The sequence below is a fragment of the Halobacterium litoreum genome (assembly GCF_021233415.1).
Taxonomy (GTDB): Archaea; Halobacteriota; Halobacteria; order Halobacteriales; family Halobacteriaceae; genus Halobacterium; species Halobacterium litoreum.
In genome coordinates this window covers 381933-490891 of record NZ_CP089466.1, presented here as the reverse complement: position 1 = coordinate 490891, position 108959 = coordinate 381933, and the positions used below count along the sequence as shown (strand labels likewise).

General features: G+C 69.7%; 116 protein-coding genes and 1 pseudogene (1 of these 117 only partly in view). 47 read left to right on the top strand and 70 right to left on the bottom strand.

The genetic code is table 11. The features are described 5' to 3' along the window. The 16 genes from LT972_RS02690 to LT972_RS02615 all read right to left on the bottom strand — a co-directional run. Positions 1 to 420 carry the beginning of an alkaline phosphatase D family protein gene (locus tag LT972_RS02690; protein WP_232571656.1) on the bottom strand. The gene continues 1335 nt to the left of window position 1, outside the view, so the window shows 420 of its 1755 coding nt (coding positions 1–420); the start codon lies at positions 418 to 420; its stop codon lies beyond the left edge, outside the window. 45 nt (positions 421 to 465) lie between these two features. After that, positions 466 to 1161: a bacteriorhodopsin gene (locus LT972_RS02685; RefSeq protein ID WP_232571655.1), complete on the bottom strand. Its 696-nt coding sequence runs from the start codon at positions 1159 to 1161 to the stop codon at positions 466 to 468. A gap of 1 nt (position 1162) precedes the next feature. Next, positions 1163 to 3433, bottom strand: coding sequence for a methyl-accepting chemotaxis protein (locus LT972_RS02680; RefSeq protein ID WP_232571654.1), 2271 nt, complete (start codon positions 3431 to 3433; stop codon positions 1163 to 1165). A 115-nt stretch (positions 3434 to 3548) separates the two neighbouring features. Next, positions 3549 to 4310 carry a Nif3-like dinuclear metal center hexameric protein gene (locus tag LT972_RS02675; protein WP_232571653.1) on the bottom strand — a complete coding sequence of 254 codons (762 nt, stop codon included), beginning with the start codon at positions 4308 to 4310 and terminating at the stop codon, positions 3549 to 3551. A gap of 51 nt (positions 4311 to 4361) precedes the next feature. Then, positions 4362 to 5174 (bottom strand): agmatinase, encoded by an 813-nt coding sequence (gene speB / locus LT972_RS02670; RefSeq protein ID WP_232571652.1) that lies wholly within the window; start codon positions 5172 to 5174, stop codon positions 4362 to 4364. 3 nt (positions 5175 to 5177) lie between these two features. Then, entirely contained in the window at positions 5178 to 5561 is a 384-nt protein-coding gene (locus LT972_RS02665) for a translation initiation factor IF-5A (RefSeq protein WP_232571651.1), read from the bottom strand. 71 nt (positions 5562 to 5632) lie between these two features. After that, the gene (locus LT972_RS02660; protein ID WP_232571650.1) at positions 5633 to 6694 is read right to left on the bottom strand and encodes an aminotransferase class I/II-fold pyridoxal phosphate-dependent enzyme; all 1062 of its coding nucleotides are present in this window, start codon (positions 6692 to 6694) and stop codon (positions 5633 to 5635) included. Between the two features lie 54 nt (positions 6695 to 6748). Further along, positions 6749 to 8410 carry an ABC1 kinase family protein gene (locus tag LT972_RS02655; RefSeq protein WP_232571649.1) on the bottom strand — a complete coding sequence of 554 codons (1662 nt, stop codon included), beginning with the start codon at positions 8408 to 8410 and terminating at the stop codon, positions 6749 to 6751. Positions 8411 to 8413: 3 nt separating this feature from the next. Then, the gene (locus tag LT972_RS02650; protein WP_232571648.1) at positions 8414 to 8764 is read right to left on the bottom strand and encodes an Hsp20/alpha crystallin family protein; all 351 of its coding nucleotides are present in this window, start codon (positions 8762 to 8764) and stop codon (positions 8414 to 8416) included. Positions 8765 to 9184: 420 nt separating this feature from the next. Further along, positions 9185 to 9832 carry an HAD family hydrolase gene (locus LT972_RS02645; protein ID WP_232571647.1) on the bottom strand — a complete coding sequence of 216 codons (648 nt, stop codon included), beginning with the start codon at positions 9830 to 9832 and terminating at the stop codon, positions 9185 to 9187. Between the two features lie 26 nt (positions 9833 to 9858). Next, complete coding sequence (gene lwrS, locus LT972_RS02640; RefSeq protein ID WP_232571646.1) at positions 9859 to 10239, bottom strand: LWR-salt protein; 381 nt, start codon at positions 10237 to 10239, stop codon at positions 9859 to 9861. After that, positions 10240 to 10515 (bottom strand): 4a-hydroxytetrahydrobiopterin dehydratase, encoded by a 276-nt coding sequence (locus LT972_RS02635; RefSeq protein ID WP_232571645.1) that lies wholly within the window; start codon positions 10513 to 10515, stop codon positions 10240 to 10242. 62 nt (positions 10516 to 10577) lie between these two features. Further along, positions 10578 to 11885, bottom strand: coding sequence for a glutamyl-tRNA reductase (hemA, locus tag LT972_RS02630; protein WP_232571644.1), 1308 nt, complete (start codon positions 11883 to 11885; stop codon positions 10578 to 10580). Next, entirely contained in the window at positions 11882 to 12538 is a 657-nt protein-coding gene (locus tag LT972_RS02625) for a precorrin-2 dehydrogenase/sirohydrochlorin ferrochelatase family protein (RefSeq protein WP_232571643.1), read from the bottom strand. The genes hemA and LT972_RS02625 overlap by 4 nt, the downstream gene beginning before the upstream one ends. Further along, positions 12538 to 13593, bottom strand: coding sequence for a siroheme decarboxylase subunit beta (gene ahbB, locus LT972_RS02620; protein WP_232571642.1), 1056 nt, complete (start codon positions 13591 to 13593; stop codon positions 12538 to 12540). Before ahbB ends, LT972_RS02625 begins: the two co-directional genes overlap by 1 nt. Before the next feature lie 52 nt (positions 13594 to 13645). Continuing rightward, the gene (locus LT972_RS02615; protein WP_232571641.1) at positions 13646 to 14062 is read right to left on the bottom strand and encodes a DUF5778 family protein; all 417 of its coding nucleotides are present in this window, start codon (positions 14060 to 14062) and stop codon (positions 13646 to 13648) included. Positions 14063 to 14221: 159 nt separating this feature from the next. On the opposite strand from LT972_RS02615, the gene uppS reads away from it, so the two are divergent. Both uppS and LT972_RS02605 read left to right on the top strand, forming a co-directional pair. Continuing rightward, positions 14222 to 15130 carry a polyprenyl diphosphate synthase gene (uppS, locus tag LT972_RS02610; protein WP_232571640.1) on the top strand — a complete coding sequence of 303 codons (909 nt, stop codon included), beginning with the start codon at positions 14222 to 14224 and terminating at the stop codon, positions 15128 to 15130. A gap of 43 nt (positions 15131 to 15173) precedes the next feature. Next, complete coding sequence (locus tag LT972_RS02605; protein ID WP_232571639.1) at positions 15174 to 16019, top strand: M14 family metallopeptidase; 846 nt, start codon at positions 15174 to 15176, stop codon at positions 16017 to 16019. A 28-nt stretch (positions 16020 to 16047) separates the two neighbouring features. Here the strand turns inward: LT972_RS02605 and LT972_RS02600 are convergent, their stop codons facing one another. Next, the gene (locus LT972_RS02600; RefSeq protein ID WP_232571638.1) at positions 16048 to 16656 is read right to left on the bottom strand and encodes an undecaprenyl diphosphate synthase family protein; all 609 of its coding nucleotides are present in this window, start codon (positions 16654 to 16656) and stop codon (positions 16048 to 16050) included. An 86-nt stretch (positions 16657 to 16742) separates the two neighbouring features. Between LT972_RS02600 and LT972_RS02595 the strand changes: the two genes are divergently transcribed. Beyond that, complete coding sequence (locus tag LT972_RS02595; protein ID WP_232571637.1) at positions 16743 to 18065, top strand: DUF92 domain-containing protein; 1323 nt, start codon at positions 16743 to 16745, stop codon at positions 18063 to 18065. A gap of 357 nt (positions 18066 to 18422) precedes the next feature. Here the strand turns inward: LT972_RS02595 and dnaG are convergent, their stop codons facing one another. Next, entirely contained in the window at positions 18423 to 19694 is a 1272-nt protein-coding gene (gene dnaG, locus LT972_RS02590) for a DNA primase DnaG (RefSeq protein ID WP_232571636.1), read from the bottom strand. Between the two features lie 146 nt (positions 19695 to 19840). Between dnaG and LT972_RS02585 the strand changes: the two genes are divergently transcribed. Together LT972_RS02585 and LT972_RS02580 are read left to right on the top strand one after the other, a co-directional pair. Beyond that, positions 19841 to 20050, top strand: coding sequence for a DUF3311 domain-containing protein (locus tag LT972_RS02585; protein WP_232571635.1), 210 nt, complete (start codon positions 19841 to 19843; stop codon positions 20048 to 20050). Between the two features lie 35 nt (positions 20051 to 20085). Further along, complete coding sequence (locus LT972_RS02580) at positions 20086 to 21534, top strand: sodium:solute symporter family protein (RefSeq protein ID WP_232572640.1); 1449 nt, start codon at positions 20086 to 20088, stop codon at positions 21532 to 21534. Here LT972_RS02580 and LT972_RS02575 read toward each other — a convergent pair. Then, positions 21531 to 21806 (bottom strand): PadR family transcriptional regulator, encoded by a 276-nt coding sequence (locus tag LT972_RS02575; RefSeq protein WP_232571634.1) that lies wholly within the window; start codon positions 21804 to 21806, stop codon positions 21531 to 21533. The genes LT972_RS02580 and LT972_RS02575 overlap by 4 nt on opposite strands. A 92-nt stretch (positions 21807 to 21898) precedes the next feature. On the opposite strand from LT972_RS02575, the gene LT972_RS02570 reads away from it, so the two are divergent. Together LT972_RS02570 and LT972_RS02565 are read left to right on the top strand one after the other, a co-directional pair. Next, positions 21899 to 22777, top strand: a complete 879-nt coding sequence (locus LT972_RS02570) for a hypothetical protein (protein WP_232571633.1) — start codon at positions 21899 to 21901, stop codon at positions 22775 to 22777. Between the two features lie 53 nt (positions 22778 to 22830). Beyond that, a complete protein-coding gene (locus LT972_RS02565; protein ID WP_232571632.1) occupies positions 22831 to 23739 on the top strand; it encodes an HFX_2341 family transcriptional regulator in 909 nt (302 codons plus the stop codon). Here the strand turns inward: LT972_RS02565 and LT972_RS02560 are convergent. The 3 genes from LT972_RS02560 to LT972_RS02550 form a co-directional block, all read right to left on the bottom strand. After that, positions 23736 to 24773: an enolase-like domain-containing protein gene (locus LT972_RS02560; protein WP_232571631.1), complete on the bottom strand. Its 1038-nt coding sequence runs from the start codon at positions 24771 to 24773 to the stop codon at positions 23736 to 23738. The genes LT972_RS02565 and LT972_RS02560 overlap by 4 nt on opposite strands. 30 nt (positions 24774 to 24803) lie before the next feature. Beyond that, positions 24804 to 25484 (bottom strand): DUF1405 domain-containing protein, encoded by a 681-nt coding sequence (locus LT972_RS02555; protein WP_232571630.1) that lies wholly within the window; start codon positions 25482 to 25484, stop codon positions 24804 to 24806. 62 nt (positions 25485 to 25546) lie between these two features. Continuing rightward, a complete protein-coding gene (locus LT972_RS02550; RefSeq protein WP_232571629.1) occupies positions 25547 to 27442 on the bottom strand; it encodes a formate/nitrite transporter family protein in 1896 nt (631 codons plus the stop codon). Between the two features lie 102 nt (positions 27443 to 27544). Here LT972_RS02550 and pdxS point away from each other — a divergent pair, with 102 nt between their 5' ends. After that, positions 27545 to 28453: a pyridoxal 5'-phosphate synthase lyase subunit PdxS gene (gene pdxS, locus LT972_RS02545; protein WP_232571628.1), complete on the top strand. Its 909-nt coding sequence runs from the start codon at positions 27545 to 27547 to the stop codon at positions 28451 to 28453. A 259-nt stretch (positions 28454 to 28712) separates the two neighbouring features. On the opposite strand, the gene LT972_RS02540 is transcribed toward pdxS, so the two are convergent. Further along, positions 28713 to 29468: a hypothetical protein gene (locus LT972_RS02540; protein ID WP_232571627.1), complete on the bottom strand. Its 756-nt coding sequence runs from the start codon at positions 29466 to 29468 to the stop codon at positions 28713 to 28715. 316 nt (positions 29469 to 29784) lie between these two features. Here LT972_RS02540 and LT972_RS02535 point away from each other — a divergent pair, with 316 nt between their 5' ends. The 8 genes from LT972_RS02535 (at position 29785) to LT972_RS02500 (ending at position 37927) form a co-directional block, all read left to right on the top strand. Next, the gene (locus LT972_RS02535) at positions 29785 to 30984 is read left to right on the top strand and encodes a LeuA family protein (protein WP_232571626.1); all 1200 of its coding nucleotides are present in this window, start codon (positions 29785 to 29787) and stop codon (positions 30982 to 30984) included. 253 nt (positions 30985 to 31237) lie between these two features. Beyond that, a complete protein-coding gene (ilvB, locus tag LT972_RS02530) occupies positions 31238 to 33025 on the top strand; it encodes a biosynthetic-type acetolactate synthase large subunit (protein WP_232571625.1) in 1788 nt (595 codons plus the stop codon). Further along, positions 33022 to 33636, top strand: a complete 615-nt coding sequence (ilvN, locus tag LT972_RS02525) for an acetolactate synthase small subunit (RefSeq protein ID WP_232571624.1) — start codon at positions 33022 to 33024, stop codon at positions 33634 to 33636. Before ilvB ends, ilvN begins: the two co-directional genes overlap by 4 nt. After that, positions 33633 to 34688, top strand: coding sequence for a ketol-acid reductoisomerase (ilvC, locus tag LT972_RS02520; protein WP_232571623.1), 1056 nt, complete (start codon positions 33633 to 33635; stop codon positions 34686 to 34688). Before ilvN ends, ilvC begins: the two co-directional genes overlap by 4 nt. Further along, positions 34681 to 34935, top strand: a complete 255-nt coding sequence (locus LT972_RS02515; protein WP_232571622.1) for a hypothetical protein — start codon at positions 34681 to 34683, stop codon at positions 34933 to 34935. The genes ilvC and LT972_RS02515 overlap by 8 nt, the downstream gene beginning before the upstream one ends. 1 nt (position 34936) lies before the next feature. Next, positions 34937 to 36361, top strand: a complete 1425-nt coding sequence (leuC, locus tag LT972_RS02510) for a 3-isopropylmalate dehydratase large subunit (protein WP_232571621.1) — start codon at positions 34937 to 34939, stop codon at positions 36359 to 36361. Further along, positions 36358 to 36966, top strand: a complete 609-nt coding sequence (gene leuD / locus LT972_RS02505; protein WP_232571620.1) for a 3-isopropylmalate dehydratase small subunit — start codon at positions 36358 to 36360, stop codon at positions 36964 to 36966. The genes leuC and leuD overlap by 4 nt, the downstream gene beginning before the upstream one ends. Continuing rightward, entirely contained in the window at positions 36959 to 37927 is a 969-nt protein-coding gene (locus LT972_RS02500) for an isocitrate/isopropylmalate dehydrogenase family protein (RefSeq protein WP_232571619.1), read from the top strand. The genes leuD and LT972_RS02500 overlap by 8 nt, the downstream gene beginning before the upstream one ends. Before the next feature lie 110 nt (positions 37928 to 38037). Here the strand turns inward: LT972_RS02500 and LT972_RS02495 are convergent, their stop codons facing one another. Together LT972_RS02495 and LT972_RS02490 are read right to left on the bottom strand one after the other, a co-directional pair. Continuing rightward, positions 38038 to 38913 carry a homoserine kinase gene (locus LT972_RS02495; protein WP_232571618.1) on the bottom strand — a complete coding sequence of 292 codons (876 nt, stop codon included), beginning with the start codon at positions 38911 to 38913 and terminating at the stop codon, positions 38038 to 38040. A gap of 46 nt (positions 38914 to 38959) precedes the next feature. Then, positions 38960 to 40603, bottom strand: coding sequence for a sensor histidine kinase (locus LT972_RS02490; RefSeq protein ID WP_232571617.1), 1644 nt, complete (start codon positions 40601 to 40603; stop codon positions 38960 to 38962). A gap of 101 nt (positions 40604 to 40704) precedes the next feature. Between LT972_RS02490 and LT972_RS02485 the strand changes: the two genes are divergently transcribed. From LT972_RS02485 to LT972_RS02470, 4 genes are all read left to right on the top strand, one after another. After that, positions 40705 to 42018, top strand: a complete 1314-nt coding sequence (locus LT972_RS02485; RefSeq protein WP_232571616.1) for an NAD(P)/FAD-dependent oxidoreductase — start codon at positions 40705 to 40707, stop codon at positions 42016 to 42018. A 94-nt stretch (positions 42019 to 42112) separates the two neighbouring features. Next, positions 42113 to 42724 carry a TetR/AcrR family transcriptional regulator gene (locus tag LT972_RS02480; RefSeq protein WP_232571615.1) on the top strand — a complete coding sequence of 204 codons (612 nt, stop codon included), beginning with the start codon at positions 42113 to 42115 and terminating at the stop codon, positions 42722 to 42724. Further along, positions 42721 to 44214 (top strand): MATE family efflux transporter, encoded by a 1494-nt coding sequence (locus LT972_RS02475; protein ID WP_232571614.1) that lies wholly within the window; start codon positions 42721 to 42723, stop codon positions 44212 to 44214. Before LT972_RS02480 ends, LT972_RS02475 begins: the two co-directional genes overlap by 4 nt. Before the next feature lie 36 nt (positions 44215 to 44250). Further along, positions 44251 to 44925: an MBL fold metallo-hydrolase gene (locus LT972_RS02470; protein WP_232571613.1), complete on the top strand. Its 675-nt coding sequence runs from the start codon at positions 44251 to 44253 to the stop codon at positions 44923 to 44925. On the opposite strand, the gene LT972_RS02465 is transcribed toward LT972_RS02470, so the two are convergent. The 4 genes from LT972_RS02465 to LT972_RS02450 all read right to left on the bottom strand — a co-directional run bounded on the left by LT972_RS02465 (position 44915) and on the right by LT972_RS02450 (position 47213). Further along, a complete protein-coding gene (locus LT972_RS02465; RefSeq protein ID WP_232571612.1) occupies positions 44915 to 45490 on the bottom strand; it encodes a DUF6149 family protein in 576 nt (191 codons plus the stop codon). The two genes, LT972_RS02470 and LT972_RS02465, sit on opposite strands and share 11 nt — an antisense overlap. A gap of 45 nt (positions 45491 to 45535) precedes the next feature. Further along, positions 45536 to 45721 carry a hypothetical protein gene (locus LT972_RS02460; protein WP_232571611.1) on the bottom strand — a complete coding sequence of 62 codons (186 nt, stop codon included), beginning with the start codon at positions 45719 to 45721 and terminating at the stop codon, positions 45536 to 45538. Between the two features lie 155 nt (positions 45722 to 45876). Further along, positions 45877 to 46383 (bottom strand): Hsp20/alpha crystallin family protein, encoded by a 507-nt coding sequence (locus LT972_RS02455; RefSeq protein WP_232571610.1) that lies wholly within the window; start codon positions 46381 to 46383, stop codon positions 45877 to 45879. Then, positions 46380 to 47213, bottom strand: a complete 834-nt coding sequence (locus LT972_RS02450) for a hypothetical protein (RefSeq protein ID WP_232571609.1) — start codon at positions 47211 to 47213, stop codon at positions 46380 to 46382. Before LT972_RS02450 ends, LT972_RS02455 begins: the two co-directional genes overlap by 4 nt. 353 nt (positions 47214 to 47566) lie before the next feature. On the opposite strand from LT972_RS02450, the gene LT972_RS02445 reads away from it, so the two are divergent. From LT972_RS02445 to LT972_RS02435, 3 genes are all read left to right on the top strand, one after another. Continuing rightward, positions 47567 to 48820 (top strand): NAD(P)/FAD-dependent oxidoreductase, encoded by a 1254-nt coding sequence (locus tag LT972_RS02445; RefSeq protein WP_232571608.1) that lies wholly within the window; start codon positions 47567 to 47569, stop codon positions 48818 to 48820. 140 nt (positions 48821 to 48960) lie between these two features. Beyond that, positions 48961 to 49173: a hypothetical protein gene (locus LT972_RS02440; RefSeq protein ID WP_232571607.1), complete on the top strand. Its 213-nt coding sequence runs from the start codon at positions 48961 to 48963 to the stop codon at positions 49171 to 49173. 303 nt (positions 49174 to 49476) lie between these two features. Then, complete coding sequence (locus LT972_RS02435) at positions 49477 to 49896, top strand: DUF7124 domain-containing protein (protein ID WP_232571606.1); 420 nt, start codon at positions 49477 to 49479, stop codon at positions 49894 to 49896. Here LT972_RS02435 and LT972_RS02430 read toward each other — a convergent pair. From LT972_RS02430 to LT972_RS02420, 3 genes are read right to left on the bottom strand one after another with little or no spacing between them, the layout of a single operon-like run. Continuing rightward, positions 49893 to 50492 carry a TetR/AcrR family transcriptional regulator gene (locus tag LT972_RS02430; protein ID WP_232571605.1) on the bottom strand — a complete coding sequence of 200 codons (600 nt, stop codon included), beginning with the start codon at positions 50490 to 50492 and terminating at the stop codon, positions 49893 to 49895. The genes LT972_RS02435 and LT972_RS02430 overlap by 4 nt on opposite strands. After that, positions 50492 to 51280, bottom strand: coding sequence for an ABC transporter permease subunit (locus LT972_RS02425; protein WP_232571604.1), 789 nt, complete (start codon positions 51278 to 51280; stop codon positions 50492 to 50494). The genes LT972_RS02430 and LT972_RS02425 overlap by 1 nt, the downstream gene beginning before the upstream one ends. After that, positions 51273 to 52172 carry an ABC transporter ATP-binding protein gene (locus tag LT972_RS02420; RefSeq protein WP_232571603.1) on the bottom strand — a complete coding sequence of 300 codons (900 nt, stop codon included), beginning with the start codon at positions 52170 to 52172 and terminating at the stop codon, positions 51273 to 51275. Before LT972_RS02420 ends, LT972_RS02425 begins: the two co-directional genes overlap by 8 nt. Positions 52173 to 52269: 97 nt before the next feature. On the opposite strand from LT972_RS02420, the gene LT972_RS02415 reads away from it, so the two are divergent. Continuing rightward, entirely contained in the window at positions 52270 to 52818 is a 549-nt protein-coding gene (locus LT972_RS02415) for a DUF5815 family protein (RefSeq protein ID WP_232571602.1), read from the top strand. Positions 52819 to 52981: 163 nt separating this feature from the next. Then, the gene (locus LT972_RS02410) at positions 52982 to 53134 is read left to right on the top strand and encodes a DUF1059 domain-containing protein (protein ID WP_232571601.1); all 153 of its coding nucleotides are present in this window, start codon (positions 52982 to 52984) and stop codon (positions 53132 to 53134) included. A gap of 18 nt (positions 53135 to 53152) precedes the next feature. On the opposite strand, the gene LT972_RS02405 is transcribed toward LT972_RS02410, so the two are convergent. Then, a complete protein-coding gene (locus tag LT972_RS02405) occupies positions 53153 to 54568 on the bottom strand; it encodes a dihydrolipoyl dehydrogenase (protein ID WP_232571600.1) in 1416 nt (471 codons plus the stop codon). Positions 54569 to 54612: 44 nt separating this feature from the next. Next, on the bottom strand, positions 54613 to 55053 hold the full coding sequence (locus LT972_RS02400; protein WP_232571599.1) for a hypothetical protein: 441 nt from the start codon (positions 55051 to 55053) through the stop codon (positions 54613 to 54615). Between the two features lie 127 nt (positions 55054 to 55180). Here LT972_RS02400 and carB point away from each other — a divergent pair, with 127 nt between their 5' ends. Further along, positions 55181 to 58321 (top strand): carbamoyl-phosphate synthase large subunit, encoded by a 3141-nt coding sequence (carB, locus tag LT972_RS02395; RefSeq protein WP_232571598.1) that lies wholly within the window; start codon positions 55181 to 55183, stop codon positions 58319 to 58321. On the opposite strand, the gene LT972_RS02390 is transcribed toward carB, so the two are convergent. Continuing rightward, on the bottom strand, positions 58310 to 58576 hold the full coding sequence (locus LT972_RS02390; protein ID WP_232571597.1) for a hypothetical protein: 267 nt from the start codon (positions 58574 to 58576) through the stop codon (positions 58310 to 58312). The genes carB and LT972_RS02390 overlap by 12 nt on opposite strands. A gap of 75 nt (positions 58577 to 58651) precedes the next feature. Here LT972_RS02390 and LT972_RS02385 point away from each other — a divergent pair, with 75 nt between their 5' ends. Genes LT972_RS02385 through LT972_RS02370 form a run of 4 tightly spaced genes read left to right on the top strand, consistent with a single transcriptional unit; the run spans position 58652 to position 60585 of the window. Continuing rightward, on the top strand, positions 58652 to 59347 hold the full coding sequence (locus LT972_RS02385) for an SDR family oxidoreductase (protein ID WP_232571596.1): 696 nt from the start codon (positions 58652 to 58654) through the stop codon (positions 59345 to 59347). A 44-nt stretch (positions 59348 to 59391) separates the two neighbouring features. Next, positions 59392 to 59709, top strand: coding sequence for a hypothetical protein (locus tag LT972_RS02380; protein ID WP_232571595.1), 318 nt, complete (start codon positions 59392 to 59394; stop codon positions 59707 to 59709). Then, positions 59706 to 60065: a hypothetical protein gene (locus LT972_RS02375; RefSeq protein ID WP_232571594.1), complete on the top strand. Its 360-nt coding sequence runs from the start codon at positions 59706 to 59708 to the stop codon at positions 60063 to 60065. Before LT972_RS02380 ends, LT972_RS02375 begins: the two co-directional genes overlap by 4 nt. Further along, entirely contained in the window at positions 60055 to 60585 is a 531-nt protein-coding gene (locus LT972_RS02370; protein WP_232571593.1) for a DUF7504 family protein, read from the top strand. The genes LT972_RS02375 and LT972_RS02370 overlap by 11 nt, the downstream gene beginning before the upstream one ends. Here LT972_RS02370 and carA read toward each other — a convergent pair. Beyond that, complete coding sequence (gene carA, locus LT972_RS02365; protein WP_232571592.1) at positions 60582 to 61643, bottom strand: glutamine-hydrolyzing carbamoyl-phosphate synthase small subunit; 1062 nt, start codon at positions 61641 to 61643, stop codon at positions 60582 to 60584. The two genes, LT972_RS02370 and carA, sit on opposite strands and share 4 nt — an antisense overlap. Positions 61644 to 61740: 97 nt before the next feature. Between carA and LT972_RS02360 the strand changes: the two genes are divergently transcribed. The 4 genes from LT972_RS02360 to LT972_RS02345 all read left to right on the top strand — a co-directional run bounded on the left by LT972_RS02360 (position 61741) and on the right by LT972_RS02345 (position 64159). Beyond that, a complete protein-coding gene (locus tag LT972_RS02360) occupies positions 61741 to 62154 on the top strand; it encodes an Lrp/AsnC family transcriptional regulator (RefSeq protein WP_232571591.1) in 414 nt (137 codons plus the stop codon). 41 nt (positions 62155 to 62195) lie between these two features. Continuing rightward, positions 62196 to 62819, top strand: a complete 624-nt coding sequence (locus tag LT972_RS02355; RefSeq protein WP_232571590.1) for an isopentenyl-diphosphate Delta-isomerase — start codon at positions 62196 to 62198, stop codon at positions 62817 to 62819. A gap of 123 nt (positions 62820 to 62942) precedes the next feature. Further along, positions 62943 to 63353 carry a desampylase gene (locus LT972_RS02350; RefSeq protein ID WP_232571589.1) on the top strand — a complete coding sequence of 137 codons (411 nt, stop codon included), beginning with the start codon at positions 62943 to 62945 and terminating at the stop codon, positions 63351 to 63353. Between the two features lie 128 nt (positions 63354 to 63481). Next, a complete protein-coding gene (locus LT972_RS02345) occupies positions 63482 to 64159 on the top strand; it encodes a sensor domain-containing protein (protein ID WP_232571588.1) in 678 nt (225 codons plus the stop codon). Here LT972_RS02345 and LT972_RS02340 read toward each other — a convergent pair whose 3' ends face one another. Next, entirely contained in the window at positions 64160 to 64387 is a 228-nt protein-coding gene (locus tag LT972_RS02340; RefSeq protein WP_232571587.1) for a hypothetical protein, read from the bottom strand. After that, on the bottom strand, positions 64387 to 65427 hold the full coding sequence (locus LT972_RS02335) for a zinc-binding dehydrogenase (protein ID WP_232571586.1): 1041 nt from the start codon (positions 65425 to 65427) through the stop codon (positions 64387 to 64389). The genes LT972_RS02340 and LT972_RS02335 overlap by 1 nt, the downstream gene beginning before the upstream one ends. A 72-nt stretch (positions 65428 to 65499) precedes the next feature. Here LT972_RS02335 and LT972_RS02330 point away from each other — a divergent pair, with 72 nt between their 5' ends. Genes LT972_RS02330 through LT972_RS02320 form a run of 3 tightly spaced genes read left to right on the top strand, consistent with a single transcriptional unit; the run spans position 65500 to position 67073 of the window. Next, positions 65500 to 66084: a MogA/MoaB family molybdenum cofactor biosynthesis protein gene (locus LT972_RS02330; RefSeq protein WP_232571585.1), complete on the top strand. Its 585-nt coding sequence runs from the start codon at positions 65500 to 65502 to the stop codon at positions 66082 to 66084. 1 nt (position 66085) lies between these two features. After that, the gene (locus LT972_RS02325; RefSeq protein WP_232571584.1) at positions 66086 to 66802 is read left to right on the top strand and encodes a 5-formyltetrahydrofolate cyclo-ligase; all 717 of its coding nucleotides are present in this window, start codon (positions 66086 to 66088) and stop codon (positions 66800 to 66802) included. Positions 66803 to 66827: 25 nt separating this feature from the next. After that, positions 66828 to 67073, top strand: coding sequence for a hypothetical protein (locus LT972_RS02320; RefSeq protein WP_232571583.1), 246 nt, complete (start codon positions 66828 to 66830; stop codon positions 67071 to 67073). Between the two features lie 9 nt (positions 67074 to 67082). Here the strand turns inward: LT972_RS02320 and LT972_RS02315 are convergent, their stop codons facing one another. The 8 genes from LT972_RS02315 to LT972_RS02280 form a co-directional block, all read right to left on the bottom strand. Continuing rightward, entirely contained in the window at positions 67083 to 68204 is a 1122-nt protein-coding gene (locus LT972_RS02315) for a sugar phosphate isomerase/epimerase family protein (RefSeq protein WP_232571582.1), read from the bottom strand. A gap of 231 nt (positions 68205 to 68435) precedes the next feature. Beyond that, entirely contained in the window at positions 68436 to 68783 is a 348-nt protein-coding gene (locus LT972_RS02310; protein WP_232571581.1) for a nuclear transport factor 2 family protein, read from the bottom strand. A 65-nt stretch (positions 68784 to 68848) separates the two neighbouring features. Continuing rightward, a complete protein-coding gene (locus LT972_RS02305) occupies positions 68849 to 69163 on the bottom strand; it encodes a cupin domain-containing protein (protein WP_232571580.1) in 315 nt (104 codons plus the stop codon). A 40-nt stretch (positions 69164 to 69203) separates the two neighbouring features. Next, a complete protein-coding gene (locus LT972_RS02300; RefSeq protein WP_232571579.1) occupies positions 69204 to 69524 on the bottom strand; it encodes a DUF7126 family protein in 321 nt (106 codons plus the stop codon). Then, the gene (guaA, locus tag LT972_RS02295; RefSeq protein WP_232571578.1) at positions 69521 to 70438 is read right to left on the bottom strand and encodes a glutamine-hydrolyzing GMP synthase; all 918 of its coding nucleotides are present in this window, start codon (positions 70436 to 70438) and stop codon (positions 69521 to 69523) included. Before guaA ends, LT972_RS02300 begins: the two co-directional genes overlap by 4 nt. Further along, positions 70438 to 72075: a CTP synthase gene (locus LT972_RS02290; protein WP_232571577.1), complete on the bottom strand. Its 1638-nt coding sequence runs from the start codon at positions 72073 to 72075 to the stop codon at positions 70438 to 70440. The genes guaA and LT972_RS02290 overlap by 1 nt, the downstream gene beginning before the upstream one ends. Positions 72076 to 72153: 78 nt before the next feature. Next, complete coding sequence (locus LT972_RS02285) at positions 72154 to 73122, bottom strand: hypothetical protein (RefSeq protein WP_232571576.1); 969 nt, start codon at positions 73120 to 73122, stop codon at positions 72154 to 72156. Positions 73123 to 73162: 40 nt separating this feature from the next. Then, positions 73163 to 73765 carry an alpha/beta hydrolase gene (locus LT972_RS02280; RefSeq protein ID WP_232571575.1) on the bottom strand — a complete coding sequence of 201 codons (603 nt, stop codon included), beginning with the start codon at positions 73763 to 73765 and terminating at the stop codon, positions 73163 to 73165. 90 nt (positions 73766 to 73855) lie between these two features. Here LT972_RS02280 and LT972_RS02275 point away from each other — a divergent pair, with 90 nt between their 5' ends. Continuing rightward, positions 73856 to 74902 (top strand): hypothetical protein, encoded by a 1047-nt coding sequence (locus LT972_RS02275; protein ID WP_232571574.1) that lies wholly within the window; start codon positions 73856 to 73858, stop codon positions 74900 to 74902. 73 nt (positions 74903 to 74975) lie between these two features. Here LT972_RS02275 and LT972_RS02270 read toward each other — a convergent pair. Continuing rightward, positions 74976 to 75817, bottom strand: a pseudogene (locus LT972_RS02270) (formate/nitrite transporter family protein). Positions 75818 to 75986: 169 nt separating this feature from the next. Here LT972_RS02270 and LT972_RS02265 point away from each other — a divergent pair. After that, entirely contained in the window at positions 75987 to 76583 is a 597-nt protein-coding gene (locus LT972_RS02265) for an HPP family protein (RefSeq protein WP_232571572.1), read from the top strand. Between the two features lie 36 nt (positions 76584 to 76619). Here the strand turns inward: LT972_RS02265 and thrS are convergent, their stop codons facing one another. After that, on the bottom strand, positions 76620 to 78548 hold the full coding sequence (thrS, locus tag LT972_RS02260; RefSeq protein WP_232571571.1) for a threonine--tRNA ligase: 1929 nt from the start codon (positions 78546 to 78548) through the stop codon (positions 76620 to 76622). A 115-nt stretch (positions 78549 to 78663) separates the two neighbouring features. Between thrS and LT972_RS02255 the strand changes: the two genes are divergently transcribed. Further along, positions 78664 to 79629 carry an alpha/beta fold hydrolase gene (locus LT972_RS02255; protein ID WP_232571570.1) on the top strand — a complete coding sequence of 322 codons (966 nt, stop codon included), beginning with the start codon at positions 78664 to 78666 and terminating at the stop codon, positions 79627 to 79629. Here LT972_RS02255 and LT972_RS02250 read toward each other — a convergent pair whose 3' ends face one another. The 6 genes from LT972_RS02250 to LT972_RS02225 form a co-directional block, all read right to left on the bottom strand. Beyond that, positions 79630 to 80103, bottom strand: coding sequence for a DUF6789 family protein (locus LT972_RS02250; protein ID WP_232571569.1), 474 nt, complete (start codon positions 80101 to 80103; stop codon positions 79630 to 79632). Positions 80104 to 80165: 62 nt separating this feature from the next. Continuing rightward, positions 80166 to 81200, bottom strand: a complete 1035-nt coding sequence (locus tag LT972_RS02245) for a dipeptide epimerase (protein WP_232571568.1) — start codon at positions 81198 to 81200, stop codon at positions 80166 to 80168. Further along, positions 81197 to 82210 (bottom strand): DUF1611 domain-containing protein, encoded by a 1014-nt coding sequence (locus tag LT972_RS02240; RefSeq protein ID WP_232571567.1) that lies wholly within the window; start codon positions 82208 to 82210, stop codon positions 81197 to 81199. Before LT972_RS02240 ends, LT972_RS02245 begins: the two co-directional genes overlap by 4 nt. 75 nt (positions 82211 to 82285) lie before the next feature. Beyond that, positions 82286 to 83179 carry a Vms1/Ankzf1 family peptidyl-tRNA hydrolase gene (locus tag LT972_RS02235; protein WP_232571566.1) on the bottom strand — a complete coding sequence of 298 codons (894 nt, stop codon included), beginning with the start codon at positions 83177 to 83179 and terminating at the stop codon, positions 82286 to 82288. A gap of 38 nt (positions 83180 to 83217) precedes the next feature. Further along, complete coding sequence (locus LT972_RS02230) at positions 83218 to 84564, bottom strand: NAD(P)/FAD-dependent oxidoreductase (protein ID WP_232571565.1); 1347 nt, start codon at positions 84562 to 84564, stop codon at positions 83218 to 83220. A gap of 61 nt (positions 84565 to 84625) precedes the next feature. Further along, positions 84626 to 84964: a DUF5802 family protein gene (locus LT972_RS02225; RefSeq protein ID WP_232571564.1), complete on the bottom strand. Its 339-nt coding sequence runs from the start codon at positions 84962 to 84964 to the stop codon at positions 84626 to 84628. 116 nt (positions 84965 to 85080) lie between these two features. Between LT972_RS02225 and LT972_RS02220 the strand changes: the two genes are divergently transcribed. The 3 genes from LT972_RS02220 to LT972_RS02210 are packed head-to-tail and all read left to right on the top strand — an operon-like array spanning position 85081 to position 87968. After that, positions 85081 to 85731 (top strand): ArsR/SmtB family transcription factor, encoded by a 651-nt coding sequence (locus LT972_RS02220; protein WP_232571563.1) that lies wholly within the window; start codon positions 85081 to 85083, stop codon positions 85729 to 85731. Between the two features lie 36 nt (positions 85732 to 85767). Then, positions 85768 to 87045 carry a Glu-tRNA(Gln) amidotransferase subunit GatD gene (gene gatD / locus LT972_RS02215; protein ID WP_232571562.1) on the top strand — a complete coding sequence of 426 codons (1278 nt, stop codon included), beginning with the start codon at positions 85768 to 85770 and terminating at the stop codon, positions 87043 to 87045. Then, positions 87042 to 87968: a GNAT family N-acetyltransferase gene (locus tag LT972_RS02210; RefSeq protein WP_232571561.1), complete on the top strand. Its 927-nt coding sequence runs from the start codon at positions 87042 to 87044 to the stop codon at positions 87966 to 87968. Before gatD ends, LT972_RS02210 begins: the two co-directional genes overlap by 4 nt. 188 nt (positions 87969 to 88156) lie before the next feature. Here LT972_RS02210 and LT972_RS02205 read toward each other — a convergent pair whose 3' ends face one another. Together LT972_RS02205 and LT972_RS02200 are read right to left on the bottom strand one after the other, a co-directional pair. Beyond that, positions 88157 to 88363, bottom strand: coding sequence for a cold-shock protein (locus LT972_RS02205; RefSeq protein ID WP_058982123.1), 207 nt, complete (start codon positions 88361 to 88363; stop codon positions 88157 to 88159). A 65-nt stretch (positions 88364 to 88428) separates the two neighbouring features. Continuing rightward, the gene (locus LT972_RS02200) at positions 88429 to 89682 is read right to left on the bottom strand and encodes an adenosylhomocysteinase (RefSeq protein WP_232571560.1); all 1254 of its coding nucleotides are present in this window, start codon (positions 89680 to 89682) and stop codon (positions 88429 to 88431) included. Between the two features lie 105 nt (positions 89683 to 89787). On the opposite strand from LT972_RS02200, the gene LT972_RS02195 reads away from it, so the two are divergent. Continuing rightward, positions 89788 to 91422 (top strand): potassium channel family protein, encoded by a 1635-nt coding sequence (locus LT972_RS02195; RefSeq protein ID WP_232571559.1) that lies wholly within the window; start codon positions 89788 to 89790, stop codon positions 91420 to 91422. Here the strand turns inward: LT972_RS02195 and LT972_RS02190 are convergent, their stop codons facing one another. From LT972_RS02190 to LT972_RS02175, 4 genes are read right to left on the bottom strand one after another with little or no spacing between them, the layout of a single operon-like run. Further along, entirely contained in the window at positions 91423 to 92175 is a 753-nt protein-coding gene (locus LT972_RS02190) for a glycerophosphodiester phosphodiesterase (protein ID WP_232571558.1), read from the bottom strand. Then, positions 92175 to 92453, bottom strand: coding sequence for a ubiquitin-like small modifier protein 1 (locus LT972_RS02185; RefSeq protein WP_232572638.1), 279 nt, complete (start codon positions 92451 to 92453; stop codon positions 92175 to 92177). The genes LT972_RS02190 and LT972_RS02185 overlap by 1 nt, the downstream gene beginning before the upstream one ends. 32 nt (positions 92454 to 92485) lie before the next feature. Beyond that, positions 92486 to 93643: a potassium transporter TrkA gene (locus LT972_RS02180; protein WP_232571557.1), complete on the bottom strand. Its 1158-nt coding sequence runs from the start codon at positions 93641 to 93643 to the stop codon at positions 92486 to 92488. After that, positions 93640 to 94863, bottom strand: coding sequence for a potassium transporter TrkA (locus LT972_RS02175; protein WP_232571556.1), 1224 nt, complete (start codon positions 94861 to 94863; stop codon positions 93640 to 93642). Before LT972_RS02175 ends, LT972_RS02180 begins: the two co-directional genes overlap by 4 nt. A 129-nt stretch (positions 94864 to 94992) precedes the next feature. On the opposite strand from LT972_RS02175, the gene LT972_RS02170 reads away from it, so the two are divergent. Next, positions 94993 to 96168 carry an NAD-binding protein gene (locus LT972_RS02170; protein WP_232571555.1) on the top strand — a complete coding sequence of 392 codons (1176 nt, stop codon included), beginning with the start codon at positions 94993 to 94995 and terminating at the stop codon, positions 96166 to 96168. Here the strand turns inward: LT972_RS02170 and LT972_RS02165 are convergent. Then, on the bottom strand, positions 96165 to 97607 hold the full coding sequence (locus LT972_RS02165; RefSeq protein ID WP_232571554.1) for a universal stress protein: 1443 nt from the start codon (positions 97605 to 97607) through the stop codon (positions 96165 to 96167). The two genes, LT972_RS02170 and LT972_RS02165, sit on opposite strands and share 4 nt — an antisense overlap. A 136-nt stretch (positions 97608 to 97743) precedes the next feature. Here LT972_RS02165 and LT972_RS02160 point away from each other — a divergent pair, with 136 nt between their 5' ends. Beyond that, entirely contained in the window at positions 97744 to 98919 is a 1176-nt protein-coding gene (locus LT972_RS02160) for a M24 family metallopeptidase (RefSeq protein ID WP_232571553.1), read from the top strand. 13 nt (positions 98920 to 98932) lie between these two features. Here the strand turns inward: LT972_RS02160 and LT972_RS02155 are convergent, their stop codons facing one another. From LT972_RS02155 to LT972_RS02120, 9 genes are all read right to left on the bottom strand, one after another. Continuing rightward, positions 98933 to 99661 carry a nucleoside phosphorylase gene (locus tag LT972_RS02155; RefSeq protein WP_232571552.1) on the bottom strand — a complete coding sequence of 243 codons (729 nt, stop codon included), beginning with the start codon at positions 99659 to 99661 and terminating at the stop codon, positions 98933 to 98935. 285 nt (positions 99662 to 99946) lie between these two features. Then, positions 99947 to 100867 (bottom strand): WD40/YVTN/BNR-like repeat-containing protein, encoded by a 921-nt coding sequence (locus LT972_RS02150; protein ID WP_232571551.1) that lies wholly within the window; start codon positions 100865 to 100867, stop codon positions 99947 to 99949. A 42-nt stretch (positions 100868 to 100909) separates the two neighbouring features. Further along, the gene (locus tag LT972_RS14845) at positions 100910 to 101032 is read right to left on the bottom strand and encodes a hypothetical protein (protein WP_269780542.1); all 123 of its coding nucleotides are present in this window, start codon (positions 101030 to 101032) and stop codon (positions 100910 to 100912) included. An 11-nt stretch (positions 101033 to 101043) separates the two neighbouring features. After that, positions 101044 to 101565 (bottom strand): hypothetical protein, encoded by a 522-nt coding sequence (locus LT972_RS02145; protein WP_232571550.1) that lies wholly within the window; start codon positions 101563 to 101565, stop codon positions 101044 to 101046. Positions 101566 to 101627: 62 nt separating this feature from the next. After that, positions 101628 to 102518, bottom strand: a complete 891-nt coding sequence (locus LT972_RS02140) for a carbohydrate kinase family protein (protein ID WP_232571549.1) — start codon at positions 102516 to 102518, stop codon at positions 101628 to 101630. 34 nt (positions 102519 to 102552) lie between these two features. Next, the gene (locus tag LT972_RS02135) at positions 102553 to 103362 is read right to left on the bottom strand and encodes a DUF63 family protein (protein WP_232571548.1); all 810 of its coding nucleotides are present in this window, start codon (positions 103360 to 103362) and stop codon (positions 102553 to 102555) included. Positions 103363 to 103413: 51 nt separating this feature from the next. Then, positions 103414 to 104355: a ribose 1,5-bisphosphate isomerase gene (locus LT972_RS02130; protein ID WP_232571547.1), complete on the bottom strand. Its 942-nt coding sequence runs from the start codon at positions 104353 to 104355 to the stop codon at positions 103414 to 103416. A 54-nt stretch (positions 104356 to 104409) separates the two neighbouring features. Continuing rightward, complete coding sequence (locus LT972_RS02125) at positions 104410 to 106923, bottom strand: methyl-accepting chemotaxis protein (protein ID WP_269780541.1); 2514 nt, start codon at positions 106921 to 106923, stop codon at positions 104410 to 104412. Next, positions 106920 to 108152 carry an ABC transporter substrate-binding protein gene (locus tag LT972_RS02120; protein WP_232571546.1) on the bottom strand — a complete coding sequence of 411 codons (1233 nt, stop codon included), beginning with the start codon at positions 108150 to 108152 and terminating at the stop codon, positions 106920 to 106922. Before LT972_RS02120 ends, LT972_RS02125 begins: the two co-directional genes overlap by 4 nt. A gap of 118 nt (positions 108153 to 108270) precedes the next feature. On the opposite strand from LT972_RS02120, the gene deoC reads away from it, so the two are divergent. Further along, positions 108271 to 108909 (top strand): deoxyribose-phosphate aldolase, encoded by a 639-nt coding sequence (deoC, locus tag LT972_RS02115; protein WP_232571545.1) that lies wholly within the window; start codon positions 108271 to 108273, stop codon positions 108907 to 108909. Positions 108910 to 108959: the final 50 nt, after the last annotated feature.

The window sequence follows — 108959 nt, the reverse complement described above, 5'->3', positions numbered from 1 at the left end:
GAACCGGTAGTGGTACGTCGAGTCCGGGTCGAGGTGCCCGTCTAAGTCGACCTTGACCGTGTGGTCGTGGGCGCGGATTCGGTCGCCGTCGGTCACGACGCCGTCGTAGACGACCGTCTCGAAGTCCTCGTCGCGAGCGACCTGCACGCCGAGTGGCGTCTCCGGGTCGAAGGCGTCGGCCGCGACGCGCGTCCAGAGGATGACGCCCGACGGCGTCGGGCCGCCGCTGGCGACCGACTGCGGGAACACCTCGTCGGGGTCGGCGTCCGGGTCGAAGTCGAGGGCGTCGGCGTCGCTGGCGTCCACCACGTCGAGCGCGAGCGCGAGGTCGTGCCCGTCTAACTCGGAGAGCAGTTCCGCGTGGTCGTCGTCGCGTCGCGCCGGTTCGTCCCGCCCGTCGAGTCCGTGGGGGCCACCCATGCCGCCCGGTTTGGGGACGGAGGGAAATCCGGGTTTCGGCCGCGGTCAGTCCGCGGTCGCCGCCGCGACGCCGGACTCGATGCGGTCGACGGCGCTCGTCCCGAGCGCGGCGAACGCGACGAATCCGACCTTGCTGATGAAGTCGAGGTAGACCACGACGATGGCCTCCATCTCCGGCTGGAGGACGCCGATGCCAGTCGGCGACAGCACCCAGACCACGGGGTACAGCGTCCACAGCACGACCGTGAGGTTGCGCAGCGTCGTGAACGTCGCCGAGACGCGCGGGTCGGCGTCCTCGCCGAGCGCGCGCGGCAGCGTCACCAGCAGGCCGTAGACGAGCGCCACGTACGCGACGCCGCCGACCGCGTAGAACAGCCACTTCTCGGCCGTCGGCGTGAGCGCGGCGGCGATGCCGGCGCCGATGACGAGCACGTCCAACCCCACGAGCGCGAGGTACGTCCGGGTGCTGGGGCGTGCGAGCATCGCGAGGTACAACACCAGCAGCGGCGTCGTCAACAGCCAGTCGACGTACCTCGCGATGTAGACGGTGTGGTCGCCGACGGTGACGGCGCTCACGCCGAGCGCCATCAGCACGTACGCGACGGTGGCGATGCCGGTGACGCCGGCGAGCACGAGGTTGTAGCGGCGATGCGACGGGCGTCGGAAGAAGTCCCGGACCGGCAGCAGCGTGCCGAGAGCCATCCCGGCGGCGCCGACCCAGAACCACGTCGTCGGGTCCATTTCAGTTCACCTCCTCGTCGCCGCGAGCGTCGAAGTCCGCGAGCAAGTCGTCCAGTTTCACGGCGCGGTCCGCGAGGTCGGCGGCGGCGTCCCCGACCACGGACAGCGTCTCGGTCTGTTCGTCCGCAGCGTCGGCCACGTCGGTGGCCTGCGCGGCGGTCTCCTCGCTGATGGACGCCACCTCGTCGACGGCGCCCGCGACCCGGGAGGCGGCCTCTGCCTGCCGGTCGGTCGCGTCCCGAATCTCGCCCGCCGCGGAGTCCGTCTCCGCGACGAACTCCACCACGTCGTCGAGCGCGGTCGCGGTCTCGTCGACCGTCGCGCGCCCGTTCGAGACGTGCTGGCTGGTCTCCCGCATCTCGTCGGCGACCTCGCTGACCTCGTCCTGGAGGTCCATCAGGCGGTCCTCGACGTCCTCGGCGGCCGCCCGGGACTCCTCCGCGAGGCTCTTGACCTCGTCGGCGACGACGGCGAAGCCGTCACCCTCGGCGCCCGTCCGGGCCGCCTCGATGGAGGCGTTCAGCGCGAGCAGGTTCGTCTGCTCGGCGATGTCCGCGATGACGTCCACGACCTCGCCGAGGTCGTCCATCTCCGCGTCGAGGTCGTCCATCGCGTCCGCCGCGGCCTCGGCCTCCTCGGAGACCTCGTCCATCGTGTCGACCGCGTCCTCGGCAGCCGCGCGGCCGTCCTCGACCGCGTCGGCGGCCTGCCCGGCGGTGTCGGCGAGAGACTTCACGGTCTCGGCGACCTCCTCGGCGCTCGCGGAGAGGTCGTCGACCTCGCCCGCCACGTCGTGGAGGCGTTCTGTCTGCTCGGTCGCGCCGTCGGAAATCTCGTCGACGGACGCGGAGACGCCGGTGCCGGCGTCCATCGCGTCGGTCGCGCCGGCGTCCACGCGCTCGGCCGCACCGGAGACGTGGTCGGCGAACGCGGACGCCGCGGCGACGCTCGTCTCGATGTCGTCGAGCATCTCGTTCAGCGACCGGCCGACGCGAGACATCGCGTCATGCGAGCGGTCGGCGTCCACGCGCTGCGTGAGGTCGCCGGCCGCAACCGCCGACATCGCGGCGTCGTAGTCGTCGGCCGCGGCTTCGAGTTCGCGGGCGGTGCGCTGGGCGGCTTCCCGCGCCTGCTCGGCTTCCCGGCGCTGGGACTCCGCCTCTGCCTCCGCGGCCTCGGCCTCGGATTTCGCTTCCTCGGCCTCCGCGAGCGACTCGGACAGCGAGTCCCGCATCTGCCGGAAGGAGTCCGCGAGCGACCCGAACTCGTCCGTTCGCCCGGTTTCGATTCGTCTGTCGAGGTCGCCGGCGGCCATCTCGTCGGCGCGATTCGAGAGTTGGCGCAGCGAGACGACAGTAGTACTTCCGAGCGTCACGCCGACGAGCGCGAGGCCGACGACGGTCACGAGGATGAGACCGACGACGCTCGACGCCACGTAGTCGCCGAGCGCGAACGCCTGTCCGCGGGGCGCGTGGACCATCACGGTCCACGGCGCGCTCTCGACCGGCGCGGCCGCCATCACGGTGCCGTCGTCGGTCGTGAACGTCTGCTCGGACAGCGAGCGCTCGAGCATCGCGTCGGTGCCCGAGTGCTCGGTCAGCAGTTGCGAGTCGTCCGGGTGGGCGACGTACGTCCCCGCCTCGTTGACGACCACCGTCTCGCTCTCGGAGACGGTCTGCGTGAAGCCGTCGGTCAGCGAGTTCACGTTCACCATGTAGACGAGGCGCTTGTCCGTCGCTCCCTCCACCGGCGACACGACGGAGATGACCGGGAAGTCGGCGACCGGCACTTCGAAGGGCGCCGTCACGGCCACGTCGCCCGTCCCCTCGAAGTCGGGCGGGTCGGTGGCGAACGGCGCGCCCTGCTCGCCGGGGTTCACGCCGACGAACTGGTCGTTGGAACTCTGTTCGATGGTCGTCGACGCGGCGTCGTAGTAGTGGACCGCGACCACGCCCTCGGGCAGCGAGTCGCTGGCCGCGAGCGAGTCGAGTCTCGCGGTTATCTCGCCGTCGCTGCCCGACGAGAACGCTTCCTGCGTGGACGCGAGTCGCGTCTGGCCGCGCGCGTTCGCGAGCCACGAGTCGAGTTGCGCGGCGCGAGCGTCGGCCGTCGACGTCAGGTCCGCACGCACGTCGTCTTCGAGTTGTTGGTTCGTCTGCTGGTAGACAAGCACGCCGACGCCCACCGTCAGCGCCACCACGACCAGTAGCGCCACGGTGAGTTTCGCGGCGTAACTCCCCCGAACCCGCTTGAGTTGTCGGGTAATCCCCATTCCTGTACATCACTCGACGGTATCTGACAAAAGGGTTGGCCTCCAGTTTTCGCGCGTGATAGCGTGTCTCGGCAACTGTTTCCGGTTCTACGGATTCCGACCTATCGGATACCAGTCAAAGGCCGGTCGGGCGGTCGAGGAAGGTCGTCTCCACGCCCCACGCCTCGGCGACAGACTGGAGCGCGCGCACGCCGAACGTCTCCGTCGCGTAGTGCCCCGCGAGGAACACCGAGATACCCGCCTCACGGGCCTCGTGGTAGAGTTTCTGCTTGCCCTCGCCGGTCACGAACGCGTCCACGCCGGCGGCCTCGGCCTCCCGAATCCAGTCCGCGCCGCCGCCCGTCAACACCGCCACGTCCTCGAGTTCGTCGGGCCCGAAGTCCAACACCTGCACGTCCCGGCCGCCCGTGTCGAGGTCGGCGTCGAGGCGCGCCGCGAGTTCGTCGCTCGCGAACGGCGACGCGAACGTCCCCCGGACGCCGACGTGTTCGCCGCCGGCGTCGCCGAACGGTTCGCGTTCCTCGACGCCGAGTAAATCCGCCAGCCCCGCCGCGTTCCCGAGTTCCGGGTGGCCGTCCAGCGGCAGGTGGACCGCGTACAGCGCGCAGTCGCCGTCGACGAGCGGCCGGATGCGGTCGAACTCGCGGCCCGTCACCGAACCGAGGCCGCCCCAGACGACGCCGTGGTGTGCGACGAGCAGGTCGGCGTCCCACTCGACCGCCGCCTCGACGGTCTCCACGGCGGTGTCGACGGCGAACGCGATTCGGTCCACGTCGGCGTCCCGCGGCCCCACTTGCAGGCCGTTCGTCGCGGCGTCCTCGTAGTCGTCGACGCGCAATCGGTCGTTCCACTGGCTGACGATGTCGGCGAGGTCCATAGGAGAGGTGGCGAGCGCGAGGGACTTCTAAGCGTCGGGGCGGACCGCGAGTTACGCGTCGGCGTGAGAGTGCACGAACTCCCGGAGGAGTTTCGCGGCGAGCGTCGCGGCCTGCCCGTCGTCGCGGTCGTTGACCTCCACCACGTCGAAGGCGACCGACTCGGGCGCCACCTCGCGGACGAGGTCGCGCATCGTCGCGGAGTCGAGGCCGAACGGCTCCGGGGTGCCGGTGCCGGGCGCGAACGCCGGGTCGGCGGCGTCGATGTCGACGCTCAGGTAGACATCGCCGTCGACGTCGGGCGTCCAGTCGGCGGCGTCCTCGGGCGGGACGACGGTCACGTCGCTCTCGGTGGCGCGCTCCCACTCGTGCTCGTTGCCCGAGCGAGCGCCGACGACGACGGCCTCGTCGGCCACGTCGAGGGCGTGTCGGGTCACCGTCGAGTGACTCAGGGGGTCGCCGTCGAGGTCCTCGCGCAGGTCGAGGTGGGCGTCCAGCGCGACGAACACGTCGGGGTCGGCGGCGCGCACGCCCGCCACCGAGACGGTGTGCTCGCCGCCGACGAGGAGGGGAATGGCGTCGTTCCAGTGGACGTCAGTCAGCACGCCTTCGAGGTAGTCGAGGTACTCGGCGGCGTCGTTCCACGCGTGGACGTCACCGTAGTCGGTGACACCGAGTTCGGAGAAGTGCGTGCCGGAAGAAGGGTGGTAGTCCTCGAACGTCCGCGCGAACTTGCGGACCTCGTCCGGGCCGAAGCGCGCGCCCGGACGGAACGAGGTAGAGACGTCGAGTGGCGCGCCCACGACCACGTAGTCGGCGCGTTCGCCGGCCGACGCCGGGTCCGCGTCGCGGGCGCCCGGGAACATCCGTTAGTCCTGGAGAATCTTCCGCTGGCCCTCGAACTCGAGGTACTCGATGTTGTCGTCCGCGGAGAGGTCGAGGTCGGCGGGAATCTGCATCGTCACGGTCTCGTACGTATCGAGGTCCATGACCTGCGCGACGGTGTCGGACTCGAGGGAGACGATCTGGCCCTGCTTCCGGTCGACGATGGGAATCCAGATCTTCGCGTCGACGGGCTGGCTCAGGGAGCGCTTCTTGCCGTCGAAGACGCCCTCGGCCTCGATGCGTGCCTTCGCACTGCCGTGCTTGCCGGGCTTGGCGGTGCTGTAGGCGTTGATTTTGCAGGGCGTGTCCTCGATCATCACGTAGTTGCCTTCCTGCAGGTCGCGCACTTCCGTCTGCTCTTTCGCCATGCAACCGGATTCTCGCCTGCCCTGTATAAACCGTTTGGAACGCGCTGGGCCGGGAGAGGCCGCCACGCGCCCTACAACACGTCAGCGACCCGAGCGAGTCCGTCCCGGAGTTCGTCGGTCGGCAGCCCGAACCCGAGCCGGAAGTAGTCGTCGTAAGCGTCCCCGAAGCAGTCCCCGGGCGCGAGCACCACTGACGCGTCCTCGACGACCGTCCGGCAGAACTCCCGGGAGCCGTCGAACCCCTCGGGCACGTCGAGGAAGACGTTACAGCCGACGGGGTCGCTCCACCCGAGACCGTGGTCGTCGGCCCACTCGGACGTGATTTCGGCGTTCGCGCGGACGTGTGCCAGCGCCTCTCGCCGGAGGCCCTCGGGGTCGTCGAGCACCTGCCGGGCGACGTGCTGGCCGAACTTCGTCGGCGAAATCGTGGTGTAGTCCTTCCACACTTCGGCGCCCTCGACCACCTCGCGGGGGCCGGCGAGCCACCCGAACCGGAGGCCCGCCAGCCCGTACGCCTTCGTGAGGCTGGCGGTGCTGATGCCGTACTCGCCCATGCTCGCCACCGGCGGGACGGGGTCGGGCGAGAGTTCGCGGTACACCTCGTCACAGAGCAGGTAGGCGTCGGCCTCGGCCGCGATGTCGTAGAGTTCTCGAACGGTTGCCTCGTCGTGCTGGCGGCCCGTCGGATTGTTCGGGTTGTTCACGACGACGAGTTCCGTCTCCGGCCGAATCGCGTCGGCCACCGCGTCGGTGTCGAGTGTCCACTCCGGCGGCTCCAGCGGGACGCGAGTCACGTCGCAGATGCTCTCGGGAATCGCGTGGAGGCTCTGGTAGGTCGGCGTGACGACGACGGCGTGGTCGCCCGGCGCCAGAAGCGACTGGAACGCGAGGAAGTTCGCCTCCTGTGTTCCGACTGTACAGACCACCTCGTCGGCGGTCCGGTCGTACTCCTCGGCAATCGTCTCGCGCACGTCGGGCGCGCCCGCCGTCGGAATCACGTAATCGAGGTCACCGGGGTCCGTGTCGAAGCGACTCGCGGGCAGACTCCGCACGCCGCTCTCCGCGAGCATCACGTCGGCGTCGTGTTCGTACTCCGCGAACCACCGCTCCAGTTCGAAGGCGTCGATGTCCATGCCCGCAGTTCGCTCCGTGGGGGTGAAAAGGTGACTGCGCCCGCGGCCGTCGCCTCAGTCGCCGCCCCGGTCGCGGAGGCTCTGTCGCGTGAACTGCGGCGTGGTCCGGATTCCCCGGCGCTTCTTGAACGACCGGTAGAGCGCGAGCGCCACCGCACCCGTGAACGCCGCGGAGACGCCAGTCGCGGTGAGGTCCGCGGTGACGTAGAGCAGCGCCGTCGTCGGGACGCTCGTCGCCAACACGAGCCCGAGGACGATGCGGCGCGCGAGCCGGTCGACGACGCCGTTTCCGTCCTCGAGGTCGGCGCGCACGTGGAGGTCCTCGCGCTCCACGCGGTCCAGCGCGCGGTCGAGTTTCTGCGGGAGGCGCACCGCCGACTGCGCGGACTGCTGGAACTGCTCGGCGGTCTGCGTGGCGAACTGCTTGATGGACTCCTCGCGGTAGCCCTGCTCGGTGAGGAAGTCGGTCGCCACCGAGATGAAGTCGAAGTCCGGGTCGAGCGTGACACAGACGCCTTCCACGACGGTCGCCACGCGCAACACGAGCGCGAGATTCGACGGCAGGCGCAGCGGGAACTCGTAGATGGTGTCCTCGACCTTGCCGACGATCTGCTGGACGCGGTACGTCTCGATGGACTCGCCGCGCGCGTCCTGAATCGCGAGTTCCATCACTTCGGCCATCGTCGCGCGGTCGGCCTCCGGCGACAGCGTCCCCATCTCCACGAGCGCGTCCAGAATCGCGTCGATGTCCTGGTTCGCGACGGCGACGTAGAAGTCCACGATCTTCTCCTGGACGAACTCGTCGACGCGCCCGCTCATCCCGAAGTCGTAGAAGACGACGGCGCCGTCCTCGCGCACCGCGAGATTCCCGGGGTGGGGGTCGGCGTGGAACACGCCGTCCTCGATTATCATCTGGAGGTAGGTGCGTTCGAGGGTCTCCGCGACCGCAGACCGGTCGATTCCCTGCCGGTCGAGTTCCTCGACGTCCGAAATCTTCGTGCCGGAGACGTACTGCATCGTCAACACCCGACTGTCCGAGTAATCCTCGTAGACGGACGGGACGACCACGTTCGGGTCGTCAGCGAAGTTCTCCCGGATTTCCGCGAGCATCTCGGCCTCCCGCGCGTAGTCCATCTCCTCGCGAATCGTCTTCGCGAACTCGTCGGCGAGACTCTGTAGGCTGAACGCCTGCCCCTCGCCGACGAACCGCACCACGAGCGGGAGCGTCCACTTGATGACGCGGAGGTCGGCCTCCACTAAGTCCTCGATGCCGGGCCGACGGACCTTCACCGCGACCGGTTCGCCGTCCACCTCGGCGGTGTACACCTGCCCGAGGCTCGCGCCGCTGATGGCGTCCGTGTCGAAGTCGTCGAACGCCTCGTCGACGGGACCGAGTTCGTCCTCCAACACCACACGGGCGTCCGCCCAGTCGGCGGGCGGCACGCGGTCTTGGAGGTCAGAGAGCACGTCCACGTACTCGGGGGGCAGCACGTCCGGGCGCGTCGACAGCAACTGCCCGAGTTTGATGAACGTCGGCCCGAGGGTCAACAGCGAGTCGAGCAGTCGCTGCGCGCGCTCGACGCGCATCTCCGACGTGACCCGGCGTTTCCCGCCGAACAACACGAACCGGCGGCGGTCGCGGAGGTAGCCCCAGACGAGCGGGAGGAACTGCCACACGACGACGACGAACCGACGATACGACCGGAGTACCGCCACGTGCTAGCCCTCGATGGGGACGCTGCGCGTCGTCTCCCCGCGCTTCGGCAGGCGGACTTCGAGGACGCCGCTCTCGACAGACGCCGACGCGCCGTCGTCGGTGGCGTCCGGCGGGAACGGGAGTTCCAAATCGAGGAACAGCGACCGCTCCTCGGTCCGGTAGTCGAACCCCTCGGGGACCGACTTCGCCCGGTGGGCGTCCACGACGAGCGTGCGGCCGTCGACGCGCACGTCGACGTCGTCGGCGGTGACGCCCGGCACGTCCACGACGAAGAGGTAGGCGTCGTCGCCGTCGAACACGTCGACGAACACGGACTCGGGCAGGTTCCCCAGCGCTTCGCGCAAGCGGGACATACCCCTGCCTTGGGACGGCGCATCGAAAAAGCCGGTGGTCGCGGCACCGCCACCCGACGGTGCCGCGGCACGAATCGGTCGCGCGGACCGGTGGAGCGCCGCGCGACCGACAGAAGACTGACACCCCGGAACGGGTGGACCGCGCACGAGGGGGAGAGGGGGACGAGCGCGGTCCGACTGGGATGGCCGGCGGCGGGAGGGGGAGTGGCCGCCGGCGTCCAGCACCCGGACCCTGTGCCCTGACAGGTGGCGGCCGAGTGCCGCCAATCAACTCGAAGGCCGCGAGGGTATTCAACGCTGGACTCGCTGGCCCCGGATTGCCGACGGTTAAGCCGAATTAATCGGGCTTAATCGCGTGACTGCACCCGACTCTCCGAATCTCGGAGCGAACCGGAGAATCGACCGGGGGAGACCGACGGGTCACTCGGCGCGCGCGTCGAACAGGTCGTCGAAAGACTCGACGCGGTGGTCGCCGAGCACGCAGTGCCCGCGCTTCTCGGGCGCGTGGCGCTCCACGTGGACCGCGTCGAGGCCGGCGTTCATCGCGGCGCCCACGTCGCTCGCGGCGTCGCCCGCGTACACGGCGTCGTGGTCGGGGTCGGCGCCCACGTCGCCGAGCGCGAGTTCGAGCGGGCGCGGGTCGGGCTTCCAACCCGTGTCGTCGTCACAGCACAGCACCACGTCGAACCAGTCCCGGACGTCGAGCGCGTCGAGGACGGGGTCCGCGAGGAACTCCTGGCAGTGCGTGACGACCCCGACGGGCGCGTCGAGGTCAGCGACGTACGCGGCGTCGTCGTAGAGGTAGGTCGCCTCGGCGCGCGCCTGCGGGTCCTCTATCTCGTGGAAGGCGTCCCAGAACGCGGGCGGGTCGAACCCCCACTCGCGGAGTTGGACGTTCCGCGACCCGCCGAGGCCGTGCCAGAGCACCTCGGCTTCGCGGTCCGAGAACTGCGTTCCCATTCGGTCGCCGACGCGGTCGAACACCTCGCGCGTGTACGACCACTCGGTGTCGACGAGCGTCCCGTCGAGGTCGAACAGCCACACGTCGTAGTCTGACGGGGAGGGCATCAGACACGAACGTACGGAAGCCGAAACTAAGTGTCTTCCGGGCCGACGACTTCCACCGAACTCCCGAGGTACTTCGAGACGACCTCGGAGACGCTGTCGGCCTTGAACGGCGCGAGGTCCGCCGCAATCTCCTCGCGGAGCGCGTCGTCGTACTCGCGGTCGGTCTCGAACGCTCGGAACTCGACGGACTCCACGGGCACGCCGAGCGCCTCGCTCGTCAGGTCGCGAAACGACTCCGGGTCCGCGAGGTCGCCCCGCCAGAGGTTGTCCCGGAAGAACAGCCACCCCGGCTCGCCGGGCGGGTCGGCGGGCCGCCGGAGCGTCGTCTCGAACACCCGTGGCTCCACGCGCACGTCACGCGACGGGTCGAGCCGGAACCGCACCGCGAACACGTACGCGGCGTCCATCTACCGGAGTTCGTCACAGCGCGCCGCCATGTCGAGGTCCTGTTCGGTGACGCCGCCCGCCTCGTGGCTCGTAAAGCGCACTTCGACCTCCTCGTACCGAATCCGAATCTCGGGGTGGTGGAACTGCTCCTCCGAGATTTCGCCGACCTCCGAGGCGAACGCCACGCCCGCGAGGTAGTCGTCGAACTCGTAGATGCGCGCGATTTCGTCGCCGTCCAGTTCCCACCCGTCGGGGAGTCGGTCCGCTATCTCGCCGTCGTCGAGCACGTCTGCCATACCCGAGGTGTCGCCCGCCAGCCACATAACGATACTCGCCGGCGCGCTCGCGTGACGCAGAATCAGTCCTCGCTCTCGGCGGGCGTCGCGTCGCTCGGCGCGGCGTCGAACGGCATCCCGTCCTCGAACTCGGGGTTGAACAACTGGAGCGCGGTCGCGATGGTCGACCAGTCGTCTTCGGCGGCGGCGTCACGCAGACTCTTCGTCGGCGCGGCGAGCAGTTGGCTGACCAGCGCGTCCGCCATCGACTCCACGACCTCGCGTTCGGCCTCGCAGACCTCGCCGGTCTCGGCTTCGAGGCGCCGCAGCGCGGTCGCGACCTCGCGGTTCTTCAGGCCCTCCGCGCTCTCGTACATCCGCGCGATGACCTCGTCGGCGCGCTTGCGCTTGTACTGCGCGAGCAGGTGCTCGAACTCCTCGGCGATCATCGACTCGACCTCGCGAGCGGCGTCCTCGCGGCGCTCGCGGGTCGCCTCGGTCACCGCTTCCAGCGCGTCGAGGTCGTGGACGGACACCTCGGCGACCTCGCCCGCCTCGGGTTCGACGTCCCGCGGTTTCGCGAGGTCGACGACGACCGTCTCGCCGGCGCCCGCGAACGACGCGCTGTCGAGGACGTAGCCGGGACTGCTCGTCGCCGCGACCACCACGTCCGCGTCACCGGTGCGGTCGCGGGCGTCGTCCAGGGTCGCCGTCTCCGCCGGCGCGTCCACCGACTCCGCCACGCGGTCGGCGCGCTCCCGCGTGCGGTTCGCGACGACAACCTCGGCGACGCCCGCGCTCGCGAACGCCTTCGCCGCGAGCGCGCCCATCTCGCCGGCGCCCACGACGAGCGCGGTGGCGTCGTCCAGTTCCGTCCGGCGCTCGGCGAGTCGCACCGCCGCCGTGCCGAGAGAGGTCGCCCCCTCGTTGATGGCGGTCTCGGTGCGCGCGCGCTCGCCGACGTGAATCGCCTTCGTCACCGCCTGCCGGAGCACGCGGTCGATGCCGCCCGCGTCCTGGGCGGCGTCGTACGCGTCCCGAATCTGTCCGAGAATCTGGTCCTCGCCGACGACGAGCGATTCGAGGCCGGCGGCGACCCGGAGGAGGTGTCGCAGGCTCTCCTCGTGGCCCATCGAGACGGCGCCCGCGGCCGCCGGGTCGAAGCCCGCGGCGGCGAGCGCGCGACGGCCCGACGCCGGGTCTTGGGTCACCGCGTACGCCTCGACTCGGTGGCACGTCTGGAGGACGAACGCCTCCTCGACGGCGGGCCGGTCGAGCAGCGCGTCGAGCGCGTCCTCGGCAGAGTCGGCGCTCGCGGCCTCGAGTTCCGCGAGCGAGGCCGTCTCGTGGGAGACGCGCAGGCCGGAGACGACGCCAGTGTTTCCGTTCACGTAGACCACTCCACATCGCCGAGCGCGTCCGAAACCACGCCCTCGGCCGTTTTCCGAGGGTTGGAACTTCCAGTACGTAAAGCCTTCCAAACCGCGTTCGACCGCACGACGGCGCGCACCGCGTCACGGCGGCGGTCCGCGGCGACGCCCGCCGCTTTCAGGTCGGCGCGCAGGTCGCCCGTCAGGCCCGCCATCTCGCCGGCGCCCGCGAACTCCTCGTCGAGGCGCTCGCGGAGGTACTTCGAGAGCGCGGGGCTCTCGCCGCTCGTGGAGACGGCGACGGTCACGGGGTCGTCCTCGAACGTCGCCGGCACGACGACGCTCTCGGCGTCGCGAGCGCCCGCCTCGTCGGCGCGGTTGACGAGCGCGCCGGCGTCCCGCGCCGCCGCCGCGAACGCCGCGTTCACCTCTTCGTCGCCGGTCGCCGCGACGACCAGCGCGGGGTCGGTTCGCTCTATCCAGTCGCCCGCCTCCCCAGGCGTGGGTTCGGCGCGCACGCGTTCCGCGCCCCCGAAGTCGGCGTCCGCGAACGCGGGGCTGACGACGACAACGTCGGCTTCGCTCGCGAACCGGCGGGCCTTCCGCGCGCCCACCGGTCCGCCGCCGACGACCAAGACGGTCGCCCCGCGGAAGTCGTGGACCAGCGGAATCATCAGGCGGTGTTCGCGTCCGCGCGCTCGTCCAACCGGATGCCCGTCTTCTTCAGAATCTGCGTCGAGAACAGCGTGTCCCAGTCGTCGTCGCCGACGTCCCAGTGGTCGGCCATCACCTCCCGGACCTGCTCGATTCGCTGCTCGCTCTCTTCCTCGCTGCGCCCGTGTGTCATCGCGAAGAAGTTGTACGGCCACACGCCGTCGTGGCGCGGGCGCTCGTAGCAGTGGGTCACGAAGTCCAGACTGGCGACGGCGGGTCCGACCTCGTTGACTTTCTCGTCGGGCACGTCCCAGACGGTCATCCCGTTCTCCGTGTACCCGAGCGCGTAGTGGTTCGGGATGACGCCGACCCGGCGCACCTTCCCCTCCTCGTTGAACCGTCGGAGCGTCTGCACGACCCACTCGGAGTCTTTGCCGATGTCGTCCGCGACGGCGCGGTACGGCGTCTCCACGATGGGGAGGCCGTCCTGCACCGCCAACACGAGGTCGCGCTCCGCGGGCGTGATGGTTCCCCTGTCTGTCGGTTCCGGCGTCGTCCCCAGGTGAGAGAGGTCGACGTCGCCGTCCGAGACGGGGCCGTCCACGAGGAACTTCGCCTCCACGCGGAACTCGCGTTGCTTCGGGAGATTGTACGTCTCTTGCCCGGTCTCGTCTTCGATTTCCGCGAGCACGCTCTCGACGCGGTCCTCGTCGGCGACCGACACGACGAACCACATGTTCAGGTGTGGGTGTTCGCGCTCGTAGTTGTGCGCGACCTCCCGGTGGTCGTTGACGGTGTCGGCGATTTCGTCGAACTCCTCCTCTGGCGCGTGCATCGCCACCAGCGAAGCGCTCCCGCCGATTTCCTCGGCGTTGATGAGCGCGCCGAACCGCGTCAGCACGCCCTCGTCGTCGAGGGTCCGCACGCGATCGAGGAGGTCGTCGGGCGTCATCTCCACCCCCCGCGACCGGAGCGCGTGGGCCGCCGGCTCGAAGGGGTGTTCGACGACCGGGAATCCGCCCTGGAAGGCGTTCAATACTGCGCGGTCCCGGTCGTCGAGGTCCGCGATGTCCATACGCGTAGTCGGGCGTCACGCCCAATAAACGACCCGACTCCAGCGAGCCTCCTCAGGCGTCGAACCCGTCCTCGGTGACGCCGACCACCTCGCCGGCGCCCTCGACCGCCCGGATGTCCTCGAGGACGGCGTCGTGGTCGCCGGTCGCCTCCCAGTACAGTACGAGGTCGAAGCGCCCGTCACGGAGCAACTGCTGGCACTCCCAGACGAACTCGTCGCCGTCGAGGGTCAGCCCCTGGTGCTGGTTCACGCCGAACTCGTCGCTGTCGTTGCCCGAGTAGACGTACGTGTCGCCCTTCTCGGCGTGGCCCGCGATTGCGTCGCCCGCGTCGAGGGTCAGTTGGTGGAGCAGGCTCTCCTCGTCGCTGTCGTAGTCGGTGTGGACGACCGCGCCAGCGAGTTCGATGTCGCCGGGCTGGAGGAGGTCGACCGTCCGCCGATAGAGGTCCGCGTTCGCCGTCTCGCTCATGCCTGAAGGGTAGACGTTGCCCGCAATACGTGTGGCGATTCGACCGGCTCTCGGCGCCGTCTCCCGGCTCGCCCCCGCGGAGCCGGCCCGCGAGTCGTTTTTGCGACTATCTCCACCGGAGCAGAAAACTCATACGTGAGTCTGCCGTCCGTTCAACCGATGCGAGAGTGGGCTCGCGGGGCAGTCGACGCGGTGTACGAGCGCGTGCTCCGGCGCGAAATCGACGGCGCGCCCGCGCACGTCGCCGTCATCCAGGACGGTAACCGACGGTACGCTCGCGAGCGCGGGCAGGACGCGAGCCGCGGCCACCAGCACGGCGCCCAGACCACCGAGCGGGTTCTCGACTGGTGTGCCGAGATGGGCGTCGAGGAACTCACGCTGTACACGTTCTCCACGGAGAACTTCGACCGCCCGGACGACCAGAACGAACACCTCTTCGACCTGCTCGTGGAGAAACTCCGCGAGTTCGCGGACGCCGACCGCGTCCACGAGCAGGGCGTCCGGATTCGCGCCATCGGCGACACCGACCTGCTCCCCGACCGCGTGCAGGACGCCGTCGACTACGCCCAGCGCCGCACCGCGGGCTACGACGGCTTCACGCTGAACATCGCGCTCGCGTACGGCGGGCGAGCCGAACTGCTCGGCGCCGCACGAGACGTCGCCGAGGCCGTCGACGCCGGCGACCTCGACCCCGAGGACGTGGGCGTGAGCGAAATCGAGTCCCGGCTCCACGCCAGTCCCGCGCGGGACGTCGACCTCATCATCCGCACCGGCGGCGCCGAGCGCACGTCGAATTTCCTACCGTGGCACGCCAACGGGAGCGAGGCCGCGGTCTTCTTCTGTACGCCGTACTGGCCGGAGTTCTCGAAGGTCGACTTCCTGCGCGCCGTCCGTACCTACGAGTCCCGCGAGGCGTCGTGGCGGCGCACGCGAGCGAAGCGCGCGCTCGCGCTCGTCCGGTCGCTCGGCACCGAAGTCAAGGAGGCGCGGCGCGTCCTCGACCGACTGAAGGGGACGCTCCCCGACCCCCCGGAGGACGTGGACGGCGACGGTCGGTCGGCTGACTGAGTCGGCCACCGGCCTTACGTGCGCGCTGGCAGTAGTACGTGGCGTGTTCGGCGACGACGTCCACATCGACACGACAGTACTGGGGGACGGCGACCCGGACCTCGCCGTGGTCGGCGGCGTTCACGGCGACGAACCGAGCGGGCCGCGCGCGATACAGCACGTCCTCGACAGGGACCCGGAACTCCAGCGTCCGGTGAAGTTCGTGCTCGCGAACCCCGCCGCGGCGGTCGCACACCGCCGGTATCTCGACGCGGACATGAACCGCGTGTTCCCCGGCGACCCGGGCTCCGAGGACCGGGAGCGTCGGCTCGCCGCGGAACTGAAGGCCGAGCTCGCGGACTGCCTGACGCTCTCGATTCACTCGACGCACTCCTCCGTGGAGCCGCTGGCGTTCGTCTCCGGGTCGAACCCGGACGCGCAGGCCGTGGCGAGCCAACTGCCGGTGTCGAACGTCGTGAACCACGACCCGGCGGTGGACGGCGCGTTCACGTCCTGCGAGGGCGTCGTCACCGTGGAGGCGGGCCGTCAACTCACGGAGAACGCGACGACGAACGCGACGAAGATGGTGCGCGCGTTCCTCCGCCTGACCGACGCGCTCCCCGAGGAGCCCCCCGAGAGCGACCCGGACTTCTACACCGCCGAGAGCGTCGCCGAGAAGCCCGAAGAGGAGGACGCCCAGTTGCTCGCACAGAACTTCGAGCGCGTCGAGGCCGGCGAGACGTACGCCGAGACGACCGACGAGGAGTTCGTGGCCGACGAGTCGTTCTACCCGATTCTGATGTCCGAGACGGGCTACGACGACATCTTCGGCTACCGAGGCGCGTTCGTCGGCGAGGCCGTCGAGGAAGCGCGGGCGGCGTGGGGGACGCCGCCGCAGGACGGCGAGTAAGCCGGGCTTACCGTCCGGGCCCCAGGGATTACCGGCCGAACCGGCGCTGTCGGTTCTCGTAGTCCAAGACCGCGCGCAGGTAGTCCCGCTTGCGGAAGTCCCGCCAGTTCACGTCCGTGAAGTAGAGTTCCGAGTAGACCGACTGCCAAATCATGAAATCCGAGAGGCGCTCCGCGCCGGTCTTGATGACGAGGTCGGGTTCCTCGGGGAACACGAGTTCGGACTCGACGGTCGACTCGTCCACGTCCTCGGGGTCGAGGTCGCCGGCGTCGACGGCCTCGGCGACGTTCCGGACGGCCGTCGCGAACTCGCGTTTGCCGCCGTGCCCGACGCTCACCTGAATCGGGGCGTCGGCGCGCCGGTCGTCCTCGGGGCCGCGCACCGCGACCTCGCGGGGCGCCGGAACGTTCGCGAGTTCCCGTTCGAGCGTCGGCACCGCGGCCTCGTCGAGCACGCTCACGTAGACGGTGACGCGCTCGGCGCCGTAGTCGAACGCCCAGTCGTAGAACGCCGCGAGCGTGTCGTACGCGCCGGCTTCCAGCAGGTCGCGCTCCGTGATGACGAGCGCGACGTGGTCGGGCGCCGCGGCGTCGTGTCTGCGCACCCGGAGCGCGAGGTAGCGGTCGTACAGTCCCACGCACTCGAATCGGCCGCCGTCGTTCAAAACGTTGCGGGTCCGGGTTCGGGGAAGTTAAGTGCGGCCCCGGTCAACCGACGGAGGACGTGAACTGGAGTCTGCGGCGCGCCGCGGCGTTCGCGCTCGTGGCGACGCTGTCGCTGTCGGCACCGCTGTTGGGCCGCGCAGCCGCGGTGCCGTTCGCCGTGGTCGCCGTCCTCGGCGCGACGATAACCGACGGCTGGCTGTTCGAGGTGTTCTCGACGGCCCGCGACCGACGCGACGAGCGCCTGCGGACGCTCGTGTCGTTCGCGCTCGCCGCGACCGGCGTCGGCCTGCTCGTCCCGATATTCGACGTGCCGGTCGGCGTGTTCGTCGCGAGCGTGCTCGTCGTCGGGTACGGCGACCTCGGGCGCCGTCTCGTGCTCCAGTACCGGGAACACCGGGCGCTCTCGATGGTCGGCTTCGTCGTGCTCGGCGCGCTCGCCGCGCTCGCCGGCCAGGCAGTCGTCGCCGCGCTCACCGACGCGACCGCGAACTACCCCCACTGGGTGTTCATCGCGTCGAGCGCGGCGCTGCTCGCGGGCATCCTGCGGACGTTCTTCTCCGTTCGCGACGACCCCGTCGTCTTGGTGACGGTCGCGCTCCTGCTGTGGCTGTTCGCCGTGCTCGCGCCCCTCGACGCCGTTCCGCCGGCGACCGCGTGGGAGCGCGTGCTGGTGGCGCTCGGCGTCACCGCCGCGTTCGGCTACGCCTCCCACGCGCTCGGCGCGACCTCGGTCGCGGGGATGCTCACGGGCGTCTTCCTCGGTCTGCTCGCCGTCGTACTCGGCGGCTACGGCTGGTTCGTGTTGCTCATCGCGTTCTTCGCGGTGGGGAGTCTGACGACGAAGTTCCGGTACGACCAGAAACTCGAACGCGGCGTCGCGGAGCCCAACGAGGGCGCTCGCGGCACCGGAAACGTCCTCGGGAACTCCGCCGCGGCGCTGTTCGCGCTCCTGTTGTACGCCGCCCACGCCCACGTACCGCTGTCGGACACGGCCTACCAGTTCGCCTACGCCGGCAGCATCGCCACCGCGCTCGCGGACACGCTGTCCTCGGAGGTCGGCGGCCTCTTCGACGACCCGCGGCTGGTCACGACCTTCGAGCGCGTCGAACCCGGCACCGACGGCGCGGTGACGTGGCAGGGCGAACTCGCGGGCGTCGCGGGCGCCGCCGTCATCGCGGGACTCTGCGTCGCCGTCTTCGACTTCGGCGCGGCGGCGACGGGCGTCGTCGTCCTCGCCGGTATCGCGGGCATGACCGCCGACAGCCTCGCCGGCGCCACCGTCGAGGGCGGCATCGTCGGGAATCAGGGCGTGAACTTCCTCGCGACGCTCACCGGCGGCGTCGCCGGCGGCCTGCTGGCGCTCGCGGTCGGTCTCGTTTGAAGTGGCCGGTTCGGAGGACGTCGTCGGTGTTAGTTCCACCTCGAAAGCCCCGGTCGGCTCGGCTCCCGCGGCTCGCTTCGGTCCTCGGCCTCCAGCCTGCGGTCCTTGCGTCGCCGAGGTTCACCGAGCCGACCGCCCCTTTCAGTCCCGTCCAATACCGGCTGACCAACCGGTCGAGGGTGGGATTGAAAGGGGCTGCTCGCTCGCGTTCGTCGTGGTCGTCTCGGTGGCCGCTATCGAGAACGGAGTGAGCGATATGCCAGCGAGCGACCGCGAGCGAGCAGGGGATTTCGAGATGGTATCCAAAACGCTGTTTTAGAACTCCAACAGTACCTGTCCGAGAAAACCACACCCTAATCAGTAGGCGGTCGCGTCGTGAACGCGCACGCTCGCCGGCTGTTTCACGAACTCGCCGGTGTCGGCGCCGACGACCGTGCCGACGCCGCGCTGAGCCGCCAAGTCGAGTAGTTTCTGGGTGACGGTGCCGTCCACGACCACCACGTTCGGCGCCGTGTCCGCGCTTTCGAGCGCGTCGAAGGCGTCGCCGGCCGGCGACTCGCAGACGGCGTCGAGGTCGTCCCCGAGCAGACGCACCGTCCCGGCGCCGACGACCTCGTCGACGTGGTCGGCGAGCGTCTTCGGCACCGCCTCGTCGGCGGGTTCGGCCGCCGCGTCGTCCGCCTCGGTCGCCGAATCCTCGACGCTCGGTTCGCTCGGCGACTCGGCGTCGGTCGCGGCGGGCGCCGGGGTCGCGCTCCCGTCCGTCGCCGCGGTCGCCTCGTCTTCCTCGGCGCCGAGTGCGGCGTCGACGTTCGCGCCCGCGGCGTCCTCGGCGTCCCCGACCGGCTGCTTCTCGCGGAGCGCGGTGTCGACGGCCTGCCGGGAGAGGTCTTCGACTGACTCGCCGGCGGGCGCGCGAGCGACGTAGTCCACGTCCCCGACCTGTTCGAGTTCCCGGCGGATGAGGTCGCCGCCGCGGTCGCCGTCGAGGAACGCCGTCGTCGTGCGTTCGTTCGTGAGCGCCGCGATTTCCTCCGGGACGTTCGTCCCCTCGACGGCGACGGCGTTCTTGATGCCGTAGCCGAGAAGCGTCACCACGTCGGCCCGCCCCTCGACGACCACGACGGCGTCGCTGGACGCGACGTTCGGCCCGGCGGGGTAGCCCTCGTAGTCGGTGATGTCCTCGACGCGCACGCTCTCCCGGACCTCCCGGAGGATGTCGTCGGAGTCGATGGCGCCCTCGTCGAAGGCGTTCGCGAGCAGTTCCTTCGCGCGGTCGACGACCTCGCGGCGCTTGGCCGCGCGCACGTCCTCGATGCGGTTGACTTCGACCTGCGCGCGACACGGCCCGATGCGCTCGACGGCCTCCAGTGCGGCCGCGAGCGTCGCCGTCTCCACGCGGTCGAGACTGGACGCGATGGTGATGTGACCGAAGGACTGGCCGCCCTCGCTATCGACGGAGACGTCGATGCGGCCGAGTTTCGCGGAGTCCTGCAGGTCGCGGATGTCGAGGTCGTCCCCGAGCAACCCCTCGGTCTGCCCGAACGCCGCCCCGACGACGTCGCTTCGCTCCACGATACCGTCGGCGACGAGGTCGGCGTGAATCAGGTACTTCGCGGTGTCCTCCATCGGTCTCGGTTCTGTCAGTGTGGTAGGCGGGCGCGCGGGAAATAGCTGTCGCGACGACCGACTGCCCGAGAGAAAAGTTCTCCGAAACGCCGATTCGGCGACCGTAAGCAACGTTTAACCGTGCGTGTAGGGAACGTCTCGTCGATATGCCGTCTCGCGAAGCCGTCGGGTGGGGCGTCGTCTTCGCCGCGCTCGTGGCGTTTAGCATCCCGTGGTTCCTCTGGCGGAACGACACGCTCGTCGCCGGTCTCCCGCTGTGGCTGTGGTGGCACGTCGGCTGGATGGTCGCCGCCAGCCTCGCGTTCGCCGCGTTCGCGCGCCGCGACTGGGGGACGTTCGTGGAGGGGTCCGCGTGAGCGTCCTCGTCGAAATCGGCGTCGTCGCCGCCTACATGGTGGTCGCGCTCGCTGTCGGCGTCGTCGCGTACCGCGCCACCGACCGCACGGCCGAAGACTACTACCTCGCCGGGCGCGGCCTCGGCACCGGCGTCCTCCTGTTCACGACGTTCGCCACGCTGCTGTCCGCGTTCACGTTCTTCGCCGGCCCGAACATCGCGTACGCCACCGGCCCCGAGTGGATTCTCGTGATGGGGCTGATGGACGGCGTCCTCTTCGGCCTGCTCTGGTATCTGCTCGGCTACCGCCAGTGGCTCCTCGGCAACGAACACGGCTACGTCACGCTCGGCGAGATGCTCGGCGACCGCTTTGGCTCCCGCACCCTCCGCGGCCTCGTCGCCGCTGTCTCCATCTTCTGGCTGTTCCCGTACGTGATGCTCCAGCAAATCGGCGCGGGCGAAGCGCTAGCCGGCCTCACGAACGGGGCCGTGCCGTACTGGGCCGGCGCGGGCTTCATCACGCTGTTCATGATACTGTACGTCGCGCTCTCCGGGATGCGCGGCGTCGCGTGGACCGACACCCTGCAGGGCGTGTTCATGCTCGGCGTCACGTGGGTCGCGTTCCTCTGGATTGCCGCGGAGATATCGGGAACGACCGGCGGCCTCTCGGGCGCGCTCACCGCGGAGTTCCGCGCGCTCGGCGGCGGCCCGAACACCCCGCAGTGGATGCTCTCGCAGGCCATCGGCATCGCGTTCGGCGTGACGATGTTCCCGCAGGTGAACCAGCGCTTTTTCGTCGCGAAGTCCGAACGCGTCCTCAAACGCACGTTCGCGGTGTGGCCGCTGCTGGTCGTGCTCCTGTTCGTTCCGGCGTTCCTGATGGGCGCGTGGGCGCAGGGCGTCGGCATCGCGCTCCCGCAGGGCGAGAACATCGTCCCCGTCCTCCTGAACGAGTACACGCCCGGCTGGTTCGCCGCGCTCGTCGTCGCCGGCGCGCTCGCCGCGATGATGAGTTCCTCGGACTCGATGCTGCTCTCCGGGTCGTCGTACTTCACGCGGGACCTCTACCGGCCGTTCGTCAACGCCGACGCGAGCGACCGCCGCGAGGACTTCCTCGGGCGCGTCGGCGTCGCCGCGTTCGCCATCGCGGCGTTCGTCGGGAGCCTGTTCCGCCCCGGCAGCCTACTGGAAGTCGGCGAGACCGCGTTCGGCGGGTTCGCCCAACTCGCGCCGCCGGTCGCCGTCGCGCTCTACTGGCGCCACACCACCAAGTCCGGGATGCTCGCGGGCGTCGCCGGCAGCCAGGCGTTCTACCTCGCGACGACGTTCGGCCCGACCCTCTCAGTCGCCGGCGTTCCGATTCTCGCGTCGACGTACTTCGGGTGGTTCAACCAAATCGTCGGCCTCGTCCTCGGCCTCGCGCTCACCGTCGGCGTCTCCGCCGTCACCGCGCCCGCCACCTCCGAGAACCGCGAGGCGTACTTCGACCCGTCGCGCGCCGACTAACCGAGGTACTCGGCCTCCCACTCGCGGTGCTCTCGCAGTCGCGTCTCCCCCGCCTCCGTCAGCGACAGGCGGTCGTGGAGGCCGTCCGGCGTGCGTTCGAGGATGCCCGCGGACTCCAGTTTCTTCACCGCGCCGTTGAACCGCTTCGGGCGGATGCGGTCGTCGTTCTTCCGCTCTATCGCCCGCTTGACCGCCTGCTGTGTCGGGTCTCCCTCCCCGCAGACGACGACGCAGACGTCCCGCCGCAGCCCCGATTCGAGCCACTTGCTCATGGCCCGGGGTAGGCCACACGCCGAGAAACCGCTGGCGGTCGGCACGCCCGCTCCACAAAATATACGCCGGTCGGCGGGCCGAATGGAACACGATGGGAAGCGACGACGCCGACGGGCGTGACGCCGGCCCGACGCGGCGGCAGGTCCTCGCGGGCGGCGCGACTGCCACCGTCGGCGGACTCGGCGCGCTCGCGTACGGCACGAACAACCCCGTCCACCGGTCGTCCGTGCACGAGACGGCGACGCGAGACACCGACGCGAAACCCACCGAAGGCGACGTCTGGACTGCCACTCACTCGCCGGGCGTGGCCGACGCGGACGTCGAGCAGTCGCTCGCCGTGCGACACGTCGGCGCCGACGGCGGTAGCGAGGAGGTCGACTTCGACGTGCTCGCCGTCGCGGTGGGTCGGCGGTCGACGCTGCTCGGGAACGGTGGCCTGCTCGGCACGCACAGACTGGGCGTCCGCGGCGTCGACGACACGGGGACGCGGGGCGTCGACAGCGGCGAGGGAGACATGCTCGCGAGCGGCGTCGTGCGGCCCCCCGAGGCGGTGGCCGAGGCGACCGGCCTCGACCCGTCAGCGCTCGACGACCCCGCCGCGGTCCGGAAGCACGTCGTCCCGGACGACCGGTTCGAGGCGGGGCGGGACCTGAAGACGGCGCGCCCGCTGCTCGCACGCACGGACACCGACACCGGACTCGCCGACCGCCTCACACTCGCCGGCGTCGTCGACGCCCTCGTGTCGGACGCGACGACCGCGCGGGCGGCGACGCCCGAGTACGAAGGGCGCGGCGAGACCTACCGGTGGCCACTCGACGGCGTGGTCGCGCACGCCGTCCGCTACCGGGCGCTGGGAGTTCGACCCGGCGACGACCGACTAGGACTGAAGGTCGCGTCGTCGGTCCCGCGCCCGAGCCTGCTCGGGTCGCCGCGATTCGAGGGCGCGCTCGTCGTGTCGGCCCCGGCGTAGGTCGGCGACCCGTCACGGGTAGCCTTTTGCAGTCCAGTTCCCAAGCCGAGGGTATGCAGACGCACGTCGTGCCGGTCGGCTTCGACTACGACCGGCTCATCGCGCCGCTCGTGCGCGAACAGTTGGCCGTGGACCGCGTCATCCTCCTCGAGGGCGCGGTCGGCAGCGAGGCGAACGTGGAGTACAGCCAGCGCATCGCCGAGAAACTCGAACAGGACTTCCGGAATCTGCTCGGCGCGGCGACCGAGCGCGTCTCCGTCGCGGACGTCTACGACTACGACGCGGCGTTCGAGCAGGCCTTCGACCTCATCGAGGACGAACTCGACGCCGACCCCGAGGGCGAGGTGTGGGTGAACATCGCGTCGATGCCCCGCACCGTCTCGTTCGCGTTCGCGACCGCCGCCCACTCCATCATGGTGGAGCGACAGGACGACCGCGACCGCATCCACACGTACTACACGGCGCCCGAGAAGTACCTCGAAACCGAACTCGCGGAGGAACTTCGCGCGAGCGCCGACCTGCTCGCCGACGTCGCGGCGGGCGACCTCGGGGACGACGTGGACGCCGACGCGGTCGCCGAGCGCCTGTCGGCGGCCCGCGACCTGCTCGCGGAGTTCGACGAACGGGGCACCACCATCGGCGCCACCGAAATCGACGGCAGCCACGTCGCCGAACTGCCGGTGGCGTCGTTCTCGAACGTCAAGCCCTTCGAGGAACTCATTCTCTTCACGCTCGGCGAACACGGCGAGTTCGACTCCGTCAGCGAACTCGCGGAGACGCTCGCGGACGACCTGAACGAGGAGTACACGGACAGTTTCCGGTCGAAGGTCACGTACACCGTGGACAAACTCGGCCCCGGCGGGAAGGGGTACGTCGAACGCGAGGAACACGGGAAGTCGTACCGGACGCGACTGTCGCGCATCGGCGAACTGTGGGTTCGCGCCCACGAGAACGGCGACTAGAACCCGAACCCGTCGTGGTCCTCGGGCGCCTGAATCGGGCTCTCCGGCGGATTCTCGGGGAGTTCGGCGTCGTTGTACGCGCGTGGCGCCACGTCGTTCGGGCCGTCGGCGTAGAACAGCGAGGCGACTTCGTGGAGTTGGCCGCGACCCACGTCGAGTTCGAACTGGCCGCCGCCGTACAGCGCCACGTCGTTGTCGAGCGCCCACGCGACCGTTTCGAGGAGGGATTCGAGCGTGCCGAACCGCGAGGGCTTGATATTCAGCCAGTCCGGTTCGAACGGGAGCGAGCGCACGTCGTCGAGGCCGTGGATGATGGCGTCCCACGAAATCTGGTCGGCGTACCGGTCGACGACGGGGCGCGTCTCGTCGGTCAGGCCGGGGTCCTCGACGACGGCGTCGGGGAACGTCTCGAACACGCGCTCGTAGAGCGCGGCGTCGGGTACGGTGTCCACTTCGGTTCCCTCGTACTGGCCCTTCAGGTCGAGGACGCGCACCGCGCCCGTCGATTCGAGGTAGTCGAAGGTGTCGTCGGTCCACTCGTCGCTCACGTCGAGTTTCAGTTCGGCGGCCGGGTAGCGGTCGAGGAGGGTCTCGATGCGGCCCGTGTCGCCCTCCGGGACGCGACTGGAGACGACGAAGCGCACGGGGTCGAACGCGCGGTCGAGGCGGTCCGCGAGCGTCTCGCCAGCCTGTCGCAGTCCGAGGTCGAGTGCGGCGGCCTCGAACGCCCAGCGCCGGTAGTCCACGAAGTCGCGGCGCTCGGGGAGGCCGGTCGGCCAGAAGTCGGCGTCGTCGAGGCGCGCCGAGAACTCGGCGAACGTGTACTCGCCCGCGAGGTCGAAATCGGGGTCGGCGTCGAGCAGGTCGTCGTGGTGTTCCGCCTCGTAGGTCACGTCCTCGCCGCGGCCCGTCTCGCCGTCACCCGAGAGCGAGACGACGGTGGTCACGCGCTCGAACTCGGGCGTGTCGCGGGCGCGACGCTCCAGTTCGACGGACTCGACGGTCACGAGAAGGTCGGCGACGGCGTCGTACATGACCGGGCGTTCGCGGGCCGGCGGGAAAAGTCAGGGGTCCGCAGCGAGTTCGACTTCGAGTTGCTTCACGCGCGTGGCGAGCGCGAGGAACGTCGCGAGCAGGGTGAGCGCGACGGCGCACGCCGCGGCGAGGTCGTGGGCGGCAAGCGAGTGGTCGTAGCCCGCGAGCGTCTGCTCGGCGCGCAGGAGCGTGTGGTGGGGGCCGCCCAGAACGGAGACGAAGTAGTCCACGAGGTCGTTGAAGCCGTACCACGCGAGCGCGACGGCGACGGCGGGCACCGAGAACGTCGCGTACCGGTGAATCAGGAACGCTTCGAGGGCCATCCCGAGGTGGCTGAGAATCAGGAACCAGTACATCACCCACCAGAGGCCGCCCTGTCCGTTCACCACCAACTGGACGAACGGCGTCCACAGCCCGAGTTTGAGACAGCCGAAGAACGCGAGCGCGTGCAGCCAGTCCGCGTCCCAGTCCATCTTGTACGCTATCAGCGACAGCGCGATGAACAGCGTCGCCACCGGGCTGTCGGGGACGAGCGGCCACGCCGCAATCGGGGTGTCGGCGAACTGGACGCGGTAGTACCAAAAGCCGAACGCCGTCCCCGCGAGGTTGACGGCGGCGATGACCCACGCGAGGCGGAGCGCGAGGTCCGCCAGCCAGTCGGGGAGCGGCGCGACGTACCACGGGAGGTCCCGACGGGACGGCGTCGACATACGGGTGTGCGTGTCGTGGCCGCCGCATAGCGCTTGCGGTCTCGGAGACCGGACGCCCGCGGCTACCGACCGAAGAGGCGCTGGAGGACGCCGCGGTCGGTCGGTCGCTCCGCGAGAATCATCGACGTGTCGGTGTCCCGGAGCACGTCGTAGTGCAGCGAGTCGCGGACGAGCCGCGAGAGCAGGCCCTGCGAGGTGGCGCCGACCAACAGCAGGGTGTGGTCGCCGCACTCGTCGGCGATGGCGGCCTCGACGTCGCCGGAGTCGTCGACGACCCGCGTCGCGTCTTCGAGGTCGTGTTCGGCGGCCCAGTCGGCGAGGAACTGCTCGCCCGCCTCGCGCTCGTCGGGACCGTCGACGACCCGGAGGAGAGTGACCGCCGACCCGGCGGTCGCGCGGAGCGTTCGCGCGACCTCCGCGTTCAGGTCCGCGTGGGGGTTGTCCGCGACCGGGAGGAGGATGCGGGACGCGTCCAGCCCGCGGTCCCTGAACACGAGCACGTCACAGGGCAGTCGGTTCGTGAGTTCGTCGAGCGGGCGTTCGGCGCGGCCGTTCGACCACATGCGGTCGTCGCCCCACCCCATCACGAGGCGGTCGGCGCGCTTGCGCTTGGCCACGTCGAAAATCTCCTCGAAGGACCGGTGGGACACCACCGTCGACGTCTCGCAGGGAACGTCGAACTCCGCGGCGACCGCTCGGATGTCGGCCATCAGTTCGTCGGAGTTGGCGACGATGCGCTCGTGCTGGTCGACGCGGTAGCCTCGCGGCGTCCGGTCGGGCTTCTGGACGATGTGGACGACGTGGACGGACGCGCCGGGTCGCTGGCTGGCGAGCGTGCACGCCAGTTCGACGAGGTTGGTCTCGGTTCGCGGGTTCGAGATGGGGACCACGATGCGGTGGTCGTCGGCGTTCGCGAGCGCGTCGTCGGTGTGGTCGATGAGGGGGACGTACGACCGGCCGACGAGGCCGCCGAACAGCCACTCCCGAACCGAGAGTTGGCGGTCGGCGCCCTCGAAGCGCGCCGACGCGAGTCGGTGGTCGGTCGTCTGGAAGTAGTTCACGACCGTGACGAGGACGACGCCGCCGGCGGTGTTCCCGAGCAACACGGGCACCACGAACTCCCAGAGGCCCGTCGGGATTCCCAGCGACCCCTGCAGGACGAGATACGTCATCTCCGTGAACGAGACGACGGAGTGGTAGAGACCGCCGAGCGGAATCGCGAGGAACGCGACGTAGACGACGACCATCCGGGAGATGGTGTCGCGGGCGGCGTACTCCACCCAGACGACGCCGGCGACGATGAGGCCGGCGAACGCGGCCTTCGAGAACAGGCTCCACCACGCCGTTTCGACGCCCTTCCTGCCGAGGTCGGCCGCCACCGCGGCGGCCTCCGGCGAGATGACGCCGCCGAACGCGAGCGCCGCGGCGCCGAGCGCGCCGCCGAGGAAGTTCCCCGCGAGCACGACCGTCCAGTTCCGCAACAGCGCCGGGACGCTGGCGAGGCGTTCGAGCGTGAGCGCGACCGGCGGCAGCGTGTTCTCCGTGTACAACTGGTAGCCGCCGATGATGATGTAGATGAACCCCAGCGGGTAGAGCATCGCGCTCACGACGGGGTCGCCGCCAGTCGTGGCGGTCAGGGAGACGTACAGCATGAACGTAATCGTAATCGCGAACCCGGCGGCGAGCGCGCTGAAGAACAGTTCGCGGCTGCCGGAGGTGATTTCCTCGTCGGCGGCCGCGATGATTCGCTGGAAGATTTCGTCGCTCGTGAACCGGTCGCGGACGACCGACCCGACGGCCGGCGCGCCGCTCCGCGAGCGCTCGACCGCCTCGCGGACCGACTCCTCGGGGTCGGGCGCCGTCTCGGACGCGAGGTCGGGGTCCGGGTCCGACTGCGCGTTCGGTGGTCGGTCCCTGTCCGGCGTGGACGCCGCGTCCGCGTCGTCTCCGTCAGTCATCGTTGGGGCGTCCGGCGGCGCGCGTCAAATGCGTTGGCATGTCCGCGACGCCCGCGTTCCGCGACCGACCCAATTAAGCGGCGGCGCCCGCTACCCTCTGGTATGGCTACGGAGACCGACCTCGAGGAACTGCGACGCGGGAGCGAACTCGTGAAACGCGGGTTCGCGAAGATGCAGAAGGGCGGCGTCATCATGGACGTCGTGAACGCCGAGCAGGCGAAGATAGCGGAGGAAGCCGGCGCGGTCGCGGTGATGTCACTGGAGGCGGTGCCCGCCGACATCCGGAAGCGCGGCGGCGTCGCGCGGATGGCCGACCCGGCTGACGTCCAGGAAATCATCGACGCGGTCTCCATCCCGGTGATGGGGAAGTCCCGCATCGGCCACACGAAGGAGGCCGAGATTCTGGAGGCGACGGGCGTGGACATGATCGACGAGTCCGAGGTGCTGACGCCCGCCGACGACAAGTACCACATCGACAAGCGCGATTTCACCGCGCCGTTCGTGTGTGGCGCGCGCAACCTCGGCGAGGCGCTCCGGCGCATCGACGAGGGCGCGGCGATGATTCGCACGAAGGGCGAGGCCGGCACGGGCGACGTGAATCAGGCCGTCCACCACCAGCGCACCATCAAGGGCGCGATTCGCGAACTCGAGGGGATGACCCACGAGGAGCGCGAGCACTACGCCCGCGACATCGAGGCGCCCGCCGAACTCGTCCACGAGACCGCCGAGATGGGGCGGCTCCCGGTCGTGAACTTCGCGGCGGGCGGCATCGCGACGCCCGCGGACGCCGCCTTGATGATGCACCACGAGTGCGACGGCATCTTCGTCGGCTCCGGCATCTTCGGCGCGGAGGACCCCGAGTCGATGGGTCGCGCCGTCGTGGACGCCGTGAACAACTGGGACGACCCGGAGCGACTCGCGGAAATCTCCTCGAACATCGGGTCCGGCATGAAGGGCGAGGCGAACGTCGACCTGCCCGAAGAGGAGAAGATGCAGGGCCGCGGGAACTGACCGGCTAGCCGACACTCGATTCTCTCGTTTCTATCCTCGACAGCCGACAGCGACAGCACTCCGACCAGCCGACGGCTACAGCACCCGGCCAACCGACGGGGTGGGACTGAAAGGGGCGAGGCTGTGGGCGACGGCGGACGACGCAAGCACTGAACCGAGCGAAGCGAGGGAAGCGCGCAGCAAGTCCCCCAAGCCCACAGCCTCGGGGCTTTCGAGGAGACGTTCTCGTCAGCGTCAAAGACGAGCGAGGCGACCCGAACTAGAAGCCGCCGTAGCGAATGTAGACCATGGTGGCGACGACGACCAACTGGAGGGCGCCTTGGACGCCGCCGAGTTTGGCGTTGCGCATGCCGATGTCGGCGATGAGTTGTTTGTCGGGGTTCGCGGAGGTCATCTCGCGGTACATCCGGATTTCGCCGGGCATGAGGACGCCGAAGCCGAGGACGGAGAGCGCGGCGACGACGAGGATGGCGGCGACGAAGACGGGTTCGGTCCACGCGAAGTTGGGGAGGGTGGCGGCGAGGTAGGCGCCGCTGACGGCGACGGCGAGGCCGAACCAGGCTTGCCAGCGCCAGTCGTCTAAGACGTCGAGTTGCCAGCCGACGAGCGCGAGCGACGGGACGAGGGAGAGCGCGGTGAGGATGGCGAGCCAGACGTGGGGGTGCTCGAAGAGGTAGGGGAGGCGGAGCGCGAGGGTGACGCCGCCGGCGATGGTGACGAGCGCGAGCGTCGGGAGGAGGAAGGTGGTCTTGGGGGTGAGGCGTTCGAAGAAACTGGCGCGTTCGTCGAGGTCGAGGCCGCCGACGACGGGGCCGAGGACGAGCGCCATGAAGAGGTCGATGCCGGTCCAGAGGATGCCGGCCATGACGTGGACGTAGGTGTGTTGTTGGACGGTCCCGAACGCGGCGACGTACGCGAGCGCGGCGAGCGGGAGCGCGACGATGCCGGTGGCGAACGCGGGGTTCGCGCGAGTGCCGAGGCCGCGAATCGTGCCCCGTACTGACGTGGTCGACATGGCCGGCAAACTCATGTCTGGAGACTTAGTATTTTTGCTCCGTGAGAGCGCGCCACAGAGCGCGCGCCCGAATCAGACCCCCGCCGAACGGGGGCGAATCGCGGTGTCGGCGGCGAACCCTTCGGTTCTCAGATACGGTACACTGGGTACGCGACCATACACCTTATACACCCTTGCACACGCCGCCGTCTTGCGTTTTGTGCGACTCCCACCGTCGTTCGTGAACGAGTGTCGCGAGCGACAGTCTGTCAGGGGGAAAGACGTATATGTGGGCCCGCCTCCGAGACTGGTACGATGTCTCACAACGACACGCCCGGTGCAAACCCGGGGGACCGAGTTCTTCCAGGGCACGTTAGCCCAGCGTAACGAATTCGACACGGTACGAGTTTTCGACACCACGCTCCGCGACGGGGAGCAGACACCGCGGACTTCCTTCGACTACGACGACAAGCGCGCGATAGCCGCCGCGCTGGACGACGCGAACGTCCACGTCGTCGAAGCGGGGTTCCCGGCGAACGGCCCCGACGAGGCCGAAGCCGTCGCGGACATCGCGGCCGCGACCGACGCCACGACCTGCGGGCTGGCCCGCGTCGTGGAGTCGGACGTGACCGCCGCCGTCGACACCGGCGTGGAGATGGTCCACGTGTTCGCGTCGACGAGCGACGTACAGATCGAAGACTCCATGCACAGCACGCGCGAGGACGTCGTGGAACGCTCCGTCGCCGCCGTCCAGCAGGTGCGGGACGCGGGCGCCGACGTGATGTTCTCGCCGATGGACGCCACCCGGACCGACCCCGAGTTCCTCGCGGAAATCGTCGAAGCGGTCGACGACGTGGGCGTCGACTGGGTGAACATCCCCGACACCTGTGGGGTCGCCACCCCCAATCGATTCGGCGACCTCGTCGCGTTCGTCGGTGAACACACGGACGCCCGCATCGACGTCCACACGCACGACGACTTCGGGTTGGCGACGGCGAACGCGCTCGCTGGCGTCGAGGCCGGCGCGGACCAGGTGCAGGTGTCCGTCAACGGCATCGGCGAGCGCGCCGGGAACGCCGCCTTCGAGGAGGTCGTGATGAGCGCGGAGAGCGTCTACGGCGCCGACACGGGCGTCGACACGACCGCCATCGCCGACGTCTCCCGCGAGGTCGCGGAGCGCTCGTCGGTGCCCGTCCCCGTGAACAAGCCGGTTGTGGGCGCGAACGCGTTCGCCCACGAGTCCGGCATCCACGCGGCGGGCGTCATCGAGAACAGCGAGACGTTCGAGCCCGGCGTGATGACGCCGGAGATGGTCGGCACCGAACGCGAGGTCGTGCTCGGGAAGCACTCGGGCACGCACGCCGTCCGCCAGCACCTGCGCGAGGCGGGCTACGACCCGACCGAGACCGAGGTACGAGAGGTGACACGGAAGGTCAAGGCCCACGCGAGCGACGAGGGCGCGGTGACCGACGCCGACGTGCGAGCGTTCGCCGGCGAGGTCGGCGTGGAGCGAGCACAGGAGGAGGTGTCGGCGTGATGCCCGGCAAACGTTGCGCGCCGAGCAACTGCTTTACGCCCGGCTCCCCTCGACCAGCGTACGATGCTACCGCACACCGCACGTCGTCGACTCGCGGTCAGCGGTGTGGCTGTCGGTATTGTAGGGGCGTAAGCTCCCCTACACCTCACTCTCCTCGTCCCGATTCGTACAGCGCTCGACCGACAGCCACCGCAGCAGCCGACATGCACACGACACCACGACACCGCGACACGACACCGTGGAGGGGGTATCGATGACAGAACAGGGAACGGTGCGAGAGCCGACCGGCGCGTCAGCCGACGACGCGGCGCCGACCGAGGGCGCCGACGAGACGCCCGACGACGGAGCGACGACCGGACAGACCGGCGCGTCCTCGGTCGTCGCGACGCTCGAAGGCGCGGGCGTCGACACCGTGTTCGGCGTGCAGGGCGGCGCCATCATGCCCGTCTACGACGCGCTCTACGACTCCGGGATTCGCCACGTGACGATGGCCCACGAGCAGGCGGCCGCGCACGCCGCGGACGCCTACGGCGCGGTCACGGGCGACCCCGGCGTCTGCATGGCGACCTCCGGCCCCGGCGCGACGAACCTCGTCACCGGGCTGGCGGACGCCAACATGGACTCCGACCCGGTGGTCGCGCTGACCGGCCAGGTCCCCACGGAGTTGGTCGGGAACGACGCGTTCCAGGAGACCGACACGGTCGGCGTCACGACGCCCATCACGAAGTCGAACTATTTCGCGTCGAGCGCCGACACCGTCGGCGACGACGTGAGCACGGCGTTCGCGCTCGCCGCGAACGGCCGGCAGGGACCGACGCTCGTCGACCTGCCGAAGGACGTGACGACCGACGACACCGACGCCGGCGCGAGCGAACCGTCCGTTCCGGACACGGTGCGCGTCCGGGAGCGCGCCGACGCCGAAGACGTCGAGGAGGCCGCCGAAACCATCGCGGCCGCCGACCGCCCCGTGATTCTCGCGGGCGGCGGTGTCATCAAGGGCGAAGCGACCGACGAAGTCCGCGCGTTCGCCGTCGAGCACGGGATTCCCGTGGTGACGACGATGCCCGGCATCGGCGCGTTCCCCGAGGACCACGACCTCTCGATGGAGATGGCGGGGATGCACGGCACCGGCTACGCGAACATGGCAATCACGCTCACCGACTGCCTGATTGCGGTCGGCACGCGCTTCGACGACCGACTCACGGGCGGCGTCGACTCGTTCGCGCCGGACGCCGAGGTCGTCCACGTGGACATCGACCCGGCTGAAATCTCGAAGAACGTCGAGGCCGACCACCCGCTGGTCGGGGACGCCGGAACCGTCGTCGAACAGATTGCCGACGCGATGCCGAACTCGCCGGACACCGAGGCGTGGCGCGACCAGTGCGCCGAGTGGCAGGCCGAGTACCCGATGGACTACGCGGTGTCCGAGGACGACCCCGTGAAACCGCAGTACGTCGTCGAGACGGTGGACGAAGCCACCGACGACGACACGATTGTCACGACGGGCGTCGGCCAACACCAGATGTGGGCCTGCCAGTACTGGACGTACACCGAGCCCCGGACGTGGATTTCGAGCCACGGCCTCGGCACGATGGGATACGGCGTCCCCGCCGCCGTCGGCGCGCGACTCGCGGCCGACGACGACCAGTCGGTCGTCTGCTTCGACGGCGACGGGTCGTTCCTGATGACGTGTCAGGAACTCGTCGTCGCGGCCCGCGAGAACCTCGACATCACGGTGTTCGTGTTGAACAACGAGGCCATCGGGATGGTGCGCCAGTGGCAGGACGCCTTCTTCGAAGGACGCCGGATGGCCTCGGAGTACCCGTGGGTGCCGCAGTTCGACCGCCTCGCGGAGGCGTTCGGCGTCGCGGGCTTCCGCATCGAGGAGTACGACGACGTGGCCGACACCGTCCAAGAGGCGCTGGCCGTCGACGGCCCGAGCGTCGTGGACGTCTACATCGACCCGACGGAGAACGTCTACCCGATGGTCCCCTCGGGCGGCGACAACGGACAGTTCGCGCTGTCGGAGGGCCACCTATGAGCGGGCAGGGACTGCCCGGCCCGGCGCCCGAGGACCGCGAACGGCCGACGGGCCGCCGGAACTCCCAGGGCATCCGCATCGACCCCGAGGCGGAGGCCGAACACCCGCCCCGGCGCACGGTCATCTCGGCGCTGGTGGAACACGAACCGGGCGTGCTGGCGCGCGTCTCCGGGCTGTTCAGCCGCCGCCAGTTCAACATCGAGTCGCTGACCGTGGCGGACACCCAGAACGACGACTGGGCGCGAATCACCGTCGTCGTCGAGGAACCCGACCCCGGCATCGACCAGATAGAGAAGCAACTGGCGAAGGTCGTCCCCGTCATCCACGTCCGCGAACTGGAAGACGACGCGCTCACGCGCGAACTCGTGGTCGTGAAAGTGGACGCCGACAAGCCACACGAAGTGCAGGCCATCACCGACATGTACGGCGGCCGGACGCTGGACGCCGGCCCGCGGACGATTACGGTCGAGCTCACCGGAGACGAGCAGAAGATAGACGACGCCATCGACGCCTACCGGCAGTTCAACATCCGGGAGATAGCGCGCACCGGCCAGACGGCGCTGGCGCGCGGCGAGACGAAGACGGCAGTCGTTCCAGATTACTTGAAATGACAGACGCAGATTTCACCCAGCCAGTGTACCACGAATCAGACGCAGACCGACGACACATCACCGACAAGACCGTCGCCGTGCTCGGCTACGGCAGCCAGGGCCACGCGCACGCCCAGAACCTCGCGGACAGCGGGGTCGACGTGGTGGTCGGCCTGCGAGAGGACTCCTCGTCGCGGTCGGCCGCGGAGGCCGACGGCCTGCGCGTGACGACGCCGACGGAAGCCGCGAGCGAGGCGGACGTCGTCTCCGTGCTCGTGCCGGACACCGTCCAGCCGGCCGTCTTCGAAGACATCGAGCCGGAACTGGACGCCGGCGACACGCTCCAGTTCGCACACGGCTTCAACGTCCACTACGGCCAGATCGAACCCCCCGAGGACGTGGACGTGACGATGATTGCGCCGAAGGCGCCCGGCCACCTCGTCCGCCGGAACTACCAGGCCGACGAGGGCACCCCCGCCCTGCTCGCAGTGTACCAGAACGCCACCGGGACGGCGCGACAGGAAGCGCTCGCGTACGGCGACGCCATCGGCTGTGCGCGCGCCGGCATCGTGGAGACGACGTTCCGCGAGGAGACCGAGACCGACCTGTTCGGCGAGCAGGCCGTGCTGTGTGGCGGCATCGCCGAACTCACGAAGATGGGCTACGAGACGCTCGTGGACGCCGGGTACAGCCCCGAGATGGCGTACTTCGAGTGCATGAACGAGATCAAACTCATCGTCGACCTGATGTACGAGGGTGGGTTGGCGGCGATGTGGAATTCGGTCTCCGACACGGCCGAATACGGCGGCCTGACCCGGGGCGAGCGCGTCGTCGACGAGTCCGTCCGCGAGAACATGGAGGAAGTGCTGGACGAGGTCCAGAACGGCACGTTCGCGACCGAGTGGGTCGCAGAGAATCAGGCCGGGCGGCCGTCCTACCGCCAGCGCCGGAAAGCAGAGCAGAACCACGACATCGAGGACGTGGGCGAGCGCCTCCGCGACCTGTTCGCGTGGGCCGAGGAGACGGAGACAGCCGAAACCGACCGCGAGACGGAGGTGTCCGCCGATGACTAGCCGGATGGGCGACGTGAGCCAGCGCAACCCCGCCGACCCCGAGCACGCGGTCAGCCGCGTGTTCCAGCGCGGACCGGTGGTCGCCGCGGACGGCGGACAGCGGGTCGACGACGAGAGCGACGAGGAAAACGGGGAACAGAAGATGAAGGACGTGAGCCAGCGCAACCCCGAGGACGAGGAAGCCACCGCGAACCGCGTCTGGGAGCGCGGCGGCGAGAAGCCGGTACCAGAGGAGGCCGAGGAGTAGGATGAGCGAGGGCACGCTGTACGACAAGGTCTTCGACGAACACGCGGTCACCGAACTGCCGACCGGACAGACCCAGTTGTTCGTCGGCCTCCACCTCGTCCACGAGGTGACGAGCCCGCAGGCGTTCGGGATGCTCGAAGAGCGCGGCCTCGACGTGGCGTACCCCGAGCGGACGCACGCCACCGTCGACCACATCGTCCCGACCGCCGACCAGAGCCGGCCGTACGGCGACGACGCCGCCGAGGAGATGATGAGCGAACTCGAAGCGAACGTCCGCGACGCCGGCATCGAGTTCGACGACCCGACGACGGGCCGACAGGGCATCGTCCACGTCGTCGGCCCCGAACAGGGCCTCACGCAACCCGGAATGACCATCGTCTGCGGGGACTCCCACACCGCGACCCACGGCGCGTTCGGCGCGCTCGCGTTCGGCATCGGCACGTCCCAGATTCGGGACGTGCTCGCCACGGGCTGTATCGCGATGGAGAAACAGCAGGTCCGCCGCATCGAGGTGACGGGCGAACTCGGCGACGGCGTCACGCCGAAGGACGTGATTCTCGCCGTCATCGGGGAACTCGGCACCGACGGCGGCGTCGGCTACGTCTACGAGTACGGCGGCCCCGCGGTCCGCGAGATGGACATGGCGGGCCGGATGAGCATCTGCAACATGAGCATCGAGGGCGGCGCTCGCGCGGGATACGTCGAACCCGACGAGACCACCTACGACTACCTGGAGGGCCGCGACGAGGTGCCCGAGGGCGACGCATTCGAGGAACTCAAGCAGTACTGGGAGTCGATTCGCTCGGACGGCGACGCCACCTACGACGACGTGGTGGAAATCGACGGCGACGCCCTCGAACCGACCGTGACGTGGGGGACGACGCCCGGACAGAGCGTCGGCATCTCGGAGCCGATTCCAGACCCCGAGGCCCTCCCCGCGGAGGACCGCGAGGTCGCCGAGAGCGCACAAGCCCACATGGAAGTCGACCCCGGCGACACGATGGACGGCTATCCCATCGACGTGGCGTTCCTCGGCAGTTGCACGAACGCGCGCCTGCCGGACCTCCGCGAGGCCGCCGAAATCGTTCGCGGCCGCGAGGTCCACGACGACGTGCGCGCGATGGTCGTCCCCGGCAGCCAGCGCGTCAAGCGCGCCGCCGAAGCCGAAGGCTTGGACGAGGTGTTCGAGGAAGCCGGCTTCGACTGGCGGGGCGCCGGCTGTTCGATGTGCCTCGGCATGAACGAAGACCAGTTGGTCGGCGACGAGCGCTGTGCGTCCTCGTCGAACCGGAACTTCGTCGGGCGGCAGGGGTCGAAGGACGGCCGCACCGTCCTGATGAGTCCGCCGATGGTCGCCGCCGCGGCGGTCACCGGCGAAGTGACGGACGTGCGCGAACTGGAGCGCCGCCCGGAGGTGGAAGCATGAGCGGGCCCGCCGACACCGTCACCGAAGTCACCGGGGCGGGCGTGCCCGTGCGCGGGAACGACATCGACACGGACCAGATAATTCCGGCGCGCTTCCTCAAAGTCGTCACGTTCGACGGGCTCGGCGAGTTCGCGTTCTTCGACCAGCGCTTCGACGACGATGACGAACCGAAAGCCCACCCGTTCAACGAACCGCAGTACCAGGGCGCGTCCGTGCTCGCGGTGAACGCAAACTTCGGCTGTGGCTCCTCGCGGGAGCACGCACCACAGGCGCTGATGCGGTGGGGCATCGACGCCGTCGTGGGCGAGTCGTTCGCCGAAATCTTCGCGGGGAACTGCCTCGCGCTCGGCATCCCGACGGTCACCGCGGACGCCGAGGACGTGCGCGCGCTCCAGGACTGGATTGCGGAGAACCCCGACGGCGACGTCGAGGTGGACGTCGTGAACGAGGAAGTCCGGTACGGCGACACCACGATAGACGCGGACATGGACGACGCCCAGCACCGCGCGCTCGTCGACGGCGTCTGGGACACGACCGCGCTGATGGGGTCGAACGCCGACGCCGTGGCCGAGACCGCTGCGAATCTCCCCTACACCGATGTCTGAGGAGATAGCAGTCGTCCCCGGCGACGGCATCGGCGCGGAGGTCGTTCCGGTCGCGGTGGACGTCCTCGACGCGGTCGGCGACTTCTCGTTCGTACACGCGGACGCCGGGGACGCGGTCGCCGCGGAGACCGACGACCCGCTCCCCGAGGAGACCCGCGAGGCCGCCGCGGCGGCGGACGCGACGCTGTTCGGCGCGGCGGGCGAGACGGCCGCCGACGTGGTGTTGCCGCTTCGGAGCGCGGTGGACTCGTTCGTGAACGTGCGGCCGGCGCGCACGTACCCGGGCGTGGACGCGCTCCAGCCCGACACCGACCTCGTGTTCCTGCGGGAGAACACGGAGGGCGTGTACGCGGGCCACGAGGCGACGCTCGCGGACGGCGTGACGACGACGACGCGCGTGGTGACGCGCGAGGCGTCGGCGCGACTCGCCGAGTTCGCGTGCGACTACGCGCCCGAGGGGTTCACGGTCGCGCACAAAGCGAACGTGATGCGGGAGACGGACGGCCTGTTCAAGCAGACCGTCGAGGACGTGGCCGAGGGGAACGACGTGCCGACCGAGGACGCACTGATGGACGCGCTCGCGATGCATCTCGTGCAGTCCCCCGAGGACTACGACGTGGTGGTGTGTCCGAACCTCGCGGGCGACGTGCTGTCGGACCTCTCCGCGGGTCTCGTCGGCGGCCTCGGATTGCTGCCGTCGGCGAATCTCGGGCCGGAGCGCGGGCTGTTCGAGCCGGTTCACGGCTCAGCGCCGGACATCGCGGGCGAGGGCGTCGCGAACCCGGCGGCGACGGTGCTGTCGGCCGCGATGCTGCTGGAGTTCCTCGGCCACGACGACGAGGGACAGCGCGTTCGCTCCGCGGTCGAGACGGTGCTCGCGGAGGGGCCGCGGACGCCCGACGTTGGCGGCGAGGCGTCCACCAAGGAGATGCGGGACGCGTTGCTCGCGCAGTTGGGCTAGCAGGTGGGTTCGGCGCCGTCCGCGGCGGTGTGCCACGCTCCCGCTCGCCGCCGCGGTCGAGTCGTCAGGTCACGCGCGACGGTGGTCCCGTCCTGCCTTTTGAATCTTCGTCAGAGAATCGTGGCGCCGTCGCCGACGGTCGTGCGGTACGCCGTCGCGTCGACGCCGGCGTCGTCGAAGCCGCCGACGAGCGCGCCGGCGACGCGCTTCTGGTCGCGCTCCCGGCAGACGGCGAGGACGCCCGGGCCGGCGCCGCTGACCGTGACGCCGGTCGCACCCGCGTCGCGCGCGGCGTCGCAGGCGTCCGCGTAGCCGTCCACGAGCGCGGCGCGAGCGGGCGTGACGACGTGCTCCTCGAAGCCGCGGCCGACGCGCTCGGGGTCGTTCCGGCACATGCCGAGGACGAGCGTCGCCGCGGACCCGACCGTGTCCACCACGTCGCTCATCGCGGCGGAGTCGGGGACGACGCCGCGGGCGTCCCGCGTGGAGACGACGATGTCGGGGAGGCAGGCGACCAGCGAGAGGTCGGCGTTCACGCGCTCGATGCCGTCGTCGCGCACGACGGTGAAGCCGCCGAGGATGGCGGGCGCGACGTTGTCGGCGTGGGCGTCGCCGGAGACCGCCGCCTCGCCCTCGGCGGCGATTCTGACGAGTTCCTCGTCTGAGAGCGAGCGGTCGTACAGTTCCGCGAGCGCGACGGCCGCGCCGGCGGCGCTCGCCGCCGACGACCCGAGCCCGGAGGAGGGGCGGACGCCCTTGTCGATGCGGATGTGTGCGGGCGCGCCGAGTTCGGCGGCGACGACGCCGGCGGTGTTCTTCGCGGGGTCTTCGGGGATGTACTGGGCGCCCGCGCCGGTCACCTCGATGGTGGTCTCCGCGGCGCGTTCGACGCGAACGACGTCCGCGGGCCGGTCGAGGGCCACCCCGAACACGTCGAATCCGCTCCCGAGGTTGGCGCTGGTCGCCGGCGCGCGAACGGCAATCATGCCACGTCGTAGCGTGGGGTGGGAGAAAAGGGTAGCGGACGACCGATTATTCGACGGTGACGTCGAAGCGCGCGCCGCCGCTGTCGCTCTCGGAGGCGGCGACGCTCCAGTCGTGTGCCTCGGCGACGGCGCTGACGATGGCGAGGCCGAACCCGGTCCCGTCCTCGCTCGTCGTGTACCCGCGGTCGAAGACGGTGTCGCGTTCCTCGGCGGGGATGCCGGGGCCGTCGTCGGCGACGAAAAAGCCGTCGTCGGTCGCGCCGACCGTCACCGTCACCGGTTCGTCCCGGTCCTCGACCGAGCCGTGTTCCGCACTGTTCCGGAAGAGGTTCTCCAGCAACCGGAGGAGCGCGGTCTCGTCGGCGACGAGGGTCCGGTCGTCCCCGATTTCGAGGCGGGCGTCGGCGTCCAGCGAGTCGGCGACGGTCCACGCGGTGCGCGCCGTCGCGGCGAGCGAGCGCTCCTCGCCGTCGGGTTCGGACTCGCCCTCGCGGGCGAGCGTGAGCAAGTCCTCGATGATGCGCTCCATGCGTTCGAGGGCCTCGTCGGTCTCCGCGAAGTGGTCGTCGTCGCCGGTCTCGCGGCCGAGTTCGAGGTGGCCACGCGCGACGTTCAGGGGGTTCCGGAGGTCGTGGCTGACGACGCTCGCGAACTCACTTAAGCGCTCCTCGCGGCGGTAGCGTTCAGTCACGTCACGCATCACGAGGACGTTCCCGAGGTGGGTGCCGCGCCGTTCGACGGGCGTCACCGAGAGGTCGTAGACGCGCGTTGCGCCGTCCTTGTGTGCGCCGAATTCGTGGTCACCGGGCCGGCTCCAGTACGGTTCGTCGAACACGTCGCCGAGCGCGTCGGCGGCCGGTTGACCGACCGTGACGTCGGTGAACGAGCGACCGGCGTCGTTCGCGGCGACGACGCGGTGCTCGGTGTCCACGACGAACACCGGGTCGTCGAGTTGGCCGACGGCGGTCTCCCACGCGACCGGTTCGACGGTGAACAGGCCGGACTGCTGGGCGCTCCACAGGACGACGAACCCGGTGACGACGAACGCGAGCGCCGGGAGATTCAGGCCGGGCACGGGGCTGGCGCCGGCGACGTAGACGATGCCGGCGAGCGCGGGCGCGAGCGACCCGGCGAGCAAGGCGAGGGCTTGCCGCCGGTAGAGGCCGCGTGCGTTCCGCACTCGGCGCGCGAGGAGAACCGTCGTGGCGGCGACGAGCGAGTAGACGTACGCGATGAACGCGTAGAAGAGGACGCCGTGGTCGGTGACGAGCACGGCGAAGTCGCGGGTGCGCACGGTTTCGACGCTCGTCCAGAGGAGGTCGGTCGCGGGGTACGTGACCGCGAGCGCGACGACAGCGACCGGCGGAACGGCAAGCGCCGCCCACCACCGGCGGTCGACCGCGTCCGCATGCCCGACGTAGGCGAGGACGTACCCGAACCAGAGCAGCGGCGTGAACGCGTTGCCGACGTACTGGACGCGCGCGAAGAGCAGTTGTGTCGCTCTCGTCGTGGCCGAGAGTTCGGCGGCGTAGCCGAGCGTCCACACCGCGGTGGCGGCGAGCAGCGGCACCGCGAGGAACGTGGCCGACGAGCGGTCGTCGGTGCGGCGCGCAAGGCGCACGCTCACGGCGACGAACGCCACGCCACAGACTGCGAGCGGCAACGTGTAGGGCGTCACCTGCAGCGCCATCCTACCAGCCGAAGGAGTGTCGTTGTAAAAGGCGTGTCGGCCGTCGGCCCGTTCGCCGGCGGACCGTAACGCTAACCCGGAGTCCCGCCCGACCTGTGGCCATGATTGCCATCGTCGGCGGCGGTATCGCGGGCCTCGCGGCCGCGCGCCGCCTCCAGTCCCGCGGCGTCGAGGCGCGCGTCTTCGAGGCGTCCGAGCAGGTGGGCGGCCTCGCGGCGACCCGGGAGACCGCGGGCGACCCCATCGAGAAGTTCTACCACCACCTCTCCGCCTCCGAGGAGACCATCGTCGACGTGCTGGAGGAACTCGGTCTCGGCGACGACCTGCGGTGGCCAATCGGGAAGAACGCGTACTACGTCGACGGCACGGTCCACCCGATGGACAAGCCGTGGGAGATTCTGGCGTTCCCGCACATGAGCCTCTACGACACGTTCCGCCTCGCGATGCTCACGCAGGAAATCGACGTTCGCGGCGGCGTGCCCTCTTTCGACACCTACGAGAATCTGGAGGACTTCGAGGACGTCCCCATCGAGGAGTTCCTCGTTGACCACACGACCCGTGGCGTCTACGAGCAGTTCTTCGAACCGCTGCTGGAGGCGAAGTTCGGGGAGCGAATGGACGACGTGTCGGCCGCGTGGCTGCTCGGCCGCATCAAGTTCCGCGGCGAACGCGACCTGCTGCGCGGCGAACCATTGGGCTACCTCGACGGGGGATTCGGGCGCCTGCTGGACGCGATGGTCGAGGACGTGGGCCGCGACGTCATCGAGACGGGGACGCGCGTGACCGAGATTCACCGCGGCGACGACGGCGTGGCGGGCGTCACCGTCGAGCGCGAGGACGGGAGCGAGACGCTGGACGCCGACGGCGTGGTGGTCGCGGCGATGCCGAACGTCCTCGAAGACCTGACGGGCTACGAGTGTGACATCACGTTCCAGGGGACCGTCTGTTCCATCGTGAGCATGGACCGGTCGCTCACCGACACGTACTGGCTGAACATCGCGGACGACGCGCCGTTCGGCGCGCTCATCGAGCACACGAACTTCATCAGCGAGAAGCGGTACGGCGGCGAACACCTGCTGTACGTCCCGAAGTACGTGCAGAGCCGCGACGACGAGGTCTGGCAGATGAGCGACGAGGAGGTCCGCGACCACTGGCTGTCGGGCATCGAGGACCTGTTCCCCGAGTTCGACCGCTCGCACGTGAACTGGGTGGAGACGTTCCGGAACCCCCGGACGGCGCCCGTCTACGAGCGCGGCTACCTCGACATGGTGATTCCCTACGACCTCGCCGGCGAGGGCCACGAGGGCGTCTACTACGCGGGGATGGCGAGTCGCGCGCAGTACCCCGAGCGCTCGCTGAACGGCGGCATCGTCGCGGGCTACGAGGCGGCGGACGCGGCGACGGACGCGGAGTAACGCAGTCGTTTTCTCGGCAGTGGGCCTGGAGTTCCCCGGCAACCGGTTCGCCGGTCGAAACCTCTTAACCACCGACTGACTAACCAGTCAGTCAATGAGCGACAGCGACTCCTCGACGGCCCCCGAGGCCCACGAGGACATCATGGGTGCGACCTACCGCGCCCTCCTCGACCACGGGTTCGCCGCCCTCACGATGCAGGACATCGCGGACGAGGCGGAGAAGTCCAAGAGCCTGCTTCACTACCACTACGACACCAAACAGGACCTGCTCGTCGCGTTCCTCGAACACCTCATCGAGCGCGGGAAAGAACGCGCCGCCGAACACGAGGACGAACCGCCCGCCGAACGCCTCCGGAACTTCGTCGCGGGCGGCCTCGTGGACAGCGACGACGAGGACTGGGCGTTCGCCACCGCGCTCCTCGAACTGCAGGCCCAAGCGCCCTACGACGACGCGTACCGCGAACAACTCGCGCGCAACGAACAGTTCATGCGCGACCACGTCGCCGACATCGTGCGCGCCGGCGTCGACGCCGGCGACTTCCGCGACGTCGACCCGGACGCGACGGCGCGCCTCGTGCTCGCCGCGATGGACGGCGCGCGCACCGAACGCGTCGTCCTCGAAGACGACACGCCCGAGGTCGTCCACGACGCCCTCGTCGAACACGTCCTCGACCCGCTGACTGTCGACGCGGAGGGCGACGAATGAGCGCACGCGACGTCAACCTCACCGACGGCGACCTCCTCAAACCCCTGCTCGTGCTGTCGCTGCCCATCGTCGCCAGCCAGCTCATGCAGGTGGCGTACAACCTCGCGGACACCTTCTGGGTCGGGCAACTCGGGCAGGCGCCCGTGAGCGCGCTCTCCTACGCGTGGCCCATCGTCTTCCTCGTCATCAGCGTCGCGGGCGGCTTCTCCGTCGCCGGCACCGCACTCGTCTCGCAGAACAAGGGCGCGGGCAACCACGACCGCGTGAACCACGTCGCCGGACAGACCATCGCGTTCGTCGTGTTGTGTTCGGTCGCGCTCTCCGTCGTCGGCTACCTCGCGGCGCCGACGCTCGTGGGACTCATCGGCGCGGCGCCCGGCTCCACCGAGTACACGCTCGCCGTCGAGTACGTCCGCACCATCCTCCTCGGCGTGTTCTTCATGTTCGGGTTCTTCATGTTCCAGGCGCTGTTGCGCGGCTGGGGCGACACGAAGACGCCGATGTACCTGATGTTCTTCGGGGTCGTGTTGAACGTCGTCATCGACCCGTTTCTCGTCCTCGGGTTCCAGGACAACCTCCTGTTCACGGTCTTCGGCCTCGGCGGCCTCCAAGAGCAGTTGTACGCGGCGACCGGGTTCGCCGGGTTCGGCGTGCAGGGCGCCGCCATCGCCACCGTCCTCTCCCGAGGCATCGGCGCCGTCGTCGGTCTCGCGTGGCTGTTCTCGGGTCGGCTCGGCATCACCATCTCCCGCGAGGACCTCTACCTGAAGAAGGAGACGGTGAAGAAGATCGTCACCATCGGCGCGCCCGCGAGCATCGACCAGTCGACGCGCGCGCTCGGCGTCACCGTCCTCACCGCCATCGTCGCGCTCGCCGGCGACGACGCCGTCGCCGCGTTCGGCATCGGCAACCGCTTGAACTCGCTGGTGTTCCTGCCGGCCATCGGCCTCGCACAGGGGACGGCGACCATCGTCGGTCAGAACCTCGGCGCGGAGAAGGCCGAACGCGCCGAGCGCGCGGTGTACTACGCGTCCGGCCTCATCGCCGTCGTCCTCGCCGGCGTCGCGGTGGTCGCGTTCACGTACGCCGAGACCATCGTCGGCGTGTTCATCCCCGGCGAACCGAACGTCATCGCCATCGGCGCGGAGTACCTCTACATCGTCGCGCCGTCGTTCCTCTTCCTCGGCATCTACCGCGTGACGGCGTCCGCGTTCCGCGGGAGCGGGAACACCCGGACGGCGATGGTGTTCACCATCCTCTCGCTGTGGGTGTTCCGCGTGCCGCCCGCGTACGTCCTCCTAGCGTACTTCGACATGGGCGCAGCGGGCGTGTTCTGGGCGACCGCGCTCTCGAACGTCGCCACCGCAATCGTCGCGTTCGCGTGGTTCACGCGCGGGACGTGGAAAGACAGCGTCGTCGAGGGACCGGGGACGCCCGGCCCCGGCCCGACGCCGGACGTGGACGGCGACCCGGAGGCGGTCGACGACTAGCGAAGGGCTAAACGGCGCGCCGCCGAACGTCCACGTATGACCGCGGAACTCCGACCGGGCGTCTGGCATCTCGCCCTCAGGGGCGTGAACGCGTACCTCGTGGAGGACGGCGACGCGCTGACGCTCGTCGACGCGGGGATGCCGTGGCAGGCCGGCGAGATACGCCGCCAACTCGAAGTCGCGGGGTTCTCGATGCGGGACGTCGACCGCGTGCTCGTCACGCACTACGACCTCGACCACGTCGGCGGCCTGCGCTCCCTGCTGGACGGCGCGGGCGACGTCGAGGTGTACTGCGGCGCGCGCGACGCCGACGTGCTCGCGGGCCGCCGGAAACCCCCGTGGGACAACCGGAAAGGGGTGTTCCAGCGGCTCACCGGCGTCCTCGTGCCGTCCGTGCGGGCGTCGATACGCGCCGTCGACGACGGCGACCGAATCGGCGGCTTCGAGGCGATTCACGCGCCCGGTCACACGCCCGGCCACACCGTCTTCGTCCACGAGGGACTGGAGACCGCGATGCTCGGCGACCTCGTGCGCGAGGACGGCGGCGAACTCGAGCCGTCGCCAGCGCTCCTCTCGTACGACACCGACGAAGTAGCGGAGAGCATCCGCCGCGTCCTCGACCGCGCGCCCGACTTCGAGGTGGCGTGTGTCGGACACGGCGACCCGCTGCGGGCGCGGGGCCGCGAAGCGCTCGTGCGACTCAGTCGGTGAACGGACTGTCCTCGGCGTCCACGTCCTCGGGCTCCTCGACGTCGCCGCGCTGGACATCGCCGTCCTCCGTCTCGACGTAGACGTCGTCCTCGTAGCCCGCGTCCGCGTTCTCGAAGTCCGCGTCGTCGAGGCGCTCGGGCGTGGTGGGCGCGTCGGGAATGCCGTCCTCCGGTCGGAACTCCCCGAGCGGGTCGTCGATGCTGACGCCGTGGCGGTCGAAGAAGTCGGCGTAGCGCTCGTAGTGCTCGGACAGTTCCGCTGGCGGGAACTCCATCATCTCCGCCCAGCCGTGGTTGTAGAAGTCGAAGTTCGCGACGATGTGGGTGGTCTCTCGGGCCTCGGCCTCGGTGTACCCCTCGTTGAGCGCGGCGAGGTACATGTCCATCGTCGCGTCGAAGAAGCCTTCCAGGTGTTCTTCGCGCTCCGGACGGTCGGCTTCCGGGGCTTTGTCGCCGAAGATGCCGACGTGGAGGTCGACCAGTTTCGGGCGGACGACGTTCCGAACGCCGGGGAGCTCGAGGGCCTTCCGGGACGCGAAGTGCCGGACGTTCTGACGGAGTTTCATGCCCGGCGCTACGAGGCCAACGACAAAGAACGTCCCGACGCCGGCTCAGTCGACGTAGGTCACCGGCGAGTCGTCCTCGAACGGGACGCGTGTCACCGGCTTGAGGTAGGTGACGCGGAGGAATCCGGGGCGGGCGCTCGGTTCGACGACCGGCTGGGAGTCCCGTGGGCAGTCGAGGTGGTCGCCGGGGCGAACGAGTTCCGTGACGAGTTTGTAGTTTTGCGCTGACATCTGGCAGTCGCCGCGCCGCGGTAAGCCGCGACTATCGGTCTATGAGAGGTGGTAGCACCAGTCGCTTAAGACCGTTTCGGCAACTGAAGACGCGGCGACAAATCCGAGGTTATAGAGCGCGAAAAGCGTCGAAAGCGGGGATTACCGCGTGACGGCTACTGGAAGCCGATCTCGTGGCGACGGTCCTCGTCGTCCTTCTGGACGACGATCTTGCAGACGCCGTTCTCGTGGGTCGCAGTGGCCTGCTCCGGGTCGATGTGCGCCGGAAGCGAGATAGTTCGCTCCAGTCGCATCGGGCGCTCGGAGAGCAGCGCGCGCTCGCCGCGCTCGGGGTCGAACCCCGGCTGCTGGGAGCGGTCGGCGGTCACGAACAGGTTGTTCGCGTCCGCGTGTATCTCGATCTGGTCCTCCTCGAAGCCCGGCGCGTCGAGACGCACCACGAGTTCGTCAGCGGACTCCACGATGTCCACCATCGGAATCGCGGCCGGCGGACGCGCCTCGACCTGTTCGCCCTGTTGGGGCGCGGCGCCCGACGGGACGCCCGACTGTCCCGCTGGCGTGGCGGGGCCGACCGGGCCAGCGGGCCCGACCGGCGGCTGGCCGCCGACGCCGCCGAACGCCGCGTACGGCGACCCGTTGGGCCACTGGGGGTCGTAACTCATTGCTGGATGCCGGGCTGAATCGGCGTCGGTCCCTGCTGGGGCATCGCCGCCTGGCTCGCGACGCCGAGTTGCTGTCCGTGTGTCGGCGCGCCGAGCGCGGCGCCGAGTTGCGGGAGCACCTGTGCGAGCTGCTGGCTGGTCAGCCCGAGCCGGCGCGCGAGGGCGTCCGCGAGCGTCGGTGTGTCCGCCATCTCGACGCTCTGCCGGGTGAGTTCGTGTTGGCCGAAGGACTGCCACGGGGTCTGCTGGGCGGCGTGTTGGCCGTGTTCGACGGGAATCTGCTGTGGTGACTCGGAGGGAACCGACCCAACCGGAATCTGCTGGGCCTGTCCCGTCTGCTGTGACGACTGTCCGACCTGCGGGGTGGGCTGTGGCTGCTGGAACTGCGGCTGCTGGGACTGCGCCCACGTCGACTGCGCGCCGATGCTCCCGAACTGGGACGGCAGCCGCGGCTGCTGGAACTGCTGGGCGGTCGGCTGCTGGCCGAGAATCTGGCTCGGCGCGCCGAACTGCTGGGGCTGTGTCTGCTGGGGCTGCTGGACCGGCGTCTGCTGTGGCTGTGTCTGTACGGCCTGCGGGGGCTGTGCCTGCTGAATCGGCGACTGCTGGGCGGTCGGCTGCTGTGCGTACTGCTGGGCGGTCGGTTGCTGAATCGGCGACTGCTGTGCGTACTGCTGGGTCTGTGGCTGCTGGACGCCCGCGAACTGCTGTGGCTGCTGGGACTGTCCGGCGCCCTGCTGGGCGTACTCCTGTGCGCCCGCGGCCTGCGACCGGCCGAACTGTTCGAGTGACGATAGCGACGGCTGTTGGAGCGGTGACTGCTCGTACATGTGTGCGTCAGCCCCGGATGGTCCGGGACAGACGAATCATCGACGGGATTGCAGATAAACTGCGCCGATAGTTTACGCGAATTCAGCACTCCGAGCGCGTCTAACGTCGAATTACTGGGAGGCGTGGGCACGCCTTCCGACTGCGTAGGCTCGCCCCTCGCGGCGCCCCGGACGCCCCTAGTCGTCGAAAGTCACACCTACTCGCTGGGCGATTGGCAGTCGGACCCACGACTAACGAGTGGTTAGCCGGCATCACGCCGACCGGACAGCGGGCGTCGCGGGCGCCAGTCGCCCGGATTCGGCGCGCCGAGGAGATAGCAATCCACTTTAACCCCGAAGGCATCACTCCGAGTATGAGCGAGTCGTACGTGATAATCGGCGACGGCATCGCTGGCAGTTCCGCCGCCGAAGCCCTCCGCGAGGAGGCCTCCGACGTCGACATCACCGTCGTCACCGACGAGGGTGAAACCCTGTACAATCGCATTCTCATCAAGGAGTTCGCGAAGGGGAAACTCCCCGAGGCGCCCATCTCCATCCACGACCCCGACTGGTACGACGAGCGCGACATCGACATCCAGTTGAACACGCTCGTCACGGACGTGGACCCGGACGCCCACGTCGTCCGCACCCACGAGGGCGACGAAATCGAGTACGACAAACTGCTGGTCGCGGCGGGCGGCACGCCGAACCAGTTGCCGGTCGAGAACTCCGACGCGGAGGGCGTCCACCACTTCTGGACGTTCCAGGACGCTCGCGGCATCCGCGAGCACGCCGAGGAAGCCGACACGGGCGTCGTCGTCGGTGCGGGTCTGCTCGGCATCGACCTCGCGGCCATCTGCGGCGGGCAGGACGTGGACGCGAAGTACCTGATGCGCGGCAACCGCTGGTGGCGGTACGCGCTGTCGGAGGAGGGCGCGGAAATCATCCACGACGGCCTGCGCGAGAAGGGCGTCGAGCCGGTCTTCGAGTCCGGCGCCGACCACTTCGAGACGAACGACGACGGCGAGGTCGTCGCGACGGTCGACGGGAACGGCGACCGCCACGAGTCGGAGTTCGTCGGCGTCGCCATCGGCCTCGACTTCAACGTCGAGATTCTCCAGGACACGGAGGCGACCATCGACAACGGCGTCCACGTGGACGAGTACATGCGGACCGACGTCGAGGACGTCTACGCGGCCGGTGACATCACCCAGTACTGGGACACCATCATGGACGAGCGCGCGCAGAACGGTTCGTGGGGCTCCGCGAAACAGCAGGGCGCGCTCGCGGGCAAGACGATGCTCAAGGACGCGGGCTACGACGTCGAAGTCGAGCCGTTCCGCTGGGTGTCGTCGTACTCGATTACGCACTTCGACTTCCCGTTCCTCTCGTTTGGCTTCCCGACGATGGGCGACGAGTCCTGCGAGCGCAAGTACAGCGACACGGAGTGGCGCCGCTTGACGTTCAAGGACGGCAAGCTCATCGGTGGCGTGCTCATCGGGAACCTCGCGCCCCAGTCCAAGTACAAGCAGCTCATCAAGGACGAGGCCGTCGTCGCCGACCAGCAGGACGTCCTCCTGCAGGAGAACTTCGAACTCGACGAACTCGCGATTCCGAGCGAACAGTAGACTCGCGCCCTGCCAGCGCCAGCGTTTCTCGCCGTCGTTTGCGCCGTTTTCGCGGTCGCCTGCCAGATACTGCCGTCGGCACAATCTTTATCACCAACCGTGGTATACGGTAGCATGGCACAATTGGTGCCGGTGAACAGATGCACCCGACTATCGAAGCCACAGAGACGGTGACCGTGACCGCCGACAACGCGGTCCGGCACTTCGACGAACTCGACGACGACGCACAGAACGCACTCCACGACGCCGTCCACGGCGACGAAGGCGCCATCCCCGAAGCCGCCGCGGACGCCTTCACGGACGGCGAAGTCGTACGGTTCACCGGCTACTACCGCGTCGACATCGCACAGTAACGGGGCACAGTCCGGGGTTTTTCCTCCTTTCCACGGTATCCGTCGTTACCGACGGCAACGGCCCGAAAGCCCCGAGGTTGTGGACTCGGAGGGCTCGCTGCGCCCTTCACTCGCTTCGCTCGTTCCAGTGCTTGCGTCGCCCGCCGTCGTCCACAGCCTCGCCCCTTTCTGTCCACCCGCCTGCCGGCCGACCAATCAGTTACAGTCGGACGGAGGGACGACCAGGCGGAGATTGACAAATCCCGAACGCCGGCGTTTCCGCCAACCGAAGCCGTTTTTCCCGTTCGCGCCCGACGTTCTCGCATGAATCAGTCTGGGGGGAGCACGGACATGACCCTCGCCTTCGAGTTGTCGGCGCTCCGAGAACTCGCGAAGCCCGGCACCGCGTTCGCCGGCGCGCGCCAGTGGACCGAGTACGTCGGCGTCGTCTCCGACGAACCCACGTACGTCGTCACGAACTTCACGCGCAAGCGCCGCATCCGACAGGACTTCTTCTCCGGGCCGAAGGGTAAAGAGGAGAGCCTCGAATCCGTGAAAGGCCAGTTCGACACCGAGCGCCACGTCTTCGTCGGCACGAGCGACGAGGACCGCGAACTCGCGGAGGCCGTCGACTGGGAGTACCTCCCGCTGGAGGACGCCGCCGAGGCCGCCGACTGGGAACTCGCCGAGGACGCCGACGAGGAACAAGCGACCGAGGAACCGGTCCGCGACGACTGGCCCTAGGGCGACGCCAGCCCCGCCGCCACGAGGTCGACGAGCGCGTCCCGCACGGCCTCGTACTCTTCCTCGCTCCCGAACTCGTCGCGATGCGCGACCACGAAGCCAGCGCTCTGGACGGCGAGCGCGAGCGTCTCCGGGTCGCCCGAGCGCACGACGCCCTCATCCTGCCAGCGCTCGACGTACGGCGCGAGCAACGCCACCTTCCGCTCTTTGGTCGCCTCGATTTCCTCGTCGGAGATGGCACGCAGCAAGCGCTCGCGTTCGTTCCCGTAGACGAGATTCCGAATCAGCGGGTCCTCCTCCACGATGGCGATGGCTTCGCGGAGGAACGCGCGCGTCCCGGATTCGGGGCCGTCGGCGGCCTCGACGGCGGCGGTCATGCGCGCGAACGCGTCCTCCGCGCGCTCCATCAGCACCTCGTAGTAGAGGCGTTCCTTCGAGTCGAAGAACGTGTAGAACGACCCCGTGGCGATGCCCGCGGCGTCCGCGAGTTCGCCGACCGTCGTCTTGTCGAGGCCGTAGCGCGCGAACAGCTCGCTCCCGGCGTCCAGCAGGGCGGCCCGGATGCGCTCGCGTTCGCCGTCGCTGAATCCGGCCATCAGTTCACGTCCCTCCGCGCGAAGTGCCACTGGCTGACGGCGACGAGCGCGAGCGTCGCGACCGCGAGAATCCCGGCGCCGACGAAGTCGTAGACGCCGTCGACGAGGATGGCAGTGGGGTCGTAGTACCGCATCGGCGCGATTGCGCCGGCCCACGCGTAGTCGGTGCTCGAAACGAGCGTCTCCACGAGAAAGAGGGCGAAGACGGTGGCGGCGGCGCCGCGCTGGGCGACGCTCGCGCGGTCCGCGGCGACGCTGAAGGCGAGGCCGACGCCCGCGCACGCGAACAGGTACGGGAGCGAGAGCGCGTGCACGACGAGCAAGTCCACCGCGCCGACTGGGTAGCCGATGGCGCGCGTCGCCGTCCACGTCACCGCCGCGACGACGGCGTTGACGAGGAGGATGCCGGGCGCGAGCGAGAGGAAGCGCTCGCCGACGAGGCGCGCCCGCGACACGGGAAGCGAGAGCAGGACGTCCATGCGTCCGGTCTCAACGTCGCCCGCAATCAGGGACGCGGCGCTGTACGCGAGGTAGAGGCCGAGCAGGATGACCCACGCGAACTGGTAGAGTTCGGTGGCGAGAAAGCCCTCGATGGTGCCCAGCGACTTCAGGCCGAAGGCCTCCACGAAGACGGGCGGGAGCGTCTCGGTGTACTGGTCGAGGTCAATGCCCTCCGTCACCGACGGGAAGAACGCGGCGTACAGGCCGCTGAACGCGGAGAGGCCGAGCGAGAGCGCGAGGGCGCCCTTCAGTCGCTTCCGGGCGCCGTACGCGGCCAACTCAAGCACTCGCCTCACCCCCGTAGAACTGGAGGAAGACGTCTTCGAGGGGCGCCTCCTCGACGTCGAGTTCGACCAGCGAGTGCCGGTCGAGTTCGTCCACGAGCGCGTCCACGTCGCCCGTGTACGTGAACGAGACGTGCGTGGTGCCGTCGCCGTTCCGCCGCGTCACGTCGGCGACGCCGGGCACGTCGAAAGCGTCGTCGGGCAGGTCGCCGTTCGCTCGCACGCGCACGACCTTCCCGCTCCGGTCGAGGAGCGTCTCCACGTCCTCGACGGCGACCAGTTTCCCCTCGCGGATGACGGCGACGCGGTCGCAGATGCGTCGCACCTCGCTGAGGACGTGACTGGAGAACAGGACGGTGACGCCGCGGTCGCGTTCCCCGCGCAGGAACTCGTTGAATCGCTCCTGGAGGAGGGGGTCGAGGCCGGACGTGGGTTCGTCCATGACGGCCACGTCGGGGTCGTGCATGAACGCCTGCACGATGCCGAGTTTCTGGACGTTCCCCGTGGAGTACGCGCGAATCTTCCGGTCGAGGGGCGGTTCGAACAACTCGAGGAGTTCCTCGCGCCGGCTGCCGCCCTTCAGGGATTCGTGGAGGTCCAGGACCTCGCGGCCGGTCGCCTGCTCGTCGAATCGGGGGTTCGACGGGAGGAAGCCGGTGTCGGCGAGCGCGTCGAGGCGCTCGTCCTCGACGGTGGTGTCGCGCCCGAGGACGGCCACCGACCCGTCGGTCGGCGCCTGCATCCCGAGGAGCGTGCGAATCGCGGTGGTCTTCCCGGCGCCGTTCGGCCCGAGGAAGCCGAACACCTCGCCATCCTCGACGGAAAACGAGAGGTCGTCGACGGCGGTGACGTCGCCGTACTGCTTGGTGAGCGACTCGATTTCTATGGCGGCCATGCCCGAACGCTCGCAGACTGAATAGATGAACGTTTCGCTCGTTCGTTCATCTCGGGTTCCGGGGGGCTTAACCGCCGGCGCGGCCAACCGCGTGGTGATGACCGAACCGCGCGTCCCCGGCACCGAAGAGGAAGACGACGACTGGGTCGACCTCCCCTGCGGCGAGCAGGCCCACGTGCAGGACTTCGACCTCGGGATGCGAGAGTACGCGTGCTCGTGTGGCGGCACCCACGCCGTCGTGATGGACATGCACCCGCCGTCGCGGTTCTTCCCCGAGTCCATCGTCGGCGTCCTGAAGGAAGCGATTACGCCCGCCGAGGACGACGAGTTCGACGAGTTCGGCACCCCGCACCTGATGGGCGCCGTGATGGAGCAACTGCCCGAGGACGTGGTGGCCGTCGACGCCGCCGAGAACGGGAGCGTCGGCTACGCGCTGCTGTGGGTGACCGAGATGGACGCCCGCGACCTCCACGAGGTCGTCGTGGAGTTGGTGGTGGAACTGATGGACCACGCCGTCAGCCACGCCGAGACCGAGCAGTCGAAATCGGAGTTCGAGGACCAGATGCTGGAGTTCGACGTGACGGAGTTCGTCGACGAGTACCGCGAAGCACGAGAGTTCGAGGACGAGTACGATACGCCCGCGTGAGCGGGCGGACGACGAGTCGAACTCGGTGAGTCCCGCGAGCGACGCGAGCGGCGGCGTAATCGAATCCAAAACGGGCGTAAGACCGGCGTACTCGCCTGTGTCTGTCTATAACTATCCGGATTCGCCGCGACTACGCGGACGCCCGATTGCGGGCGTTCCACCCATGGCCCACCAATACAGTTGCGGCAGTTGCGAGTTCCAGGTACGGTCCGAGAACGAGGACGAACTCATCGACATCGTGCGAACGCACGCCGACGACATGCACGACATGAACGTCTCGCGCGGCGACGTGCGAGACGGCATGCAGACGGTCTGATTCTGCGACGCGGGCCGGTCACGCGTGACGGTGGCCGTCGCCGTGCGCGAACGGCCCCGCGAACGCGCGCTGGACGACTTCCGAGAGCGCGGGGTGGACGTGAACCGACTCGCGGAGGTCACGCACCGTCCCCGACCCGGCTTTCATCGCGACGACGACTTCCTCGATTAGCGTCGAGGCGCCCGGACCGAGAACGTGACAGCCGAGAATCTCGCCGTCCGGCGCGACGATGGCCTTCACGAACCCCTCGGTCTGCATCGCGTTCCCGCGCGCGGTGTCCTCGAATCGGTACGTGTTCGTGGCGTACTCGCGCCCGTCGAGGTCCTGTTCGCGCGCGCCGACGCCGGCGACTTCGGGGGACGCGAAGACGGCAAAGGGCATCGCGGTGTAGTCGACGGGCGCGGGGTCGCCGAACAGATTGCGGACGACGGCGCGGGCCTCGTGGTTCGCGCTGTGCTTGAGGAGGTACTCGCCGACCACGTCGCCGAGCGCCCAGACGCCGTCCGCGGTGGTGCGGAGGTGGTCGTCCGTCTCCACGAACCCCTCGTCGTCCGTCTCGACGCCCGCCGCCGCCACGTCGAGGGTGTCCGTGTTCGGGCGTCTGCCGGCGGCGACGAGGAGGGCGTCCCCGGTCGCCGTCACCGGGTCCGCGGTCTCGTCGACGCCCTCGCCGTACTCGTAGGGCCGCGCTTCGACTGTCACCTCGCCGTCAGCCTCTGAGACGGCGGTGGCGGCGTGGCCGGCGTGGACGTCGAAGCGGTCGGCGTAGCGCTCCGTGAACGCCTCGCCGACTTCGCGGTCGGCTTCGGGGAGGAGGTGAGGGCGCCGCCCGACGATTGTCACGTCGCTCCCGAACGTCCCGAAGAAGTGCCCGAGTTCGGCGGCGATGTAGCCGCCGCCCACGACGACGAGGCGGTCGGGCGGCGCCGTCAGCTGGAGCGCCTCGGTGCTCGTGAGGTAGTCCACGTCCTCGATGCCGTCGACGGTCGGAATCGCGGGCCGGGTCCCCGACGCTATCAGGACGGTGTCGGCCCGCAGGTGCGCGCCCTCGTCGGGGCCGTCCACGACCGCGAGTTCGCGCTCGCCGACGAACCGCGCTTCGCCCTCGTAGAGGCGGTGGCGGTCCGACGAGCGGAGGCCGCGCCGGATGCCGTCGGCTTCGCCGTGGACCTCGTCGTTGACCTCGCGCACGATGGTCTCGAAGTCGACGCCCCGAACCTCGGCGTCGACGTGGAAGTCGCCCGCGCGCTCGACGGTTTCGAGGACGTGCGCGCGGTAGAGGAGCATCTTCGACGGGATACAGCCGCGATTCAGGCAGGTGCCGCCGAGTCGCCCCTTCTCAACGACGGCGACCGACTGGCCGCGGTTCGCGGCGGCGTTCGCGACGGTCAGTCCTGAGCCGGAGCCGACGACGAGGAAGTCGAACTCGTCCATGCCATTACATACCACGCCAGGGGTCAAGAGCGCTAGCGCGCCCGTCAGTTCTGGTCGTTTTTCTGTACGTACTCGACGGTGAGCGCCGAGGACTCGCCGAGGAGCGTCTCGACGGCGCCGACGTCCGGTCCCTTCCCGGCGAAACTGAAGTTTCCGGTGGTGACGAGCACCGGCCAACTGTCGTAGACGTCGGGCGCTTCGCTGTTCGCGTCCCCCGAGGACGGCCAGCGCAGGACTTCGACGGCGTACCGGACGTCTTCGGCGGTGTGGTAACTCGCGCCGAACCCGGCTTCCGCGCCGACCATGCCGGCGGACTGCTGTTGGACGTCGCTGCGCGTCCAGCCGTCGGGGGCCGTCGGGAGCAGGTCGCGGGGGTTCGCGTCCGAGTCGGGCGCGTCGCCGTCGCCGCCGGAGCCGCCGAGACAGCCGGCGAGCGCGGCAGTCGTTCCAGCCGCGGCGGTGGTGAGCAGTGTGCGTCGGTGCATGCGCCTCGGTTCGCCGGCTCGCGCAAAGTTCCGTCGTTCCGAGAGTTTCGATATTCGTAATTGAGTTTCGTAGGTCGCATAGTTCCGCCGGACTTATTACGATGAGCGAACTCTCCACGGACAAGCAATGTCTGAGCACGACGACCGGACGGTACTGCTCATCGGGAGCGGACCGATTCAAATCGGACAGGCGGCGGAGTTCGACTACTCGGGCGCGCAGGCGTGTCGCGCCCTCCAGGAAGAGGGCGTCCGAGTCGTGCTCGTCAACTCCAACCCCGCGACCATCATGACCGACCCCGAGATGGCCGACGCGGTGTACATCGAACCCATCACGACCGAGGCCATCGCGGAGGTCATCGCAACAGAGAACCCCGACGGCGTCATCGCCGGCCTCGGCGGACAGACCGGCCTCAACGTCACCGCCGAACTCGCCGAGGAGGGTGTCTTAGACGAGTACGACGTGGACGTGATGGGGACGCCACTCGACACGATTTACGCCACCGAGGACCGCGACCTGTTCCGCCAGCGCATGGAGGAGTTGGGACAGCCGGTCCCCAAGTCCACCACCATCGTCCTCGACGACGACGAGACGACCACCGACCTAGACGAGGACGCGCTCCGCGACCGCGTGGACGACGCCGTCGACGCGGTCGGCGGCCTCCCCGTCATCTCCCGGACGACGTACACGCTCGGCGGCTCCGGGTCGGGCGTCGTCGAAGACATCGAGGAACTGTACGAGCGCGTTCGCAAGGGCCTCCGGCTCTCACGGAACAGCGAGGTCCTCATCACGGAGTCCATCGCTGGCTGGGTGGAACTGGAGTACGAGGTGATGCGGGACGCCGGCGACTCCACCGTCATCATCTGCAACATGGAGAACATCGACCCGATGGGCATCCACACGGGCGAGTCCACGGTCGTCACGCCGTCGCAGGTCATCCCCGACAAGGGCCACCAGGAGATGCGGGACGCCGCGCTCGAAGTCATCCGCGATTTGGGCATCGAGGGCGGGTGTAACATCCAGTTCGCGTGGCGCGACGACGGCACGCCCGGCGGCGAGTACCGCGTCGTCGAGGTGAATCCGCGCGTCTCTCGTTCCTCTGCGCTCGCGTCGAAGGCGACCGGCTACCCAATCGCCCGCGTCACCGCGAAGGTGGCACTCGGGAAGCGCCTCCACGAGATAGAGAACGAGATTACGGGCGAGACCACCGCCGCCTTCGAGCCGGCAATCGACTACATCGTGACGAAAGTCCCCAGATGGCCCAAGGACAAGTTCCCGGACGTGGACTTCGAACTCTCCACGGCGATGAAGTCCACGGGCGAGGCGATGGCCATCGGGCGGACGTTCGAGGAGTCCCTGCTGAAGGCGCTTCGCTCCTCGGAGTACGACCCGGACGTGGAGTGGGCCGAGGTCAGCGACGACGAGCTCGAAGCCGACTACCTGGAGACGCCGACGCCGGACCGCCCGTACGCGGTGTTCGAGGCGTTCGAGCGCGGCTACACCGTCGAGGAAGTCAACGCCCTGACCGACTACCGCGAGTGGTACCTCGAGCGCTTCCAGAACGTCGCGGAGGCGTCGGTCGCGGCGAGCGAGGGCGACCTCGCGACGCCCGCCGAACTCGGCTTCACGAACGCCGAGGTCGCGGACCTCGCGAGCGACGGCGGAGCCGTCGAAGTGGGCGACGTCGAGGCCGACGCGCCCGACCGCACGTTCAAGCAGGTCGACACCTGCGCGGGCGAGTTCGCCGCCTCCACGCCGTACTACTACTCGGCGCGCTCGGCCGGGTCGATGCGTGACGAGATTCAGGCCGACCGGGACGCCGAGAGTGTCGTCATCGTCGGCGGCGGCCCGATTCGCATCGGGCAGGGCGTTGAGTTCGACTACTGCACGGTCCACGCGGTGCGCGCGCTCCGCGAGGAGGGCATCGAAGCCCACGTCGTGAACAACAACCCCGAGACCGTCTCCACGGACTACGACACCTCCGACGGCCTGTTCTTCGAACCGGTCACGGCAGAGGAGGTCGCCGACGTGGTGGAGGCGACGAACGCGGACGGCGCGATGGTGCAGTTCGGCGGGCAGACGAGCGTCGACGTGGGCGAACCGCTCGAAGCCGAACTGGAGCGCCGCGGCCTCGACTGCGAGGTGATGGGGACGAGCGTGGACGCGATGGACCTCGCGGAGGACCGCGACCGCTTCAACCGCCTGATGGACGACCTCGGTATCAGCCAGCCCTCGGGCGGCTCCGCGACCAGCGAAGACGAAGCGCTCGACCTCGCGCACGACATCGGCTACCCGGTGCTGGTGCGCCCCTCGTACGTCCTCGGCGGGCGCGCGATGGAGGTCGTCCACGACGACGACGAACTCAAACATTACATGGAGGAGGCCGTCCGCGTCAGCCCGGACAAGCCGATTCTCGTCGACGAGTTCCTCGAAGACGCAGTCGAGTTGGACGTGGACGCCGTGAGCGACGGCGAGGAAGTCCTCATCGGCGGCGTGATGGAACACGTCGAGTCCGCGGGTGTCCACTCCGGCGACTCGGCGTGCGTGATTCCGCCGCGCTCGCTGGACGACGACACGATGGGGCGCGTCCGCGAGGTCGCCGAGCAGATTGCGACCGCACTCGACACCGTCGGCCTGCTGAACGTCCAGTTGGCAGTCAAAGACGGCGAGGTGTACGTCCTCGAGGCGAATCCGCGCTCCTCGCGGACGGTGCCGTTCGTGTCGAAGGCGACGGGCGTCCCGATTGCGAAACTCGCGGCGAAGGTGATGGCGGGCCACTCGCTCGCCGACCTCGACGCCAGCGAGGGCGTCCCCGAGCAGTACAGCGTGAAAGAGGTCGTGTTGCCGTTCGACCGCCTGCCGAACTCGGACCCGCGTCTGGGCCCGGAGATGAAGTCCACGGGCGAAGTGATGGGCACCGCGAGCGACCCCGGAATGGCGTACTGGAAGGCCCAGCGCGCGGCGTTCAACGCGCCCGAGGCCGGCGGCACCGCGGTCGTCGACCTGCCCGTGGAGGGCTTCGAGGAGCACTTCGAACTCGCGACGTTCGAGGACGTCCCCGCGGCGATTCGCCGCGGCGAGGTCGACCTCGTGGTGACCGACGACCGCGACGCGCTCCGCGAGGCCGTGGACGAGGAGATTGCCTACGTCTCCACGGCGGCGTCCGCCGAGGCGCTCGTGGAGGGTCTCGACGCGAGCGACGGCGACCTGGACGTGGCGCCGGTCGGCGACCGCCCGATTCGGGACGCGAAGTGGGGCTCAGGCGAGTAGCCTGACGGCGGCGCCGGCGGCGACGAGGCCGGCGAGCGCGTACCACGGTTCCTTTCTGACGGTTCGGCCCGCGACGCTCCCGTACCGGTAGACGCCGAGCGCCGCGAGCGCGAACGCCACGGCGAGCCCGGCGCCGACGGCCTCGAACCCCTCGACCGGGAGGTAGGCCGCGAGCGCGCCGATTGCGCCGCCGAGGACGACGGCGTGCCACTCGCGGAAGGTGAATGCGTTCTCGGAGAACACCGACTCGGACATTGGTTTTCCGGTATCGCGCGCGGAATTTAGTTCTTCGGGGAAACAGCGACGAGGGGCGAGCACGAACCGTTCGGTATGGCGACTGTCCTCGTCGCGGGTGCGAGCGGTGGGACCGGCCTGAGACTGCTCGACGCGCTCGCCGCCACCGACTACGAGGTGCGCGCGACCACGCGCTCGGCGAGCAAACGCGAGCGCTTACTGGACGCCGGCGCCGACGACGTGGCGGTCGGCGACCTGACGAACCGGGACGCCGCGGCGCGCGCCGTCCGCGGCGTCGACCGCGTGCTGTGTGCGGTCGGGAGCAAGCCCGACCCGCGCCTGCTCGTGGCCAGCGGCATCGTGGACGACCGGGGCGTGAGGAATCTCGTGCACGCGAGCGTCGCCGCCGACGTCGACCGGTTCGTGCTGGAGTCCGCCATCGGCGTCGGCGACTCGAAGGCGAAGATGGCGCGCTGGATGCGCGTCCTCCTGTGGCCGGTGCTGGACGCAAAGAACCGCGCCGAGGCCGAACTCCGCACGAGCGGGCTGGAACACGTCATCGTCCGTCCGGGCGGTCTCACCGACGCCCCGGCGACTCGGGACGTGCTCGTCGCCGAGGGCGGCGCGACCGTCTCGGGGACCGTCCCGCGGGCGGACGTGGCGCGCCTGATGGTCGCCGCGCTGGACACGCCAGCGGCCGCGAACCGAACCTTCGAGGTGGTGAGTCGGGACGGGCTCCGGGGGCGAGCGCGCGGCCTCGTCGATATTGACTGGGCGTGGCCGGACGACTGACGCCCCAACTGATTTGACGGCGCGGTCGGTACGCTATCGACAACATGCAGGCATCGACGTGGGCGACGAACGTCACCGTCGCGTTGAACATCGTGACGTTCGCCGCCACGACCGTCGCGTTCACGCTCTCCGCGGTCGCCGCGGTCGGCTTCCGCGGCACCGAGTGGGGGCGCGCGCTCGCCCCGCTCCCCGTCGTGTTCGCGGCGATGACCGTGTCCACGGGCGTGACGCTCCACCCCGCGTCGCCGGCCGACGGCGGCCGCGCGGTCGTCGTGCTGTGGGGGGTCGCCATCGTCGCCATCGCCGTCTGCTGTTGGCGGTTCGTCAGCCTCCTGACGGAGCGACGGGAGGTGACGAGATGACGTTCGCGTCGCTGGGGTTGTGGCTGCTCGAGGTCGCGGCGCTCGCAGCGCTCTGTGTCGGGTTCGGGTACCCCGTAATCGCGTACTCGCAGAACGTCCTCTACCGGGAGGGCGTGGTACTGTTGACAGCCGCGTTCGGCTGTCTCGTCGTCGGCGCTGTCCTCGAGTTGGCCGTCGACGCGGGCGCTATCGGGGTGCTCGGCGAGGTGGTGGCCTACGTCTGGTACGCGGTGAGCGGACTGGTCAGCGTCGCGGCGACGTGGCAGTTCGCCCGCGAGTTCGTGGAGTTCGGCGAAGACGGCACGGTGGACGTGGACCGGCGGGAGTTCGTCGGAGGGTTCGAGGATGAACGGTGAGGCGGCGACGCCGTTCGACGACCTGTCCGCTGGCGAAGTGGTGCTCTGTGTTCACCCGAGCGGCGACCGAATCGTCGAGGTGCTCCCGCCGGCAGCGTTCGAGAATCTCCTCCTGCTGACGACGAACGGCGACCTGCGACGACTGGAGCGAATCGTGAGCGCTCACGGTAACCCGAATCGGGTCGGTGTCGTCCCCATCACGGGGTCGTCGGTGAACTACGACGGGCCGCTGTGGACGACCGACCGCGTGAACCCCGGTGACCTGACGGGCGTGAGCATCCAGTTCTCCGAGGCGTTCAAGCACGTCCGCCCGGACGACGGCTGGGTCGTGGTGGACAACATCGGCGTCCTGTCGATGTACGTCTCGCGAGAGCGGTTGTTCCGGCTCGTCGACTCGGTGGCGAACGCCGTCCGCGAGCGGAACGCGCGGTGCGTGTTGGCGACGGCTCGCGGCGTTCTCGGGGAGTCGGGACTCGCCCAGTGTCGCGGGCTCGCGAACAGGGAAGTGTCGCTGGATTAGTCGGCGGCCAGCGGCGTTCGACGCGAGGCGGCCATCGAGAGCACGTCGTCGAAGAAGTCGAGGGTGTCGTTCGGGCCGGGGTTCGCCTCGGGGTGGTACTGGCGGGTCATCACGTCGAGTTCCTCGGAGTCGAGGCCTTCGGGCGTGTCGTCGTTGACGTTGACCTGCGTCACGTCGAGGTCGCCGGGGTCGGCGACGGTGTAGCCGTGGTTCTGCGTGGTCATCACGACGCGCCCGGAGTCGTGGTCGAGGACCGGCTGATTGACGCCGCGGTGGCCGAAGTCCATCTTCTCGGTGTCGCCGCCGAGCGAGCGGGCGACGACCTGCTGGCCGAGGCAGATGCCGGCGATGGGCACCTCGCCGATGTACTCGTCGACGAGGCGTTCGGCGGCCTCGAAGTTCGCGGGGTCGCCGGGGCCGTTCGAGACGAACAGGACGTCCGGGTCGAGGTCGGCGACCGTCTCCGGCGTGGTGTCGTGCGGGAGGACGTGGACGGTCGCGCCGCGTTCGACGAGCGAGTCGACGATGGACTGCTTCGCGCCGCAGTCGACGAGCGCGACGTCGGTGTCGCCGTCGCCGTACGTCTCCTGCGTGTCGACGCTGACGCGCTCGCCGATGTCCGTGATGTCGCTCATGTGCGGGCAGTCCTCGAGTTGGGCGCGCGCCTGCTCGGGGGTGGCGTCGGGGCCGGCGGCGATGCCGACCTTCATCGCGCCGCCCTCGCGGATGTCGAGAACGAGGTCGCGGGTGTCGAGGCCGTCGACGGCGGGGACGCCCTCCTCGGTGAGCCAGTCGGCCACGTCGTCGGTGAGTTCGCGCGCGACGACCGCGCTGGGGTGGACGCGGTCGGACTCGAAGCGCTCTCGGCGCACGCCGTAGTTCCCGATGAGGGGGTACGCGAACGTGAGCACTTGTGCCTCGTAGGACGGGTCGGTCAGACTCTCCTCGTAACCCGTGTACGCGGTCGTGAAGACGAGTTCGCCCTGTGCTGTGCCCGGTGCGCGTGCGTTGGCTTCCACCACGTCGCCGGTCTCCAGCGCGAGGTAGGCGTCCGTCATTACGAGATACCCACGGAGCAACGGAGTATAAATCTTGCTTTCGTAATGAAGTTACGATTTTCGTAATCCTTTTTGTGTGGGCGCCGGAAGTCGGGGTATGGACGACATCGACCGACGGATTCTGGACACCCTCCGACGGGACGCCCGCACCCCCTACACGGAGATTGCCGAAGACATCGGTGTCAGCGAGGGAACCGTCCGCAACCGCGTCGACAGCCTCGTCGACGACGGCGTCATCGAGCGATTCACCGTCGCCACCTCCACCGGGAACGTCAAAGCGATGATAGAAATCGGCGTGGCGATGGACGTCAACACCCACGAAATCGGCGACCGGATGGTCGACTGGAACGAGGTCGACTTCGTCTGGCAGGTCTCCGGCGAGGACGACATCGTGCTCGTCGTCGACGCCACGGACACCGGCGGCGTCAACCAACTCGTCTCGAAAGCCCGCGAACAGGAGGAAGTCGTCTCCACGAAGACCCGCCTGATTCTGGACGAGAAACTCGGCTGAGAGTCGAAGCGCTATTACTTGGGGTCCGCGTCCGTGCGACCATGAGCGACACCGAGCCGAGCGTCCCCGTGGAGTCCGCGCGGGACGACGAGACCGCCGAGAACGCAGAGCAGGCCGTCGTCAGCGTCGACGCGTACGACGAGAAAGAGGGCCTCGTGAACCGCCTCGACGCCCACACCGGCGACGGCGTCCGCCACCGCGCGTTCACCTGTCTCCTGTTCGACGAGGACGGCCGGATTCTGCTCGCGCAGCGCGCCGCCCGCAAGCGCCTCTGGGACACCCACTGGGACGGCACCGTCGCCAGCCACCCAATCGAGGGCCAGACCCAGAAGGAGGCCACCCGCGAGCGCCTCGAAGAGGAACTCGGCATTACGCCCGACCAGTACGACGACCTCGAAGTCACCGACCGCTTCGAGTACAAGCGCCACTACCTCGACGAGGGCCTCGAGTGGGAGGTCTGTGCCGTCCTGCAGGCGACCCTCCACGACACCAGTTTCGACCGCGACCTCGACGAGGTCGGCGGCGTCACGTGGGTCGACTACGAGGACCTCTACGAGAACCCCCGGTTCTACCGCCAGCTCCGCCTCTGCCCGTGGTTCGAAATCGCGATGCGCCGTGACTTCGAGGGCGACGCCGACCCCGTCCCGGACGGCACTCGGGAGTAGAATTCGGCCCCGACCGCCCCGCCGCAATCGATTTTCTCGGCGCTCCGTTCGAGCAAGGAACCACCGGAGAACTACGGAGTACCAGCCCACGGGCTTTTCCTCGCGCGCGTCCCAACTACGAGTGTGCTCGCGCTCTCTCGGGCGGCCTACGAGTCGATTCTCGACCACGCGCGCGCCGACCAGCCACTGGAGGCGTGTGGCGTGCTCGTCGGCACGCGCGAGGACGGCGAGCGCCACGTGGAGACCGTGCGCCGAGTGCCGAACGTCGCGGACGCCCCGCGAGTCCGGTACGAACTCGACCCCGAGGCGACGATGGCCGTCTTCGACGAGGCCGAGGCGACGGGTCGCGAAGTCGTGGGGTTCTACCACTCGCATCCCACGGGCCCGAGTCGGCCGAGCGTCACCGACCGCGAGCAGGCCGCGTGGCCCGAGAAGGTGTACGTCGTGGCGTCGCTCGCGGCGCGCCCGCCGACGCTGGACGCGTGGCTCTGGACGGGCGAGGACTTCGAGGACGTGGCGGTGGCGGTGCGGTGACCGTGCGTCGGCGGCGTGGAGTGCGGTGGTCGGTGCGCGATGTCGCCCGTGTCGAACCCGCCTCGCGGTTCTCAGCGGCTGACTCGGCGGCGGAATTTTAAACGGTCGTGGCACGACTCCCCGGTAGCATGCGTGAAGCAGTCGACACGGGAGCGGGCGCGCGCTCTCTCGCGGACGTGGTCGGCATCGTCGCGGACGCACAGACCTACAGGAACGTTCTCTACCTCTTTCTCGCGTTCCCGCTGGGAATTTTCTACTACGTCGTGTTAGTGCTCGGGTTCACCCTGGGCGTCGCGCTGTCGGTGATACTCGTCGGGCTGGTGGTTCTGGCGGGCACGGTGCTCGGACTGCGGTTCGTCGCGTCCTTCGAGCGCGGTCTCTCGAACAGACTGCTCGGCACGGAGATTGACGCCCCCGACGACGTCGAGACTGACGGCGGCCTCGTGGAGACGACCAAAGCCTACCTCAGTGCGGGTTCGACGTGGCGAGGGCTCGGCTTCGTGGCGCTGAAGTTCCCGCTCGGCGTCCTCTCGTTCGTCCTCCTCGTCTCGCTTCTCGGCGTCGCGCTCGAGCTCCTCGTGTTGCCGCTGTTCCCCGGTGGCGTGTTCAACGTAGAGGTGTCCGGCTGGCGGGTCGCCCGCAGTTTCGAGACGGCCACCCAACGACTGCTCGCGGTGCCCGTCGGTGCCGTCCTCGGCGTCGTGGCACTCCACGTCCTGAACGCCTTCGCCAGGGCGAACGCGGCTATCGCGTCGTCGTTGCTGGGGCCGGGCGGCGACGCCGACGAGGAGGTGACATCCGAGTAGCTACCTGACGGCGGTCCACACGCCGATGGCGCCGAGCAGAATCGCGGGAATCATCGGCACCGCGAGGAAGGTGTCGCGGTAACTCAGGCCGAACGTGGTCGGGTCGACGAAGTAGAGGAACGCGGGCGCGAGAATCCCCGAGACGAGGAGGACGGCGACCACCAGCCACTGGGTACGGTCGCTCATGTCGTCGCTTCCGGCGGCCGTCTCGGGTTCGTAGGGACGCATCAGTAGTCGCTGTCTGGTCTAACGACCACTTTCCCAAAGCCCTCACGGTTCTCCAACATCTCGTGGGCGCGGGCCGTCTCGCTCATCGGGAGCACGTCCCGGATGCGCACGTCGAAGGTGCCGTCCCAGACGAGTTCGAGGACGTCGTCGACTTCGCCGGGCGTCGCCATCGTGGACCCGAGGATGTCGAGTTGGTTCCAGAACAGCCGCTGGACGTGCGTCTCGGGGCGGCCGCCGGTGGTCGCGCCACACGTCACGAGGCGGCCGCCCTTCGCGAGCGACTTCAGGGAGTCGTCCCACGTCGCTTCGCCGACGTGGTCGACCACCACGTCGACGCCGCGCTTTCCGGTGTGCGCGCGAATCTCGTCGGCGAAGTCCGTCGACTCGTAGTCGATGGCGTGGTCGGCGCCGATTTCCTCGGCGTACCGGAGTTTCTCCTCGCTGGACGCCGTCGCGTACACCTCCGCGCCGGCGTGGTCGGCGATTTGGACGGCTGCGTGCCCGACGCCGCCGCTCGCGCCGAGCACGAGGACGGACTCGCCGGGCGATACGTCGGCGCGCGTGTTGAGCATGCGCCACGCCGTCTGGAAGACGAGCGGCGCGGCCGCCGCCGTCTCCCAGTCCACGCCGTCGGGGACGGCGACGAGGTTGTCCTCGGGGACGGCCGCGAGTTCGCTGTGGACGCCGGGGACGTGCTCGCCGATGACGTGGAACGAGGTACACAGCGGGTAGTCGCCGTCCCGGCAGAACTCGCAGTCGCCACACGACACGCCCGCGGAGACGGCGACCCGGTCGCCCTCGGCGAATCGCGTCACGTCCGCGCCGGTTTCGAGGACGACGCCCGCCGCGTCGCTCCCGGGGACGTGGGGCATCGCGAGGTCGAGGGTCGGCATCCCGCGGCGCGTCCACACGTCGAGGTGGTTCAAGGCGCCCGCCTTCACGTCCACGAGCACGTCGTCCCGCCCCACCTCGGGGTCGGGGACGTCGCCGTAGTCGATGACGTCCGTGTCGCCGTGACCGTCGAACCGGACTGCTTGCATACTCCGTGGGTCGCGGCGCGCGAGTAAAACTGTGGGGTCTATCCTTTTGTCGGGCGGGTGCGAAGGGGGCGCATGGTCGATTTTCAGTCTCGGAACACGCGACGCGACGAGGAGACGGACGACGGCGGGGACGACGACGCTGACGAGGCGGAGACAGACGACCATCACCACGACCACGACGCCGACACCGTCGGCGCGGCCGTGCTCACCGTCTCGTCGTCGCGGTCGCTGGACGACGACCCCGGCGGAGACGCGATAGCGGCGGCGTTCGAAGACGCCGGCCACAGCGTTGTCACGCGCGAACTCGTCGCCGACGGCTACGACAACGTCCAGGGGTCCGTGGACAACCTCGTCGGCCGCGGCGACGTGGACGTGGTCGTCACCACCGGCGGGACGGGCGTGACGCCCGACGACGTGACCGTCGAAGCGGTGCGCCCGCTGTTCGACAAGGACCTCCCCGGGTTCGGCGAACTGTTCCGCCGGCTCTCCTACGACGAGGTCGGGACGAAAGTCGTCGGCACGCGCGCCACTGCGGGCGTCGCGGACGGGACGCCCGTGTTCTGTCTGCCGGGGAGCGAGAACGCCGCGCGCCTCGGGAGCGAGGACGTCATCGTCCCCGAAATCGAGCACCTCGTCGGCCTCGCGAGCCGGGAGTAGCGTGCCGGACAAGCAGGCGCTCCGCGAGCGCGTGTGGGACGCCCTCGAGGACAGCGGCGAGGCGCGGTTCCCGTTCCCCCCTCACGGTCGCATCCCGAACTTCGCGGGCGCGAGCGACGCCGCCGACCGCCTCGCGGAGACCGAGGCGTGGCGGACCGCCGACGCGGTGAAGGCGAACCCGGACGCGCCACAGCTCCCGGCGCGGCGGCGCGCGCTCCGCGACGGGAAGACCGTCTACATGGCGGTGCCGCGGTTGCGAGACGAGAAGTGCTTCCTCGAACTCGACCCCGAGGCGGTGTCGGATTTGGACGCCGCACCGACGCTCTCACACGTCGACGAGCACGCCACGCAGGTCGGCCCGGACGCCCTCCCGCACGTCGACCTCGTGCTGTCGGGGAGCGTCGCCGTCACCGAGGCGGGCGCCCGCGTCGGGAAGGGCGAGGGGTACAGCGACCTCGAGTTCGCCGTCCTCTCGGACCTCGGCCTCGTGGACGACGACACGACGATAGCGACGACGGTCCACGAGATGCAGGTGGTCGACGACGCCGAAATCGCGCCGGACGACCACGACGTACCGATGGACCTCGTCGTCACGCCCGAGCGCACGGTCCGCACCGACACCGAGTACGACCGACCGACGGGCGTCGACTGGGACGCCTTGAGCGAGGAACGAATCGCCGAGATGCCGGTACTCGCCCGCCTCCGGGACGAACTTTAAGCGGGAGGCCGGCGAATTACGCGGTATGCCAGCGCGCGACGAGGGCGGCGCGGACGCCAGCCCCGACGCGGCGGCGGCGCTGTCCGACGCGCTCGCCGCCGCCGACGGCGACCCGACGTGTGCGCGCTGTTCGAAGCCCGCCGACTACTTCCTCTACGAACCCGGCCGCGTGGAGACGTTCGTCTGCTGGGAGCACGTCAGCCCCTTCTCCGCGTCGGTGGACGACGAGGAGGACCCCCCGGAGGGGCGGCCCGTCGCGCTGTCGCTGTGACGGGGCGGCTTACTGGGTCGTAGTCGTCGTCTCGTTGCCCGGTGTCGTCGTCGTGGTGCCGTTGCCCGGCGTCGTCGTGCCGTCTCCGTTCCCGTCGCCGGTTCCCTCGCCGTCGCCGCCGTTTCCGTCCCCCATTCCGTCGCCGGCGTCGGTGCCGAGCACGGACTGCGCGCCGGCGTAGACGCGCCGGTAGGCCGGCTCCATCGGCAGGCGGCGGAACTCCTCGGAGAGAATCTCGTTGCCCCACGGGCCGTCGAAGCCGGTGGCGCGCACCGCGTCGACGAACCCCTGCACGTCGAAGTCGCCGTAGCCTGGGACGCGCCGGAGGTTCACCGTCTGCTCGATGAACCCCGGCCCCTCGATGCCCGAGAAGCCGTCGTCCATCTCCACGGCCGTCACGTCGCTCGCGTCGAGGTTCGCGACGTCCTCGTAGGAGATGCCCTCGATGTTGTTGATGTGCCACGTGTCGAGGAACAGTCCGCCGTTTTCGGGGCCGCGAACCCACTCCAGGACCTGGTCCATCGTCTCGGCGTTCGGGTCCGGCGGCAGAATCTCCATGCCGACCATCGTGTTCACGTCGGCGGCCTCCGAGCAGAGTTGCGCGAACGCGGACTGGAGTTGGCTCGTCTCCACCGGGTAGCCGTTGATGTTCCCGACCTTGATGTGGCGCGCGCCGAGCACGTCGGCGGCGTCGAGGAGGAGTTGCCGCGTCTCCTGTTCGGCCTGCCGGCGGTAGTCGCTCTCCGGCAGCATCCAGTTCACGAGGAACTCCAGTTCCACGATGTCGATGCCGGCCTCGGAGAGCGTCTGCCCGATTGCTTCGAGGGTGCGGCCCTCCTCCTCGACCATGTGCTGGAGGTCGGCGTGGTAGATGCCGATGCCGTCGAAGCCCACCTCGGCGAGCATCTCGACGCGGCGCTCGAAGTCCCACGGACTCCACTCCCGGCTCGTGAACGGTTTCACGTCGCCGGCGTGCGCCCAGTACGACGCGAGCACGTCGTCGCCCGTCTCCTGTTCTTGTTCCTGTACCGCGCGGTCCGTGGACTGTCCGCCCGCGACCGGTGTCGCGCCGAGGCCGAGCGCGAACGACCCGCCGGTCGCCTTGAGGACGTCCCGTCTGTAACTTTGCATTGGTCTGGTGTGGTCGTCGTTCGGGTGCCTGTGCCGCCGTCGAATGGTTGCGTGTGTGGTACGTGCTAGCAGTCAACGTATCCACTGGAAAGCGTATTCTCCGGTTGGTTACCCGGCGCCCGCACGGACGCCGCGGGAAAGCCCCAAATCGCCGCAGGAACCCCTCAGAGAAGCCGTCGGGAGGGTGCCGACTACAAGAGAAGTGCGGACGCGGTCGCGTCGCCGCGGTCGTTACTTCGCCGCTGTGTCGGCGGCGAGCGTCTGCGCGACGATTTCGCCGTCCCGCACGACGAACGTGTCCGAGGCGAACTCGTAGACGGTCTCGGGCGTCTCCGCGTGCCAGACGATGTACGCGTACTCGCCCTCGACGGTCTGGTGGTCGAGCGAGAACATCGCCTCGTCGGCCGCGAACTCCGGGAACAACTCCTCGTAGAGGCCGCGAATCTCGTCGTGCCCGCGCAACACGCCGTCCTGTGTCACGAGAACCGCGTCCTCGGCGTAGTCCGAGAGGATGCCGTCCAGGTCGCGCTCGCCGAACATCGCGAGGTGGTGGTCGAGTACGGATTCGGTCGTGCTCATGCGAGAGAAGTCGCAGTTATTCGACGTATCTGTATCGTCCAGCAGGCTACCGAGAACTGGCCGACCTACCCCATCGGCGCCATCGTCGCCGTGAACACCGCCACCTCGTCGGTCTCGTTGCGCGCGCCGTGGGGCACGCCGCGCTCGTGGACGACCACGCCCGGCGCCGCGACCGCTTCCGACTCGTCGCCCTGTACGACCACCACCTCGCCGTCGAGGACGTGGAACGCGTTGGTCTGGTCGGGGTGCTCGTGCGCGTCGACTTCCGCGCCCGGCCCGAGCGCGAACGCCTTCACGAGCGCGTCCTCGCTGAAGAACAACTCCTCGGTGACGACCTCGCCGTCGTCCGGGTCGAGGTCTGGGTAGCGGTCGAGTGCCATACCGGACCGAGGCCGCCCACCGACTTAGCAGTCGGGGCGGTCAGGCGCCGACCAGTTCCTCGGCGACCGCCGCGGCGTCCAGCAGGGCGGGGTCGACGGTCAAGTCGAGGACGCCCTTCACGAACTCGGGGACGCCGTCGCCCGTGTACGCGACGGTCTTCAGGTCGGGGTTGTGCTCTCTCGCGACCGGAATCGCGGTGGCTTCCCCGACGTCCGTGACGACGAGGAGGTCGGCGTCCGCGACGCCGGCGTCTTCGAGGCGCTCCCCGGAGGCGACGCCCTCCAGTCGCGTGACTTCCACGCCCTCGGCTTCGAGGGCGTCGGCGATACCTGCGTCCGAACCGACGACGATTGCCTTCATTCGTACTCGATGGTCGCGGGCGGCTTGTGGGTCACGTCGTAGACGACGCGGGACACCTCGTCGATGGTGCCGGCGATGCGGGACTGCAGGCGCTGGAGCGTCTCCCACTCCAGTTCCTGTGCGCGAGCGGTCATGCCGTCGCGGGACTCGACCGAGCGCACGGCGACGACGTGGCCGTGCACGCGGTTGTCGCCTTTCACGCCGGTGGCGCGCCCGAGCACGGCGGCGAACGCCTGCCACGGGTCGTACTCCTCGAGTTCCTCCTCGACGATGGCGGTCGCCTCCCGGCAGACCTCGACCTTCTCGGGCGTCACCTCGCCGATGACGCGCACCGCGAGGCCCGGTCCCGGGAACGGCATGCGTTCGCTGATGATTTCTTCGAGGTCGAGGGCGCGCGCGACCTCGCGGACCTCGTCCTTGTAGAGGTCGCGCATCGGTTCGACGATGCCCTCGAAGTCCACGGCGTCGGGGAGGCCGCCGACGTTGTGGTGGGACTTGATGGTGCCCTCGCTCTCGATGCGGTCCGGGTAGATGGTGCCCTGCACGAGGTAGTCGGCGTCGACCTCCTCGGCGACCGTCTCGAACTCCCGGATGAACTGCTCGCCGATGCGGTGGCGTTTCTCCTCGGGGTCCGTGACGCCGTCGAGTTCGGCGAAGAAGCGGTCGCTTGCGTCCACGATGCGGAGGCTCTCCATGTAGTCGAAGACCTCCCGAATCTCCTCGGTCTCGCCCTTCCGCATCAGGCCCGTGTCCACGTACACCGGGACCAGTTGGTCGCCGACAGCCTCGTACGCGAGCGCCGCCGCCGTCGACGAGTCGACGCCGCCGGACAGCGCGATGATTGCGGTGCTGTCGCCCAGTTCCTCTCGAATCTCTGCCTTCGCGTCGTCGATGAACTCAGTTACGTCTACCATCAGTTTGTCACCTCGGTGGGTTCCGTGCGGTCGAGCACCGCGTCCAGCAGGCCGACGAACGGCGGACTCGCTCGCGTCGGCCGCGACCGGAACTCGGGGTGGAACTGCGTCCCGAAGAAGAACGGGTGCTCGTCGTACTCCACAATCTCCATGCGGTTGCCGGCCTCCCCGGAGAACGTCAGGCCGTCCGCCGTCAGTTCGTCGATGTACTCTGGGTTGACCTCGTAGCGGTGGCGGTGGCGCTCCGTGCAGGAGGTGCCGCCGTACAGTTCCGAAGCGAGCGTGTCCGGCTGAATCTCGGTCTCGTGGGCGCCGAGTCGCATCGTCCCGCCGAGGTCCTCGAGGTCGTACTGCTCGGGGAGCAGGTCGATGACCGGGTACGGCGTGTCCTCGTCGATTTCCGTGGAGTGTGCGCCCTCCATCCCGAGGACGTTGCGCGCGTACTCCACGACCGCGAGTTGGAAGCCGAGACAGAGACCGAGGAACGGCACGTCGTGCTCGCGGGCGTACCGAATCGCCTCGATTTTGCCCTCGGTGCCACGGGAGCCGAAGCCGCCCGGCACGACGATGCCGTCGGCGCGCTCGATGCGGTCCTCGTGGTGGTCGCGCATCTCCTCGGAGTCCACCCACAGCACGTTCACGTCCACGCCCTTCTCCAAGCCCGCGTGCTTGAGCGCCTCGTGGATGCTCATGTAGGCGTCCTCGAGGCCGTACTTCCCGACGAGCGCGATGTCCACTTCGCCCGTGCGGTCGCGAGTGACGAGGTCCCGCCACTCCGTCGAGCGCTCCTCGGTCGGGAGCGCGTCGTCGGCGAGGCCGAACTGCTCCATCACGTACTCGTCGAGGCCCTCCTCCTCGACGGTGAGCGGGACGTGGTAGACGTCCTCCACGTCCGGGTTCGAGAACACGGCCTCGGTCGGCACGTCACAGAACAGCGCGATCTTCTCGCGGACGTCCGGGTCGAGGCGGTCCTCGCAGCGCCCCACGAGGATGTCCGGCTGGAGACCGATGGACCGGAGTTCCTTCACGGAGTGCTGGGTCGGCTTCGTCTTCTGCTCGCCGTTCTGGGAGTACGGCACGAGCGTGACGTGCGCGAACAGGATGTCGTCGTCGTCCTCCTCGTGGCTGAACTGCCGGAGCGCTTCGAGGAACGGCATCCCCTCGATGTCCCCGACGGTTCCGCCGACCTCGACGAGACAGACGTCCGAGCCCTCGGCGGCCTCGCGGACGCGTCGCTTGATGTTGTCGGTGACGTGCGGGATGATTTGGACGGTCTTCCCGAGGTAGTCACCGGCGCGCTCGCGCTCGATGACGTTCTGGTAGACCTTCCCCGTGGTGACGTTGTGGTCCGAGGTCATGTCCACGTCGAGGAATCGCTCGTAGTTCCCCAGGTCGAGGTCGACCTCGCCGCCGTCCTTCAGGACGTACACCTCGCCGTGCTGGTAGGGGTTCATCGTCCCCGCGTCCACGTTGAGATACGGGTCTATCTTGACGGCAGTCACGTCGAACCCCGCGTTCGAGAGAAGGCGGCCCAGACTGGCGGCGGTGATGCCCTTTCCCAACCCCGACATCACGCCACCGGTGACGAACACGAACTTGCTCCCCAGTGATGGGTCGTATCCGGTCTCCGTCGGCATACTGACCGTGCGCGAGGCGTGGCAAAAACCGTTTCGGAGCGCCAGCGAGTGCGCCAGTACGTGGCACGAACCGGACGGCTACCGGTCGTCGCCGACGCCCGGCACGCCGTCGCCGTCTGCGAACGCGAACTGGCCGGGCGAGTCCGTGTGCCGGGAGACGGCGGCGACGCGCACGACGTACGAGCAGAGCAACGCGAACGGCGCGAGCGAGAGGACGTGGACGCCGACCACCAGCCAGTGCGAGGTGGGCAGCCGAGAGAGGTGGAGGATGACGAAGGAGACGACGGCGATTGCCGGCACGGAGACGTAGACGAGGTTCGCCGACAGCCCCGCGAACTCCCGGCGGAGGTACAGCGTCTTGAAGTACTCGCGGGCGACGGCGAAGAACTCCAGTAACTCCAGCATCTCGTCCAGCGTCTCCGCGGCGTCGTCGCCCATCGCGTCGGCGTGCTCGGCGCGCACGCGCTGGAGGTCGTCGACCTGTCGCGCGTAGTCGAACGCCATCGTCGCGACGACCACCGACGCCGGCCGGGAGACGCCGCGGAGCGCGGCGTTCATCTCGCCGGTCGCGTCCCCGAGCGATTCGAGGTAGGCGTCGAGGTCCGCCTGTACGTCCACGTCGTACGACGGCAGGCGGGACTGGAGGCGCTGGCCGCGCTCCACAATGTCGCCGGTGAGCACGCGCAGAAACGACTCGGGGTGCGTGGGCACGTGGTCGGCCTCCACCACGTCCTCGACCTGTCGGCGGAACTCCGTGGTGTCGCGGACGCGCCCGAACTGCTGGCCGAGCGGGTTCTGTTCGCCCGAGACGAACAGCGAGTTCACCGAGACGACGATGGACACGAGGAGGAAGTTCCCCGACAGCAGGGTCGTCACCAGCGGCACGGTCGTGTCGTGGCCGAACCCGCCGCCCTCCAGCGAGAGCGCGTGCCCGATGGGACCGAACAGGAGCGCGAACACGGCGAGCAGACTGCCGGCGACCGCTCGACGGTCGCCGGTCAGCGTCGCCCACCGCCAGAGTGCGTCGATTCGTCCGGAGTCTCCCATGCCCGGCCAGTAGCGCGACCGCACGAAAGCCGTTGTGGCCCTAGCAGCCGTCCACGAGGAACGAGCCGACCGCCTCCGCAACGTCGCCGAACCGCCCGAGGAAGAAGTGGTCGCTCTCCATCTCCACCACGTCGACGCCGAGTTCGCGGGCGCGCTCCACGACCGGCTCCCAGTCCGCCGTCGTGTCCCGCGTCGCGTACACCACGCGAGTCGGCGCGGTCACGTCAGCGAGCGCGTCGGCGGCGTTCAGGCCGGCGGGGAGTTCGACGGTCGGCGCGAGCATCGCCACCGCGCACAACTCGGTTTCGACGGTCGCGGCGGCGAGCGCGGCAATCGACCCGCCGAAACTGAACCCCGCGATGCCGACCGTCTCGTAGCGCTCGTCGGCCCACCGGACGGCGTTCCGTGCGTCCTCGCGCTCCCCGAGCCCCTCGTCCCAGTCGCCGTAGTCGAAGCGCAGCGCGGCGATACCGCGCTCCGCGAGGTACTCCGCAATCGCCACGAGGCGGTCGTCGCCGCGGTGGCCTCGATGCTGGGGGTGGGGCGGGCAGAGCACGACGCAAGCAGTCGCACCCCCCTCGGGTTCGTCGAGGGTGGTTTCCACGTCGCGGCCGCCCGGCACGAGAACCGTCTCCTGTCGCATACCGCGGGGTTGGCGGGCGGGCGGTTTAGCCGTCCCGAATCGCGCGCTCGGCGAGTAACGTTTTCCGACGGGGCGGCGTACGCCGTGCCAATGAGCGAGGGCGCAGGCGGCGACGACCAGCCGAGTGACCGGATGCGCGAGCGCGTTCCGCAGGGCAGCCGGCGGTTCTGGGTGGTGTTGGACGCCGACCGGCGCGTGGTCGCGGCGGGCTTTCTCGCCGTCGTGTTCCTCTCGATGGTCGCGGCGGGCACGCTGTTGCCGACGCCCGCCTTCGAACTGCTGACGAACGGCGACCCACACGAGACGCTGTTCAACGCGCTCGTCGGCTCCACCATCACGGGCGTGACGCTCGTGCTGACGCTGAGCCAACTCGTACTCTCACAGGAGTTGGGGGCGGTGGGCGACCAGCGAGACCGCATGGAGGGCGCGATGCAGTTCCGGCAGGACGCCGCCGACGCCGCCGGCGTGGACGTGGCGCCGACGGAGCCGTCGGCGTTCCTGCGCGGCCTCGTGGAGGCGACCCGCGAGCAGGCCGAGTCGCTCCGGGACGCCGCGCCCGACGGCGACGCGGGCGACGCCGTCTCGACGTACGTGAGCAACCTCACGGGGAACGCGGACGCCGTCACCGACCAACTGGAGGGCGCGCAGTTCGGCGAGTTCGACGTGGTGTGGGCGGCGCTGAACTACAACTACTCGTGGAAGATTTACGCCGGCGAGCGCATCCAGTCGTCGTACGGCGACGAACTCGACGAGGAGGCGACGGCGGCGCTCGCGGACCTCCTGGACACCCTGAAGCTGTTCGGGCCGGCCCGCGAGCACTTCAAGACGCTGTACTTCCAGTGGGAACTGTCGGACCTCTCGCGGACGCTGCTGTACGCCGCGGTGCCCGCGCTCGCCGCCGCCATCGTCGCGCTCGTGTTCTTCAACCCCGCGAACTACCCGGGCTACACGCTCGGAGTGAACCACGCGCTCGTCGTCGTGAGCGCGGCGACCACGGTGGCCGTCCTCCCGTTCGCCATCCTGCTCGCGTACATCCTCCGCATCGTCACCGTGACCAAGCGCACGCTCTCCATCGGGCCGTTCATCCTCCGGGAGACGAACCGCTCCGGGGAAGTCGACTACGAAGAGGAGGCGTGACGAATCGCCTCGCGAGTCGCTGACCGCCGGACGCGCCGCCCACGCACTCGAATCCGTGCGCTGTCGGTCCGTCTCACTCGTCTCTGTCGGAGGCCTCGAAGTCGACGTTCTGCTCTTCGCCCGCGAGTGCCACGTGCCCGTAGTTGAGGAGTCCGACGAAGACGGCCCCGCCGACGACGTTCCCCGTCGTCGTCCAGAGGATGAAGTGGCCGTACTCCCCGAGGGTTACACCCTGTCCGAGCAGCATCGCGGAGAGGACTTCCGTCGTTCCGAGGATGCTGTGGTGGAACGGCCCGAAACCGATGACGGCCGTGACGATGAGCACGAAGAAGATGCGGCTGACCGTGTCGCGGCTGGCGGCAGAGAGCCACGTCACCAACCCCATCAGCCAGCCGGCGACCACTCCGCTGAGGAAGATCACCCACCACGAGTACGGGAGGAGGGCGGCCGCGAGCGTCCCGAAGGCGTCGGGGTCGAGGATTCCCAACTGCGGACCCAGGACAGCGACTAGCCCGGCGAACAGCACACAGCCGGCGATGTTCGCGGCGAACGTGACACTCCAGACGCGCCCGAGTTCCCCGACCGACGCTCGACCGTCGAGGACCGGCAGAATCGCCATCGTCGAGTGAGCGGTGAACAGTTCCGTCTGACCGATGACGACGAACAGGAACGCGATAGAAGAGACGCCCCCCAGGCTGACTTGCTGCACCAACTTCGATTCGAATCCGCCCGAGTACGTCAACACCATCGCCATGAGCAGGGCACCGAAACTCAGGTTGAGTCCCGCCGACAGCCCGGAGAGGAACACGCCCTTCGGGGGGCGGTGAATCTCTTGAGCGCGCTCTCCATCTCGCGTTCGAGGATGTTCCTGTACGAGAGGGACGCGCCCGAGGGGTCGTCGGACTCAGCGGTCATCTCGTTCGAAGCGAATCGGGGAAACGTGTTAAAGTGGGTGTTCCGAGAGGGGGCGAGAGCCCCCGGTTCCGACGTCGACGGGACCGAGCCTCGCGTCCGGCGACGCGGTGTGGTGAGTGACTCACGGCGAGACAACAGACGTTTTGAGGGCGGAGACGAAGACGGCCGTGTGTCGCTGTCTGACGCCGTGCCGACCGCACTCTCGGACCCGTGGGACGCGCTCCGGGCGGCGCGTCGCCGGCTGTTCGAACCGGTCGAGGAGCGGCCCCCGCTGGGAGACGCGCTTCGGACGACGACGCGGGTGTGCGGTCTCTTGATGGGGCTCGCCGCCGTCGCGTGGGCGAGCGGCCTGCCCTACATCTTCCCGAGTCTCGGGCCGTCGGCGTACGCGCTGGCAGTGAGTCCGTCGTCGGCGACGAGTCGGCCACAGCGCGTGTTCGGCGGCCACCTGTTCGGCGTGGTCGGCGGCCTGCTCGCGTACCACCTGCTCGCGCCCGGACTCGCCGTCACCAGCCTGCCGACCGCACTCAGCGTCGACGGAGCGAGACTCGCGGCCAGCGCGACGCTGTCGGTCGGACTGACGAGCGCCGGGATGCTGACGACCGACCTGCGCCACGCCCCGGCGTGTGCGACGACGCTCATCGTCGGTCTCGGCATCCTTCCGCGCGTCGAGGAGGGCGGTATCATCCTGTCGGCGGTACTGCTGCTGGTGGCCATCGACTACGCACTCCCGGGGTTCGGCGGCGTCGAAGACCGACCGAAGTAGCGACGCCGGGACCGGACCCGAGTCGAGAACTGTCGCCTACTCCCCGAGGAAGTCGGGTTCGAGGCGCTTCTCGCTCACTTCGTCTTCGAGGTGGTCGACGAACGCGTCCATCTCGACGCCCTTCTCCTCGCGCTCCTGTCGGTCGCGCACCGAGACGGCGTTCGCGTCCTCCTCGTCGTCGCCGACGACGAGCATGTACGGGACGTTGTCGTCGTGGGCCTGCTGAATCTTCTTCCCGACCGTCCACGACCGGTCCTCGATGTCCACGCGGAACCCGTCGAGTTCGTTCGCGAGGCGGTGTGCGTAGCCGAGGTTGTCGTCGGTCACGGGGAGGATGCGCACCTGCTCGGGCGCCAGCCACGTCGGGAACCGACCCTTGAAGTGCTCGATGAGCACGCCCATGAACCGCTCGAAGGAGCCGAGGAGCGCGCGGTGAATCATCACCGGGTGATGCCCCTCGTTGTCCTCGCCGATGTAGGTCAAGTCCAGCGACCGCGGGATGTTGAAGTCCACCTGCACCGTGCCGATGGTCCACTCTCGGCCCAGCGCGTCCTTCGCGTTGATACCGATTTTCGGCCCGTAGAACGCCGCCTCGCCGGGCTCCACGTCGTAATCGAGGCTCTCGGCGGCGAGAGCGTCCTTTAGCGCGTCGGTCGCCTGCTCCCAGATTTCGTCGCTGCCCATCGCGTCGTCGCCCTGCGTCTCCAGTTTGTACAGCACGTCTAAGTCCATCGCGCCGTAAATCTCCTCGATGGTGCGGAGGATGGCGAGAATCTCGGACTGAATCTGGTCCGGGCGCACGAACGCGTGGCCGTCGTCCTGGGTCAGGCCGCGAACGCGCAGCAGACCGGAGAGTTCGCCGGACTGCTCGTTCCGGTAGACGTTCCCGAACTCGGAGTACCGAATCGGGAGGTCCCGGTAGGAGTGCGTTGTCTCCGAGTAGATGTGCGCGTGGTTCGCGCAGTTCATCGGCTTCAGGCCGTACTCGGTGTCGTCCTGGTGCCACGCGAACATCTCGCCGTTCTCGGTGAACGTCTCGTAGTGGCCCGTCGGCTTCCACAGTTCGGCCTTGTTCAGTTCGGGCGTGCGCACCTCGTCGAACCCGAGGTCGTCGTTCTGCTCGCGAATGTAGTCCTCGAGTTCGCGCCGCATCGCCATCCCGTTCGGGTGGTAGTGCGGACAACCGGGGCTGTGCTCGGGCACCGAGAACAGGTCCATCTCCCGGCCGATTTTCCGGTGGTCGCGCTCCTTGGCCTCCTCGCGGCGTTCGAGGAACGCTTCGAGGTCGCTCTCGGTCGGGAACGCGGTGCCGTAGACCCGGGTGAGCATCTCGTTTTCCTCGTCGCCGCGCCAGTACGCGCCCGACGTCTCCAGCACCTTGAAGCCGCCAATCTCGCCCGTCGACTCGACGTGCGGGCCCTTACAGAGGTCCTCGAACTCGCCCTGCTGGTAGAAACTCACGGGGCCGTCGCCCGCCGCCTCGGTCTCCAGAATCTCGCGTTTGAACTCGTTGTCGGCGTACTTCTCGGCGGCCTCGTCGCGGCCGTAGGCGACGCGCTCGACGTCGAGGTCCTCCTCGATGATGGCCTCGGCTTCGGCCTGAATCTCGTCGAGGTCGTCGGCGTCCAGTTCGACGTCCGCGATGTCGTAGTAGAAGCCCTCGTCCGTGAACGGCCCGATGGTCAGTTTCGCGTCGGGGTGGTGACGGAGGATGGCCTGCGCGAGCACGTGCGCGGCGGTGTGCCGGAGCACGTCGAGGTACTCGTCGCTCTGGTCGGTGACAATCTCGATCTCGCAGTCCTCGGTGATGGACTCCTCCTTGGCCACCAGCTCGTGGTCTATCTTCCCCGCGACTGTGTCACGGCCGAGGCCGGGCCCAATTTCGTACGCTACGTCCTCGACCGTCGCGCCGGACTCCATCTCCAGGGTGGAGCCGTCCGGCAGCGTCACAGTGACCGAACTCATACGCTCGTTTCTTCGCCCGGACGCACTCATAAGCCTGTTGAGAGCGTGCCAACGCGTCAGACCAATCGACCCCACCACACCCGAGTATTATGTCGGTTCCGCGACCTTCGAGCGTATGGCCAGCGACGAAGCCGCGCTCGCGGGACGCACACCCGAGGGCTGGAGCACCGAGGCGGAACGCCGATACGCCGACGCGCAGGCGCGACTCGCCGAGCACTGCGGCGTCGACGTCGCCTCGCGCACCGTCGACACCGAGTCCGCGGGCCGGATTCACTTCCTCGAAGCCGGCGACCCGGACGGCGAACCGGTCGTGTTCCTGCACGGCGTGTCGACGACGGCGGCGACGTGGCTCCCGATGCTCTCCGCGCTCGCCGACGACTACCGCCTCGTCGTCCCGGACCGCCCGGGGCGCGGACTCTCCAACTCCGCGAAGTACACGAACAAGCACCTGCGGTCGTTCATGACCGCGTACCTCGCCGACCTCTTCGACGAACTCGGCCTCGACTCCCCGCACGTCGTCGGGAACTCGCTGGGCGGCCAGCAGGCGTTTTTGCTCGCGCTCGACCACCAGCGCGTCGACCGCCTCTGTCTCGTCGGCGCGCCCGGCGGCGTCTCCAAGGAGTTCTCCGCGCTCTGGAAGCTGATGACGGTTCGGGGCGTGAACCGCGTGCTCTACTGGCTGAACTCGCTGGGCGACGCCGAGGAGAACGCCCGCGAGTCCACCGCCGAACTGCTCGTCGCCGACGACTCCGCGGTCCCGGAGCCGTTCTACGACGTGCTCGCGGCGGCCTCGGGGATGGACGCCCAGCAGTGGAGTCTCCGGTCGCTCCAGACCGCGCAGGGGTCGTTCGGGCGGATGCACGACCTCTTCGATTTGACCGACGAACTCCCGGGCATCGAGCGCCCGACGTGTTTCGTCTGGGGAACCGAGGACTCCTTCTGGAAACCCGAGGTCGGGCGCCCGGTCGCCGACTCGATGCCGGACGCGGCGTTCCACGAACTCGACGGCTACGGCCACATGCCGTGGCTCGACCCCGGGGACGAGACCGAGGAGCGGGTTCGCGCGTTCCTCGACGGCTAGTCAGACGTCGAGCGTCCGGTGGTGGGCGAGGAAGTCGTAGCCGCCGCCGAGCACGACGCCGTACACGACGTACGCGACGAACGTCGCGGCGAGCAGGGGCGCGTCGCCGGCGAGCGTCTCGCCGCCGAAGCCGATGCCGTAGGCGGCGGTGACGGCGTACCCGGTCCAGAGGACGACTGCGAACGCGACGCCGTGAGCGATTCCGGACTGGCCGGGGAGACCCCACGTCACGGCGGCGAAGAACAGCGGCCACGCCACGGCGAACAGGAGCGCGAAGGCGGCGAGCGTGAGCGCAACCGAGGTGGCGGAGTCGGGCGCGCAGTACTGCGGGCCGCCGAGTTCGCAGAGCGCGGACAGCGTGGCGAACACGAACAGGCCGCCGCCGCCCAGCAGTTCGCCCGCGGCGAACAGCGCGGCGGCGAACGCGACGGTGGCGACGGCGCCGGCGGCGAGACTGCTCTCGACTGGGTCCATGCCGTCAGCCGACGGCGGCGAGCCCGATAGTTACGACCGGGCTAGGCGCGAGTAACGCGACGTTACGTCTCGCGCGCGCCGGTGCCGGGGCGGTCAGCGCTCTCCAGGTCGATGTGGCCGGCGGGCATCGGCACGCCGTCGAAGGCGTCGTCAGCGAGCAGCAGCGACCCGTCGAGGTCGGCGTAGTCCAGCAGGGGCGCGAGGTGCGCGGCAGCGGCGATGCTCGCGTTCGACTCGGCCATGCAGCCACACATCACGTCGAGGCCGTGCGCGCGGGCGGCGTGAATCAGGCGCTTGGCCTCGCGGAGGCCGCCGGTCTTCATGAGTTTGAGGTTCGCGATGTCGCACTTGTCCGCAATCCGCGGCACGTCGCTGGCGGTGATGCAGGACTCGTCGGCCGCGATGGGGAGCGCGGAGCGCTCGTAGACGAACTGCAGGCCCTCGGGGTTCTCCGCGGCGACCGGCTGTTCGACGAACTCGACGCCGTAGTCGGCGACCCACTCGATGTTGTTCACGGCCTCGCGGGGGCTCCACGCCTCGTTGGCGTCGACGCGGATGGTGGCGTCGGGCGCGGCGTCCCGCACCGTCGCGAGCAGTTCCTCGTCCCGGTCCGTTCCGAGTTTCACCTTGAGGGTGCCGTAGCCGCGGTCGACCGCGGTTCGAGTCTTCTCGCGCATCGTCTCCGCGTCGTCGATGCCGATAGTGTAGGACGTTTCGAGGCTGTTCGCGGGGTCGAGCCCCCAGTACTCGTAGAGCGGGCGGTCGACGCGCTTCGCGGCGAGGTCGTGACACGCGATGCTGACGGCGGTGCGCGCCGAGGGGTTGTCGTAGACCACCTGCTTCAGCCCGGCCTCGATGCGCGCGAGGTTCTCGGGGTCGTCGACGCGTTCGACCACGTCGAGCAGGTCGGGCATGACGGCTTCGACGGTGCCCGCCGTCTCGCCGTAGTGCGCGGACGGCCCGGCCGCGCCGACGCCCGTGTTGCCGTCGTCGTCGTGGACGCGCACGACCACCGCGGCCGCCGTCTCCTGTGTCCCGCGGGAGATGGTAAAGGGGTACTCCAGTTCGAACTCGCGGCGCTCGAACTCGGTGTTCATCGAATCACCTCCAGGACCGACTCGGTGCCGAAGCGCACCGGGTCGTCGGCGGGCGCGTCGATGGCGTCCGCGAAGTCAGCGACCGCCTCGCGGGCGTCCGCGTCGTCGTCGACGCTCCGGGTGTTCAACATTCCGCCCGCGAACTCGGTGTCGCTGACGGGTTCGGCGAAGTCCTCGTAGCGCTCCGGGAACGACGCGACCGGCGGAATCTCCTGGTCGTAGCCGTGGACGGTGTCGCGGCCGTGCTCGTGGCACAACACGAGGTAGTCCGGCATCGACCCGTGGACGATGCTCGTGGTGACTCCGGAGTACGCGGGGTGGACGATGCTCGCCTGCCCCTCCACGAAGACGTAATCGTGGTCCGCGCCCGCGTCCAGTACCATCCGCTCGACGGCGCCCGCGGTGAAGTCCGAGACGACGCGGTCGACGGGGATGCCCGCGCCCTCGATGAGGATGCCGGTCTGGCCGGTGGCGACGAACGCGGCGTCCATCCCGGCGTCGCGGGCGTCCTCGTACAGTTCCCGCGTGGCGGTCATCTTCCCGACCGAGCAGTCCGTGCCGACGGTGGTGACGACGGTGGCGTCCACGCTGTCCGCGACGCCGTCGGCGACCCCGAGGTCCTCGGGGGGTTTGCGCACGTCCCAGAGTTCACAGCCGTGTTCGGCGGCGAGGTCGGCGAACTCGTCGTCCTTGGCGAGGAAGTAGTGGAGGCCCGCGTACACGTCACAGCCGCGTTCGAGCGCGGCGCGCACGTCCGGGCGCCACGACTCCTCGAAGCCGCCGCCGATTGGCGCGATGCCGATAATCAGGGCGTCCACGTCCTCGTCCACGTCACTCATCGACGCGACGACCGGCGCGTCCTGCACGTCGGGGACGTGGTCTGTGACCCGCGACCCGGCGCTGTCGCGGTCGAGGACCGCCGCGACGTCGTAGTCGGCGTACCGGAGGACGCCGACCGCGGTCTTCGCGCGGTCGGGGAACTGCTCGTGAGCCAGGAGTGCGACCTTCATGCAGAGACGGTCGCCACCCGCCGCCTTAAACCTGAAGCCGGTGGCAATACCGCCGCCGGGCGCGGGGCGTCCTCGCTACAGCAGCGACAGCGCCACCGTCCAGAAGTCGGCGTGCGCGCTCCCGAGCGCGTCCTCGGGCTTCCCCGAGGCGTCCACGGCGGCGGTGGCGTCGGCGTCGAACGCCGACAGCAGCGTCTCCTGTCCGACGACGAACGTCCGGTCTGCGTCCACGTCAGCGAGCGCCTCGCGTGCCTTCTCGACGTGGCTCCGAATCTGGTCGTCGCGGATGCGCTCGAAGCGGTCCTGCGAGAAGCCGCCCTTCGAGTGTTTGCTCTTCACGTCGCTCTCGAACCCCTCGAAGCGCACGCGCTCGACGCCGTCGCCGGTCGCGTCGTAGACGCCGAGCGCGAACACGTCGGCGCGCACCACCGCGAACGCGTACCGGCCCGTGGGCGCCAGCCACTCGCGCTCGATTCGCGCGCGTTCGCCCCACTCGCAGAACGCCGCCGGTGGGTTCGGCGGACGGAGCGCGGCGGACACGATTCCCTCGCGGTCCCGGACGACGAGACACGGCGCGGCGCGCTCGACCAGCGGCGCCCGGTCGCCGAACGCCTCGCGAACCGCCTCGGGCGGGTCGTCGGGCACGTACGCCGTCAGAATCCCTTCCTCGCCGCCGTCGAGACTCTCCAGCAGGCCGAGTACGCGCTCCAAGCGCTCGTCTCTCAGGTCGACGCGCGCCCGGAACTCGGGGCCGGCGTCGTCGCCCTCCGCGCGCTCGACGCGGTCTTCCAGTTCAGCGACCCGGTCTTCGAGTTCGTTCACGCGGCGCTCGGCCGCCTGTCGCTCACGGGCGGCCTCGCTGCGGCGCTCGCTCTCCGCGTCCAACTGGGCTTCGAGGGACTCCTTCTCTGCCTCCAGTTCCTCGATGCGCGCTTTGAGTTCCGTGCGCCCGAGGAGGTCGTCCAGCATGGGCGAACGGCGACGGGCCGCGGGCTTAGGCGTTTCCCTCACCGGGACGGCAGGAGGGTGCGCGCCGCGAGGCGCGGGCGGAGCAGCGAGGTCGGCGAGCGCTCCATCGTGAGCACGCGCCCGTAGGCCGTCGCCAGCACGCCGTCGTCGTGGGCGCGCTCCACGAGACGGGCGACGTACCGGTCGAACGCGCGCTCGTGGAGCGCGAGCGACCCGTCGGTCTGGGGGCGCGCGAGGTCCGAGGACGTCGCCAGCAGCCACGCCGGGTCGACCGCCGCGGTCGCGCGGTCGAAGAAGCGGGCGGCGAGGTTCTCGCGGCCGCCGTCGGCGAGCGCGCGGTGGAGGCAGACGGCTTCGAGCGCCGCGACCGACATCCCCTGCCCGTAGACGGGGTTGAAACTCGCGACGGCGTCGCCGACGACGAGCAGGCCCTCGGGGAAGTCGTCGAGGGTCTCGTAGCGCCGCCGGCGGTTCGACGGGAACGGGTAGGACGCGATGTCGTCGGTCACCCACGCCTGCTCGCGGAGGACGCGAGCGACCTGCGGGACGGGCAGCGAGTCGGCGAACTCGACGAAGCCGTCGCGGTCGGTCGGCGGGTCGTCGCCGTGGACGCCCTGCATCGTCACGAGCCACCGGTCGCCCTCGACGGGGAACGCGCCGCCGCCCCGAGTGCGCGGCGGCGTCGGCGGCGAGAACAGCACGCGCCGGTCGTCGGTCGGGCGCTCCACGACGGTCGTGGCGTACGTCACGTCCACGTCGACGGTGTCCTCGGGCGGCGTCGGGTAGCCGTTGTCGGCGAGCCACCTCGGGGTCTTGCTCGCACGCCCCGTCGCGTCGACGACGAGGTCGGCGTCGACGCTGGCGCGCGCGCCGTCGCCTCGGCGCACGTCCACGCCCGCGATTCGGTCGCCGTCGGCGCGGTAGCCCAGAAACGCGCAGTCGCCTTCGAGAGTCACGTCGTCGCGGGCCGCGACGCGCGCTCGAATCGCGTGCTCGAAGAGGGGGCGGCTGGCGGCGTACAGCGTCTCCGGGGACGCGCCGGACGCGAGGAAGCCGCCGCGCTCGTAGTGGACGAGGTCGGTCGTCCAGTCGAGCATCAGGCCGCCCGCCGCGACCACGTCCTCGCCGTAGCCCGGGAAGAGGTCTTCGAGGGTCGCGCGCCCGGCTTCGAGGAGGACGTGTGGCTGGCGGGCCTGCGGGACGCCGTCGCGGGCGACCGGGTCGTCCGGGAACGCGTCGCGGTCGACGACGGTCACGCGATCGAAGGCGTCCGCGAGGACGCGCGCCGCGAGCAGGCCGGCGACGCTGCCGCCGACGACGACGGCGTGGTCGCCGACGCGGGCGGCGGCGTCGGGGTCGTACCGCGGGACGGACGCGAGGGTCACGGATGGGCGTCTCGCGCCAGCGTGTTAGTCCTCTCGTTGTCCGCGGAAAATCGAGGGCGGGCTACACCGCGCCGATGTCGAGGAGGCGGCGCGCGTGCTCGCGTTTCGCGAGCAACACCTCCTCGAGCGTCGGCGGGTTCGGGACGTCGAGGCGCTCCAGTAGTCGCTCGGGGACGGCGAGTGTCCGCTCGGGCACGTCGTCCTCGCCGTCGACGGCGAGGTGTGCCTCGCCGAGTTTCATCACGAGCGGGAGGTCCGTCCGCGAGATGCCTTCGTCGGTTGTGTACAGTTGCTCGTTGACCCGCCGGTGGTGCGCGCGGTTGATGGCCGCGCGCTCGCCGGCCGCGGGTTCGACGTACAACCGTCCGAGGTAGTAGCCGCTGGAGAACGCCTCGAACATGCGTGCTAACGTTTACCACGATAACAGATAAGCGCTCCGGCGAACCCTTAAGCCGTCGCGCATTTCCACCGCCGAAGCAGACACCCTTTTCAGCGCTGACCGTCAACGTCCGCGTAATGGACTCCGGGGCGTTACTCGACTTGCTGGGCAACGAGAACCGCAGGCGCATCCTCAGCCTGCTCGCCCGCAAGCCCTGTTACGTCACGGAGATTTCGGAGTACATCGGCGTCAGCCCGAAGGCCGTCATCGACCACCTCCGGCGACTGGAGGAGGCCGGCCTCGTCGAGTCACAGGTCGACGACCAGCGCCGCAAGTACTTCCACATCGCCGAGAATCTGCGACTGGAGGTCCGGCTGTCCCCGTTCGACTTCGGCGCGAAGTCCGCGTACCCCGCGAGCGCGGACCTCGACTTGACGCGCTGTCAGCACATCTCGGTGCGCGTCGAGGACCGACGCGAGGACGACGTCGCCCAGTTGGCGGCGAAACTGGAGGACCTGAAGGACCTCGAACGCGAACTGTCGCTCGCTCAGCGCTGGGTGCAGGGCCGCCTCGCGGACGTGCAGAACCGCCTCGCGGACGCCGTCGGCGACGGCCACGAGCGCCTGTACGCCGACGTGCTCGCCGCGCTCGCGGACGGCGACCGCACCGTCGAGGTGCTCGCCGACCGGCTGGACGCCCCGGAGCCGCTCGTCGAGGGCGTCCTAGAGACCCTCGACGAGCGAGACGTGGTGACCCGAGAGAGCGGCGAGTGGCGCATCGCGGAGTAGCAACCTTTTCCTCCGCCGCCCCGGAACTCATCGCGTATGACTGCAGACGCAGGGGACCGCGTGCGCGTCGAACGCGAGGGCGCGACCCACGAGGGCGTGTTGCTGCCGTCGGCGTCGCCGGACCACCTCGTCGTGAAACTCGACTCCGGCTACAACGTCGGCGTCGACCGCGACGGGGCCGACGTGGAGGTACTGGAATCGGGCGTCTTCGACGTCGAGGGCGACGCCGGCGAGGACGCGAGTTCGGCCGTCGAGTTCGACGACGACCTGCCGACCATCGCGCTCATCTCCACCGGGGGCACCATCGCGTCGACGGTGGACTACCGCACCGGCGCTGTCACCGCGCAGTTCGACGCCGAGGACGTGCTCCGAGCGGTGCCGGACCTCGCGGGGCGCGCGAACTACCGCGGGCGCGTCGTCGCGAACATCCTCTCGGAGAACATGGAGGTCCCCATCTGGCAGGACCTCGCCGAGGCCGTCCACGAGGAAATCGAGAACGGCGCGGACGGCGTCGTCGTGATGCACGGCACGGACACGATGCAGTACTCGGCGAGCGCGCTGTCGTTCGTCCTCGACACGCCCGTCCCGGTCGTGTTCACGGGGAGTCAGCGCTCGGCCGACCGGCCGTCCTCGGACAACGTGATGAACGCCGTCTGCTCGGTGGAGGCCGCGAAGGCCGACGCCGCCGAGGTGATGGTCTGCATGCACGCCTCCGAGAGCGACGACCGGTGTGCGCTCCACCGCGGCACCCGCGTGCGGAAGAACCACACCAGTCGCCGGGACGCCTTCGAGACCGTGGGCGCGGAACCGCTCGGCTACGTCGACTACGACGAGGCGAGCGAGGACGCGACGGGCGACGCGCGCGGCGTCTCGTTCACGAAGGCGTACACCGAGCGAGAAGAGGCGCCCCTCGACATCGCGCCCGACCTCGACGAGGACGTGGAACTGGTGAAGTTCACGCCCGGCATGGACGAGGCGTTCTTCGAGGCCTGCGAGGGCAAGAGCGGCGTCGTCGTCGAGGGAACGGGCCTCGGGCACGTCCACACCGATTTCGTGGAGACAATCGAGGAACTGGTCGACGACGGCACGACCGTCGTCATGACGAGCCAGTGCCTCGACGGCCGCGTCTGCGACCGCGTCTACGACACGGGCCGGGACCTGCTCGACGCGGGCGTCGTGGAGGGCGAGGACATGCTCCCCGGCACCGCGAAGGTGAAACTGATGTGGGCGCTCGCGAACAGCGACGACCCCGCGGCGACGATGCAGGAACCGCTCGCGGGCGAAATCACCGAGCGGTCGACGCCGTGGCAATGACCTCGGAGGAACTCACCGTCCGGCAGGCGACGCCCGAGGACTACGACGACGTCGCCGCCTTCACGAGCGAAATCTGGACCGACCGGAGCGGCGACTACATCCCGCAGGTCTACCACGACTGGATCGCCGGCGACGGCGACACCCAGCGCACGTTCGTCGTGGACACCGGGGACGACGTCGGCGGCATCTGTCAGGCCGTGTTGCTCTCCGAGCACGAGGCGTGGCTGCAGGGGATGCGCTCGAACCCCGAGTTCCGGGGCGAGGGCATCGCCGGCCTGCTGAACGAGGCGGCCTTCGACTGGGCCGCCGAGAAGGGCGCGACGGTCGCCCGGAACATGGTGTTCTCGTGGAACGACGCCGGCCTCGGCGCGTCCCGCGACGCCGGCTTCGAACCCGGCATCGAGTTCCGGTGGGCCCACCCGGACCCTCGCGAGGACGCGCTCGCCGGCCTCGACACCGACGCCACGGTCGAGAACGACCCGGACGCGGCGTGGACGCAGTGGATGGGCAGCGACGGCCGGGACGTGCTCGGCGGCCTCGCGCTCGACGACGAGGAGTCGTGGGCGCTCCGCGAACTCACCCGCGACACGCTCCACGATGCGAGCGACGACGCCGAGGTGTTCTCGGTACAGGACGACGGCACGACGGCGATGGCGTTCCGCGTGCGCGACTACGACCGCGAGAACGACGACGGCGAGGACGTCCACTGGGCGGAGTACGGCGCCGCGACGTGGGACGACACCGAGTCCGCCCGCGTCCTGTTCGCCGCCATCGCCGAGGACGCCGCCGCGCTCGGCGCCGACGAGACGCGCGTCCTCATCCCCGAGTCCACCCAGCACGTCACGGACGCCGCGTACACGCGCGCCGGCATCAGCGACGAACCGAAGTTCGCACTGGAGTGCGATTTGACCGACCGGCGGTAGCGGGACGCGACTTCTGAATCCCGCCGGGGGCTGTCGACTCGGCGCGGGGACGCCGTGCCTTCGGCTCCGGGCGAGTGAATTGTCGGCGTAACCGCGGCGGGCGGAACGCCAGCGCCGTAGCTACGCAGTGTGATAGTGGGAGAAAACGGAAACGTCAGCCGTCACAGCGGACGACGGACGGCGCCGCCTTAGTTACGAACGAGGTTCGTCGCGCGCGGTCCCTTCGGGGAGGACTCGATGTCGAACTCCACTTCCTGACCCTCTTCGAGGTCCGGGCCGCCGACGTCTTCCATGTGGAAGAACACGTCCTCGTCGTCGTCCACGTCGTCGCTGTCAGTCGAGATGAAACCGTAGCCGCCAGTGTCGTTGAAGAAGTCAACCTTCCCTTCTGCCATTGCGAACAGAGAGAAGGGCGTCCCACGGATAACACTTCCGAGGGTCGGGGTACCACGACTCCCGGTCAGACGACCGACTCCCGGTCCCACGACGCCAAGTACTCCTCTTGGAGGTCGGTCATCTCGTCGACGTCGACGCCGAGCGCGTCGAGTTTCCGGCTGGCGACCTCTCTGTCGATTCGGGTCGGCACGTCGTACGCGCCCGGCGCCGGCACCTCGTCCGCCGTCGCCAGGTGGCGCACCGTCGCGAACATCGCACCGAACGTGGTGTCCATCACCCCCGCCGGGTGGCCCTGGCTGAACGGCCCCGCCAAGTTCACGAGTTCCCCGTCGGCGAGCAGATTGACGACGCGGCCGTCGGGGAGTTCGAAACAGGTGATGCCGTCGCCCATCTCCGCCCGGTCGACGGACATCGAGCGCAGGTCGTCGATGGCGATTTCCACGTTCCGGTGGCCGACGTTACAGAGGACTGTGCCGTCCTGCATCCGGTCGAAGTGCTCCTCGCGAATCACGTGGCAGTTGCCGGTGGCGGTGACGAAGAGGTCGCCCTCTGACGCGGCCTCGGCCATCGGGCGGACCTCGTGGCCGTGCATGTGCGCCTGGAGGGCTTTCCGCGGGTCCACCTCCGTCACGACGGTGCGGGCACCGATGCCGCGGGCTTTCTGTGCGATGCCGCGCCCGACGTAGCCGTAGCCGGCGACCACGACGGTCGAACCCGAGAGGACGGTGTTCGTCGAGAGCATCACGTTCGCCAGCGCGCTCTCGCCGGTGCCGTGGACGTTGTCGAACCAGTGTTTGACCGGCGTGTGGTTGACTCGGTAGACCGGCACCGAGAGGGCGCCGTCCGCGTCCATCGCCTCGACCCGGCTCACGCCCGAGGTGGTCTGCTCGGCGGCCCCGAGGAGGTCGTCGGCCACCTCGGGGTGTTCGGCGTGGGCTTTCACCAGCAGTTCCGCCCCGTCGCTGCAGACGACGTCCGGCCCCGCCGCGAGGAGTTCGTGCTGGGCGATGTCGAGGTCGTCGTGGTCCATCCCCTCCCACGCGAACCCGCGAACCCCGTCGAGGTCGTCGAGGTGCGCGACCACGTCCCCGTGGACGCTGTGGGGGTTGCTCCCAGTGAACAGCACGTCTGCGCCCGCCTCGTGGAGCGTCTCGACGAACACCCCCGTCTTCGGTTCGAGGTGGGACGCGACGGCGACGGTCAGCCCGTCGAGTGGCGACCGCTCGGCGCTGTCCTCGGCCAGTGACTGCAGAACGGGCGTCTGTGCTCTAATCCACGCCAACGGGTCCGCGTCCGCCGGACGGTCGCGTTCGACCATACGCCGGGTTCGACTGACGCTCGGAAGTATTCGGGGGTGCCCGGCACGGCGACGCCGACGTTTCTGCGAAACGTTATCACGCATCGGCCAGAATCGACGTGGCAGATGCGCGACCTCCGGTTCCCACGCGACCCGAGTGACCTCACCCGCCGCCAGCGACTCCTGCTCGCGTTCCTCGGCGGCCTCGTCACCGTCGTACTCGTGTTCACGGCGACCTACTACTGGGGAATGCGGACGCTGGAGGGGCGACCGCGGACGCCGTTTCAGGCGCTGAACACGGTCATCGAGACGCTGACGACGACGGGGTTCGGCGCGGACTCGCCGTGGGAGACGCCGTGGATGAACCTCTTCGTCGCGCTGATGCAGGTGACGGGCGTCGTCATCGGGTTCGTCACCCTGCGCGTGCTCGTGATTCCGCTGTTCGAGCGCACGCCCCTGAATCTCGACGACCGCCTCTCGCCGAAGGACGACCACGTCGTCGTCGCGGAGTACCGCCGCGACACCGAAGTCCTGCTCGACGAACTCGAAGCGCTCGACGTCGACTACGTGCTCGTGGAGTCCGACGAGGAGGAAGCCAAGCGCCTCTCGGACGACGGCTATCAGGCAATCAACGGCGACCCGGAGGACGCCGCCGACCTCGAGCGCGCGAGCATCGGGAAGGCGTCCCTGCTCATCACGGACGCCGGCGACCGCACCGCGAGCGTCGTGTTGACCGCACTCGACCTGAACGAGGACCTCCGGGTCGTGAGTTTCACGCCGTCGACGCGCCGGAAGGCCGCGCTCGCGGAGGTCGGCGTCGACCGCAGCGTCGCGCCCCACGCCCTCATCGGCGCGCGACTCGCGGAGAAAGCGACGACGCCCGTCGCCCTCCCCGAGAGCGTCGGCGACGACGTGGCGATTCGGGAGATTCTCGTCCGGCGCGGCAGCCACCTGCACGGCGTCCGCGTCGGCGACTCGCCGGTCGCCGCGCACCCGGAACTGTCGCTGGTCGCGGGGTGGTTCGACGGCGAACTCCGGATACCGCCGTCGTCAGGCGACCGCCTCACGCCGAACACCGTCCTCGTCGTCGCCGGGCCCGAAGGCGTCCTCGACGAGGTGGCCAACGACGTGGCGGGCGTCCGGCGCCCCGCGGCGAGTCGCGGTCGCGTGGTCGTCGCGGGGCTCGGCGAGGGCGGGCAGGCGGCCGTCGACGCGCTCCCCGAGGAGGTGTCCGCGACGACTGTCGACCAGCGCGCGGACGCGGACCCCGACGTCGTCGGGGACGTGACCGAACCGGAGACGCTCCGCGAGGCCGACGTCGAGGGCGCGTCGGCGCTGGTCGTCACGGTCGACGACGACGCGACGACGCTGCTCGCGGTGGCGATGGCGCGGTCGCTCGCCGACGACCTCGAAATCCTCGTGCGCGTCACCGACGAGGAGAAGGCGTCGCCGGCGGTGCGCGCGGGCGCCGACTACGTGCTGTCCGTCCAGCGGGTCTGCGCGCGGCTCGTCGCCGCGGAAGTCCACGGCGAGCGCGTGATGGACCCGGTCGGCCAGATTCGGCTGGTGCGCGCCGACGCGGCGCCGTTCGCGGGAAAGACGCTCGCGGGCGCGAGCGACCCCGAGCACGGCTGGACCGTCGTCGCGGTCGTCCGCGCTGGCGACGTGCGCACCGACCAATCGACGACAATCGAGGCCGCCGACGAGGTGGTCGTCGCGGGCACCGACCGCTCGATTCGCCACTTCGAGAAGCAGACCTGACTACCAGCCCGCGCCGCCGTCGGCCCACGCCAGCACGCCCGGGTAGTCGGTGATGACGCCGTCCGCGCCCGCCTCGCGGCACGCGTGAGCGTCCTGCCAGTTCTCGATAGTCCAGACGTTGACGGTGTGGCCGTTCCCGTGGGCGCGGTCCACGAGGTCGGCGTCCACCGCGTCGAGTGGCGGGTGGAACGCCCGGCAGTCGAACTCGCTGGCGCGCGTCAGCCCGCGGTCGGCGTCCAGACAGAGCGCCGCGCGCGCGGTGTCGGGGGCGACCTCTCGGGCGGCCTCCAGCGCGCCGTCGAAAAAGGAGGAGAAGACGACGGGCGCGTCGCAGTCCGCGAGCGCGTCGGTCACGGCTTCGACGAACGGCCGCCACTGCGAGGCGTCCGGCCCCGGGAGGCCGAGGCGCGCGTCCTCGCTTCCGGGCGATTTCAGTTCGACGTGGAACTCCGTGCCCGCCGGCACGACGCCGGCCACGTCGGCGAGCGTCGGCACGCCCTCTCCCGAACCGAGCACGTCCGCGTCCGCGAGTTCGTCCGGGGTGGCGTCCCAGACGAACCCCGACCGGTCGGTGACGCCCCGCGAGTCCGCCTCGGCATCGAGTCGGTGGTCGTGGAAGACGACCGGGGTGCCGTCACTCGCCGGTTGGACGTCCACCTCCACGCCGTGCGCCCGATTCACCGCGCTCTCGACGGCCGCGAGCGTGTTCTCTGGCGCGACGCCCGCGAACCCGCGGTGTGCGAGTTCGTACATCAGCCCCCGCTCACCGGCGGGAACATCGCGAGTTCGTCGCCCGACTCGACCGACTGGGCGAGCCCGTCGCCCTCCGTGCGCACGTTCTCGCCGTTGTGCAGGACGTTGACGTGCGGTCGCAGGTCGCCGTCCTCGGTGAGCACGCGGTCGCGGAGCGCCGGGCGCGCGTCCAAGAGCGCGTCGAGCGCGTCGCCGACCGTGGCGTCCGCGCCCACCGCGACGTCGACGTGCTTGTCGCCGCCGACCTCCGCGAGGTCCGCGAACAGTTTCCACTCCATGCCCGTCAGTCCGCCGTCGCCCCCCATAGGTGCTACGGGGACTCGGCGGCGTCGGGCGCCGCGACCGCGGCGTCGAGTCTCCGGGCGGCGTCCGGTCGCGCGACCACGTACAGCGTGTCCTCGGGTGCGAGCACGCGGTCGCGGGCAGGAATCGCGTCCACGCCGTCGGCCGACCGCACCGCGACCACCGTCCCCGCCACGTCGCCGACCGTCGCGCCGTCGAGGTCGCTGTCCGCGGCGACCGTCGCCACCGTCATCGTCTCGTCGGCGCCACGGAGCAGGCTCGCGAACTGGCGGTCCGCGCCCGGTTCGTACGGGAGCGTGAGCAGGCGATAGTCGCCGCCCGCCAGCCCGCGCGCGTCGTACTCGTCGAGCGAGAGCGTCACCGCGTCCTCGTGGACGCCGCGTATCTCGGCCGTCGCGACGCGCTCGGGCGACTCGCCGGTCGTCTCCCAGACCTGCACGAGGTCGCCCGCGCCCGCCGCGTTCGGCGGGTCGGCGCGCACCGCGACCGCGGCCGTGCCCGGCGGGAGCGTGTGCCCGATACCGGCGGTGCGGCGGCCGAGCGCGAGATACGTCGCGGTGCCGTCCTTCTCGACTTCCACGTCCACGTAGCCGACCTCGTAGTCGTCTTTGAGGCGGGTGACGACGCGGTCCCGCAACTGCTCGACGGTGAGCCGGCGCGGGAAGATGAGCGTGCGCCCCGCGAGGTCGCGTTTCACGGCGGGCGCGACCGGGTCGTACCCCTCGATGTCGTCGATGTCCTCGGGGAGTTCGACGGCGACGGCGCGCCCGACCGCCTGCACGAGTTGCCCGACCTCGCCCTCCAGTTCCCGCGTGCCGGTCGCCGCGAGCAGTTGGACGCCGACGCGGTCGCCCGCGCGGCGCGCCGCCGGCACCAACACCACGGCCGCACCGAACACCGCGAGGTTGAACCCGACCGCGAGCGGCGCGAGCGCGTCCGTCTCGCCGGCGACCGCGTCGCCGAGCGCGACCCGCGTGTTCAGGTACAGCGTCACCACGGCGGCGTCCACGAGCAGGGCGACGCCGAACGGCACGCGCTGCCGGAAGTACCACCGGAACGCCGCCGCGAGCACCGCGACGGCGACGCCCGCGCCGAGCGCCAGTCCGGCCGCCTCCGCGACGGTCGCCATCTGCAACTCGTCGAGGACGGGCGCGAACGCGGTCACGCCGCCACCTCCGCGAACCGGTCGAGGTCGGCCCGCGACCCGGCGACGAACACCTCGCCCGCGAGCGCGGCGTCACCGAGCGGCGCGACCGTCCAGTCGCCGCCCGAGCGCACCGCCAGCACCGCGACGCCGAACTCGTCACGCACGTCAGCCGCCGTCTTCGCGTCCGCGACCACCGGCGAGTCCTCGCGGAGCGAGACCCGGCGGACGCGCTGACCGGCGCGCCGCAGCACGCCGAGCAGTTCGTACTCGCGGCGCGTCCCCCGCGATTTCACGACGACGCGCGCGTCCGCGGCCGAGAGCAGGCGCTCGGCGTCCGACCGCGAGACGGCGACCGTCAGCCGACCGACGCCGCCGGTGGTGGTCGGCGCCGGCGTCGGTTCGCGCTCTACTGTCTCCTCGCCGCCGTCCGGCCGCACGTCCGCCGCCGAGTCGGCGTCGCCGTCCGGGGTGACGCCGGTCTTCGCCGAGACGACGGTGCCGTCCACGCGGTCGTCGCCGACGAGCAGCGACACCTCGTCGCCGCGCGCGACGCCCGACGGGACGAGCGTCTGCACCGAGACGGCGCGCGTCCCGACCGGCGTGCGCTTCGAGACGCCGGCGGCGGGCGGCGCGGCGGCGACGCTCGCGCGAGCGCGCTCGTCCAGCGTTACCGAGGCCTCCTGCACGTCGAACTCCGAGCGCAGGCGGTCGGCGAACCGCGTTTCGAGTTCCGACAGCGGGAGGTCGGCGGGGAACCGCCACTCGACGTCCCGAATCTCCGCGCGCAAGGTGTCGGACAGCGGCGGGTAGCCCTCGACGTCCCGCACCGCGCCGACGACGCGCACGGTGACCTCGCGGCTGCCGCCGACGAGACTCACCACGTCCGCGTTCAGCGTGCGCTCGCGGAGCGCGCGGAGCGTGATGCGTCTCGGGAGTTCCGCGCCGAGTCGGTCGCCGACGGCGTGCATGTAGAACGTCGACAGCGACACCACCAGCAGCGCCACGACGAGCGTCGTGGAGTTCGCCGCCTGCGTTATCGTGGGGTCGGCGAACGCCAGCAGACCGCCGTTCACGCCGGCGAGCGCGACGCCGAGGACGACGACGCCGAACGCCGGAATCGAGAGTCCGGTCACGTACTTGAAGAGGAACCCGAACGCGAACGCCACGAGCGCCGGGACGACGCCCGCCAGCAGCCCCAGATAGATGCCCTGCAGGACCTGCACGGGAGTCGAAGTCATACCAGCCACCCAGACGCGCCCCGACCAAAACGCTACCGTCCGGCCACGTCGGGCCGTGGCGCCCCCGTGTCGCCGTCGGCCCGCCGTCGCGCCGCCGCCTTCAAGAGGGGCGCCGTCCCGCGTACTGGTATGGACCTGCCGGGCGTCGAACGAGTGACCGGGCGCGTCGCCGTCGTGTTGACGCTCGCGGTGGCCGCGCTGTCCGTCCTCGTCGGCATTCTCGGCATCGTCGACCCGGGCGCGAGTTTCGGGCCGTTCGCGGACGTGGTGCCCGCGTCGGCCAGCGAGACGGCGGAGTTCACGGGCGCCATCACGGGCTTTCTGATGGTCGGGAGCGCGCTCGGCCTGCGCCGCGGCCTGCGCGCGGCGTGGTACTCCACGATGATTCTGCTCCCCGTGACGGCCGCACAGGGCGTCGTGCAGGCGACGCCGTACTCGGTGCCTCTCGTCGTGCTGTCGGTGCTCGCCTTTCCCGTGCTCGCGGTGGCGCGCGGGCGCTTCGACCGCCGCATCTCGCTTTCCACCAGCAAACTCGCGGCGGGCATCGCGCTCGTGGGCGTGCAGGCCTACGGGACGGTCGGCACGTGGGCGCTCCGCGACGGCTTCCCCGCCGTCGAGACGCCCCTGGACGCGTTCTACTACACGCTCGTCACCGCCAGCACCGTCGGATACGGCGACGTGACGCCCGCCACGCAGGAAGCGCGACTGTTCTCGCTTTCGGTGCTCGTGCTCGGCACCGCGAGTTTCGCCATCGCGCTCGGCGCGCTGCTCGGCCCCGCCCTCGAAGCCCGGTTCGCGAGCGCACTCGGACGCATGACACAGAGCCAGTTAGAGTCCCTCGACGGCCACGTCGTCGTCGCGGGCTACGGCGACCTGACGGAACCGATTCTCGAAGAACTCCGCGCCGCCGGCCGCGAACTCGTCGTGCTCACGGACGACGACGAAGCCGCCTCTCGGCTCCGCGAGCGCGACGTGAACGTCCTCGTCGCCGACCCCAGCGACGAGGCGTCACTGGAGCGCGTGAACGTCGACCGCGCCCGCGCGGTGGTCGCGGCGACCAACGACGACGGACAGGACGCCCTCGACATCCTCACCGTGCGCGAGACCCACCCGGACGTGCGCGTCGTCGCCGCCGCCACCGAACGCGAGAACGAGGCGAAACTCCGGCGTGCCGGCGCCGACACCGTCATCAGCCCCGCAGTCATCGGCGCGCGGTTCATCGCGCGCTCCGCGTTCGGCGACCGGAAGGCCGAGCGCGAAGCCGAAGACGTGGGTCTCGACGCCGCGCTCGACGAGGACGCCTAACCCATGTGGACGACGGCGAAGTCCGTCTCGATGTCCTGTACGCGCTCGTAGGTCGGGCGCGAGACGAACTTCGACGCCCGCGACCGGTCGGTGCTCGCGCCGAGGAAGACGAGGTCGTAGTGGCTGTCGTTCCGCCGGAGGAACTCCTCGACGTCCGACCGCGACACGCGCGTCTCGCAGCGCGAATCCACCGTCTCCGTGAGGTTCGCGAGCATCGACTCCGTGGTGCGGCGGTCCCGCTCCGCGTCGATACACGAGCAGGCGCTGACGCTCCCGGTCTTCCCCGCGAGACGCTGCGCGTAGTCCAGCATCGCGTGAGCGGTGTCCGACGCCGACCGCACGGGCACCATGATGCGCTTCCAGCGCGTTCGCTCGCCGTCCCCCCGGAACGCCACCACGTCGGTGTCGCTCCCGAACAGCCCGCGGACGAACGGCGTGAGCGACCCGCGCTCGGTCTCGAACGGCGCGACCACCAAATCCGAGTTCGTCTCGTCGGCGGCGCGCAGAACGGTCCGGGAGGGGTCGCCGTCGGCCACCGCGACCACCACGTCACAGGGCACGCCGACGCGCGTCTCGATGCGTGACGCCTGCTGTTCGAGTTCCCGGGCCGCCGCGTCCGCGGCCTGCTCCTCGGCCGCCGACTCCGGTTCGTCGATGTAGTCGGCGCGCTCGCCGTCGATGCTCGCGCGCTCGGCGGCCGCCACGTCTTCGTCGGCCACGACGTCCAAGAGAACGACCTTCCCGGCGTCGTGGGCGGCCGCGATGCGAGCGCCGAACATCGCGGTCTGGTTCGCGTGCTCGCCCCGCATCGGCACGATGACGTGGTCGTCGGCTTTCGTCGTCTGGTAGAGGTAGCGCGCGCGCTCCTCGTAGAACTCGTTTCGCCACACCACGAACACGATGGCGACGAGGCTCGTCGAGAGCGCGACGCTCACCACGTACGCGAGCTGGGCGGTGCCCGTGATGAGCACGAGCAGCGCCGTCGAGTACGCGGTCGGCAGTTCAAGGTTCAGCGCCCACGTCGCGACGCCCGTGAGGAGGACGCCGAGCGCCGCCGCGCCGGCGTGTGCGCCCATCGCCTCGGGCGGCACGCGGTAGACGTACGTCGCGGTCCCCGCGACCGCCGCCCACCCGCAGAGCGCGCCGACGGTCATCCCGCCGACGAACTTCCGCGGGTCCGAGTACCGGCCCTCGGGGTCCGAGAACAGCGTGTACGTGCCCGAGGCCAGCGGCGGGAAGAGGAGAAACGAGACGAGGTCGACGCTGTTCGCGAGCAGCGTCACCAGCCCCACGAGCAGGGGGACGAACAGCAACACCGAGACGCGAGTGAGGTTGCTCGTCGTCTCTATCCAGCGCCGGAACTCGCGGGCTTCCCGGCGCTCGAACCGGTACGCGCGGCGGCGCGCCGCCGCCAGTCGCCGCCGCAGTTCCCGGAGCATACCGATAGCGTCCACCGAGAGCGGTTTGGGCCTTTCGCTCGCCGGGACCGTGTCGCGCGGTCGGTCGCGCACCCAGGCTGTGAGTATCTATCGGAGGCGGGCAAGGCCTATTGCGGGGGACGCGGCTTCTGCGAACGTGACCGACGCGTACCCAGCCCTGACCGGCCACCTCGCCGACGCGGGCACCGACGGCTACCTCCTCGACGCGGACGGCGACGACAGCAATCAGCGCTACCTCTCCGGGATGGACTCGCTCGGCGAGTTCGTGGCGCTGTACGCCGACGGCGAGGTTCGCTTGCTCGTGCCCGACCTCGAAGCGCCGCGCGCGGAGGCCGAGAGCGACGCCGACGCGGTGCGCCGGCGCTCAGAGTTCGGCTTCGGTGACCTCGTCGTGGAGCGCGGGCCGGCGCTCGCCGGCCCGCTCGCGACGGCGCGCTTCCTCGCCGACTACGGCGTCGAGTCGGTGTCCGTCCCGCCGAACTTCCCGACCGGGACCGCCGACGCGCTCCGCGACGAGGGCATCGAGGTCGTTGCCGACTACGACGACGCCGTGACCGGCGTGCGCGCCGTGAAATCTCCCGCGGAAATCGAGGCCGTCGCCGCCGCCCAGCGCGCGAACGAGGACGCGATGGCGGCCGTCGAGGCCCTGCTCGCCGACGCGGCCGTCGAGGACGGCGTGCTCCGCCTCGGCGGCGACACCGTGACCAGCGAGCGCGTCCGGGAGGTAATCGAGGCCGAACTCCGGGACGCGGGCTGTGAACTCAGCGAGTGCATCGTCGCCTCGGGCCCCGAGGCCGCGAAAGCCCACGCAGTCGGTTCGGGACCGATTCGCGCCGGCGAGCCCGTCATCGTCGACGTCTTCCCTCGCGACGAGGCGTCGGGGTACGTCGGCGACATGACGCGCACGTTCGTCAAAGGCGACCCCGACGAGAAGGTGCGGGAGTGGTACGAGGTCACCCGCGAAGCCTACGAGACTGCGCTCGCTGCCATCGAACCCGGCGTCACCGGCGAAGCCGTCAACGACGCCGTCTGCGACGTGTTCGAGGCCGCGGGCTACCCGACGCTCCGCACCGACGAGGCGACCGACGACGGCCTCTACCACCCCACCGGCCACGGCGTCGGCCTCGACCTCCACGAGGAACCGAAACTGAGCTGGGGCGCCGGCGAACTCGAACCCGGCAACGTCGTCACCGTCGAACCCGGCTGCTACGAGCAGGGCGTCGGCGGCGTCCGCCTCGAAGACGTCGTGGTCGTCACCGAGGACGGCTACCGGAACCTCAACGACTACCCGCGAGACCTGCGGGTGGTGTGAGAAACGGAGTCGGTTACGCCAACTCGACGACGGAGTCGAGCGCGATGTCGATGGCGCGCGCGACGTTGTTCTTCGCCTTCTCCGGGAGTTCGTCGTCGCTGTCCGCGCCCTTCTGGTTGCCCGCGACGAGGTTGCCGTCGACGGTGCAGATGGCGCCCGCCGAGAGGCCGCGGCGGCGCGCGAGCGAGAACACGGTCGCGGCCTCCATCTCGATGGCGAGCAGGCCGGCGTCGTTCCAGTCCTCGACGTACTCGTCGCTCTCGTTGTAGAACGCGTCGTCGCTCACGATGGGGCCGACGTGGACCTCCTCGTCGTTGGCTTCTGCCGAATCCACGAGGCTCGTGAGCACGTCGTAGTCGGGGACGGCGGGGTAGACCTCGGACTCGTAGCGCTTGCTCGTCCCCTCCTCCTTGGCGGCGCCGGTGGCGACAATCATGTCGCCGACCTCGACGTCCTCCTGGAGGCCGCCGATGGTGCCGACGCGGATGAACGTCTCGACGCCCACCTTCGCCAGTTCCTCGACGGCGATGGCGGCGCTCGGACAGCCGATGCCGGTGGAGCTGATGGTCAACTCGACGCCCTCGTAGGTGGCGTTGACGACCTTGTACTCGCGGTTCTCCGCCACCACTTCGCTGTCGTCGCAGTGCGACGCGATGCGGTCCACGCGACCCGGGTCCCCCGGAATCAGCGCGATGTCGTGGACGTCCCCCTCCTCGACGAGCAGGTGCGGCTGTTTTGCCATGCACGCCCGTTCGACACAGCCCGAGAAAAAGAGTCGGGATTCGCACTAGGGAACTGTGTAGAGTCGGTTGTTGGAACCGTCAATACCACCTCGAAAGCCCCGAGGGGCTGCGGTCGCGGGGCTCGCTTCGCGCGCTCCCGATGGTCGCGTGCTTACTTCGCCCGGCTTCCCGCAGCCCCTCGCCCCTTTCAGTCCTACCCGATACCGGCTGACCACCCGGCTGAGGGTGGGGCTTTCGGGATGGTATCCGAAGACGATACGACGCTGAATACTACCGCTTCAAGCTCACACGACGACGAGGGCGCGCGGGCGCTCGGTTGTCAGGCCGTCGGGCCAGTCGCCGCCGAGTTCGGTCCACGTCTCGCCCCAATCGTCGGTGCGGTAGAGGCCGCGGTTCGTCGCCGCGAGCGCGACTTCGGCTTCGCCCGTCGTCGCGAGCACGGACGCGAGCAAGCCCTCCGGCCCCGGGAGGCCGGTACAGCGCTCCCAGCCGTCGCCGTTCCGGCGGTAGACCGCACTCTCGGCGGTCCCCGCGTCGTGTGCGTGCCGCGGGCCGTGGGCCGCCGACAGCAAGAGTGCGGGCGGGTCGCCGGGGTCGCAGACGACACTCCAGCAGTACGTCCGGTCGAGGCCCTCCTCCTCGGTGTGCCACGCGTCGCCGCCGTCGCCCGTGACGTAGAAGCCGTCGCCCGCCGCCGAGTACGCGAGGTGCGGGCGGTCCGGATGCGTCTCCATCCCGTGCGTGTCGATGGGGCCGGAGGCGACGCGGTCCTGCCACGTCTCGCCGCCGTCCTCGGTGCGGACGAGCGCGCCCGCCTCGATGGCGACGTAGAGGCGGTCTCGCGTCGATTCGATCCACCTGACGTGGTGGGTGGAGGGACGCGGCGGGAACGCCCAGTCGTCGCTCGACGGCAGGTCGGTGAGGCCGCCGCACTCCGAGAACGTCTCGCCGTCCTCGCTCCGGTAGACGGCGCTCGGTTCCGTGCCCGCCCACACGCCGTCGTCCACGGCGACCGCGGTCACGTCACCGAGGCCGACGGCGCGCTCCCAGCCGTCGCTGGTCTCCCGGTAGACGCCGTCGCTCGTGCCGGCGTACACGCCGGCGGGACCGGCGTCGAGACACTGCACGTCGCCCTCGAAGACGGTGGTGACGCTGTCGTCCTCCCACGCGAGCACGCGGTCCGGGTAGGCGGCGAGGAGTCGCATACGAACAGTAGGCTCCGAGAGAAGTTAGTACCGTGGTCGCGCCTACTCGTCGCTCGGCGTGCGCTCGAAGCCGAGCAGGCGGAAGAACTTCCGGATTCTCGGAGACGAGCGCGTCCCTCGCTGTCCCTCCAGTTCCCCGTCCTCAGACCCGGAGTCTCGACTCATGACAGCCGAGATTACAGCGTCCAGATGGATAAAACTGCGGCGAGGACCAGCACGAACACGCCCGACACGAGGACCGTCTGAGCGCGAAACAGGTGTGCGCCGTAGTACGACGTAATCACCTCCATCTCGGTAGTCCACTTGCCGTAGCCGTCGAGGAGCGCTCGACGCCACTCACGCTCGGAAAGTCCATCTCGTGCCCGATGCCGGTAATTTGGTCCGACACCACGTACGCGGTCCGCAACGAAGTACGTGCCGAGACCGTAGACGCTAGCCGCGAGAACGAGGGCGATACCACCGGCCGCGAGAAATTGGATACCGGGGTGCAGTCGTCGGAGCGTGTTCGCGTCGCCGAGCGAGGCTGCCGAGACGACGACGCCGAGCACTATCATCGACGTGCGGACGGTCCAAAGCGCCTTGTCGCCGATGTCCGAGAGTTCCGTTAGTTGGTCATTGAGGACGGCACGCGACTCCTCGCACGCGCTCCGGAGCACCTCGACTTCGTTCGCGTCGCGACCGCGTCTCCCGTCAGTCATGCTGTCGTGGCGGGGTCAGTCGGTCTTGCCGATAAAAATTCGCAGGGTGTCGCTCTACAGCACTAGAACTGTTCGTCGAGGAACGCCTCGACGGCGGGGCCGGACGGCGCGGTGCGCGCGCCCTCTTTCTGGGCGGCGAGCGCGCCGCAGGCGTTCGCGTACTCCAGCGCGCGCTCGTGGGCGTCGGCGTCCTCCAGCAGGACCGTGAGGAAGCCGGCGGCGAACGCGTCACCGGCGCCCGTGGTGTCGAGGGGTTCCACGTCGAAGCCGGGGTGTTCGTAGGAGCCGTCGGGCGTGTGGGCCGTCGCGCCCTCCGACCCGTGTTTCACGACGACGACGCGGTCGCTGAGTTCCGACTCGGCGTACGTCGCGTCCTCGTCGAGGACGGACAGCGCCTCGCGGTCGTTCACGAACAGGACGTCGGTGTACGCGATGGTGTCGGCGAAGTCGCGTTCGGCGAGCCGGCGACCGGGGTCGAAGGAGACGGTGACGCCGGCCTCCGAAGCGGTGCGCGCGAGGGACGCGGCGGTGTCCGGGCGCTGGCTGGTGAGGTGGAGGTGGTCGGCGCCCGCGACGTACTCTGAGTCGACGTGTTCGGGTGCGACGGCCTCGTTCGCGCCGTCGTTCCCGAGCACCATCACTTCGCCCTCGTCCGCGACGACGAGGTACTTCACGCTCGTCTCGGCGTCCTCCACGACGCGGAGGGCGTCCAGATTCACGCGCGCTTCGTCGAGTTCGCGGCGCGCGAGCAGGCCGTTCTCGTCGTCGCCGACGCTCCCGACGAGTCCCGTCGACACGTCGAAGCCGGCGAGCGCGACCGCGACGTTCGCCGCGCTCCCGCCCCCGGAGCGCCGCTGTGAGACGATTTGGGCTTCCCCGTCGGGTTCGGGGAGTTCGTCCACGCGGAGCGTGACGTCCCAGTTGACGTGGCCGGCGACGACGACTCGAACCATACCCCGGACGGACGCGACGGACGGCTAAAAGACTTCAGGGATTGGACGCGACGAACAGGAGGACGTTGTGCGCACCCGGGCCGAGGCCGACGGCGGTGACGACGGCGAGCAACAGGAACCCCTCGCTCCGGACTTCGCGGACGTAGTCGGCGAGCAGGACGACGACGCCACACGCGAGGACGGTCTTCACGAGCACGAACAGCCACCCGACGCCGAGCAGTTCGGCGGTCGGGAGTTCGGCCGCGAACTCCATGATGAGCGCCGACAGCGGCGTCTGCTCGCCGAACCCGAGCACGTCCACGCCAACGGCGGTGGAGGTGCCGTCGAGGACGTGCCCGAAGACGGCGAGTACGCCCGCAGCGCCGACGATTTCGGCGTCTCGGGGCCGCCACCGGCGGACCCCCAGCCACGCGACGGGGGCGAGGACGACTGCCGCGGCGACGGCAGCGAGCGGCCACGCGAAGTTCAGCGTGCCCGCCTCCCAGCCGTGGTGGACGGCTGCGGCGACGGGCAGGAGCGCGAGGGCGGACCCGACACCCGCGAGGCCGGCGAGCGGGCGGGCGGTCCGCCGGGTCGCGAGCCACGTCGCGCCGGCGACGGCGAACGTGGAGGCGTAGACGATCGGCGACCCGAAGAAGGGGGCGACGCCCTCGGGGAAGATTTCGAGTTGGTAGCAGACGTACAGCGACGACCCGACGACCATCCACGGCGCGAACGCGAGGACGGTTCGGTCGGTGACCGGCGGGCGGTCGCGGGCGAGCGCCCACCCGACCGCGAGCACCGCGAGTGCGACCGCCGCGAGGTAGGGGAGCGGCGGCAACGCGAACCCAGAGGGCAAGACCATACGGGCCGACCGGGCGCGCGCCCCGAAAGCGTTCCTATTCGCGCGCTCGGCCTACTCCGCCCACGGCTCGGTGGTGCCCTCGCCGTACAGCTCGCGCATCAGCGTGACGATGCTCTCGGGCGGGAACTGCCCGCGCTCGGTGACGATGGCGTCGACGTACCGCGGCGGCGTCACGTCGAACGCGGGGTTGTCGACGTCGGGGTTCCCGAGCGCTTCGCGCTCCTCGTCGGAGAGCACCTCGGTCTCGTCGCGCATCTCGATTTCGACGGTGTGACCGGTGAGCGTGTCCGGGTGGAGTTTCAGCGTCTGGGCCGCGACCATGATGGGCGTCCCGCGCTCGCGGGCCGCGACGGCGAGCATGCTGGTGCCGATTTTGTTGATGACCGAACCGTCGGCCGCGATGGAGTCCGCGCCCACGAGCACGTGGTCGCAGTCGTCGAGGTAGCGCCGCGCCGCGTTGTCCACCACCATCGTCACGGGCACCCCCCACTCCCGGAGTTGCTCGGCGGTGATGTGGCCCTGCTTCCGCGGACGGGTCTCCTTCACGATGGCCTCGATGTGCTTCCCGTCGTCGAGGGCCGCCTTCACGCACGCCAGCGCGTCCGTCGAGTGGCAGTGCGTCATCACGGTGTCGCCGTCCCGCAGTCGGTTCGCGCCGATTTCCCCGAGGTCGTCCTGCGCGCGGTCCAGTTGCGCCTCGAAGGCCTCCGCGGCGTCGACGGCGGTCGCCCGGAGTTCCGACACCGTTTCGCCCTCCATCTCCCGGAGGACGTACCGGAGCGCGTTCGGCAGGCTCACCGCCGTCGGGCGCGTGTCCCGCAGGTGGCGGGCCGCCGAGCGCATCTCCTCGCGGAACTCGGCGGGCGTCTCCGCGTCGCTCGCCTCCGCTTGGGCCGCGAGCGCGTCGGCGGCCGCGGCGGCGATGGTCGCCGCCCCCCGAATCTCCATCTCCGCGATGTCCTCAGCCGTCTCCTCGACCTCCGGTACGAGCATACGAGGGCTAAGCGGCCGGGTCCTAAAATGAGTTCGGCGACGCGCCCGAGTCGTTCAGTGCCACTCGAAGCCGCCGCCGTCGGTCCGCGTGTCGGGGTCGTCGTCGGTTCCGGCGTCCGATTCCTCGTCCGACCCGCCGTCCGTCGTCGCGCCCGGCGCGGCGGCCTCGCGGTCGCCCCCGAGGTCGCCGTCGCCGCCCGCGTTCGCGTCGAACTTCTCCAGCAGGTCGTTGAGTTCGCTGACGCGCGCTTCGAGGTCGCTCGCGCGGTCCGCGACCTGCGTCACCGACGCGGTCTGCTCCTCGGCGGCCGCCGACACCTGCTGGGCCTCGTCGGCGGTCTGGTCGCTGAGGTCCCGGACCTCGTCGGTCATCGTCACCACTTCCTCGGTGGAGGCGGCCTGCTCGTCGGTCGCCTCGTTGATGGACTGCACGCTCGTGTTCGCCGTTTCGACGCGGTCCACGATGTCGTCCAGCGACGACAGCGCCTCGTCGATGGTCTCCGTGCCGGCGTCCACGCGGTCGTCCAACTCGTGCATGTCCGCGACGGTGTCGTCGACCTCGGCCTGCACGTCGGCGACGAGGTCCTCGATTTCCGCGGCGGACTCCTTGGTCTCCTCGGCGAGCGCCTTCACTTCGTCCGCGACGACGGCGAACCCGTCGCCGCTGCCGTCGGCGTGACTCGCCTCGATGTTCGCGTTCAACGCGAGCAGGTTCGTCTGCTCCGCGATGTCCGTGATGACCGCGGTGACCTCGCCGATGGAGTCCACCGCGTCGTCCAGTGCCTCGACGCGCGCCACGGCGTCCTGCGCGGTCGACTCGATGCGTTCCAACTCACGCATCGCGGCCTCGCCGCGGTCCGCGCCGCGCTCGCCGGCCTCGGCCGCCTCCTCGACGGTCTCGGCCACGTCGTCCGCGCTCGCCGCAATCTCCTCGACGGTCGCGGACAGCGACGTGACCTCGTCGCCGACCTCGTCTAAGTTGTCGCGCTGGCGTTCCGCGCCGGCGGAGATGTCCTGGACGGACTCGCTGACCTGCTCGCTCGCGGACCGAATCTCGTCCGCACTCGTCGACACGTCCGTCGTGGACTCGTCGACGGCGTCCGCGATGTCTCGGACGCTCGTCAGTGTCGCCTCCATCTCCGCCATCATCGCGTTGAACGCCTCGGCGATGTCCTGCATCGCCTCGCTGTCGGTGTCCGGGTCGAGGCGACGCGTGAGGTCGCCGTCCGCCGCCGCCGACATCTCGTCGCCGAACGCCGCCGCGGTGCGTTCCAGTTGCTCGTTGAGGCGTTCGGCCTCGCGGCGCGTCTCCTCGGCGTCAGCGCGCGCCTCCTCCATGTCCGTGATGAGGGCTTCGAGGCGGACGTGCATCTCCGAGAGCGACTCCCCGAACGCGCCGGGGATGTCCTCGTCGAGCACGTCGTCGTCGAACTCCTGTGCGGCGAGCGCGTCGGCCTGCCGCGCCGCCGTGTCGAGGTACGCGCGCATCGACCGGAACGACGTCACCAGTTGGCCGAGTTCGTCGATGCGTTCGGTCTCCGGCGGCTCCTCGTCCAGACGTCCCTTCGAAATCGCCGTGGCGCTGTCGGCGAGTTCGTCGAGCGCGTTCGACGTGCGACGCCCGACGGTCACGCCGACCAACACCAGGCCGACGAGCGCGAGCGCGACCAGCGCGGCGAGACTCGTCGTAATCTGGGACTGGAGCGCGTACGCCTCGCCGCGGGGCACGTGGTACGCGAGCACCCAGTCGGTGCCCGTGACCGGCGTGTACGCGGTGGCGTATCGGCCGTCGCTCATGCCGGTGCGCTCGCCAACCACGTCGAAGGTTGTCTCGCCGTCACGCGCCGTCTCGACGCCCGACGGCAGCGTCCCGTCGCTCGTCGTGTACGGTTCGAGGAGCGCGCGGTTCCGGTTGTCGAAGACGACGCTGCCGTTGCCGTCGACGACCTTCACGTCGCCCGTCGGCACCGGCGACTCGAAGCCCTGCGAGCGTCCCTCCAGTGAGACGGTCATCACGACGGTCCACCCGGCCTGGTCGGCGGGCGACGCGAACGCCACCACGGGCTCGCCGTCGGACTGGTACGGCTCGGACACGAGGACGCCGCTGATGCCGGACTGGACGTCGGAGAGCCACGGCACGTCGCCGCTGGACAGCGTCTCGCCGGACAGGTCGTCGTCGGTGCTCGCGAGCACCGACCCGGAACTCGACCCGACGACGTGTATCGCGTGGGCGTTCTGCTGGAGGGTCGCGAACTTCTGTTCGATGCGCGGTTCGATGTCGCTCGCCCACACCGCGCCCTGCCCGAGGTCGGAGGCGAGGAACCGCGTCGTCGTCTTCTGCTGGACGACCCAGTCGTGGAGCGCCGCGGCCTGCTGGCGCGCGATGCCGGACACGTCCTCGTTCGTGTCAGCGCCCACCGACTGCTGGGTCTGGAGGTGAACGACGCCGCCCGCCGCCGCGAGCAGGAGGACGACGACGAGCAACAGCGCGTTGAACTTGAACGCGTAACTCCGCCGCACGCGGTTCGGGAGCACGCGCTCGAAGACGCCCGACAGTTTGTCGCTCACGCCTCGCCACCCCCGAAGAAGGTGCGCTGGAGCAACTCCAGTGTCTCCACGCTCCCCTCGTCGACGCGCTCGACGAGGTAACTCGACAGCGGTTCGAGGTCGTCGTTGAGGTTCACCGGGCCGGACGCGCCGCTGTAGTTCACCGCGCGCCCCGACCCGAGCAGGGTGGCCGCGCGCTCGAACTCCCGGACCGTCACCGAGTGCCCGACGCCGCCCGAGACCGCCCGGAGGTTCGCCGCGACGCCGGCCGGCGACGCGTCGTCGCTGGCTTCGGCGGCGAGCGAGAGCAGGAACGCGGCGTCGTAGGCGTTCGTCGTGTACGGCATCAGCGGCGCGATGTCCGCCAGTTCCTGCGTGAGACGCGTCGTGCCGACCGTCTGTGCGCTGTCGACCGTCGCGGTGTAGGCGCCGTCGAAGCGCGTACTCGGGTTCGACGGGACGAGCCCCGAACTCAACACCACGTCCCCGTCGTACCGTCGCTCGAGCAGTTCGTTCCGGGTCGACGTGGACTGGCCGGGCGTCCCGACGAACGCGACGGCGTCGGGTTCGTCCGCGAGCGCCGCGTCCACGGGTTCGGCGGGCGTCGAACTCGACGCCTCGAACGCGACAGTCGAGACCACGTCGGCGTCGGTCGCGCCCGCGACGGCGTCGGCGAGCGCCGCGCCGAACGCGTCGTCCAGGTGGAGGACGCTGACGGTGCCGGCGTTCGCGTACCCCTCGTCGTCGAGCACTTTCGCCATCACCGCGGCCTGCTGGCGGTCGTTCGGGCACGTCCGCCCGAAGAACTTCGCGTCGTCCGTGCGGCCCGCCGACGCGAGGCCGGGGCTCGTACTCGCCGGGCTCACGAGCGGTCGCCCGTCCTCGGCGGCGGTCTCGGTCAGCGACGCGGTGTTCCCGGAGATGACCGCGCCGACGACGCCGATTGCGTCCTCGTCCGCGAGTTCGGCGTACGCCTCGGCGGCGACGTCCGGCGACGCCGCCGTGTCCTTGGGCACGTACTCGACCTCGCGGCCGTGGATGCCGCCCGCCGCGTTGACGTGGTCGACGGCCGCGGCGACCGCTCGTTCGTGATGCGCTGCCACCTGTCCGAGCGCGCCCGGTCCGGACAACGGCAGGAGCGACCCCACCGTCACCGGTTTCGACGAACCCCCGAGCCCCAGACAGCCAGTCGTCGTGGCTGCGACGGCCCCCGTCGCTGCGAGCCACTCGCGTCTCGTCACCCTCTCCATCAGTTCGGAAGCAACAGTTCCCGTATTTCAATGTTCGGCCGTGGTTATCACAGTAGACAACGCGACGGGGATTGGGTGCGACGGAGGTGTTTTAACGCGCGGCGGTCGTTCCCCAACCATGGACCGCGAGGAACTCGCCGCGCGAATCGACCACACCGTCCTCGGGCCGGAGACGACGCCGGCCGACGTGGAACGCGTCGTCGACGACGCCGTCGAGTACGGCATGAACGTCTGCATCCCGCCGTGTTACGTCGCCGACGCCCGAGCGTACGCCCCCGACGACCTCACCGTCGCCACCGTCGTCGGCTTCCCGCACGGCCAGCACGCCACCGACGCGAAGGTCGCGGAGGCCGAAATAGCGGCCGCCGACGGCGCCGACGAACTCGACCTCGTAATCAACGTCGGGCGGCTGAAGGCCGGCGAACGGGACACCGTCCGCGAGGACGTCGAAGCCGTCGTGGACGCCACCGACCTCCCCGTGAAGGTCATCATCGAGACGGCGCTCCTCACGGACGACGAGAAACACGCCGCCTGCGAGGCCGCCGAGGCGGCATACGCCGACATGGTGAAGACCTCGACGGGGTTCGCCGACGGCGGCGCGACCGTGCCGGACGTCGAACTGATGAGCGAGTACCTCCCCGTCAAAGCCAGCGGCGGCGTCGGGAACGCCGAGCAGGCCCAGGCGATGTTCGACGCGGGCGCGGTACGAATCGGCGCCTCGTCCGGCGTCGAAATCGTCGACTCCTTCGACAGGTAGCGGAGCGCTACCACCGCTGATTCGTTCGCGCCGTCGCCGCTCGCGGCGCA

Excerpts from the sequence above, each read along its gene's own strand:
- LT972_RS02385 (WP_232571596.1), top strand. The coding sequence starts at position 58,652 with ATGGCGACTGTCCTCGTCGCGGGTGCGAGCGGTGGGACCGGCCTGAGA.
- LT972_RS02310 (WP_232571581.1), bottom strand. The coding sequence starts at position 68,783 with ATGAGCACGACCGAATCCGTACTCGACCACCACCTCGCGATGTTCGGC.
- LT972_RS02220 (WP_232571563.1), top strand. The coding sequence starts at position 85,081 with ATGGACTCCGGGGCGTTACTCGACTTGCTGGGCAACGAGAACCGCAGG.
- gatD (WP_232571562.1), top strand. The coding sequence starts at position 85,768 with ATGACTGCAGACGCAGGGGACCGCGTGCGCGTCGAACGCGAGGGCGCG.
- LT972_RS02480 (WP_232571615.1), top strand. The coding sequence starts at position 42,113 with ATGAGCGACAGCGACTCCTCGACGGCCCCCGAGGCCCACGAGGACATC.
- LT972_RS02550 (WP_232571629.1), bottom strand. The coding sequence starts at position 27,442 with ATGACTGACGGAGACGACGCGGACGCGGCGTCCACGCCGGACAGGGAC.
- LT972_RS02420 (WP_232571603.1), bottom strand. The coding sequence starts at position 52,172 with ATGGCCGCCATAGAAATCGAGTCGCTCACCAAGCAGTACGGCGACGTC.
- LT972_RS02170 (WP_232571555.1), top strand. The coding sequence starts at position 94,993 with ATGGACCTGCCGGGCGTCGAACGAGTGACCGGGCGCGTCGCCGTCGTG.
- LT972_RS02560 (WP_232571631.1), bottom strand. The coding sequence starts at position 24,773 with ATGTACGACGCCGTCGCCGACCTTCTCGTGACCGTCGAGTCCGTCGAA.
- LT972_RS02680 (WP_232571654.1), bottom strand. The coding sequence starts at position 3,433 with ATGGGGATTACCCGACAACTCAAGCGGGTTCGGGGGAGTTACGCCGCG.
- ahbB (WP_232571642.1), bottom strand. The coding sequence starts at position 13,593 with ATGGACATCGCGGACCTCGACGACCGGGACCGCGCAGTATTGAACGCC.
- LT972_RS02250 (WP_232571569.1), bottom strand. The coding sequence starts at position 80,103 with ATGGACCCAGTCGAGAGCAGTCTCGCCGCCGGCGCCGTCGCCACCGTC.
- LT972_RS02120 (WP_232571546.1), bottom strand. The coding sequence starts at position 108,152 with ATGGAGAGGGTGACGAGACGCGAGTGGCTCGCAGCGACGGGGGCCGTC.
- LT972_RS02340 (WP_232571587.1), bottom strand. The coding sequence starts at position 64,387 with ATGCGTCCCTACGAACCCGAGACGGCCGCCGGAAGCGACGACATGAGC.
- guaA (WP_232571578.1), bottom strand. The coding sequence starts at position 70,438 with ATGGTAGACGTAACTGAGTTCATCGACGACGCGAAGGCAGAGATTCGA.
- LT972_RS02285 (WP_232571576.1), bottom strand. The coding sequence starts at position 73,122 with ATGGGAGACTCCGGACGAATCGACGCACTCTGGCGGTGGGCGACGCTG.
- LT972_RS02570 (WP_232571633.1), top strand. The coding sequence starts at position 21,899 with ATGGGAAGCGACGACGCCGACGGGCGTGACGCCGGCCCGACGCGGCGG.
- pdxS (WP_232571628.1), top strand. The coding sequence starts at position 27,545 with ATGGCTACGGAGACCGACCTCGAGGAACTGCGACGCGGGAGCGAACTC.
- LT972_RS02190 (WP_232571558.1), bottom strand. The coding sequence starts at position 92,175 with ATGTACGAACTCGCACACCGCGGGTTCGCGGGCGTCGCGCCAGAGAAC.
- LT972_RS02200 (WP_232571560.1), bottom strand. The coding sequence starts at position 89,682 with ATGGTCGAACGCGACCGTCCGGCGGACGCGGACCCGTTGGCGTGGATT.
- LT972_RS02195 (WP_232571559.1), top strand. The coding sequence starts at position 89,788 with ATGCGCGACCTCCGGTTCCCACGCGACCCGAGTGACCTCACCCGCCGC.
- LT972_RS02375 (WP_232571594.1), top strand. The coding sequence starts at position 59,706 with ATGACGTTCGCGTCGCTGGGGTTGTGGCTGCTCGAGGTCGCGGCGCTC.
- LT972_RS02415 (WP_232571602.1), top strand. The coding sequence starts at position 52,270 with ATGACCGAACCGCGCGTCCCCGGCACCGAAGAGGAAGACGACGACTGG.
- LT972_RS02315 (WP_232571582.1), bottom strand. The coding sequence starts at position 68,204 with ATGCAAAGTTACAGACGGGACGTCCTCAAGGCGACCGGCGGGTCGTTC.
- LT972_RS02225 (WP_232571564.1), bottom strand. The coding sequence starts at position 84,964 with ATGTTCGAGGCGTTCTCCAGCGGCTACTACCTCGGACGGTTGTACGTC.
- LT972_RS02245 (WP_232571568.1), bottom strand. The coding sequence starts at position 81,200 with ATGAACACCGAGTTCGAGCGCCGCGAGTTCGAACTGGAGTACCCCTTT.
- LT972_RS02565 (WP_232571632.1), top strand. The coding sequence starts at position 22,831 with ATGCAGACGCACGTCGTGCCGGTCGGCTTCGACTACGACCGGCTCATC.
- LT972_RS02205 (WP_058982123.1), bottom strand. The coding sequence starts at position 88,363 with ATGGCAGAAGGGAAGGTTGACTTCTTCAACGACACTGGCGGCTACGGT.
- LT972_RS02330 (WP_232571585.1), top strand. The coding sequence starts at position 65,500 with ATGGTCGATTTTCAGTCTCGGAACACGCGACGCGACGAGGAGACGGAC.
- LT972_RS02500 (WP_232571619.1), top strand. The coding sequence starts at position 36,959 with ATGTCTGAGGAGATAGCAGTCGTCCCCGGCGACGGCATCGGCGCGGAG.
- LT972_RS02440 (WP_232571607.1), top strand. The coding sequence starts at position 48,961 with ATGCACCCGACTATCGAAGCCACAGAGACGGTGACCGTGACCGCCGAC.
- LT972_RS02465 (WP_232571612.1), bottom strand. The coding sequence starts at position 45,490 with ATGAAACTCCGTCAGAACGTCCGGCACTTCGCGTCCCGGAAGGCCCTC.
- LT972_RS02435 (WP_232571606.1), top strand. The coding sequence starts at position 49,477 with ATGAATCAGTCTGGGGGGAGCACGGACATGACCCTCGCCTTCGAGTTG.
- LT972_RS02400 (WP_232571599.1), bottom strand. The coding sequence starts at position 55,053 with ATGCACCGACGCACACTGCTCACCACCGCCGCGGCTGGAACGACTGCC.
- LT972_RS02475 (WP_232571614.1), top strand. The coding sequence starts at position 42,721 with ATGAGCGCACGCGACGTCAACCTCACCGACGGCGACCTCCTCAAACCC.
- LT972_RS02275 (WP_232571574.1), top strand. The coding sequence starts at position 73,856 with ATGAGCGAGGGCGCAGGCGGCGACGACCAGCCGAGTGACCGGATGCGC.
- LT972_RS02470 (WP_232571613.1), top strand. The coding sequence starts at position 44,251 with ATGACCGCGGAACTCCGACCGGGCGTCTGGCATCTCGCCCTCAGGGGC.
- LT972_RS02235 (WP_232571566.1), bottom strand. The coding sequence starts at position 83,179 with ATGCTGGACGACCTCCTCGGGCGCACGGAACTCAAAGCGCGCATCGAG.
- thrS (WP_232571571.1), bottom strand. The coding sequence starts at position 78,548 with ATGAGTTCGGTCACTGTGACGCTGCCGGACGGCTCCACCCTGGAGATG.
- dnaG (WP_232571636.1), bottom strand. The coding sequence starts at position 19,694 with ATGGAGGACACCGCGAAGTACCTGATTCACGCCGACCTCGTCGCCGAC.
- LT972_RS02410 (WP_232571601.1), top strand. The coding sequence starts at position 52,982 with ATGGCCCACCAATACAGTTGCGGCAGTTGCGAGTTCCAGGTACGGTCC.
- LT972_RS02580 (WP_232572640.1), top strand. The coding sequence starts at position 20,086 with ATGGTGGTCGCGCTCGCTGTCGGCGTCGTCGCGTACCGCGCCACCGAC.
- LT972_RS02585 (WP_232571635.1), top strand. The coding sequence starts at position 19,841 with ATGCCGTCTCGCGAAGCCGTCGGGTGGGGCGTCGTCTTCGCCGCGCTC.
- LT972_RS02360 (WP_232571591.1), top strand. The coding sequence starts at position 61,741 with ATGGACGACATCGACCGACGGATTCTGGACACCCTCCGACGGGACGCC.
- LT972_RS02280 (WP_232571575.1), bottom strand. The coding sequence starts at position 73,765 with ATGCGACAGGAGACGGTTCTCGTGCCGGGCGGCCGCGACGTGGAAACC.
- LT972_RS02320 (WP_232571583.1), top strand. The coding sequence starts at position 66,828 with ATGCCAGCGCGCGACGAGGGCGGCGCGGACGCCAGCCCCGACGCGGCG.
- LT972_RS02155 (WP_232571552.1), bottom strand. The coding sequence starts at position 99,661 with ATGGCAAAACAGCCGCACCTGCTCGTCGAGGAGGGGGACGTCCACGAC.
- LT972_RS02555 (WP_232571630.1), bottom strand. The coding sequence starts at position 25,484 with ATGTCGACGCCGTCCCGTCGGGACCTCCCGTGGTACGTCGCGCCGCTC.
- LT972_RS02685 (WP_232571655.1), bottom strand. The coding sequence starts at position 1,161 with ATGGACCCGACGACGTGGTTCTGGGTCGGCGCCGCCGGGATGGCTCTC.
- LT972_RS14845 (WP_269780542.1), bottom strand. The coding sequence starts at position 101,032 with ATGAGTCGAGACTCCGGGTCTGAGGACGGGGAACTGGAGGGACAGCGA.
- LT972_RS02645 (WP_232571647.1), bottom strand. The coding sequence starts at position 9,832 with ATGCCCTCCCCGTCAGACTACGACGTGTGGCTGTTCGACCTCGACGGG.
- LT972_RS02165 (WP_232571554.1), bottom strand. The coding sequence starts at position 97,607 with ATGCTCCGGGAACTGCGGCGGCGACTGGCGGCGGCGCGCCGCCGCGCG.
- LT972_RS02210 (WP_232571561.1), top strand. The coding sequence starts at position 87,042 with ATGACCTCGGAGGAACTCACCGTCCGGCAGGCGACGCCCGAGGACTAC.
- LT972_RS02445 (WP_232571608.1), top strand. The coding sequence starts at position 47,567 with ATGAGCGAGTCGTACGTGATAATCGGCGACGGCATCGCTGGCAGTTCC.
- uppS (WP_232571640.1), top strand. The coding sequence starts at position 14,222 with ATGCGAGAGTGGGCTCGCGGGGCAGTCGACGCGGTGTACGAGCGCGTG.
- LT972_RS02495 (WP_232571618.1), bottom strand. The coding sequence starts at position 38,913 with ATGATTGCCGTTCGCGCGCCGGCGACCAGCGCCAACCTCGGGAGCGGA.
- LT972_RS02300 (WP_232571579.1), bottom strand. The coding sequence starts at position 69,524 with ATGAAGGCAATCGTCGTCGGTTCGGACGCAGGTATCGCCGACGCCCTC.
- LT972_RS02675 (WP_232571653.1), bottom strand. The coding sequence starts at position 4,310 with ATGGACCTCGCCGACATCGTCAGCCAGTGGAACGACCGATTGCGCGTC.
- LT972_RS02135 (WP_232571548.1), bottom strand. The coding sequence starts at position 103,362 with ATGGTCTTGCCCTCTGGGTTCGCGTTGCCGCCGCTCCCCTACCTCGCG.
- LT972_RS02355 (WP_232571590.1), top strand. The coding sequence starts at position 62,196 with ATGAGCGACACCGAGCCGAGCGTCCCCGTGGAGTCCGCGCGGGACGAC.
- LT972_RS02455 (WP_232571610.1), bottom strand. The coding sequence starts at position 46,383 with ATGAGTTACGACCCCCAGTGGCCCAACGGGTCGCCGTACGCGGCGTTC.
- leuD (WP_232571620.1), top strand. The coding sequence starts at position 36,358 with ATGAGCGGGCCCGCCGACACCGTCACCGAAGTCACCGGGGCGGGCGTG.
- LT972_RS02185 (WP_232572638.1), bottom strand. The coding sequence starts at position 92,453 with ATGGAGTGGAAACTGTTCGCGGACCTCGCGGAGGTCGGCGGCGACAAG.
- LT972_RS02390 (WP_232571597.1), bottom strand. The coding sequence starts at position 58,576 with ATGTCCGAGTCGGTGTTCTCCGAGAACGCATTCACCTTCCGCGAGTGG.
- LT972_RS02490 (WP_232571617.1), bottom strand. The coding sequence starts at position 40,603 with ATGGCGCTGCAGGTGACGCCCTACACGTTGCCGCTCGCAGTCTGTGGC.
- LT972_RS02615 (WP_232571641.1), bottom strand. The coding sequence starts at position 14,062 with ATGAGCGAGACGGCGAACGCGGACCTCTATCGGCGGACGGTCGACCTC.
- LT972_RS02345 (WP_232571588.1), top strand. The coding sequence starts at position 63,482 with ATGCGTGAAGCAGTCGACACGGGAGCGGGCGCGCGCTCTCTCGCGGAC.
- ilvN (WP_232571624.1), top strand. The coding sequence starts at position 33,022 with ATGAGCGGGCAGGGACTGCCCGGCCCGGCGCCCGAGGACCGCGAACGG.
- ilvB (WP_232571625.1), top strand. The coding sequence starts at position 31,238 with ATGACAGAACAGGGAACGGTGCGAGAGCCGACCGGCGCGTCAGCCGAC.
- ilvC (WP_232571623.1), top strand. The coding sequence starts at position 33,633 with ATGACAGACGCAGATTTCACCCAGCCAGTGTACCACGAATCAGACGCA.
- leuC (WP_232571621.1), top strand. The coding sequence starts at position 34,937 with ATGAGCGAGGGCACGCTGTACGACAAGGTCTTCGACGAACACGCGGTC.
- carB (WP_232571598.1), top strand. The coding sequence starts at position 55,181 with ATGTCTGAGCACGACGACCGGACGGTACTGCTCATCGGGAGCGGACCG.
- LT972_RS02665 (WP_232571651.1), bottom strand. The coding sequence starts at position 5,561 with ATGGCGAAAGAGCAGACGGAAGTGCGCGACCTGCAGGAAGGCAACTAC.
- LT972_RS02370 (WP_232571593.1), top strand. The coding sequence starts at position 60,055 with ATGAACGGTGAGGCGGCGACGCCGTTCGACGACCTGTCCGCTGGCGAA.
- carA (WP_232571592.1), bottom strand. The coding sequence starts at position 61,643 with ATGACGGACGCCTACCTCGCGCTGGAGACCGGCGACGTGGTGGAAGCC.
- LT972_RS02515 (WP_232571622.1), top strand. The coding sequence starts at position 34,681 with ATGACTAGCCGGATGGGCGACGTGAGCCAGCGCAACCCCGCCGACCCC.
- deoC (WP_232571545.1), top strand. The coding sequence starts at position 108,271 with ATGGACCGCGAGGAACTCGCCGCGCGAATCGACCACACCGTCCTCGGG.
- LT972_RS02150 (WP_232571551.1), bottom strand. The coding sequence starts at position 100,867 with ATGCGACTCCTCGCCGCCTACCCGGACCGCGTGCTCGCGTGGGAGGAC.
- LT972_RS02140 (WP_232571549.1), bottom strand. The coding sequence starts at position 102,518 with ATGGTTCGAGTCGTCGTCGCCGGCCACGTCAACTGGGACGTCACGCTC.
- LT972_RS02335 (WP_232571586.1), bottom strand. The coding sequence starts at position 65,427 with ATGCAAGCAGTCCGGTTCGACGGTCACGGCGACACGGACGTCATCGAC.
- LT972_RS02380 (WP_232571595.1), top strand. The coding sequence starts at position 59,392 with ATGCAGGCATCGACGTGGGCGACGAACGTCACCGTCGCGTTGAACATC.
- LT972_RS02290 (WP_232571577.1), bottom strand. The coding sequence starts at position 72,075 with ATGCCGACGGAGACCGGATACGACCCATCACTGGGGAGCAAGTTCGTG.
- LT972_RS02485 (WP_232571616.1), top strand. The coding sequence starts at position 40,705 with ATGATTGCCATCGTCGGCGGCGGTATCGCGGGCCTCGCGGCCGCGCGC.
- LT972_RS02635 (WP_232571645.1), bottom strand. The coding sequence starts at position 10,515 with ATGGCAGACGTGCTCGACGACGGCGAGATAGCGGACCGACTCCCCGAC.
- lwrS (WP_232571646.1), bottom strand. The coding sequence starts at position 10,239 with ATGGACGCCGCGTACGTGTTCGCGGTGCGGTTCCGGCTCGACCCGTCG.
- LT972_RS02540 (WP_232571627.1), bottom strand. The coding sequence starts at position 29,468 with ATGTCGACCACGTCAGTACGGGGCACGATTCGCGGCCTCGGCACTCGC.
- LT972_RS02405 (WP_232571600.1), bottom strand. The coding sequence starts at position 54,568 with ATGGACGAGTTCGACTTCCTCGTCGTCGGCTCCGGCTCAGGACTGACC.
- LT972_RS02255 (WP_232571570.1), top strand. The coding sequence starts at position 78,664 with ATGGCCAGCGACGAAGCCGCGCTCGCGGGACGCACACCCGAGGGCTGG.
- speB (WP_232571652.1), bottom strand. The coding sequence starts at position 5,174 with ATGTTCCCGGGCGCCCGCGACGCGGACCCGGCGTCGGCCGGCGAACGC.
- LT972_RS02430 (WP_232571605.1), bottom strand. The coding sequence starts at position 50,492 with ATGGCCGGATTCAGCGACGGCGAACGCGAGCGCATCCGGGCCGCCCTG.
- LT972_RS02625 (WP_232571643.1), bottom strand. The coding sequence starts at position 12,538 with ATGATTCCGCTGGTCCACGACTTCCGCGGGGCGACCGTCTTGGTCGTC.
- LT972_RS02650 (WP_232571648.1), bottom strand. The coding sequence starts at position 8,764 with ATGTCCCGCTTGCGCGAAGCGCTGGGGAACCTGCCCGAGTCCGTGTTC.
- LT972_RS02130 (WP_232571547.1), bottom strand. The coding sequence starts at position 104,355 with ATGCTCGTACCGGAGGTCGAGGAGACGGCTGAGGACATCGCGGAGATG.
- LT972_RS02660 (WP_232571650.1), bottom strand. The coding sequence starts at position 6,694 with ATGGACATCGACGCCTTCGAACTGGAGCGGTGGTTCGCGGAGTACGAA.
- LT972_RS02575 (WP_232571634.1), bottom strand. The coding sequence starts at position 21,806 with ATGAGCAAGTGGCTCGAATCGGGGCTGCGGCGGGACGTCTGCGTCGTC.
- LT972_RS02460 (WP_232571611.1), bottom strand. The coding sequence starts at position 45,721 with ATGTCAGCGCAAAACTACAAACTCGTCACGGAACTCGTTCGCCCCGGC.
- LT972_RS02175 (WP_232571556.1), bottom strand. The coding sequence starts at position 94,863 with ATGACTTCGACTCCCGTGCAGGTCCTGCAGGGCATCTATCTGGGGCTG.
- LT972_RS02145 (WP_232571550.1), bottom strand. The coding sequence starts at position 101,565 with ATGACTGACGGGAGACGCGGTCGCGACGCGAACGAAGTCGAGGTGCTC.
- LT972_RS02305 (WP_232571580.1), bottom strand. The coding sequence starts at position 69,163 with ATGGCACTCGACCGCTACCCAGACCTCGACCCGGACGACGGCGAGGTC.
- LT972_RS02450 (WP_232571609.1), bottom strand. The coding sequence starts at position 47,213 with ATGTACGAGCAGTCACCGCTCCAACAGCCGTCGCTATCGTCACTCGAA.
- LT972_RS02240 (WP_232571567.1), bottom strand. The coding sequence starts at position 82,210 with ATGAAGGTCGCACTCCTGGCTCACGAGCAGTTCCCCGACCGCGCGAAG.